Consider the following 98,434-nt stretch of genomic DNA (forward strand, 5'->3'; position numbering starts at 1 on the left):
TAAGTTAATTAACGGAATTGGTATAAAAAGTTAAGAATATCTCCTAAAAAGTAAAAATTGACACAGTTAGTCCCCCTCAGAACCGTTGCATCAGATAGTTAGTTCCTGATCACCTGGACCAGTAGTTAAAGTTAGATCGAGTAGCATCGAGATTGGTTGATTTGGCACAGTGGCCAACAGATTGGTTATATCCCTCATTTGAGGAACAAAGTTGAAGAAGCTTTACAGCCATTTCAGAAAGCGATTTAAGGGCGGTGTAGTTCCCGTGTGCTTAGTGTTGAGAGCCAACACTGGGCTCTTTCATGGATATTGTAGCAAAAAAGAAACGGGCTTAAAATGAGAAAGCGGATCACAGGTAATAAAAAAGGTCGCTTCAAATTTGGCGACCTTTGGGAATTAGTAGAACGTGCGTTATAAAGCTTGACGCCTTAATGTGTTGTTATTTGTGCCGCGACTCATTTCGGTAACGTGGCTAGCAACGATACAATGAGTGAATACAAGGAATTTCCAGTAACCCCATAAAGTGCATTATCAACTAACTATTTTAAAGTTAGAGCCTTGTGATTATCTGTAATGTGCTTACTAATTTCTTCTTCTATTTGTTTTTTGCCAGTTCTGGGGGTTCTTTCTCAGTATTATTATCTAGCAAGTAGAGTAAGCTTATTAGTAGACTTTTGTACGCAGCGAATTGTGATGACAATTGTTTTTGCGAATAAGTCAAACTGTTACAGATTGTTCGCTGTAGTTCAACCATCTGGTTTTCATTTTGCTACAAAAACATCATTTTGCTTTAACTCCATTGCAGCCATTTCTAACTTCATCTGCAAGCGCTCTACATCGAATTTCGACTCCAGAATTTCATTTTCCTGTTTATTACCAACAATAACTTGACCAAATTCATGTAATGATTTTTCTATTTCTTCCACTTCACCAGACGGTGTTTCAACTATCAGACGCACCATATTTGGTTCTGTCGCATAGCAGGGAACTAAATCGTCCGTGTGATGCTCAAATTGAAACGCAAAGTATCCCCATCATGGCGCATGGATGAAACCTACATCAAAATTAAGGGCGAATGGTGGCATTACTACCGAGCCGTTGATAAATATGGTGACATCGTAGATTTTTATCTAAGCAAAGAACGCGATGAAAAAGCGGCGCAAACCTTTCTACGTAAGGCAATCAATACTAATGGATTGCCAGATAAAGTGGTCATAGATAAGAGTGGGGCCAATGCGTTGGCTCTACATAATCTGAACGTCAAATTATGGCTAAGCGTTGTTTTTATGCTAAACTTAATTGATATAGTCGATGTAAAATATCTCAATAACATCGTTGAGCAAAGCCATAGGCCATAAAGCAAAAGATGTATCAGGCGTTGGGTTGGAAATCTGTGGAAGGAGCAACTGCAACTATGTCAGGTCAAGAAGTTTGGACTCAAATTAAACGGGGTCAAGTTGGCGATGTAAGTTTACCCGTATGGGAGCACTTTTACGCGCTCGCTGCATAATTGTGTCTGGAGATCGGCATGCCTGTATCTAACTAAACCTTTGTGACAGAACCTCAGATCATGCACCCATTAAGAAATTGAAGCTACCGGCGGTTTCAAAATTCAAAAACGTGCTTGGTCAACAATTCAAGGGTTTGAATCATTACGGATGTTAAATAAGGGACAATTTGATTTTTGGTTGCGTAACGATAGACGGAAAACAATAATACGAGAGAGATCCGCCTTCATTAAGCGGCCTCTTTAATATTGAGATTATTTTACAATCATAATGAGACCATTGTAGGCCTCATTTATCTATTCAGATTATTTGCAACAACTCTGAGTATGTGATCACATATTCACTATAGACGCTGAATGATACAGTTTGCTTAATTGGGAGTTGGTAATGTAAAGCAAAGTCTTCATTTAAATGAAATACCATTTTAAAATTATCATCATCTACAAATTTTAACTTAGCCACCTCAAAGTCAAAATATTCATTAACATAGCTAAACAAAGATTTAAAAATACTTTCTTTTGCAGAAAAAATTAAAGAGAATACTTGCGATTCAGAATACCCACAACTTTTAAGCAGTGTATTTTCATTAATATCAAAAATATGACTTGAAACTTCATTCACAATATTTATTGGGCAAATATTTTCGATATCAACACCTATCGATAATCTATCTACGCTTTTTTTTGATACCATAACTAAAGCTGTATCACTAGTATGACTAATAGAACCTAAAATATTAGTTGGCCAGATAGGCTGACGAAAATCTCCAATTCCTATATCAAAACAATATTGACTATCACCTTTTAGATATTTTAAAGCAAACCTAGCAGATAATCTACCGGCTAAAAATTCCGCTTGACGCTCTTTTAATGATTTTAAAATCATTTTTGGTAAAAAAACATTAAGGGAGCTGTACAAAACCAATGAGTACTTCGCTTGTGAAAATGTCAAAGCAACTAAAATCTGTTCATTACATTCATTGATGAAAAGTGAACAATCATTAACAAATGGCGTGTTCAAATCTAACTTTTTATAAAATACAAATCCTGTTAACATAAATATCCATGTGAATTTTAACACACCATAGGAAAAAATAAGCTCATAACTGGGTCGTTATATATCAGCCCAAACAAAGCCAACTTTGTTAATTGATGCTTGAGAAGAAATTTACGATTTTTGATTTATAATAGCACTCTTCACCGTTGCAAAAAATCCACCTGAACTGCCAATATAATTGGAGAGCGCGATAATGATCTTATATTTGTCAGTGTATTCTCTTAGAATAGCTAAATCGTTGTCGAAAGGGTTGCAGCGTGGAAGCTGCAACCGAAGGTTGCTTATCTTGAATTAAAGAAAAGGCCACTCCGAGAAGAAGTGGTCCTTAATTCAATAATGCATACCAAGTAAGATTAAAATCGACTCATGTAAGTGAGTATAAGCCCTAATCCTCCACTGAAGCTAACCTAGGAAGTGCACCAATCTTTCTAAGCTTAGGAAAGCTCAAACCAACACCTGCAACAATCATGAGTAAAACGCCGCTTGCTATTAACGCTGTTTCAATCGATGTTTCAGCTATGGCAAAACCAAATATGCTCGCTGATACTGGAGTAAAACCTATAATGCAGAATAACAATATACTCATCGTTCTACCCATATACATAGCAGGGGTTCGTTGTTGGAACCATGTTGTACCAGCAACACTTATCAACCCTAGACAAAAGCCAATAATCGCTATATGTCCCATTGCTATATGTAATGCTCCAGCATGAGCGAGCGATACCAGAACCCCGCTAGAAATTAAGTCACAAACAACTAATACAAATCCTAATGATTTTGCAGGTATTTTAACTAGCATCGCTGTGATCGTCCCAATTAACAGACCCCCTCCCAATGCAGAGTATAGATTCCCGTAACCTGTAATCTCCGTCATAAATTTTTGTTTCGCTAAGAGTGGCATCGAAATAGCTAGTGGGCCATGTATGAAAAACGCTGCGGCCAACAAATAAACCATTATAAGTAGAATCGCTTTATCACGAAAACAAAACTTAAGCCCATCAACAAAAAATAAAATAAAATTATTAATTTTTTCTGATTTCACATTAGCCTTCAGCTTAATCCTTAAAACTAGTAGTAATGAAAGAGCCAGTGCAAACGCGTCAACTAAAAAAGCCAATGCGATACTGAATAAATGAACATCACCCTCAGCAACTTGATAATAGTTTCTAAAAGTATAAATAACCCAAGAAGCGAGTATCGGACCAACCACTTGTGCAAGTTGAGTTGTTCCCATGAAAATGCCATTACCTATGTTCAGTTTTTCCTCTGGGATAAGCGAAGGTAATAACGACTGACTAGATGACAAGGATATTGAGGAGAATGTACCAATGAAAAATGCGAACACATATAAATGCCATAGCACCATAAACTCAGAGGAAACCAAGGCAAACAATGCAAATAATGTCAAACAAAACAGAACTCTTGATATTATTAATACTCGATATGGGGAGTAGACATCAGAGAGCACGCCTCCAAATAAAATAAAGAAACCTTGAGGCAAACTCATGCAAACAATAACTGAGCTAAGTGTCAACGGATTATTATCGATTGACAGAACCAACCAAGGTAGTGCGACAAGGGTAAAAAACCCACCTATAGAAGCAAGAATGAAAGATATACAAAAATAGACAAAATTCGATTTACTCCAACTCATGATATTACCCTCAAAAATACATCACAATGTAATGCTGCAACGTTCAAAATAGATCTACTATGCTTTGGCATGATTACCTCTATAAGTTGTATCTATATAATTTTTAAATTGTCTAATTATGAATTTATATAACAGCAAAGTCACTATCAAGCCAATGTCTCGGCAAGGCAAAGCGATCTATATTACAGACATCACGACTAATAACTGTTACTGCGGACGAATATCCAACCTTTCGAACCATTGCCTTAACGCGTTCATTATGGTCACCATAAGGGTATGCAAAATGCTTAACCTCTGCACCTAAAACATTCTCCAACTTTCTTTTAGATTCTAATAATTCAAATTCAACATTCTGGCTCTTTAGCTGACTTAATCGTGGATGCGTTACAGTATGAGATCCAATAGTAACAAGCTCATTATTACTTAGTTCAATAACCTGTCGCCAGTTTAGGGAATAACGTCTATTTATAATTTCATCATCTACACCAATTAATTTTAATATCTCAAGTAGTTTTCCAGAATCATTGCCATCACATAATTCTTCAACCAGATTAGACAAAAAATAAATAGCTTCTCTCTTCTCAGACTTTGTCTCTGCTCTAAGTGAATAGTCCTTATTAGCAATAGAAAACTTCAATGATGGCAAGGATCTGACATGATCCTCCAGAATCCCAAAAGAGTGGATACATTTACTATCTGGGTAGCCACTAGTAAAATAAAGACAAGCTGGTATTCTGTGTTCTTTTATTATCGGGAACACAACATCATAGAAATCAACATACCCATCATCAAATGTTAAAACTATACACTTATTATTAGTTCCAACATCTAAGGATAAAACATCATCAATTGAAATGAATTCGTAGCCATTATTTTTTGAATATTTTATGAATTCAACCAAATCTCTCTCCGCCATTTCCATTATAGAAACTGGAGCAACTCTGTTGTCATAATCAACATCACTAAGTACTCGATGCAGCGCAATTATATTGATTGAATCATTTAAAAAATCGTAAGTTATCATACTTGCTCTTTAATATATTAAATTAGTGCACCTGTGGCTGAGAACAACCACAGGTCTAATTAAGTTATAATTTCATAGTTATTAAATAATACAGATATGTATATTCAATTATTCACTTGCATTGATGAAGGATTCTTTAATATTACAAATCAAATTGTCTATTGTTGACTTCTTGTAAAGATCTTTATTATAATTCATTTCAATATAGCACCCATCTTTTTTAATTGTCACTTCAAAGTAGAATAAAACCCCACGATTAAGCTCGCCACTTGCCCAATATTTATCGGCAACATTCTCATAATACCAATCTCCAAATTCCCATCTAGTATTACCACTAGGAAATATAAACAATTCGTCAGTAGATGATGCGCTATTGACATTAAACTCCGGCCTAATATTTATAGCCACCTGAGATGGTTGAATTACAGATATTTGCTCTTCTACCAAAGGGGCATTACATAAATATTTCAGTAGTGAGTAGTCCTCATTGTTATTCATCCCATTGTTGATTTGAGTAAAGGTATCCTTGCGACTAAGGTCAACCAATACAGGGTAATCCTCAGTGAAATAACCTAGCGTTGATGAAGCATCAGGCAATATGTCATTAGCTCTACGCCCATGGAATTGTAGATCAAACTGTAATTTACTAATCCCAGCCCAATCACCAATAGATCTAGCAATAAGTTCAATAACTTTCCTACTTTTATCTCCCTGTAGTTTTGAAACTTCTTTATCATCTATTAAAATAAGTTGAGTCCTACCGTTTTTGTATCGATTATTATCTAGATCTTGATTGTCAGTTTTTATTTCATCTGCACTTGACCAGTTTGATGACAGTAATTTTGGAAGCTGGCCTGTACACTCCTCACTTTGAGCATAATCATTTAGTTTGTGACAGTACTCTGCGAAGGATCCAGTGACTAAGCTAACCTCATTTCCAGAAATCATTGAGTTATATACTCGATTAACCTGTTGCATTAATAATTTAACACTCATGCCATCAAGTAATAGCTGGTGATGAGTTAATAGTAAAACTTTCTCATCAAAATCATCAGAACTAACTATATTAAACTTAAATGGTAGAGTGTGTAAGTTAATTTCAGAGATTGCACTTTGATATACTTTTTCATCAAATAAGTTGGTGGTTTTTATTTCACTAATTACCGACCCAATGCCATCATTGACAAATTCCACCATTCTTGACTTATCATTAATGTTCGATATTAACCTTAAAGAGTCGTTATCTTCCATCACCAGAAAAACTGCCGATTTGAAAGTATCTATATTGAATTTTGGATTTAGCCTCAAGACCAAACTTTGTGTCCAATGATTTAATTCATTCGCATCACAAGTCTGAAGTTGATTATTTACAACACTATAGCGACTAGGCAACCAAGGTGCATTTTTATATAACGATAAATCCTTATCTTTCGTCAATTCACTATTGAAGCTTGTTAACTCCTCAACAATATACGTGACAATTCTGTTAATTGTCTGATACTTACTAACAAGCGAACCGGATACTTTTAAAGTTAACTGTAGCTGCAAAAGAGATGAGAACTCAATTGACATCAATGAATTAAGTCCATAGTCAAAAACACTAACATCAGGTTCAATATCATCAATAGAGCCTAGTCCCAATATATCTACGAAAGTCTGAGATACAAGCGAAGTAACCATGTTGAACTGTTCAGTTGACGAACTGCGAGAGAAATCCCCCATAAAATCACTTGCCACATTGCCCTTTTTCTCTTCAACAAAATTAGAGAACACACTATGCTTCAATGGATTAGCAAACCTACTGACCGCATCTTCCCATACTAAGTCAAATACTCCGGCGTTTGGTACTCGGTAATTCAACAGATTTGTCATTTCATCAAATGCTTGCTCTGTGGATAAGAACCTCATACCGGAACTTTCCATCCGTCTCTTATCAACATCATCAAGATTTTTCGCCATGCCTGCACTGCCCCAAGGCCCCCAGTTTACACTCAGCGTTGGAAAACCTTGCGCATTACGCCAATGAGCAAAACTATCCATAAATGCATTTCCTGCGGCATAATTACTCTGTCCGGGCCACCCTATAATTGTCGCAATTGACGAGAAACAGATAAACAGATCCAACTTTGACTCGATGGTTGCGTTGTGCAGATTATAAGTTCCTTGAATTTTCGGAAGTAGCACATTAGCAAATTTATCTCTGTTTTGATTATTAATGGAAGCGTCATCTAGGACCCCTGCCGCATGAATCACCCCTCTTAATGGCGGCAAGTCTCGTTTGATTTCCTCTACTACTCTCACTACATCATTTAAATCACAAACATCAGCCCGCATAACAGATACATTAACCCCTGTAGCCTTGACATTTTCAATGGCATCAATGGCATGTGGTCTTGCATCGCTTCTGCTGATCAATACTATTGATTTGGCGCCATTATCCGCTAACCAATTCATTACTTCTAAACCTAAACCGCCTAAGCCACCAGTGACCAGATAGGTTGCATTTGAATATATAACTTCGTTATTACTTCCGAGAGTTACCACTGGTGGACGAGTACTCATACTGCAAATCAACCGAGAACCTGATTCATTATCATACAAACTTGCAGATTGAGTTAACATATCGTTTATAGATTTAGTCTGTCGTGCTAACGGCAAAACACCATCATCTAAATAGGTATCTATACACATTCGCAAAAGTTCGTTTAACCTGAAGTTTTTAATAGAAAGTATAGATGATAGCTTCAAAGGGTAATAAATAATTCCTTTTTGAGATATGACGTCAATCTGCTTTCTATTCAATGCAGCTTCAGTAGTAGTCAGATCAAGGAATCTTCCATTTTCTGCTATTACATCAATCGCCTTGGACACCATTCTCCCATTAGATTGATTAAAAATCACATCAACCGACCCAATATCTTTCAGCTGTTGAGAGAAATCATTATCACTTGAGTTTATTGCTATATCAGCCCCCCAGTTAAGAAGTTGCTCTCCATCTTTTTCTGAGTGAACAATCGCAACAACTTTCGCACCATTACGCTTAGCCACCTGAATAACTGCGTGTTCGAAGCTATTCAAAGTAGGTAATAGCAAAATTGTTTCGCCGCTAGTCAACTTTGAGCAATTTAACAGTACAAAATGTGCCTGAACAAAATCACTTATATAATGAGCTTTACCTAGTGCCGACTTAGTACTTAACTTAGTTACATGATTTCCATCCACATCAATCAACGATGCAATATCGCCATTAAATAAACAGTAGATTTTATCTCCAGCAGCTATATCATTAACTCCACCTCCAATCTCTTCTATAGTTCCGATGATACCAATCAGTTGAGAACTATTAGTGTCAATGGCACCCAAATCAAGATCACTACTTTCCACTCTAACTCTGACATTATAATTAGACAATGGAGGCAAAGATTGCTTAAAGACATCAATAGTTTTATTACCAAACTTTACTACATAATCATCTAGTACGTTTAGCTCAACTTTTCTCTCACTATAGTTAATCATATCTTTCATCGATAACTTACGTAATCGATTTACATAAATAGTATCTGATCGAATTGCCAATTCTTGCTCAGTATTATCAGCTAGCATACACCTAACAAGTTTAGAAAAATTATTATCCAACTGAGTAGAGTCATATGGTAAATCAACCAGATGTACATTCAGTTCAGGGTATTCCGAAGAATACACACGAGAGAACCCCCATATAGTAGCTTGCTCCGGATTAAACTGAGCATCACCGGGTAAAATAGCCTGTGAGGCGCTAGTAAAAAAGTATGTTGGAAGCCCCTTTAGGCTATCTATACCCACTATTGCTTGCGCTATCTTCAATGTTGAATCTGCAAGCTCAAGGGTTGAGTTGAATTTTTCTATCGCTTGTAAATGATCAAGAGGCCAGAGATAAATTACTTTTGTGATTCGATCATGAATACCATCCGTAAGCAACTCCAAAGCGTTAGACCATGAATAATTTGAGTCAGTAATTTCAAGTATTTGTTTTTTAGTAATCGACCTGTACTTTATATCGTGTTCACTAATATAACTTTCAAAATCTCCAGAGTTGTCACCTTCACCTGCAAGTACTAACCAAAGTTCATTTTTGCCATCTATCGCCTCACTAGTGAGTGATAACTCTTCCCATTGATAATCGTAACAAATCTTCTCTGCCGTCTTATCTGAACTCATGCTATTTGCTTTTAAAGACACCCCAATTACTTCAACTTGTACCTTTCCGTTACAATCCAATATTGTAATATTACCTAATATGTCAGTTTTAGTACGGTTGGTGGTAACAAGGTGCGCATAACAGCGAGGACTAGGCTTCTCATAGAGCCTAATCGCCTCAATAGCTACGGGCAAGAAACTAGTTTTGATTGTTGGGAATAAACTCTGAAATGCACAATCTAGAATGCAAGGATGTAACGAATATTCATTAGCATCTTTTGTTTCTGTACTACTCAAATCAATCTCAACTAATGATATTTTATCTCCATACCAACACTGATGAACCGATTGGAATGAATCTTCATAATTCATCCCCATCTGATGACAATGATTGTAAAAATCCACTTTTGTATAGTAGCTTTCCATTTCTGATTTAATACTATCTATATCAAATGTTTCGCTATCAGATTCATGAGTATCTAGAGTGACAACACCCTTCCCAAAAACTTCCCAATTTTCTGTAGCACTGTCTTGCGCTTGAATCACGTAACTACCAGAATATTCATCCAAACTAGTTTCCAGTAATATTGATTTCTTATTATCTAAATACAGAGCTCTATTAAATTCAATATCTTCAAGTACGATGATATTTTTTGAGGTTTTATGCTTAGCTAGCTCCATACCCATTTCGATATAACAAGCTCCGGGATAAATAATTTCAGTGTCTACTTTATGTCCACTTAAATACTCCTGTTTTTCTAAGTCAATTTCAGAATGCCAAATTAAATTAGTAGAGTTCAATTTAGCACCAAGAAGGTCGTGGTTACTCTTATGAAAGCCACCCTGTTTGCGAACATTACTTATGCGTGAAGATGCTACATCCTCATTTTCAATCCAATAAGAATTGTGATCCCATGCATAATTCGGTAAAGATACTGACTTAGAGCCGCGATTGCATAATTTAGACCAATCCACAGTGTAGCCAGATACATGTAGTTCCAGAATTGATTTCATGACCATTTCATGATCATTTTCTTTACGAATAAGCGAAGACACGACAGTACTCGCCTCCCCAGCTTCGTTGGAGTTAGCAATAATTGAACTCGACAATACAGCATGAGGGGATATTTCTAGAAATGTAGTAGTTCCACCTGACGTGATATTATCAATGGCTTTCTTAAACAATACTGGTTGTCGCACATTCTCAGCCCAATACACCGAATTCCAGCAATCGGGGCCACTGACATCACCCGTCACTGTAGAATATATTGGAATGCTTGGTACATGCGTTGTTATGCTAGATAAAGCATCAACAAGTGGCTCTTTAATCCTATCCATAATCGGACTGTGATACGGCACATTTACATTTAGCATTCTGGAAAACACACCGTCAATATCAAGCTGACTTGACAACTTTTCCAATTCAATCTCACATCCAGCAAGAGTTATAGCCCGCTCACTATTAATCGCGGCAATAGTCACCCTATCTTTAATATCCATTAGATACGGTGTTAATTCTTCTTCTGAAAGCGCAACAGCAAGCATTTTCCCTGAACCTTCAGTTGTATGCTGCAATCGACTACGATGATAAATCACCTTTATAGCATCATCAAAGGAAAGAGCCCCTGAAGCATAAGCTGCGGCTACTTCGCCAGCACTATGACCAACAATGCAACTCGGTTTAATTCCCCAACTTTCATAAAGCTCGGTAAGAGCAACTTGAGTAGCGAAGATTGCTGGCTGTGCAATGTTTGTAGTATGGATTCTATCTTTATTATCCATATGATAAATTTCATCTACTAAGCTAATATCGCTATACTTTTCTATTGCTGCACTACATCGGTCTATCGCAGCTTTAAACACGGGTTCCTTGATATATAGTTCTTTACCCATCCTTGCCCACGTTGTACCCATTCCCGAAAATGTAAAGCACAGGTCATTAGCATTAGATAAGTTAGCAGCACCAACTGAATAGTTTTCACTAGGCGAGTTAGATAAGAAATTTTCTAACTCTAATATTAATTTTGCTTTATTAGGCGCCTTTATGGAAATGCGGTGTTTAAAATGATCACGCTTAATACAAGCAGAATAACAGACGCTACTCAGATCGGATTCATCAATGTTAGGTAAAAACTGTAGCCAATTTTCGACTGTCGATTTCAAGCCAACCTTAGTTTTTGAACTCAACACGAGAATACTATTTCGATTGCTTACACTTTCAGTTTTTTTATTACTGACCATAGGTGCTTGTTCAACAATAACATTTGCATTCGTTCCACCAAATCCAAAAGAGTTGACGAGAGCGCGCCTTTTCTCACCTTTGCTAATAGGCCACTGAGTATTGCTGGATACGATGTCTACGTTCAGTTTTTTTAAATCAATAGCTGGATTAGTATCGTTATAATGAAGGTTGCTAGGAATTACACCACTATTCATCGACATCACAACCTTAATCAGACCAGCCACTCCAGCCGCCGCTTCTGTATGGCCTATATTACTTTTCACTGAGCCAATAAGGCATTTATTGGCATTTTCTTCTCTTATGCCAAATATTGAACCTAAAGCATTCACTTCAATCGGATCGCCTACAGGAGTCCCTGTGCCATGAGCCTCAATATATTGAATTTCATTCGGAGTAATGTTGGCTTTTTGTAGGGTTTTGTTAATAAGTTTCTTCTGTGCTTCACCATTAGGAACCGTAATTCCATTAGTATGCCCATCTTGGTTAATGCCACTAGATTTAATTACAGCTAGTATGTTATCGCCATCTATCAACGCAGATTTTAGGCTTTTAAGCATAACTAGCCCAGCCCCTTCACTTCGAACATAGCCGTTTGCTTTTGCATCAAAACTTTTGCATTTAGCATCTGGTGAGAGCATAGAAGCCTTACATATAGATAACGTTAACTCTGGCCTTAATAATAAATTAACCCCCCCAGCGATCGCTAATTTACTATCCCCATTGATTATTGATTTACAGGCCATGTCTATTGCAACCAATGAAGAAGAGCAAGCCGTATCTAACGCAACACTTGGCCCCGTAAAGTCATATATATACGATAACCTATTCGCCGTTAGGGTCATTGATGAACCAGTGGCTGAATGGTTGCAAATGTTACCATGTGCCATTGAATCTAACTGAATCTGCTCATAATCATGCATAAACTGCCCGATAAAAACAGCTGTATCACTACCTTTCAAGTCTGAGGCTTTCTGTCCCGCATTTTCTAGCAGTTCATGTGTGATCTCTAATAACCAACGGTGTTGTGGATCTATATGCGGAGCCTCATTAGGTGAGATACCAAAAAACTGTGGATCGAATTGGTCCAAACCAGATATAAACCCTCCACGACTAACAAACATTTTACCCGTTTTATTTTTGTCCTCATCATAGAATGCTTTTGAATCCCAACGTTCTCTTGGGATATCAACAATTCCATCGCCTCCATTTAACAGGAAATCATAATATAAATCTGGACTACTGCAATTTCCCGGCAGACGACACGACATACCTATAATGGCAATATCACTATTAGTTTGGTTACTCATTTTAAGACCCTATTAATACAACTATAGAAAAATGGAATACATCGAGTCTCATAATGTATGATCAAACGATTGAGATTAAAGCATTATTTTTTATAGAACAATTGCAATTGCGATTGACTTCAAACAATCAAAACACTAACTAACTACAAGGAAAATATTATAAGAGAATATCCAGAATGTGGATCTACCCGTATAGGTAAAGAGAAATGACATGACGCTGTACCAAATACTTTTGAAATACTAGGTTCCGCAGCTCTGGGACAAACTGGAGATCTTGTCTGTAACGATTGTAAACATACTTCTACACCTAATTGCTTCTAAACAAAAAATAACGACTGGGTAAAATCAAATAAAGGGGCGTGATGCCAATCAGTTGATCTCATGCTAAGATCGGAGGGGTTGTTGCAAAAAATTTAGTATCAGCCAAAATCCTTTCTTTCCCGATCTAATCGAGCGACTCAATGACCAATCCTGATTTTAAATGGAAACACTTTGCACCAGAAATTATACTTTGGTGTTTACGTTGGTATGGTTCAACGCCAATGAGTTACGCAAATCTCAGTGATATGCTCGCAGAGCGAGGCATATCGGTTAATCGCTCCACTATTTATCGTTGGTTTATTGAATATTCCCCTAAATTACGAAAAAAGTTACATCGTAATTATCAATTCATTAAAACCGACTCATCCTGGCAACTTGATGAAACCTACGTCAAAGTGAAGGGGAAATGGCACTACCTTTACCGTGCCATTAATAAGCAAGGAGATACTCTCGATTTTTATTGTTCCCACAAGCGCAATAAAGAAGCTGCCTACCAATTCCTTAAGCGTTGCTTAAGATATTACGACATAGACAATCAACCTAAAACGTTAAACACGGACAAACATTCCTCATACGCCAATGCTATTGCCCGATTGAAGAAGGAAGGACGACTACGAGAGGATGTCGAGCAGCGGCAAGTTAAATGCCTCAATAATGGCATTGAGTCCGATCATGCCCCCATTAAGAAATTGATCGTGGCCGCCGGTGGTTTCAAACTGAGGAAGCGAGCTTGGTCAACCATTCAAGGATTTGAATCTTTACGAATGTTGAATAAGGGACAATTTGATTTCTGGTTACGTAATGATAAACGTGAAACGGTAGTACGGGAGAGATCCGCCTTCCTCAATCGTTTATTCAATGTTGAGGTCGTTTTTCAATAATAATGAGTCGATAATAGGACTTATTTATCAACTCAGATTATTTGCAACAGCCCCCCCCTGAAGAAGGCATTAAGCTCACTTGACCTTTTTCACTCAAAACAATCACGCTGCTGCGATGTTGTTCAATAACACGTCCGATTTGAGAGTCAGTTAAATCACCTAACGTTAGTTGTTGTTGAAAATAAGGTCGCCAACCTAGTTGAGATAGCGTAAGAGGCTGTCCGCTCATTGATAGCTCCGTAATAAAATAAGGACCGAGATACTATGTATCCAATAAGTTCATAGTAGTAGAAACCAATAAGCAATGATTGAAAAAAACGACACATATAAAAAAACCGCCAATAAAATTAGCGGTTTATTTTGTAATTAATGTCGAATATTAATAAGCGTTAGACTCATAATCTTTTTTACGACTACGAGCATCCGCTATTGCGCCATGTACCATCTTACCAAACGCTTTATCTTTTGCGCGTTGCTCTGCCAAACTAGCACCATTAATCGCTTGTTCACGCATTAGTTTTTGAAAACTCACTAAACGACGCTCTTCAAGTTGGCCTAGCTCAACAGCTTTTAATACTGCACAACCTGGCTCTGATATATGAGAACAATCCCCAAAACGACATTTTTCGGCAAGATCCGTGATCTCACTAAACGTTGCATTTACGCCTTGTTCGCAATCACTCAGTTGAAGCTCGCGCATCCCAGGGGTATCCATTAATAGACCGCCTTGTGGCATTAATTTAAGCGCGCGGTACGTTGTCGTATGGCGGCCTTTGCTGTCATCTTCACGGATATTTCCTGTTTCTTGAACTTCAAAACCAAGTAACCCATTCACAAGTGTTGATTTACCCACACCAGATGAACCTAAGAAAGCAATAGTTTGTCCATTTTTACAATAACTATGTAAAGCAACTAAATCATTAGTATCAAGGGCATTTACACTGTAAACACTCATCATTCGATTCAGTTTCTGAACTTGATCTTGCTTGTCATCTGCATCGTCACATAAGTCCGCTTTAGTTAGTACCACAACTGGTTCTACTTCGGCTTCTTTTGCAATAGCAAGGTAACGTTCAATACGACTCAAATTAAAGTCATTATTTAATGAACACACAATCATGACGTTATCTACGTTCGCTGCAATTAATTGCGTTGCAACTTTTGACCCTGGGGCTTTGCGATCAAACAGAGATTGTCTATCCAATACGCGCTGAATTCGTAGATTTTCATCAAACAATACCCAATCACCTACACAAACACGATCATCCCCTGATGGTGGTAATAAGCTTACTTGGCCCTGTTCACTCAAAACAATAATACTGCTTCGGTGCTGCTCGATAATTCGACCCGTTTGTAAGTCAGTTAAATCATCTAGAGTCAGTTGTTGTTGAAAATAAGGACGCCAGCCTAGTTGTGATAGTGTGAGAATTTGCTCACTCATTTGTTGCTCCATACATATGGTAGATTGTTTACCATTGATAAAATAATTTCATTAAGTGACGTTACTTACGTGTCACTACACATCAATGGTAAACACTCTTTAGACCACTGAATTTATTACATTTTAGTTTCTAATTAAAGCGAGAGAATACTAGCATCTTCTATTGGATAAATAGCAACAATACTTACTCAGTTTGAGCTTCTTTTTGTCGTTTTAAGATCTTGGTAGCAATTATTTTGCTCTTGATCTTCTGTATTTAAGATTCTCAGTATTTATCGTCATTAAAACGTATAAAATATGCCTCACTTTTATTCATGTAAAACAAGTTTGTCTTGTGATTACGATAAAAAAAATTGATTAAAAAGAGAAAACCTAAAGGGTGCTAACAAGAAGTTTAAAGTGGGAGTAATTAAAAGTAGTAATAGAAGTACAAACCTAGTTACTACTTTTATTGTTTAATAAAAAGACAAAAACGTAACAAAAGCAATAAGGCCACTTTTAATTTTATTTTTCTGAAAAAATATTTGTTTGATAATTGTTAACTTTAATAACAAATTAGAGCATAAACTCAAATGATATTAATTATCAGTTACTTATTGGTAATTCTATAAACCGGTATTTAAGTCGCCACAAAAGAAACAATATATTTACAAAATACAAACACAAAACTACAACAACTCAATAATAGACACACTAAATGACTGGTTTTGTGATATTGCTCGCATAAATATTTTATTGTTAGAATAATGAATAATAATTATCACTTAGGTTAACTAATTTATGTTTCGATTAAAAAACATTATTCTTTTCATCATACCATTCTTACTTTTTTTGATATTAAATATACATACCGATCCGATAGGAAATTCAAATAAAAGTACGTCAGATCTATCCACTCTTACTATTCTAAATCAAAATAACAAGCATATTTCGAAACCAAAAATAACGCCACATATTGACATTGGCGAGCTTGAGAATGGATTAACTTATTACCTTGCTGAAAATAATACTCCAGAATCAAAAGTATATATTCGATTATTAATTAAAGCAGGAACAATCAATGAAGAAGATGGTCAACAAGGTGTTGCCCATTTTCTTGAACACATGGCTTTTAACGGAACCAAAAATTATCCACTACATACTCTTTTTACAACCCTTGAAAATATAGGTATTACGTCAAGTATTGATGTTAATGCTGCCACTTACTATGAAAATACAATCTATACCTTAAATCTGCCTAATAATGATAAAGAAACATTAGATCTCGCATTAAATATTATTTCAGATTGGGTAAGTCATATCACAATCTCGAATGATGAGCTTAATAATGAACGCGGCATTATTTTAGAAGAATGGCGGGCTTCTTTAGGTCCAATAACACGACTACATAATAAAAAAATGGCCATTGAAATGGCGGGCTCTCAGTATGTAATGCGCTCTATTCTTGGAGAGCCAAATTCAATAGAAACCATATCAAGACAACAGCTTATTGATTTTTATAAGAAATGGTATCGTCCAGACAATATATCAATTATCGTTGCTGGTGATATTAATACGACTGAAATAAAAAAACTTATTAGACAAAAGCTAGGTAACATACCAAGACCCAAAAAAGCATTAGAATCTATTAATTACAGTATTCCTATTAAAGATGAATGGCGCTCTGCAACCGTATCAGAAAAAGGGATCTCATTTCCGACGGTTGAGTTAAGTTTTTTTTCTAATTACCGACCAGAAAGCTCTGATGATCGCTATAAAGAAAACTTAACAAAAAAAATTGTCGTTCTTCTATTGAACCAACGTTTACAGCACTTAAAAGATACTGAAGAAAGCTCTATTAATTTTGCAAATTTCAATGTGACACCAGCAGGCAAAGAAACTGTTCAATCGATCTTTACTCTCCAATTGTTTAAAAGTGATTATGATAAAGCAACAAAAGAACTAATGACTTTTCTTGCGCAACTAAAACAACAAGGTTTTAATTCTGAAGAAGTAGACAACGAGATCACTCAACTAAAAAATTTAAACGAAATAGCAAAAAAAAATAGAACAGACAGCCTTGAACTCATTGATAAATTATTATTTTCAGCAGAAAACAATGAATTATATCGAAATAAAAAAGACACTTATGAACTTGAAAAACGCTTCTTAAATGAAATTACACTTACAGATATAAACAATGTTTTCCTTTCATTTATCGAAGCACAATCCAAATTATTACTAACAACTCAACCTGTTACTCAGAAAAAAAAGAGCATGTCTGCAGAGCGACTAACATCCTTATGGAAAGAAACAGTAACAATGTCCCAACCTCTTTGGCTAAAAAAAGAAAAATTTACAAACTTACCAGAGCTAACAATAAAAAAAGGAACAATAAGTAAAGAAAAAGAGTGGAAAAACTATAACATCACCGAATATCGCTTAAGTAATGGCAGCAAATTAATTTACCAATACAACGATACTGAAGCTAATAAAATCTATTTTCGTGCTCTAACAAAGGGGGGATTACGTTCAATATCTAAAGATAAATATAATCAATTAAGGGTAGCAACCATTTTAGTCGATGACACAGGTATTGGTGAGGTATCACAAGCGGATTTGCAAAATATCTTCCAAGGAAAGCCCGTCGCAATGTCTACTATACTGGCTGATTACCAACAAGGTTATTCGGGGTGGGCTGACAAGGATAATCTCGCGAATATGTTTATGTTATTTCACTTAAAACTGACTTCAAGTCCAATATCAAAACAGCTTCTTTATCAAAATAAAATAGAAGCTTCACAGTATAAAAATACGATAGATGGATATCATAAATTCATAAGTAATGTGTATTCATTACGCTATCCTAATATTGATACGGTATACAGTGAGAAAAATCTAGAAATTGCTGACTTTACTGCAACTATGCTTAGTAATACCTATGAAAAATACATCACCAATAAAACGGATTATACCTATTTTATTGTGGGTGATATTTCATCAAAAGAAGTGGAAGAATTTGCAGCGACTTATCTCGCTTCTATTAAGGTAAAAACACAAACTAGAGAGCCTTATTTTATGAGGGCTGTATCTCCTAAAGAGCGTTACACGGGCTTTTTTTCAAACGAGCAACGTGCAGAGGTGGAGCTTTATTTAACTCAATCACTTAAATGGGCAAGTATTAACGATTACTATTTAAGGCTTTCTAGTGAGATCATCGAGGAACAATTGCATCTAACACTACGAGAAAAGGCTTCTGGTACTTACTCTGTCACAAGTGAATTTTGGCAAAACATTAATAGCACACAAGCAGAAGGGCAAATTAAATTTATGTGTGCGCCAGAGCGAGTTGACGAGCTATTAAAGCTAACAAAACTCGTATTAAAAGAGATGGGAGATAAGGGTGTCGATGAGAGAATATTACATAATAAATTACAACAACACTCTGAACAGTTCGACCAATACCTACGATCCAATATAGGGGTATTAAATGCAATGGAACACAGTTATTTAGAAACAGACACTCCCGATCTTATGTTTACAAACTTAGAAGCAAACAGTACTGCGACAAAGGAAAAAGTTGATAGCATATTACGTAATTTTTTAACTAATGCGAGCCAATTCGAAGCCGTGCTATTACCCACAAATAAAAGCTAAAAGCCTCCCTAGATAAAATAAAAATACCGTCTCTATAGTACATACAGACGGTATTTTAATAAGAGAAAAAACTAAAGCCCATTCGACTTGTTCTTTATCCTAAACCTTATTTAATACGATCAAATATACCATCATTCTTTTTTAATTTAGTACACACCTCTAGTCACGTAGTTAATCTATGTGAGCTATGCTTTAGGGAGCCACATTACATTAATCTAAAGACAAATACTTAAGGAACAATGATGAATCAAATTAACCCTAAAAAACTACTAAACAGTAAATGGACAGCAGTTAATCCAGTAAAAAAAGAAAAGCACTTTTTAGTTACCGAGATTGAGTTTGAAGAAAATGAAGTGACACATTGTTTAATAGAAGCGGTAATGACAAAACGAACACAAGTCTTAAATTGGCATGAGTTAAAAAACCAAGAACATTGGCTTTCTGGCTGGAAATAAAAATCTACTTCATTCACCAAAGTAAACCTAATAGAGGCACCCTAGAAGAATCCAATTTTTCATCTGTTACCGTTATCTTCGAGACACCAATCTTATTCTTCACTGTTACTGTTATAGTTGCCTCACCTGCTGCTACAGGGGTTACTAACCCTATATTCGATACCGTAGCTACCTCTGGATTAGAAGATACCCAAGAAATATCAAACAACTTAGCATTCGTATTATTTGTATACTTTCCCATTGCCATCAAACGAATAGTATTATCTAACGACGTTGTACTTGAACTTGGTATTAACCGAATGGATTGTAATTTTACATCAACAACTTTAAAAACTATATTATTCTCAGACTCCATACCATCAAAATGTGCAGTTATTGCAGTCGAGCCTATACGCTGTGCTCTCAAAACGCCTTTGTCTACAGAACCATATACAGGATCAGAGCTGTGCCACTGAACCTTATTAGTCATATCTAATGTACAACCATTACTGTACTTAATAGCAGACTGAAGATTTTTTTCATCTCCAACAAAAACAACCAATCTAGATGATTGTTTAAAATCATTTTCATTTCCAAAATTACAAGCGAAAAGAACTCCGCTTACAATAATGATTAGGCAATATTTAGGAAATAACTTATGACCCATCAACATCTCTTTATTTTTCAATAACTTTAAAAAAGTCATAAAGAATATAATGCTACGATCCATTCTGTAACTGTCAATTATTACAGCTTTTCATCCAATGGGATAAATAAAAAGTAACAATAATGAGTGACCTATCTTCCCACTTAAAAACCAACAACTTATTAGATATGAAAATTAGAAAACCCCATTTAAATTGACCAATATAAAATCAACCCTTTCGTTTACTGTACCAAAAGGAACTTCAATTAACTCATAACCCGACTTTTCATACGCTAACACCATTTCGTTATAAGTATCCACCGCAACAAAAAAATCTTGTTTACGTTCACTATCATTGGTAAATATCTCTTTCCAAGGTGGAAAAATAAAGACTTTCGAATGGTATTTAAAATTAGATATCGCCGACGTTAATTCATCAGATAATTTGATTTGTTCAAGATTGGAATAGCCAAGAATATCGATGATACTTCGGTCAAAGAAAACCAGCCCATTTCGGCTTTGATACTGCTGATAAGATGCAATTTCAAATTCAAACATCAAATCACGAAAAGTTTCTTTATTAGCCCAAGGTAACGCATCACCTTTTTTCTCAACTTGAGTTTGAATGACTTTGCGACCAACCTCTTCAGAGCAAAAGAAATTTCGAGATTTCAACTCATTGATAACCGTCGTTTTTCCAGAACCTGGACCGCCAGTAAATACTATAAAATTATCTTGATACAAAACTCACCCTCGAAACAGCTAACGCCTGCATAACACGTTTACTACTATGCAATTATGCTTAATATTGTATAGTAGTAAAGGAGAAACACCCGACAACCTGAGATGCCGAGTGTAGTAAATCGTGTTGATGCGATTGCTATGCCTGTTGTTTCAACTTGGCACAAGACTCACCAGACAGAAAACCTTTAGTGATTAACCTAACTTTATTAATTACTTTTTCTGAACCGTAATCAGTTAAATCCATATGTTTCGAATTTTCAATTTCGACAATGCAACTATGATATTTACTTTGCTCTTTTTCAGTTAACAAAGCACTAGCCACTGTCGGGTATTCGGTCGCTCTTATTGATAATACTTGGATCCTAGCTGTTTTTGGCAGAGCCACTCTACGATGATCTAATGTGATGACTTTGCTTATGTATGACTTATTTTCAGAAGCTAGCCATGCTGATATATCACCGCCATTTGAATGCCCAACTAACAGAATATTTTGAAAATCATACTCAGGATAACGAAGTGATATATTACTTTGCAGAAAATCTAACGTTTCAGCACCACGCTTCCAATTTTCGATCCTAGTTTGATATAAATCCCCTTTTTTAGATAAAGGAGGATCATTTGGTAATTCATGATCAACAGCAACAGTTAAGTAGCCCATTTCATTTAAATTTTGAACCATCAACTGATATTTCAAATACGGGACTTTAAAACCAGCACTAACAAATGCAACCTTACACTTATTACTCGTAGTGCATAAATCCTTTTGGACAGGAAAATCTACCGTTATTGGAATATTTCGCTCTCGGCTAGCATCGTAGATATCCAAAGAAGTTGCCATAACTGAGCTAGTTAATAACGACAACGCAAGAGGTACTGCAAACTTCATAAATCTCCTCATTTATATCAAAACCATAGAAAAGCATAGAAAAGCATAGAAAAGCATAGAAAAGCATAGAAAAGCATAGAAAAGCATAGAAAAGCATAGAAAAGCATAGAAAAGCATAACACGTCTATACCATGCAAACCAACCTGAATATTCCCCTAAATTACGACGTAATTTAGGGGAATATTCAATAAGCCAACGGTAAATAGTAAAACGATTAACCAATATGCCTCGCTCTGCGAGCATATCACTGAAGTCTGCGTAACTTATTGGTGTTGAACCATACCAACGTAAACACCAAAGTATAATTTCTGGCACAAAGTGTTTCCATTTAAAGTCAAGATTGGTCATTGAGTCACTCGATTAGGTCGGGAAAGAAAGGATTTTGAGCTGATACTGCAACAAACCCGAATATTATAAGCATCATGTTGATGGCTTGTTATGCGCGCTCTATCAGTTGCCCACTATTTTACTGGACCTTTATCGAACTGTTTAAGACCATCATTAATATCAAACCAAGGCGCTTTTGAAGCAACAAAAATATGAAAGTTAGGTTTATGCGTTGGTGTGCTATCCAGAATACCTAAACGTATATTATGTTTACCGCCGGTGATTTTTCTAGAAAATAAGCTTGAACCGCAACACTTACAAAATGCTAGTTCTGTTTCTTCACTTTTGGAGTAAATGGAAACAAACTCCTCACCTTTTGTAAAAGCAAATTTTGACGATGAAACTCCACCAACTGATGAGTAATCTGAGCCAGTAAATTTACGACACTCAGAACAATGACAATTTCCCATGTAATCAAAATCATCAGGGACTTCAATTCCAATTTTCCCACATAGACACGAGCCAGTTAACATTTCCATTTTTTCTCCTAAGCGCATAATGCCTGCATAACACGTTTGCTACCATGCAGATTAAGCCTAAATTTACCACTTAATGCGGTAAACCCAAAGAAACCTAGAATGCCGAATGTAGTAAATCGTGTTGATACATTTGTTATACGCGTTGCTTAATTGAACTGCTAGCTAATTGTTTAGTTTCTGATAAGTTTTGATACCAGTTATTAAAAACCAATTCAAATTCAGTAAAAGATATCGTACCAAAATCAAAATATCTGTATCGATTTAATACATCAGTCACTTTCTTTTGATTAATTAATTGAGACGTAAATCTGACTGCTGTTACATGAGCTGTACTAAGTCTATATCTGCTATCAATCGTGGTGTGTAATGAAGATTCTTTATACCTATTTCTAAATTTATTTCGTAACTCATTCAAACCTTCCCCAATAGGAAAGCCTTGAATTAAAACGCAAGATGTTGAGGTTGTTACCCCCTCAAATTTAATATCTATAGGCTCTGAGCCTTGCATGCATTGTTTAAAAATTTTAACATATGAAAAATCGTCGATGTCATCCAATTGAAATCCAGATATGCAGCTAATGATAGAGAGAATAGTTAGATGTAATTCTTCTTCAGGATAATAATATTGCTCAGGTTCGACTTTCTGTAATTCACATAAGAAATCAGTTATCTTTCGACTAACTTCATTATCATTATTTTGTAGATAAGTTAAAACAGTAACACCTCTTCGAGTATCGCTGGGATCACTAATTAACGTATCAATATCATATTGACCACTTTCTATTTTTGGGTAGGAAGAATCCCACATTTTATCATAAATTGTCTTTAGCACAGATACTTCCTCATCAAATTAGCGTATAACGCCTGCATAACACGTTTGCTACTATGCAGGCTTAGCTGAATTTTACTACCTTAATCACTGAAACTAAAGGCAAACTGACAACGCCGAATGTAGAAAATTGTGTTATGCAGCCGTTACAAGTGAGTGCGGTGTGCTCTAAGTCATCGCTATTTTTTCTTTTCCGAACACACTGACAATGTAATCTGAGTTGATAAATAAGCCCTACTATTGACTCATTATTATTTGAAAATAACCTCAACATTGAATAATCAGTTCATGAAGGCGGATCTCTTCCCGTACTACGGTTTTACGCTTGTCATTACGTAAACAGAAACAAATTGTCCCTTATTCAATATTCGTAAAGATTCAAATCCTTGGATCGTTGACCAAGCTCGTTTCCTTAATTTGAAACCACCAGCGACCACGATCAATTTCTTAATGGGGGCATGATCGGACTCAATGCCATTATTGAGACATTTAACTTGCCGTTGCTCGAAATCCGATCGTAATCGTCCTTCCTTCTTCAAACGGGCAATGGCATTCGCGTATGAAGAATGTTTATCTATGTTTAACGTTTTAGGATGTTGCTCTTTGTCATAATATCTCAAGCAACGCTTAATGAATTGATAATTGCGACGTAACTTTTTGCGTAATTTAGAGGAATATTCAATAAACCAACGATAGATAGTGGAACGATTAACCGATATACCTCGCTCTGCAAGCATATCACTAAGGTTTGCGTAACTCATTGGCGTTGAACCATACCAACGTAAGCACCAAAGTATAATTTCTGGTGCAAAGTGCTTCCATTTAAATTCAGAATTGGTCATTGATTACGAGATAGTATGAAGGATTGTGGGATCTTGGCGTTAATCCTCATTTTAACACCAAGTTATGGCCTTTCTCCGATATTATCCTAAGAGCCATAACTGCCAGTTTTTAGAAAAATTGAAATAAAAAACGCGAGCTGATAATCAGTCTCGCGTTTTGTTAATCTTGATACTAAGTAATACTATTTCGTAATAGTAACCTGTAGCATTTTAGTTTGGTGATCTAAGTACTCTTCATAAGTACCTTGGAAGTTGACTATTTTCTTATCTTTAACATCAATAATTTGTGTCGCTAGAGAAGAAACAAACTCACGGTCATGGCTTACAAAGATTAATGTACCAGTGTACACTTTTAATGCTTCGTTCAATGCTTCAATCGCTTCCATGTCCATGTGGTTGGTTGGTTCATCCATAACAAGTACGTTGATGTCTTGCATCATTAACTTGCCAAATAACAGACGGTTTTTCTCACCACCAGAACAGTTTTTAGCTTGTTTATTTGTATCATCAGCAGTGAATAACAGACGACCTAAAATACCACGAACCATCAAGTCATCATGCTTAACGGTGCGCCACTGTGAAATCCAATCAAAGATGCTTAGATCGTTATCAAAATCAGCAGTGCTGTCTTGTGGGCAATAACCGAATGCTGCATTTTCAGACCATTTAACAATACCTTCGTTTTGTTGTAAGTCTTGAACTAAACAGCGTAAGAAAGTCGTTTTACCCACACCATTCTCACCGATAACAGCAAGACGAGTACCTGCTTCTAGTAATAAGTTACCGCCTTCAAACAGAACCTCACCATCAAAGCCGTGACCTAGATTCTCAAGCTCTAGTGCCTGACGATGCAGTTTTTTGCCTTCACCAAAGTTAATTGATGGGCTCATTCGGCTTGATGATTTCACTTCATCCAGTGAGATCTTGTCCATTTTCTTTGCACGAGAACTTGCTTGTTTCGCTTTCGATGCGTTAGCACCAAAACGGTTTACGAAATCTTGTAGCTCACTGATCTCTGCTTCTTTTTTCGCGTTACCCGCTAATAGTTGATCACGGATCAGGCTTGATGCTTCTAAGAAGTACTCATAGTTACCAGGGTAAATACGCAATTCACCGTAATCGATATCAGCCATGTGCGTACATACAGAATTTAAGAAGTGCCTGTCGTGCGAGATGATGATCATTGTACATTTACGCTTGTTTAGCTCTTCTGCTAACCAGTTGATCGTATTAATGTCCAAGTTGTTGGTTGGTTCATCAAGTAGTAAGATATCTGGATTTGCAAACAATGCCTGCGCTAGTAACACACGCAGTTTCCAGCCTGGAGCAACTTGCTGCATTAAACCAAAATGAAGTGATTCATCAATACCTGCTTGAATTAGGATATCACCTGCACGGCTTTCTGCACTGTAACCGTCCATTTCAGCGAATTCGCTTTCAAGCTCAGCCACTTTCATGCCATCTTCTTCACTCATTTCTGGCAATGAATAGATACGATCACGCTCTTGTTTGATTTCCCATAGCTTTTTGTCACCCATGATAACAACATCAACTACGTTGTATTTTTCAAACGCAAATTGGTCTTGGCTCAATACGCCTAACTTCTGTCCTGGCGTCATTGATACGTTGCCTGAACTAGGAGTCAATGCACCACTTAGAATCTTCATGAACGTTGATTTTCCGCAACCGTTCGCACCGATCAAACCATAACGGTTACCGTTGCCAAATTTTGCTGAAATGTTTTCAAATAAAGGCTCTGCGCCAAATTGCATTGTGATGTTGTTTGATTGTATCAACGAAATAATTCCTAGGGTTTACTGACAAGTCATGATTTGGCTATATAGAGCCACAAGATGAAGGACGAAAGTATGATGAATGAGAAAATCTAGCCGCGGATTATACAGAGATCTTGATCACAATGTCGAGGAATATGATGTTTTAATACACAATAAAAAAGCCCCGGAGAGATCCAGAGCTTTATGATGGTATTTAACGTCGTGATGATGCTAAAAAAGAACCATTAATTAGAATTTATAACCGACAGTAAGAGAAAATTGGTCAGCAAAAACATTGTCTCCACTCTCTTTCAAATTGATAAAATCCAGCCTTACATCTGTATAGAAATGCTGATTGAATGTGGCTCTTGTACCAATCCCAGCAAAAATGGTTGAATCATCCCACTTCCCGAAATCGACGCCAAGAATGCTACTATCTTCTTTAAACTTTGCAAAACCCAATACACCATAAGGTTTAATTGAGGCATTTTGCATATAAAAAGTATAACCAATATCAGTATCTAACTTAAAAGTTGATATATCAATATCAATATCAAAAAGAGAATCTGTACCACTGCCTTTATTTAAAGAAACATTAATACCAACAATGTCGTTAATGTCATAGCCGTAAGCCAGAGTAAACCCATTGGTTGAGTATTTATCATCAAAAGCAACATCATCAATACTGGTGGAGTTAAAGCCTAATCCAATTCGATGACCTTCTAAAACATTAGCATAAAGGGCAGTCGAAGATAAAAGCGAGGTTGCAAGAAGGGTTTTTAATACTAGTTTCATAATTACTCTCATTTTAAAATAATAATGATTTCATCCATGAATTCGTGTTCTTATTCGTTGAATAAATAATATAAAATTAAAGATATTAAGACTAAACAGCTCTCGTTATTACATTTATAAGCATTACTTATCACAAAAAGCCCTAAATTAGATTTAGGGCTTAAATACTAGAAATATCTGTTTAAGTGAGTACCCATTTGTTATCTTCTATTAACGCCAAACACCCCATTCTCCGGTTGTTCCTGGTTCTTCCCCTTTTGTCCACCACTGTGCTGTCCATTCTTTATTATTATGGCTAACTATATCCCCAGTATTATAGATTGAACCAGCTTGCCATGCGTTTGTTGGCTCTACTGGCGGCTCTACTGGTGGTGTTGTATCGGCTTTAATTAAAGAAAGTTGGTAACTTAAATCAGCATTTGGTGCAAACACTCGGTTAGCGTAAATATTATTAGTATCATACATATAATGATTCATTTCTTGGTGCCAAATACCAATAAACCATTCTTTATTTTTCAATTGGTTAAATTGTCCTGCCAGTTCCGCTGACCATGTCGCCGTATTGTTCACAGTAATGGCTAAACTGATGTCTGTCGTTTCTGCCCCTGTGGCATCAAACGTTCTGAATCGAACGGTATCACCTGATTCTACTGGTCCAAATCCTTGGCTAATGTAATAACCTAAATCAGAATATGATGGTGGTGGGTCGACTGGATCTGTCGGTTCTGGAGGTGTAGTCCCCGTTCCGTCAAATGAAATATCGCTGCAGTTATAAAAGCCTTCACCAGCGGCATCTTCACGCTGCCAACGAGTATAAAGAACGGCCGAATCAGCTCTATCCGCAGGAAGAGTAATATTAATACGGTATTTCTTATCTTCGCCTACAGGCACATTGCCTGCAGTATCAATTAGATCTAAGTCACCCCATGTTAGTGGAACGGTTGGATCGTAATTAGAATTAGATAAATAGAACTGCCAGTAAGAAGGGTTGTGAGGTGCAGTGGCATTAAAGATAAGTTCAATCTGGTTATTCTCATCTAAGGTAACCGCCGTTTTTTGCCAATGAGAAGAACCTACGTTTAGACCTGCTTTTGCATTATCGCCTGCTGAACATAAGTTACCATCACGAACAATGGCTTGAACGTGTGCCATGTCTTTATAGTTTGGTACATTGGCAGCAACTTCATTACGTTGAACAAAAGGAAACGCTCCTGATTCATCATACGCCGCCTGACATGCCTGATTTGGAATAGTATTATCCCAAAATCCGCCATCTAAATAACACGTATTTTGTCTTGCACTCGGGTACTCGACCCAGCCATGTGCCTGCGCTCCCATTGATGATAATGCACCAACAAAGGCAATAGTGAGCGAACTGATTTTTATTTTATTTTTCATGATTTCATCCTTGTCTATAAACAATAAAAATGAGGCGATTAACGCCCCACTTTCGTTTATAAAATTAGCAAGGATTGATGGATTGACGATAAAAACAGAGACAAATAAGCGCTTTATTTACACATTTGTTATCTGCTTTCCATCTAATAATGAGTTAAATGAAAACACATTATATTCTTTCGAGTCAGTTCATTATTTATGCTTTACCTCAACATCAAGCTCAATTTACTTAGCGCTTCTCTGTTGCTGTTTTCTCTCTTTCTTTTCCAGTTTACGTTGCTCAATCAACTTTGCAGCGTCACCACCAACGTGAGTTTCACCTCTTTCATCCGCTAATTGCACTTGTTTTTCACGCTCACGGAAACGAGACTTTTGCTCATCACTGTGCTGATCAATACATTTAGGGCAACTTATGCCTTTCTCAAACGCATCAGATTGTTTGTCTTCGTCTGTGATTGGCAAACGACACGCATTACACACATCGTAATGGCTTTTTTCTAATTGATGATTAACAGCAACTCGGCCATCAAACACATAACAATCGCCTTCCCATAAGCTGTTTTCTTCTGGCACTTCTTCAAGATATTTTAGGATCCCACCTTCAAGATGGTACACCTCATCAAACCCTTGTTCTTTCATGTAAGCTGTCGACTTCTCACAACGAATACCACCAGTGCAGAACATCGCTACTTTTTTATGTTTTTTAGGGTCTAAATTATCCGCAACGTATTGAGGGAATTCACGAAAGGTCTCTGTATTTGGATTCACTGCATGTTTAAACGTACCAATATCCACTTCATAATCGTTACGAGTATCAACCAACAATACTTCAGGATCAGAAATAAGCGCGTTCCAATCAGCAGGTTTAACATACGTACCCACCACGTGAAGAGGATCAATACCTTCAACGCCCATAGTGACGATTTCTTTTTTTAACTTTACTTTAGTACGGTTAAACGGCTGCACGTCATTGATTGATTCTTTGTAAACGACATCAGCTAATCGAGCGTCTTTTTTAAACCAAGCAAGTAGCGTATTAATCGCTTCACGAGAGCCTGCAACGGTACCATTAATGCCTTCACTCGCTAGCAGCAATGTGCCGCGAATATGATTCTCTTCTAATACTTGAGTTAATGGTTGACGAATGTCGGTGTAATCTTCTAATGAAACAAATTTGTATAACGCACAAACGATATATTGAGACATGGGTAACTTTCCTTTATTTGCGAGGCTGGATCGTAAATCCAGAGCAATGAGCATGTGCCTAACGGCTTATAATTGTGGAAGGAGTATAACGAAAGCTTATCGATACAAATACCGACAGTTTTTGTGGTTTTTCTAGTCACATTGAATCAAAAAAATAAAAAGTAATGACCTATAAAACAATAAGATACCTTAAATTTACAATCTAAACAGACATAAAAAAAGCGCTGAGAATAAGACTCAACGCTTTGATTTATAGTTACTTAATATAATAAATTACGAGCTAAATTCACTCACATCAATATCAAGTAACTTACCGATACCTTCGCCATAAGCAGGGTCGGCTTTATAACAATGTCTTAAGTGACGAAGTTGAATTTCTTTTGGCACGCCGTTTAAGTTACGCGCAGTGTTATCAAACAAAATCGCTTGTTTCTCAGCTGTCATTAGACGGAATAGATCGCCCGGTTGTGAGAAGTAATCTTCATCTTCACGGTGATCCCAATGTGCAGCTGCGCCATCTAAATTTAATGCAGGTTCTGCAAAATCAGGTTGCTCTGCCCATTGGCCTTCGTTGTTTGGTTCATAGCCTAATGTGCTACCAAAGTTGCCATCAACACGCATTGCGCCATCACGGTGGTAACTATGCACAGGACAACGAGGTGCGTTCACTGGGATGTGTTGGTGGTTTACACCTAAACGGTAACGTTGTGCATCACCATACGCAAATAGACGACCTTGTAGCATCTTATCTGGAGAGAAGCTGATACCCGGAACCACGTTTGCAGGGTTAAATGCCGATTGCTCTACTTCTGCGAAGAAGTTTTGTGGGTTACGGTTTAGTTCAAACTCACCCACTTCAATTAATGGATAATCTTTGTGTGGCCATACTTTAGTTAGATCAAACGGGTTGTAATAAACCGTCGCCGCTTCTGCCTCTGGCATGATCTGAACTTTTAATGTCCATTTAGGGAAATCTTGGTTATCTATGCTTTCTAGCAAATCACGTTGATGACTTTCACGATCATTACCAATTACTGCGCCCGCTTCTGCATCAGACAAGTTTTTAATGCCTTGTTGAGATACAAAGTGGAATTTCACCCAGTAACGCTCGTTATCACTGTTGATAAAGCTAAACGTGTGGCTACCAAAACCATGCATATGGCGGTAAGTGGCAGGAATACCACGATCACTCATCACGATAGTCACTTGGTGAAGAGCTTCAGGTAATGATGTCCAGAAATCCCAGTTGTTCTTCGCGCTTCGCATATTTGTGCGAGGATCACGTTTAACCGCGTGGTTCAAATCAGGGAATTTAAGAGGATCACGCAAGAAGAATACCGGAGTATTGTTGCCCACTAAATCCCAGTTACCTTCTTCGGTGTAGAATTTCAGTGCGAAACCACGGATATCACGCTCGGCATCTGCTGCACCACGTTCACCAGCAACGGTTGTGAAACGTGCAAACAGTTCTGTTTGTTTGCCAATATCAGAGAATAGTTTCGCTTTTGTATATTTTGTAATGTCATGAGTAACCGTAAACGTACCGTAAGCACCAGACCCTTTTGCGTGCATACGACGCTCAGGAATCACTTCACGGTCAAAATGCGCCATTTTTTCTAAAAACCATACATCTTGAAGTAATTGAGGACCACGTTTACCCGCAGTTTGAACATTTTGGTTATGTGCAACAGGACAACCTGCCGCTGTGGTTAATTTTTTACTCATTATTCATTCCTTAATATAGTAATAAAGCTCACGAAAAAACGGTTATAAAATAGGGTTATAAGCAAAAGTGACAGTTTTCTATATCTAATCCAAAAGTTCCCTCACGGCTGGATAAATGATCAACACCAGCGGACACTCCCATTTCATATCCTGCAATCAGTGTAGGAGATTTCATGGAAAGACGCTTAACGGCAAAGTCTTCAGGTGGAGCGATCACTCGAATCATCGTTCCTTCAGGAGGATTACGAATAAATTCCAATGATTGATTGTAATTTTCAGCACGGACAAGCATTGCTTGTGCTATTTGAGGGTATCGCGCTAATAGCTTAGTCATTAACCAAGGTGAACGTGCAGGTTTCATCTCATAGCTTAAAGGATGAGATAAAATCACCGTAATGTCTCTTGCCCCTCGACGATACGCTTCTTTTACTGGTATAGAATCTGCAACGCCTCCATCGGTATAGCACCCACCAGAAAAACACGGTGTTGATTTATAAGCGATAGGTAAGGCTGTTGTTGCTTCAAGTACATTATTTAAATTACTTTCTTTTACTTGGTAATAGTCAGCGTTACCGCTATCAATATTGGTTACCGCTGCATACATAGGAATAGAAGAAAATAAACGGTCTAAATTTAAAGGATGTCTTCTGTTCGATTCTTCAATTAGCCATTTAACATCGACTAAATCACCACCACGAGCAAATCGAGTAGGATTAAAAAAACGCTTATTGGTGGCAAGAGTAGTGATGACATCAAAGCTACGTTGTGGTGCATTAGAAAGATATCCGATGAGATTCGATGCTCCGGCAGAGACACCAATAGCAAAATCATAAGGCATAAATTCTTTGTTCATAAAAGCGTCCAAAACACCGCTAGCAAAAATGCCACGCATTGCTCCACCTTCAACGACTAATGCACTCTTCACCATGCTCTCTCTTTAACCCCTAAAAATACTGTGGGGATAGAATAAACACTTTAGAGAATAAGAGATAATCGCTTGTACTTATAGCTGTGATTTATAAAACCTATCAAAAATTAGAGGTAAGTCATGAAGCTTAGTTATTCTTACTATTAATACGAACAAGATATTAAAAGAATAAAAAGGGTATAGAAAAGTTTTCAATTCAAACAGATTAATCACAATCATGAATAATTAAAGGGGGCAACATAAATTCATTAAATAACAATAAGTTAATGTGATTCATATTTACATAGTTTTACCTTCACTTACATAAAATATCAAAGTATCTACTATACTTTTCAGAACTATTTTATTTGAGTACATTCTTATGCATAAAATTTTATTGCTTACTGTCAGCTTGTTTCTTATTTCAGGGTGTAATGACAATCCAACCCAACAAAAACAACCCCCAACTCTTCACGTGGATACATTAACCCTTCAATATAAAAATACTCGTCTTTCCAGTGAGTTACCCGGACGAATTTCCGCAATAAAAGAAGCAGAAGTTAGACCTCAAGTATCAGGCATTATTACAGAGCGATTATTCAAAGAAGGCAAAGAGGTCAAACAGGGAGATGTTCTTTATCAAATAGATCCTGCAACCTACCAAGCGAACGTCAACAGTGCAGAAGCAACACTTAATAGAACATTAGCCGATCAGAATGTGGCCAAGAAAACCCTAAATAGAGTGGCTGAATTAGCGAAAAAGAAATTAAGTAGCCAACAAGATTTCGATGACGCACAAGCGGCTTACGAACAAGCAACCGCTGAAGTAGCAGTGTCCCAATCAGCTCTTGACTACTCTAATATTCTACTCTCGTACACACAAGTTACCGCTCCTATTTCTGGTCGAATTGGCATATCACAAGTATCAGAAGGCGCATTAGTAACAGCAGAGCAAAGTAATTACTTAACCACAATCCAGCAAATCAATGACGTGTATGTTGATATGAGCCAATCTTCCCTTTCCTTATTAAAACTCAAACGAGAATTCCCAAGAAATAAAGATCACGAACAAGAAAGAAAAATTCCAGTTGATATAAAAATGGAAGATGGGACTGGCTACCCAGTGCAAGGGTACTTAGAAGCATCTGATATTTCAGTTGATGAATCAACAGGTAGCATGACATTGAGAGCAATTGTTTCTAACCCAAATAATGAACTTCTACCGGGTATTTTTGTTCGAGCAACCATCTATAGTCCATCAGAAAAAGATTACATTGTTATCCCACAATCCACTGTTGTTCGCAGTCAAACCGGAGAACCGTTTGTTTATATTGCAAATGATAAAAATATTGTAGAAAAAAGAGCGATTTCATTAGGTAATGAGATGGAAAATAATTGGATTGTACTTGATGGCCTCAAGGAAGGTGAGCACGTTATTATCAATAATTTACAAAAGATTAAAGAAGGTGCCCCTGTTGTTATCGATAATGCCACACCTCCTGTTGATGGCTCATCAGATGATCAATCTGCTGCCTCTGAATAACCTTGATTAAGGAATTATCATGTCTACATTCTTCTTAAAAAGGCCTATTTTTGCTTGGGTACTTGCTATCGTAACCATGTTGCTCGGTGTGTTATCCATCAAAATGTTGCCTATCGCACAATATCCAACCATTGCACCACCTGCAATTCAGATCAGTGCTAACTATCAAGGTGCATCAGCAAAAACCGTTGAAGACAGTGTCACTCAGATCATAGAACAGAGTATGACTGGGCTAGATAACTTATTGTATATGTCATCCATCAGTGATTCCTCTGGGAGTGCTTCAATTACATTGACCTTCAGTTCAGATACCGACCCAGACATTGCTCAAGTTCAAGTTCAGAATAATTTACAGCAAGCCACTAGCGGTTTACCTGCCTCCGTACAAAGTGAAGGGGTATCTGTACGTAAAAGCAGTTCTGGTTTTATGTCAATGATCACGATTTACTCTCCAGATGGAAGCATGAGTGGTCCTGATATTCAAGATTATGTAAACAGCTATCTTAAGGATCCAATTAGCCGTATTAATGGGGTTGGTGATGTTCGAGTCTTTGGCTCTTCTTATGCCATGCGTATCTGGTTAGATCCCGCGAAACTAAACAGTTACAATTTAACTCCTTCCGATATTTACAGCGCGGTAGAAAACCAAAACTCTCAAGTTACTGTCGGGCAACTAGGCGGAACGCCTTCGACAAAAGAGCAATTAATCAATGCGACAATTACGGCTCAGACCCTACTCTCAACAGTTGACGAGTTTCAAAATATTCTCTTAAAAGTGAATGAAGATGGGTCTCAAGTTCGTTTAAATAATGTTGCTCGAGTTGAATTAGCCAGCGAAGATCTCAGCGTTATACCCGCTTACAATGGTCAAGAAACCTCAGGGATGGGGATCACTCTCGCATCAGGTTCTAACTCCTTAGAAACACAAGAAGCGATTGATGCCAAATTAGCTGAACTATCGAAAAGCTTTCCTGCCGGACTTGTTGTAGATAAAGCGATGGACACTAACCCATTCATTCAACTTTCTATTGAAGAGGTCGTTAAAACTTTATTTGAAGCGATTGTACTCGTTTTCTTCGTCATGCTGTTATTTCTACAAAACGTTAGAGCAACACTCATTCCAACCATTGCTGTTCCTGTCGTTCTTTTGGGTACTTTCGGGGTTGTCGCCATGATGGGCTTTACCATCAATACCTTAACCATGTTTGGTTTAGTACTTGCGATTGGCCTGTTAGTCGATGATGCCATTGTTGTTGTAGAAAACGTTGAACGTATTATGCATGAAGAAGGGGTTTCAGCTCTTGAAGCTACCGAAAAATCCATGGGACAAATTACGGGCGCGTTGATTGGTATAACCATGGTATTGGCGGTTGTATTTATTCCAATGGCATTTATGTCTGGCTCTACAGGAGCCATCTACCGCCAATTTTCACTTACGATTGTATCTGCAATGGTACTATCAGTAATGGTTGCCTTGATTTTAACGCCAGTACTGTGTGCTACGCTATTAAAGCCAAAAACTAAAAAAGAACCAAATGCATTTTTCTCAGGATTTAATCGCATTTTTGACGCGTGCTCTAACCGTTATCAACAATCGGTTATTAACGTATTAAACCGCCCTACTCGTTTGATTTTACTCTATGTCGCGTTATTAGTTGGAACTGCGGGGTTATACCAGACCTTACCCAGTTCATTTTTACCAGATGAAGACCAAGGTAACTTCATGATCATGACCCAGTTGCCAAATGGCTCTACGGTCGCTCAAACCAAAAAAGTAATGGAAGACATTAACACTTACTTCCAAGAGGAAGAAAAAGACACCGTAAGAGCGGTATTTAACACCGCAGGTTTTAACCAAGCAGGGACGGGGCAAAATGCCGGAATGAGTTTTATCGGCCTAAAAGATTGGTCAGAAAGAACAGAAAAAGGGCAAGATGTTAATTCTATCATTCAAAGGGTCATGCAAAAATTTCAAAACTACAAAGGAGCATCCATTTTTGCGGTAAATCCACCAGCAATTAGGGAGTTAGGACAAGCAACAGGGTTTGATTTTTACCTTGAGGATAACGCCAGTCTTGGACATGATAAATTAGTAGAAGCTCGAGATCAGTTACTTGAACTTGCCAATAAAAATCCGATATTACAAAAAGTACGTACCAATGGGTTGGAAGATAATGCTCAATTCTACCTTGATATTGATTATGAAAAAGCAAAAGCCCTTGGAGTAAATATCCAAGATGTAAATAGCACATTATCGATTGCTTGGGGCTCTGCGTATGTAAATGACTTTATTGATAGAGGCCGATCAAAGAAAGTTTATATTCAATCTGATGCCGAATACCGAATGACACCAGAAGATATCAATGCTTGGTTTGTTAGAAACGACCAAGGGAAAATGGTGCCATTGAATACATTTACTCAATCACATTGGGGGAAAGGCTCTCCTCAACTGGTAAGATATAACGGAAACTCAGCTATCGAAATTATTGGTGAAGCAGCTCCTGGATACAGTACAGGTGATGCGATACAAGCCATCGAAGACATACAAGCACAATTACCCGATGGTATTGGTATAAGCTGGACAGGTATGTCTTACCAAGAATTAGAAGCAGGTAATCAAGCGCCGTTTTTATATGCCTTATCATTGCTAATGGTGTTCTTATGTTTAGCTGCTCTGTATGAAAGTTGGACCGTTCCTATTGCTGTTATTCTCGTTGTGCCGCTAGGTGTACTTGGTGCATTAACTGCGACGTACTTTAGAGGTTTAGAAAACGACGTTTACTTCCAAGTCGGTTTATTAACGACTATCGGTCTATCAGCTAAAAATGCGATCTTAATAATTGAGTTTGCTAAAGAGCTATATGAAAAAGGCATGGGACTAACTGAAGCAGCAATTGAGGCCTGTAAAATGAGATTGCGTCCTATATTAATGACCTCACTGGCCTTTATTTTAGGGGTACTTCCATTAGTTATCAGCTCGGGAGCTGGCTCTAATGCACGACATGCAATCGGTACATCGGTAATGGGCGGGATGATATCTGCGACTCTACTCGTTATCTTCTTTGTTCCTTTATTCTTTGTTGGTATACAAAAAATGATGTTGAAATTTAAAAAGCCATCATAGCAAATGAACAACCAGCGATAAAAAAGCCCCATGAGCATTATACTCATCGGGCTTTTTTTAAGAAAGGTAATCACTAAAGAGTTTATTAAAATTGATAATATGACCAGCTTCTTAACTGCATATTTAACTCAAAAAAATTCATTTTTCTCCAATCTATTAATTAAAAAAGCTACGGTATCTCTGATCACATGCCTGTTTAACTTTCAATGATGCTATTTTATTTTTAGAGTTTTGAAGGTTATCAAGTAAGCATTGATTATAATTGGCATCCTTTTCTTCTAGCATAAAATTGTCCATATAAAGTTTCTCACACGCATTGGTTAGCATAATTGAAACGCTAGGCTCTTCAGTCCCTGTAACATATTGAAAAATGCAATCTTGATATGCCTCTTTATCTTCTTTAGCTTGAACACTATTTGCAATAAATAGGCAAAGTAACATTAGCTTGAACTTATTCATGGTAATAAACTGACTCATTGAGTAAAAAAGACACTTATATTTAAGTAATGCCGATCAGTTAGTCACTTTATTGAGTAATTATGCACTATTTATTCAATGTCTAATAGATATGGCAAAGTACCCGTTAAGAGAGTGAAAGATAGATACAACAAGGGCTCCAGAATGATTGTAATAAATTCGTCTGAAGCCCTTGTTTTTATTGATGTTCGCTTAACTGACTGGCATTACTTATATTTAAGTGTTAACTATACATAGAAGACTAACTGAAAAGGGCTACAAATAAAAATTTATAACCCCTTTTTATATAAAGCAATTTAAAGACAGCTAAAAACTATTTAATTAAACAGATACAAATACTCTCCATAGCCTTCTTTCTCTAAATCTGCTTTAGCAACAAAGCCCATGGCTGCAGAGTTCATACAGTAACGTAGCCCTGTAGGTTTAGGTCCATCACTAAAAACATGCCCTAAATGGGAATCTGCAAATTTACTGCGGATCTCGGTACGTTTACTAAATAATGAAAAATCGTCTTCTTCGGTTATGTAGGCTTTATTGATTGGCTTGGTAAAGCTTGGCCAGCCTGTGCCTGATTTGTATTTATCGGTTGATGAGAATAATGGCTCACCACTAACGATATCAACGTAAATACCCTCGGCTTTATTATCCCAATACTCATTCTTAAATGGACGTTCTGTTCCCTCTTCTTGCGTTACATAATATTGCTTATCCGTCAGCATTTTCTTAATTTCTGACTCTGATGGCTTAGCATATGGCTTAACATTTTGAGCTATCTTTTGCTCATCAATATACTGACGTAATGTTTTTGGGTTATCTTCTCTGTCTTCACCAAAAACCAAATCTAGGTATTTATCACGCCCAGATCCGTGACGATAGTATTTATAACGAATAGGATTACGTTTGTAATAATCTTGATGATAATCTTCTGCCGGCCAAAACTTTTTAAACTCAATTAACTCTGTAGCTAAAGGCTTTGGATAGACTTTCGCAGCATCAATCTCATTCATAAACTCCTGAGCAATCACTTGCTGATCTTCATTATGGAAAAAGATAGCTGGACGATATTGTGGACCTCTATCCACAAATGAGCCTTTACTATCCGTTGGATCCATATGTCTAAATAGCTGATCAAGCACTTGCTCATAGCTAACGACCTTAGGATCAAACGTCACTTGAATTACTTCAATATGACCTAATTTTCCTGATGACACTTGTTTGTAGGTTGGGTTTTCAAGCTCTCCTCCTGAATAACCAGAAACCACATCCACCACCCCATCTAATTTTTCTAAATCAGATTCCGTACACCAAAAACACCCCCCCGCTAATGTAGCAACTTCGTAATTTCCATTCATTGGTTTAGACATATTGTCATCCGCAGTTGAAAAGAAACTCGTCATGGCAGCAAAAAATGAAGCGAACAGTAGAGCAGCTGTTGTAATTTTTAATCGGGATCTCATATCAACCTCTTTATGGTTTCTTATTAATATAGTTATCAGAGTGATGTGCTTTGAAAAAGTTGCAATTTGTTATTAAATATTAATTCTGTGTTATAGCTTTTCGTTATTAAGATATAGCTCATAAATATGATAGTGCTGTCGGACGATTTATTGATTCAGTGCATCTTTCTAAGCAATTTCTTTGGTTAGAGTGGTTTTCTGTTCCCTTTCAATATAGAAGATAAATCATGACTCAAGTGAATCAAGAGCGTTTAATTAATCACTTTCTAGATATTGTTCAAATCGACAGTGAATCAAAAAATGAAAAAGCGATTGCAGAAGCACTTGCAGAACAACTAGGTGAACTAGGCTTTACCGTCACTAAATTACCCGTGCCTGAGCACGTATCAAACGGCTTTAATATTTACGCAAGATTAGAAGGCGAATTAGAGGGCAGCATTGTATTTAGCTCGCACATGGACACAGTAACTCCGGGTAATGGCATTGAACCTATCATTGAAGATGGTGTGATCCGCTCTAAAGGTAACACAGTGCTTGGCGGTGATGATAAATCAGGTATCTCAGCGGTAATGGAAGCGGTGCGTGTTATCAAAGAAACAAATCAAGCACACAAAACGATTGAACTTGCGTTTACGGTTTATGAAGAAGGTGGTTTACACGGTTCTAAAAACTACGATATGAGCTACATTCAATCTAACCACGCTATTGTATTAGATTCAGGCGGCCCTATCGGTACAATCATTACCTCTGCTCCTGGTCAACAAAACCTAAAAGTAACCATCACAGGTCGTCCTGCACACGCAGGTTTAGCGCCAGAAGAAGGCATTAATGCCCTAACGGTTGCCGCGGATGCAATCATGAACATGACGCTTGCACGTATTGATGAAGAAACTACGGCAAATATCGGTGTGGTTCATGGTGGTCAAGCAACCAACATCGTTATGCCTGAGCTATACATTGAAGGTGAAGCCCGTTCTCTTGATGATGTGAAACTGGCAAAACAAGTTGAACACATGGAAACAACCTTTAAAGCTGCTACTGATAAACATGGTGCAGAAATCGAGATCATCTCTACTCGTGCTTATAACGCGTATAAAATTTCAGACGATAATGCACATGTTGCAAGCATTAAAGAAGCGTTTGAGAGCATTAACATTAACCCATTCACTAAATCTACTGGTGGTGGCTCTGATGCAAACGTATTTAATGAAAAAGGCTTAACAACGGTTAACCTTTCTACGGGAATGTCTAAAGTACACACCACTGAAGAGTTTATTAAAGTATCAGATATGGTTGATATCACTCGTTTCTTAACGGCGTATTTAACTCGTTAACTACCGACTTTGGTTGATACATAAATGGAAGAGCGACTCCAACTGAGAGTCGCTCTTTTTTTATGAAATTACCAGAGAAAAAGAAAGTGAAAAATCCCGTTAAAAATGAGAAGCCAACGGTAGATTGTTTTCTAAAATCCCTTATTATTGATAAATAACAATAATGAAAAAAACTTTTATTATTGTGTCTAAAAAACAAGTAAATGGTTACATCTAGCGGTCATTATCATTGATATTTCAATAAGGTAGGTGCAACATGAACATACCAAAAACAACAATCTTCTACGTCATCGCGTTTATTTTGATCAGTATCATAGGTTTTAGGGTTTATATGATTAAACAACAATTAATCCAGATAAATGAACACGTCCCTACCCAATCAGAAGCAACTCATATCTATGACTATTTACTCTTGAATCAACGTTAATGTATTTATTCATTGAGCGATGATTACGATTAAAAGAACAAGATAAAAATTAGAAACAATTCACGGAATTACCTTACAGAATAAAAGCTGTTATCAAACCCAGTTATGATGCCTTTTTACGATATTTTCATATTAAAGGATTATTTATGAACTTCGTTGACGGTGTATTACACATCGAGTCATTTCTTGCTATTACACTTGGGATAATTGTTATTTTCGCAATTCTTCATTACGCAACACAGGTTGATGTCTCTTTTGATTATTTATATAGCCACTGTTTAACTCAAGATTGTGAATATTATAGTTCTGATACGTATATATTTTTTGGAGCTCTCATAAATACATTGCAGATAAAAAACTAGTGGCAGCCACTGGAGAACTCAAAATAATAAAGAGGGCCAGTTAATTCATTCAAAGATTTAAACATTTACGAGTGTTAAATTAAGAAACAATTCGATTTCTAGTTGTACAATTCTAAACACACAATAATACAAAGAGACCCACCTTCATAATTCAATTATAAGTAATTATATTATCAACTTAGATCATCCCCCCCTATCAAACGAGCATCATCATCAAATACAAAAAATTCAACGATGATGCCAAAATTAAACAACCTGTTTAACGCATTATATTCTATTTTTTTTCGAGTTATAGCTCTTCATATAAATCATCAACTCCCGAAGTTAAAAAGCAATTAACAAACCTCTTTTCTTCTTCATAAATAGTAAGAAAATTAATAAGTTCATCCATCTCAATAAAGTTTGTAGCTAAATCAATTACGGTTCCTGAATGGTTACAATTAAAATTGGAACCAATTTTGATTATATAATGTTTGCCTACTAAGGATTTAAGCTTTGAAACTCGAGAAGCTCGGTTATTTATTAGATCATTCTGAAGAGGTTCATATGGGCAATCTGCTATACAAAAGTCAACATCAGACCTGGCTTGTAAAGCTTTTAAGTTCTTTGCTATTTGTTCAAAATTTTTATAAGTTTTTGTTGTCCCCATAAAAGTCGATTGACTTACAGGCTTTACTCGGGACTTCACAGCTGTCTTCATGGCGAGATTAATTGCACTTGAAGCTAAATCTTCTGCTGATTTTTCGCAAATCAGTCTTCCTGCTATTTTCGCATTACTCGATATGTTGCTTAAATCAGGAAACAATGTAGCCATTGTACTTCCAACATCTGCTCCTGAACCTTTAATTGCTAAATATCCTGTATTTCGAATAATAGCATCAGTAAAGGGCATTGCTCGAGGCTTGCTTAAGTCGTCATTTTTTTCATTAATCCATATTTTTATGTTTTTATAAGCATCAGTTGTATAGATTGATTTACTACCTCGTTTATAAATAATAATAAGTTGTTCAATTATACTATGTAATGAACCGGCTAATACTATATCCGAAACGGATACATCATACTTGCTCATTTTAATAAAACTAAGAGGTAAAGGTCTCTTAAATGCAAGTTTATTCCTAGGATCTAAGTGAGATACTCCCCCGTTCGTTTCATAATAAATATTAGCATCAGGAGATACTTTTTTCATAACTGCTTTTTTTAAATCTAGCATATATTCTCTCTATTTTTAACAAGTTAAATGGGATTTATTGGTGTTATTTTTAGATTAATTACTTAATATAACATTTTAAGATATTTACCATGTATAATCAGGAAGAAACTAAACAACTATTCTTCAAAAAATATCAATGAAGTCACACTTGCTTTATGAATCAACATTAATTTTTTATTTAAAGTTATTTACCACTCAAATACATAGCATTCTTTTACATTCCTAAAAAATAAAATTTTATTTACTCGACACCTCCTTATTATTTATATATTTTAATTTAGCATAGCCTCATATTAGTATGTATAAACTTAAAAAATAGTTAACAAATGCATATAAACTCTATAAAGCACATAGAACTCCCTCCTTTTAGAATTAAAAGCTCTTGTGAAGTACATATTTAGTACTTGTCACATAATTATTTACACCCACTTCATAAGTACATTTCTAATATACTTTGCTTTTTTTTCAACTTTTGGTTCAATTTTTATATCTATTAATTGTTCAATCATTTTAATTAATGCATACCAATCATCCCCTTTTTTTACTAATCCTTTTCCTTGTAATTGTGAAGGGCTTGCAAACGATGGAGTTGCTTGCCAACATGATAGTGTTTCCCGAGAAGTTCCTATACGGTAACTTGCACCAAAATCAACTAATCGAATCGAATCAAGTGCTGGAATAAACAAAATATTCGACGGTTTGATATCCCCATGTACCCATCCTTTATCATGGCAATGTTTTATTGCCCTAATAATATTAGGTAGTATCCATGTAAGCTGTTTTACATGTTCCTTATTAAAAGTACTTAATGGTTTTGCTGTTGAGTCATATTCAAAATAAATAACACCATTTGTGGTATCTAACATTAGTGGTTTTTTAACATAAAATCCTGCACATTCATTTACAGCTTGCCACTCTCTTTCCATGTCTTTTGAGTCAACATAATACTTCCCTATCTTAGATAAATCCCAATTTCCATCGTCTAATAAAAAACAATAAGAAAAGGATTTATAAGAAAATAACTCCTTTGAATTAATAATTTATAATTGTCTTGGTAATGCAAAAGAGGTAAACAATGATTTATTAAAGCTCTGATTGGCATCTCTCAAGGTGTAATCAAGAATAATACTATTGTCTCCAACTTTATACTTTAGCTTATAGATCAAGCGATCGGATGTCGCACTTGAATACCCATCAAATAGAGCTCTAAATAATGCCCACTGACCAGTGTATGATCGAGTTGCAATACGATTTCCACCTTGATAAAAATTAGTGGTAAGGTAACCATCAATTCCAGTTGTTGGCCAATTAAGATCTGTCCATATTCTTGGTCCGTGGCGGTAGCTAAAGATACTTTCTGATTCACGAATTTGAAAATCAGTGACAGCAGTACTCATAGAGTTAGGTCTAACTGCAAACTTCAAGGCTAACTCTTGCCCCGCAGCCCCAAAGAAAGTTTGAGTTAACTTATGTGATTGACGCAGTTGAGCCAACATTTTATTACTAATAGGTAATGCCAAACCATCAATCGTCTTGCGCTTCAACGTCCCATTATCCCAATAAACAAAAGGTTTTAACTGTTCATTAATAAACTTATCGACTAGCCCTTCTGGTTTAAAAAATTGAGCAAAATCATTCAGAGCAACTTCACCGCGACCATTTAATGCAAATGGAAAACGTCCTTCAATTGCTGAACCATAAAACTGATATACCTGTTCGAGCCATTGTTGATTTAAATAACCAACGCTACCATTAATGACTTGACTCCACGCTTTTTGTGATAAGTCTTTGGCCCATAGAGCAACTTGACTAGGTGCTTTTGCACCTTGACGTTGAAACTGAACAATCGCGTCTTGACTACCCGCAGCGTGTGCTAAAGCATATTCATGCATCATTTGAGCGGGGTCTGAACTCGATAATGCAACATCGAAATAAGTGCTCAAAGAGTCAAACTCTTGAATTAAGCTATCAAGAGGAATCGCCGTTCCTGCTTTTCCATTTCCATTTACGTAATTTCCATACTCAATAAAGGCTTCATTGACGACATAAGACGGCTGTAAACGTAACAATTTACCACCTACAGCACGGTTTATTTTATCTGCTTTACTTAAGCCTTTAGCCACTTTCTTAAAACCAAGTTGGCTAGCTATTTCTTTATTCCCCTTAGTATCAGGTTGTTCCTCTACTGCTAATGTCGTGTTGACAATAAGCGCTCCAAGTACATCAAGAACAGGACTTGTTGCTGGTTCTCGCGCATTTTTTAATGAATAAGCAAATTCAGCCTGAGAATTAAAATTTTTAACTTGAATATTGTTAACTAAGTCTTTCCAATAATAAATATAATCAGCAAAATATAGACGTTGTATCTGCTTACTTAATTCGGTTAACTCTGTTACCGATGCACCAGTCATATTTCCTTGAATCTCTTTAAATTCTCTTAATTGACGGCGTAAAAGTTCTGATTTCGCAGTTAAGTCAATTGAACTATATCCTTGCTTTGTATATATTTCAGGAATCAAATAACCATGAAAATCATTTGAAAACTCAAAGATAGTGTCAAATTTATCCCCAAGTTGACGACGAATATCAACCTGACTACGATATTTTGGCAACTCTTTTATACGAGCATAAATAAGACGCTCTGGAGATAGCTCCTTTAAATTATTAGTTGCTGCCGCAATAAGTGCATTATTTGGTTCTAAACGATCCTGATAATTACTATTAAACAAATCCGTTATTAATAGCGATAAAGCATTAATGTCATCTGATGAAATATCACCTTGGTCTTTCATATTATCGATAAGATAAGTTTGAATTTCATTAATATCTAGGCGCTGAGCGTCAAACAGCATTTGGTAATAACGTAATACTTCAAATATTTTACTTGGATTGCCTAAACTTACAAATACATACAATTCTGAACTAATTAACTCTTCAATTTTTGGCAGTAAAATTAAATTAAGTTGTTCTTCGTAAAATTCATAAATACGGTCAGCAGTTTTACTTTGTTTAATGCTGACTTGTTGATACCAAACTTTAGGTTTAACTCCCTTCTCTGAAACATCTCTTAATTCGTTAAGTAATACAATGATATCTGAAGTTGAATAATTATTACCAAGACGTTTTACATCATTACTGTATAACTTTAATTGCGTCATAGCATCTGCACGCCATTGTTCATCTTGATTCCAATTATTTTTTAATAAAACACCAGCATAGAAAATCGTCCCTACAACCAGTAAAACCATTGCACTTCGTACTACAAGATAACCTGAATGACGAAGTTCATTCACACCTGTAATACCTTTTTCTGGCAAAATAACATTGCTAAATAAACGAGTTGAGAAATAACTACGACGGCTTGATTTTTGCTCACGATGACTTTGAGAGTTAAACTCTGTTCGCTCAGCGATAACTTGCGTTAATAAGTCATGCTCTCTGCCTTTTTGACCGGACGACGATAAATAAGCACCACGGATCCATACAGCTTCACGAACTCGATTTTCATGACCAATATCTGCCAATAACTCATTAACTCGTTCAAGAAAAATACGCAATTGATAAGGTAAAGCAATTACGGAGTTCGACTTTTCACTATTAATATTACGTAATAACCCAAATTGCTGCTGAGCAACGGATTTAATTAGATCTTTACTTTGTTCTTCAAATTGGTATTTATCAAAACGACGAGATTCTGTACATGGGAAGGTCATCCCAAATGGGTTCTCAACATCACAACTCGAAAAGCCTTCAAAAAACTCAACAAAATCAGCAATGGTATCTGCTTTTGAAAAAACACTATATACAGGAAGTGCTAGATCTAACATTCCTCCCATTGACAAAATGGCTTCTTGATAAATATTGCTTAATTTTTGACGATCCTTTCGATCACTTTCAAGTAAACGGTCACAACCAATAACTAAAATAGCACCATTTAGACCTTGACGAGGACGGTATTTTAATAACTGATTCGCTAATACTTGCCATAATTGCTCGTCAATTCCTTCGTCAGAAAATAAACGGTGGCCACCTTCAATCACAACTATCTGGTCATTACTCCAAAATTTAAGGTATTGCTCGGAATCTCCACCTTCAAGATGTCTATCAAAGACAGGTTCTAATCCATTTTTCCGAAGTAGATCACTTTTTGCATCGCCTTTACCACCTAACATTAAGTACCAAGGTAGGCTGTACAAGCTATCTAGTTTATTTCGACCTGTACCTCGTATTTTTTTTGTCGCCACTTTAAACAATTGTTGGATAATACGTGTATCTTGGTTTAACAAAACCTGTTGATCGTGTTTTTTATTAACTAGTTGCTCTTTTGTATATTGTTTATACCACCACCACATCAAAAATAGAATGACCACGGAGCTAAGAACTGTCATGGTATATTTTATCAATTTCCATTCATCGTTAGATAAATAAGTCCAACATAATGTTGTTCCTGTGATCATCAATATCGCACATAAAACCGCACTGATTTTTTTCATCATATTATATCTATGCTCTCTTAATCGTAGCATTCAAGCCAAAGCGAATATTTAATTCATTTCTAATCTTTCGTATCACCGATAAATTATCTCCAGCTCTAATATAAAGCTCGACACCATGATCCGTTTCTCGTATGAATGGTTCGTATCCCGCTTGTTGTAATTCTGACGCTAATCGCACTGCATCTAATGAGCGAGTAAATACAGCAAGCACGACTTCCCATTTCAGAATTTCTTTAGATGCTTGTTTTTTATTATCAGCATCTGAGCTAAGGTAAATTAATTCTTTATTATTTTTCTTACTTACACTCGACATATCAATAGCATTAAATTGTGCAAGAATTGGCTGGCTACGGTTAAAATACCAATATTCTGATGCACCGTAAGCTGTGATTGTGCATAAGAAAGCAATTGCTAATGTTTTCGACATACTTAGCATTAGCCATGGTTGCTTACCTTCAATTAGTTCTGGTATTTTTGGTACAGGTAATACAGATTCACTGCGATAATGACAAATAATGGAATACACATTTGATTGTATTTCATGTAAAACACTTTCATCATCGTGACGGAAGCGTCCTTTAAATCCCAACATAAGTAAAACGTATTGTAACTCTAAAAAATCTACTAAGTTTGCTGGCTGTTGGCTCGCTTTATCCAATAATGTAAAAAAAGCCTCACCCCCGTTACGTTGAGAAAAAACTTTACTCAACAATGAATGGTTTTCCCAACGGGTACTTTCTCCCCATTGGGTATAGAGAATCGCTTCATCAAAAGCGGCACACAATACAAAACAACTTTTTTCTACAATGCTAGGGTGATATTCAAGGTACGCTCCACGCTGACGAAACACAGAGATTTCATCTAATAGACGCTGTCTAAAGCGATTAATGTCTCTTGGTTCTCCTTGACGAGGTAAGGTTACCAAAATTGCAAATAACTCAGTTGCAGAGTTCAGTAATGGGCTATTATAAACTGCAAGATTATCAATAAGCATCTCTGCACCTAAAAGATCAATATCCTTCAATTCGGCATTTTCTTTCTTTACAGGTATTTTTTCTTTTGTATGACGAACGACGACTGTCGCTTCTTCATTAAATAATCCACTCACAATTCACCTACCTAATTACATGAAATTCAATGTGTACGTCTTCGATGCGTTCGTCGATATGCAAAGCGATAGGCTCGTCTTTTTTCACTAAGGTTTGCCATAATTCAGATTTAGTATCAATCTCAAAATACGCAGCATCGTATTTAGATTTAAGCTCTGAAGGCGCATAAGGTAGGTTTCGTAACCCTACACCGGATAAAGCATTACGAACTAAACCTGCAATATCACTATTACCTGCAAGCTTAATTGCTTTAGGAAACTCTTTACTAAGGTACGAGGCACCTAAAGGTGACGTAGCAACCAAGATAAAACGTCCTTCATTATATAAACTGCGATCTTTAACTAGTGTTCGGAGTAAACGTCGGGAAACAAATAATTGTTTATCCCATGATAATGTCGTTAAATTATCAATTTGTACTTCACGTAGCAGCATTAATAACTCGGAGAAAACCATAGAAAAAATACTGTATAAATTGTTTTGGTCCCATACTGGAGCATCTTTAGGCACTTTCCCTTCAAGCCCCTGCATTTGACCAGCCATTGACAAGCATTCTAAATACAAATGTTTAGTTAATAAGCTACTACCTTGATTCCATTGTTGTAATTTAGGCATCCAAGCACCTAAGGCTTGCAACCATAAATAATCACGCATCATTGATTGATAACTTTTACTGCCATTTTCAATTTGTAGTCGAGTCGATATTGTCATTGCACGATACTGCACTTGGGCTAACACATCGGCCACACAATCTTTTAGATAATTAGATACACCAAACTGCAAACAGTACGGTACAAAAGCTTGATTAAGCAGTACTGCACCTTCTGATTTATGCTCACTTACCTCACAAACGGATATGAGAGTGTAATCTTGTAACTCTTCATCTTCTAATTTTAGAACAATATTAAGCTCAGCAACCTCTAACAGTACTGATTCACTGTGCTCACGACTAGTATCGAATACTGAATGCTCTACAGAAGAATGACGTAAGCGCTGATCAGCCCCAGCATCAACCGCACCAGGTCTTGATACAGATAAAGCAAGATACACTTTTTTGTGATTTGTATTTTTAGGTATATCTAAAACAAGACCACGATTAATTTCAAATGGCGTTCCATCTGGGAAGATCCCCCTTGCCCGACGAACAGAAACTTTACCTATATTAAGCATAGAGCGATCCAGTTCGAGTAAGGTTAATCCGCTCCCTTGAGGGGCAATCTGCTCTGTGAATTCACGAGTTAAATGTTCAACATAACGTGTTTGCTGTTGAAAATGCTGTGGAGAAAGAAACATGCCTTCACTCCAAACGACTTTTTTATTGTCCATTATTATTCCTCTTCACCTGATACTGATAGATTAATCCCATCTACTTCAATATTAATGGCTGTAATTCCTAAGATTATCGGTTTATAGATAACTTTATTTTTTGCTTCACGGTAGGCAGCAAACTCAGCAATAACACCGATATATTTAGTTTCTGCAGCAAGAGGAAATACTTCTTGACGTGTCTCTCCTGGTAAAATGCTTTCTAATTGGCGAGCAAGTAATAACTCTGCTTTTAAAACTCCCTGCTCATCATTATAAATTTGAATAAAATCTGCCTGTGAAAACGCTTGGCTATCAGTTAACTGATATACACGTAATTCTAACGGTGAAGGCTTTCCCATTACATTAGGGTTAATATTAGAAGCCGCTTTTATATTGAGTACAACTTGAGAAGTAAGGTCTGCACCACTAAAGCTACAACCTGATAATAACGAAACAAAAATAAATGATATTAACCACTTTCTCATTTGTTATCTCCTTCTAGGTTACGCTCTAGGCGGATTGCATCATGAAAATAAGCATGAAATTTAATTTGCCAATCTTTATTTTCAACTTGTCGAATAAAATAACGCTTATACATATTCCAATATTTAGGTTCACCATTAAAAAAACTGGGGGTTGAAAGCTCATCAAACATATCTTCCATTGCATGAGGTGAAATATCTGACAAAAAACGAGTTAACGCCATTTCTAAGGCTCTATCCAGATGTTGCTGCATTCGTTCTTCACTTTTTTGATAAGCTATCAATCCGTATTTATCATTTGCATTTTCTTGTATTGAAGCTTTACCTTCCTTTGACTCTAAAAATAAATTTGATTGAAGACCTGAACCAGAAAATGGATCATCATCTAATGCCACAAAGCTTAAATTTACTTCTTTATGTTCTTGTATTTCTTCTATTTTTTCTATATTAAACGGGTTATCGCCAATAATATTGCAATCAGAAAACGAAAAATCTAATTCAGGTTCAGGTTCAGGTTCAGGTTCAGCATGAGTAAGATTTGAAGAAAATGAAGACTCAACTTCAAAGATATTAAAAGGATCACCTCCTAATGAAGAATCTTCAGATAACGTTGATAAATCTTGAGTTTGAGCTTGCTCAGGAACAAAACAAGACACCAATAAGCGATAGCGACCGATATCAAGAATATCTCCATCACTTAATGTTGTTTGATTATTTAAACCAAGCGGTTTATCTGAACCATTAATAAATAAACCATTAGTACTATCATCGATAATTTGATACCCACGAGATGTTTTTTTAATAATTGCATGGGAAGCAGAAACTTCTCGAATAGCATCACTTAATTGAATAGAAGCACCAAAAGCACGACCGATACTCCCTCCTTCTTCAGGCAGTAATTTATTCCATTCAGAGATACTTTCTCCGTCTGGCGAACGAATAATTCTTATCGATATAGGCATATTATTTACCCTTACATTGTTGTATCGAACGGTTAAATTCAATTAAGACCCGTGTTTTTAAAACAAATAATTTCGAAAAATAAATTTAATTCATGTTTATTATCTAAGGTTCTGGCAATTTTGACAAAAGAGCAACATAAGGCCCAACAGCATTAATCCCTTATATAAGGTGAAATTAACTTATTGTTATAATTAACATCAGAACACTTATTTAAATAACCTGAAAAATATTTTATGCAATATCGATTTGAAATTTATTGTCATTAACGGTCAGTAAGACTTCACTTATTGACTGTGATTGACTCATTCTCACAATGCATTGATTCGCTAACTCGGGCATTAATTGACGATTAATTAATTGCTCAATTGCACGGGCTCCCGTTTCTGGTGATTGGTTCATACTGACTAACAATTCAATAACTTGAGCCTCGTAATCAAACGTCGCGTTATAATGTTGCTTAACTCTTTTTTCAATGCGACGTAAAGACAGTTGAGCAATCTTACTCATCTCTTCATCATTCAATGGAAAATAAGGCACTATTGTTGTTCGACCTAAAAATGCAGGTTTAAAGAAACTTTGTAGTTCGGGAAAAATAGCGCTGGTTAATGTAGGTATAGAAGGACGACCATCAGCACACCCATTAACTACTGCGCTATCGGCTGCATTGGATGTCATAATAATAATCGTATTACGGAAATCAATTTCACGACCTTCACTGTCTGAAATAGACCCCTTATCAAAAATTTGATAGAAAATATCATGAACACCTGGATGTGCTTTTTCCATCTCATCCAATAATAAAACGGAATAAGGGTTTTTACGCACAGCTTCGGTTAATACACCACCTTTACCGTACCCGACATAGCCAGCAGGAGAGCCAAGAAGCATAGACACTTTGTGTTCTTCTTTAAACTCGGTCATGTTGATTGTAGTAATATTACGCTCGCCACCATAAAGTAGATCCGTCAACGCTAATGCGGTCTCTGTTTTACCAACGCCACTTGGACCACACATCAAGAATACGCCGACAGGCTTACGGGGATCAGTCAACCCTGCGCGAGACATACGGATCGCTTGGGAGATCTCAGCAATAGGAGCAACTTGGCCAATAACTCGTTCACCAATATGATCCTCAAGGTGCATTAAGCGCTCAACTTCTTCTTTTAACATGTTGCCGACAGGGATCCCTGTCCATAAAGAAATCACTTCAGCCACTGTTTGTTGGTTTACCTGAGGAAGCACTAAAGGTTGCTCACCTTGTATTGCATGTAATTCTTCCATTTTTGTTGCTAAAAGCGCTTTCTCATCACTTTCTGATAAATCATCACCATTTAAAAACTGCTCATCCAATCTTGTTTGCAAAGAAATAATTTCCGCGGCTAAGATTTTTTCTTGTTCCCAACACTGGCCGATTTCTTGATGCTGCTCTTGTAGAGCAACTAAACGCTGTTGAACTTGTACTAAACGACCATCATCAATTGACCATAATGCAGCTTCATGATTCAGAGTTGCAATTTCATTTTCAACATAGCTGATCTGCTCTGCTACCACTTCTAATTGACGTGGTGTAGCACTCTGACTTAACCCAATTCGAGAACAAACTGTATCTAATAAGCTTATTGCTTTATCAGGCAATTTACGCTCAGGTAAATAACGAATAGACAGTAAAACTGCGGCATTAATTGCTTCTTGCATTACTTTTACATTATGGTGTTTCTCTAAGCTTTTCTTTACGCCACTGAGCATATGTATTGCATCATCTTCGCTAGGCTCATCAATCGATACAACTTGGAAGCGACGAGTTAAAGCAGCGTCTGATTCAAAGTACTGCTTATATTCAGCCCATGTCGTTGCTGCAATAGAACGAAATTCTCCACGTGCCAACGCAGGTTTCAAGATATTTGCCGCATCATTTTGACCAGCAGCGCCACCAGCGCCAATTAAAGTATGCGCCTCATCAATGAACATAATTATTGGCGTTGGTGATTGTTTAATTTCATTAATTACGTCTTTAAGACGATTCTCAAACTCACCTTTAATACTGGCTCCAGCTTGGAGTAGCGATAAATCTAAACTGCGTAATTCTACATTAGCGAGTGCCGGTGGTACGTTACCATCGACAATTTGTTGTGCTAATCCTTCAACAATAGCCGTTTTACCTACACCAGGATCACCGACTAAAATTGGACTATTTTGACGGCGGCGACATAAGATATCGATGGCCTTTCGAATTTCATTACCACGACCAGAAATTGGATCTAAATCACCGTTTCGTGCGGCTTGAGTTAAATTCTGTGAATATTTATCAAGAGCAGGCGTGCTCATACTCTCTTCGTCACTACCTACCATTCCTTGGCTTTGATCAGATAATACAGAGGTAGATGAAAATTGAGTTGCTGTTGTTGTAGCAATCGATTGGCGACTGAGCCACTCAGATGACAAGCTTTTTATCCAAGTTGATAATGCTCCATTATATGCACCTTGCTCAATCCTTTGTTTTAACACGATTAATACGTGAAACTCATTCATTGATAATTGGGCATGATTAAGAGACGCGATCATCCAAGCGTCTTTTAATAACTCAACTAATTGAGGAGAAAGCGATGGTGCACTGTCATTACCACGAGGTAAAGTAGCTAGATAATTATTCAGTTGCTCAAGAACACTTTCGCTTGCCATTCCAGCTTGCTCTACTGCTTTTTTCCACCCCATCATTGGCTGCTGCAGTAATTGAACAAACCAATGTTCAAGTTCAATTGAAAAATGATTACGTTGGACACACTCACCCGCAGCAGATTCAAGAGATGCCTTCATGTCCGGTGTTAATCTTTTTACTAGACTTTGCAATTCAATATTTATCATAATTTATTAACTCGTTGTTAGTAGCATTTCAACATACAGTTGATTATTTAAACGGCCATTCATCCAGGCTGACTGACCAACTTTTAAACCTTTGTCTGAGCTGCTAGTTAATTGAACTCTTGGCAAATAACGGCTGTCGACTTTCATATAGAGCTTATATTTAACGTTAACGCCCATGTAGCTCCGAACTAAGTGCTCAATGGCGCCAATCATTTCCTTATCACTGCGGATCTTTATATAGTGACTATAATTTCGAGGACATACTTTAATATGTAGCTTTTGACCAACCATAGGGGCACTTTCCCCAACCAATGCGCCAAGGCCTAATTGTCGATTCTGTCCGGTTTTTCCTAATTGAGTTAATGAACAAAGTGTTAAAGGCTGATACTCTAACTCACTTGTTTCTATAATAAATTCAGCATCAAAATAATCATCTAACAACAACTTGAGTGTAAACGGGCAGGTTAGTTTTAAACCTAATAATCCGGTATATTGAATTAAATGCTGTTTTGGAATTGCACTGTTGTTTTCTCCAAGGCCACATAAGCTCGATAGCATAGTAGTTAAGGATTTCTGGTGGCGATTCCATGCAAAAGTTTCTTCTTCTGCTTGACTACTTAAGTCGTGCTTTAACTCGGCTTGACAATACAAACGAAAATAACGGTTATTAAATACATCAAAAAAATCAACGGGGGCTTCATCACCCAAATCAAATTGAGCACACAATGCCTGACGATACATTTGTCTTGGTATTGTGCCTTTACAACCCGACAACGCTGGTAACGGGGTTTTGATTACATAACGACCGATAGTGTTGCTATATACTTCTGTAACTTGAGTTTGGTAATACGCAGGCAATAACTCTGCACTAAAAGCAACATTTGGGCGTACACCATGGCATTCAGCTTTATGCTTAAATAACTGCCATGCTTTGTCTAATTCAACGTTTTGTTGAGTATTATTTAGGCGTGCTACAGTAGACTTTTGCACCCAGCCCTCCTAGGGAAAGCCATGTAAAGTTCATCTTGTCCCTTCAGTTTAATATCAACCTGAGTAAAGCTATTAAACCCTGCAAAATATGCAAAAAATCGTTCTAGGAGGTGAGCAAATAAACAAAGCCCTCCATTTACACCAGTAGGATCAAGGGTGATTGTTATCTTAGTTCCATAAGCAAAACACGTTTTTCCAGACACTCTAATTGGAGCGACTACTTGCTCTTGCTCTATTGTCGTTACAGATTCAATATAAGCATGATTTTGCGCATTCTGATTGTGGTTATATAAATCAAATACATTTTTTAGTGTCTCAACAGGATCATCTGAACCTAAGATTGCATGATAATTAAAATGTAAATGACACAGTAAAGCCCATACATTTTTATTAGTTTCTTTGCTACGCATAGGCAGCGATGGTCGACGTAACAACTGAATATCTGCTGGAATAGTTAATGATTCACGACACTCAATTTCACTTAACAATGACAGGTGACTCGCTACCATACCATCTGTTACTGTTGCATTGACTAACCAAGTTAGAGGCTCGCTTTCTGCACTAATATGCTCAAGATCAGCAACTTTTAAAGCGCTCTCTAATAAACCATTCTCATGCAATGTTTGTATTAACTGCCAGCGTAGTCCTGATTCGTTTCTATTAAATTTTTCACCGTAAATTTGTGCAATTTTTGCTGACTCTGCTTTCGTAACATCCATCACTTCATCAACAGAAAATAACTCCAAATTATGGCCTTGGTTTGCATCAAGCACGATTGGATATTGTTTTTTTAAGAAATCAATTTCAAGTGGATCTGAAACCATTTGGTGTAAATTCACTATAGGTGTAGTAAATAACGAAAAACGTTCAACAGATAAGTTTCGAGCAAAATCTACGCTTAATTCATCAATAAATATTTGAAGCTTAAATTGATGACTACCTATCTGTTTTAACACATCCCCAAAATTGAACTTAAAACCATTAAATCGCTCTGAAAACATAAAAAATTCAGTTAATAACTTAAAGCCACCAAAGCTTGCCGCTTGATAAGGAAGAATCGTATCGCTTACATCAAAACCAATTGGCTCCATTGCATTTCTACCGAGTTCATAACTCTTACCCTGTGCTGATACACAAATTTGAGATGTATCCTGTGATAAAAGGTCAAACAATCGTAATGCAAAACTAGTTTCACCTTTAAAATGAAGTTTTAAAGATTCAATTAATAATTCTGACAATACAACTGTATCATCAACTGCGGATATTGATATTTCGATCAAGACATTTGATTGCTCTGCACCTTTTGGTTTAGCTAGTTCAAATGGAGCAAAAGAAACATTAACGTTCTCTATTTTTAAAGGGAAAAGAGTTACATCTTCTGTTGTGCGAAATATAGCGCTAGCGGTCTGTTCATCACGTACCTCAAACTCCGTACCTACTGGAATATGATGAGTAGCATTCGTACCATCATCCACTACAAAATCAAGCAAGCTATAAGAAGGAACTGGACGTAAGTAATGAGGAAAAAGCAAACGAATAAGACTTTCTGTAAATTCAGGAAAAGAATCATCTAAACGTTGTTGTAATTTACCATTCAAAAACGCTACGCTTTCAATTAAACGTGCAATTTGAGGATCATCAATGCTGTCTTTTTTTATGCCGAGTGCATCTGCAGCTCCCGGGTGACGAGCTGAAAATTGCGACGCTTCCTCTCGAATAAAACGTAGCTCTTGTTCAAAATATGACAGTAATGTATCAGACAAAATTTGATTTCCTTACATCCAATGTATTACGACTAAGATCCAAAAAAGAGTCCAATATAATGGCTTCTTCCCCTTGCTCAGACAGCATCGCCGCAGAAATACGAAACTGTAATTGATTTTTTAATTTTTCTTGCTCTTCTACTTCAATCAAGACATCAATTAATCTAGGTTCATAGCGACGGATCAAATAAGTAATATCAGCAATAATTACATCACTATTCGATTTACTCTGTGCGCGAGTCATATTACGTAATCCAACATATGCAATCGTATCAACTAACTCATCAGATGATTCTAATGCCGACCAAATTGGAGCTCTGCTTGATATAAGATCACAAATGTTATCAATAATTGCATCACGTACTGCATCTACATCATTCGTCCAAGATTGGGTTAATTTCGCCATTAAGCTCATGCTGATTCTCCCACTTCTTGATCTGACATAGAGGTAGTTAATAACACTTGAGCATCCATCATTTCATATTGGTACTGAGGCTGAAGCATGATTTCACATAAATAGCGTGTGCTGTCTTGGCTATCTTCTTTCATACGAACTTCACACGCTTTTAATGGATAACGAGCCATCACCGAGTCTTCACCATAATCAACTTCACTAATATAACGCTTTAGCCAATTCTCTAAACCCCGCTTACAATCTTCCATACTATCGTAACGGCCAATTTGGTCTCGGATCTGAACTTTAATATAGTGTCCAAAACGACATGCCATAAGATTTGTTTGCAACATGCCTAGCATTCGCAATTCTTCTGTCGGTGCCTTCCAAACAGATTGGTTACTGAAGAATCCTTTTTGCTCACTTAAATATAAGCTGCTTAGTGGAACAAAACCTTCTTCTGCCCAAAAACCATCATCTTCATTATAAATATCAACTTTAGCGATAAGTGGTAAATCATGTTGAATGATCGCTCCATATGTACCCGTTTCATTATATAAACGCAAAAAACCAAACCAACTAATACGTTCAAACTCTTGAATAACATTTCCTGCAAGTAAATAGGCACTATTTCCCCAAAGCGCATAATCACGCTCATTACTTTCAGTGAAAATAAACCCTGCCGCATAATTTTGATAAGGACAGCGTTGTAAATACTCAGGTAAAGCCAAATGTAAAAAACGAGAAGATGATTTATCTCTTAATAATTGCCATGAAAGAAAATCACAGCTCTCTAAAATACGTTTTGCTCGGGCGTTATCGTGCAGTTGTCGATTGGGATCATCACCAAAGAAAAACTCATCAACACCTAATATCACAGGACATAAAGATTTTTCTGCAAGTTCTGATAGTAATTGCAAAGTATAAAGGTCGTCATGTGCTTCATCTTCACCATAATCAGACGTTATTTTATGGTCGATAACAAGAAGCCCAAATGGAGTACCTCCCGCAGTATCGAATTCATTCGAATATAATTTTTTAAATAAAGCCGTGTGCTTTATATCAAATGAATAATTGAGATCATCTGACACCATACTCCAACTTAGATCTAATACTTTAACTTTAACTCTTCTCGGTGAGACTTGTTTTTCTGTCAATAACTGAAGATCAAACCAACTTGCTTCCAGTTGTTTAAAATATTTATGTTGCATGATCGTCGAAAGTTGATAGCTAATAATATGATCTAAATTAGCTATCAATTTAGTAAGTAATGCTTTGAATTGGGCAGTATTACCTTTTTGAGAAAGTGATAACAATTCCTCCCAAGGCAAGTCTAATGGAATCGTTATTGATTGATTGATTGTATTCATTGACTATCCAATTCAAAACACTTCGGAGGGATATATTCCCCCCGAATATTATTAACCAGGAATATTTGCAACCATACGTAATGATGTGCTTAATTCTTCCATTTGCAGCCAAGGACGTAGATATGCGACAGCAGAATACGAACCTGGACGGCCAGCTTGCTCTTCAACAGTCACTTTTGCTTCAACTAATGGATGACGAGCTTTTGATTCATTACCAATCGCATTTGGATTAACATATTTGTGGATCCAAGCATTTAGATCTTTTTCAACATCTTTAGGGTTGACATTTGATCCAATGAGATCTCTCCCCATTACTTTTAGGCATTGAGCTATACGGCTACTTGCCATAGTGTATGGTAGGCGAGCTGAAATAGCTGCATTTGCCATCGCATCAGGGTCAAAGCTACCTTTTGGTTTATGAGCCGTTTGTGCTCCCATAAATACAGCATAATTCGTATTTTTATAGTGTACTAGCGGAAGGAAACCAAGCTCACTTAATTCTTTTTCGCGTTCATCAGTCAAGTTAACTTCTGTTGGACACTTTTGCAGTAAGTCACCAGCATCTGAGTAATATGCAAAACTTGGTAAGTTCTCAACTTTACCACCGCTCTCAGTACCACGAACCGCAGTACACCAACCAAATTCAGTAAATGATCGTGTTAGTAGTAAACCGAATTCATATGCAGCATTACTCCAGACAAAATCTTCATCTGAACCTATAATTTGCTGACCATTATTACGTGTTTTCAATTCTTCAAAATCAAACGATTTTACTGGTACTGTTTGTGCACCATAAGGCTGACGAGCAAGGGTTTTAGGCAAAGTTAATGCCACATAACGAGAATCGTCACTTGCACGGAAAGCGTTCCAACTAACATAAGCTGGAGAATCAAAACCTGCTGCTACAGGCTTACCATCAGAAAAGGTTGAATAAGTCGTAAAATCAAACATGCTTGCACTTGCTGCTGCAATAAATGGGGCATGAGAAGCAGAGGCTACTTCACCCATATAGCGCAATAAGGCAACATCTTCGTCACCATAACCGAACTCATAGTCACCAATCAAAGCACCATAAGGTTGACCGCCAGCAGTACCGAACTCTTCTTGGTAAACCATATTAAAGAAACGACTACGATCGATTGCTGGAGCATCTTCAAATTGTACTAATAATTCATCTTTAGTATAATCTGCTAATTTGATTTTAAGATCAGCCCCAAGCTCACTATTTTTAACTAGTTTTTGTAAACCAAGCCAAGTCCCTTCTAATTTCTGAAAATCGCTGTTTTGCATAACAGATGAAAGCTGGTCAGAAATTTTAGTATCAATTGCGTTAATCGCTTTTTCGATAGTGAGAGTTAAATTTTTATCCCACGCAACCGTACCATCAAGTGCTTGCGAAGTCAGAATGCTCAAAAGCTCTTTTGTTGTATCAACAGGTGTTTGAGCTGTAGCGGTAATCGCACGATCAAGAATATTGATTGTTACTTCCGCTTCTACACTACCTTCTGGTATCGTTTGTTGTTCTGTAGACATTATTCTGCTCCTTCGTTATTCAGACCCAATTCTTGTGCTAAACCTTGAATTGCATCTGTACTTTGTAGGATTTCTTTTAATAGCCGCTCAAAATCTCTAGAACGATCAGCTTTACTTAATAACACTTTAAGTTGATTACGAGTTTCTACTAACTTCTTCAGTGGATCGATTTGTTGTACCACGCTCTCAGGATGAAAATCTTTCATTGAACTGAAATTCATATTCACTTCAAATTGGCTTTCATCATTCGCTAATTTATTATCAACTTTATAAGAGAGCGTTGGGGCAACTTGACCCATTACCATATCAAAATTATCTTTATCAATACTTGTAAATTCGCGTTCTTCTAAATCAACTTTTTCTGATTCTGGTTTATGCCCAGAAAAATCACCAATAACACCAACAACAAATGGCAATTCTTTGGTTTCTACCTCACCGTTCGTTTCAACATCATAAGTAATACTTACGCGGTTTTTACTAACACGCTTATGTTGTGAATTCAAAGCCATAGCTGTGCCCTCGTTTATAAATTAAATAGCAAGAGTAAAGTACCTCATTACGAGGTACTTAATTATAAAAATTACTGAGCGCCAGACAATAACTTACCTTGAGGTAGGTTATAACTAACGATGCCGCCATCTTTAATTTCACCACCATCTAATTCGTAATTGTGTTTCTGTGCGATCTCAACATAAGACAGTGCTATATTCTCATGTGGTTGAGAACCATCACTACCCGTAACATTATAAGAAACAAGACGTGCTTTAGATAATTTCACTTGGAAATATAATTTAGCACCTGAACCATCAGCTTCAGGTTTAGTAAATGCAATCTCTACTGTTTTACCTTCTTTACCTGGGTTGAATAGGTAAGAAAGTAAGTCTTCAGACGCTCCATCCACTTGTTTACTCAGGTTAATTTCACTCAATGCAACCATACCACCATCAGCATTATTACCATTACCTATGTCCATAGCTACATTACGTACCCCCCCCCAAGCATAAGAAGACAGTGCAAACCAACCTGCTCCCTCTAGACCTTCAACTGTCGCGCCACCTTTAACATCGACACTCTCAATACGCATATAAATACTAGCCATTTTTTCTTCCTTATCTTAAGTTCATAATATATTCACCAACGAAGCGCTGTAGGCCCCGAAGATGACTCTTCTTCATGTTGTTTTAGTTCAGTATCATTAATAGATACTTGATCTACTTTATCTTCAATATTTACAGGTTCTGAAATAGAAGAACTCTCAGTAAACGTTAAAGTATTTTTAATGACACTAGGAGGTACACTTACATCTGGTAGCAAAACCTGTTCAAAGTGATTCAATCCTGCGGCATTAAAAATTTTACTTACATTATCTCCATCCTGTTCTGTCATCATTTCTTGTAATAATTCAGGAAGAGATAAGTATCCCCAACGGATCGCCTTTTCTAATAAAAACGAAACGGGGCTATGTGGTTCACTCTGACGGAAATAATCAGATACTTCTCGAAGTAAATGGAAAGCTAAATCACGATTCATATTATTCGTGAAACCTGTTTGCGAAAGATTATCTGCCGTTAGTATCATAGACCTAGATAAATTGCCCACATGAGAATCAGCTTCTACGAACAAAGTATTTTCGTCACAAGTCTCAGCATTTTTCGATTGGTTTATTAAACATTCCTTTTCTTCATGACTTGTACTTTTCATTTCAGATTTCATGCCCGATAACTGCTGCAATGCGTTGTTATATTTAGTAAACAACGTTTTCAAAAAATTAAAGTTAGGAGCATTAATCCCTACAGATTGAGCATGCGTTTTGGTTATCGCAATTAAACGTTCAATTTGAAAAAGACACTCGACTACACTTTCTAATCGTTGTCGAACATTATTACGTTCAAGAGCAATTAACGAAGTCGCCTGTTGTTTAAGTTGACTTAATTCGCCTTTACGCTCTGCACTTTGAAAATCATAAAATGTAACGTGATCGACAAGTGGTAGCAGTAAAAAGGGGGTATACAATAAGCAACTTTCTTCACTATCCCCAAGTAATTGAAAAAACGCTTTCACTTTAACGTTATATTGCTCAGCTAAACGCTCTACATCTGAATCACTTTTTAACTTTTCTTCAGGTAATACAGGGTTAATGAAATTCCATTGTTGTTCCAATAAATCAGCAAACCAATTCATTGAATATGCAACGCTGCTAAGTGAGTTATCAAGTAAAATTTGAGAAGTAATAAACCACCCAATTAACTCAATATCTCTCGTCACATTTTGAAAAGTAGCCATTAAGCTAATTGATAACACTTGCCAATTTTCACGATTCTCATCTTGTAAAAGTTCTAACTCTTGACTGCTTGGGTTCTGGCTAAGTTTACGTAAAGATGTTTGAGCAACATTAAACTCATTACGTAAAGGACGAAATGTACTTTTATCTAATTTTAAATAAACTCCGCAAATAAAATCATCACTAATAGGAGTTTGAAACTCTAAAATATTTTTTTTTGTAAACTTCATTTATCCCCCAAATAATTCATCAATAAATTCGACGAAGCATATTTCATATACGTATAAGCGAAAATATAACTATTACAATTAATTTTCATATAGAAATAAAAATAGATATTTAAATAACATACATATAGACATTACAAATATAAGTATATTATTTATAAGTAAAATAAATTAACCACCAATCAGAACTGTTGGCATTCCCATAATTATAGTTCCACCGTGTGCAGTTATATCTCCCATACGAGCTGCTGGTTTATTATTAATTAATACTGTTGCACTCCCTTTAATTATGCTGTCAGGTGGCCCTATACAAATACACATTTGCCCTAAAGTAGCTGCTGGTAAATTACCAATCAGGACAGTTGTAGGAAAAGGTAATAAAGGGCCTCCTACATGTGGAATAGGTACAACGACAGGAGTTTGCATTGGACACATGTGCATATCAGTTGCTCTAGCTGCTGGTAACATTCTATTCTCCTAAATATCGCCATTTCCACCTTTAGCGATATCAAAACCAATATCTATAAAATGTTGATAACGTTCTATTGCCAACTGCCCTTCAGGTAGAACAGCACTTAAATCAATACAACCTGCAACCGCTTGGGCATATAAATACTGCGGAGGAGGAACTATTGGTTCGTTAGGTCTTGTTATGCTTCCACCACTCCAAAATGCAGATTGAGCAGCCCAACCAGCACCAGAATCAAGACCAGCTTTAAGTGCCATTGCTTCTGCAAATCGACGATTAGTTTCATCTGGGGTATGTACCCATGCTTTTGTTGCTCGAATTGCATCCCATTCTTGAGGATTCCAATCATCTCGATTATTTGTACAACAATATGCCCACCAAACGGCTTCTCGGACAGGAAGTGCATGTGCTAAATAGCAAACAACATCTGCATGTAATGATTGCTCTAATGCTACTTGGATCAATTCATAAGGTGTCATTGTATCCTCTGCTAACAAGGAGAAATCATTATTTGCAGAATAAAGCGCTAAAACATCAAGAGCTTTTTGATATGGGATCTTTAATAATTTCATTAGTTTACCTTTGTAATTGCACCTTTGATTTCAACCATAGCTCCCGCTTTTACTTGAGCGATAGCACTTGCTTTAAGAGCGACCGTTGCAGCTTTAATATTTGCTTTCCCTTGACCTTCAACTGTCACCATTGCTGCTTTCATCTCTGCTTTTGCTTTCCCTAAAATGCTAATTTGTGGCCCATCTATCTTAATACCACTAGCACTGATTTCTATTTTACTGGCTCCTACTTTCAGTTCTATTTTACTTTTTCCAGTAATCGCAATAGAACTACCATCAACCATAACCGATGATTTTGCTTCCAGTAACATTTTAGATCCGGCACCCAATTTAACTTCTTTGTCACTACTCGAAGACCAATTATCTTTACTGTTTATTTCTATTGTTTTTTCACTTTTAAGAAATACTCCCTCTTTTACTAATAGATCTGAGGTTTTATCTATTATTGTTGTTTGCTTACCTTTAACGGTTGTTAGCCAATCATTATTCGCATTCAACAATAGGTCTTTTTCAGCATGAAGAAATATATGTTCTTTATCTTTTTGATCTTCAAAACGCAGTTCGTTACCTTGTTTATTGTTACCTTTTGGCGTAGTCCGAGTTTTAATTCCACTTTGAGAAGCTGAAGAATAAGGCGTCCTATTCGATTTATTATAGATAGAACCGACAACAATGGGCTGATCAGGATTACCATCAATATATTGAACAAGTACCTCATCCCCAATACGTGGCACAAATTGCATACCAAATCCTTTACTCGCTAACCCTTGAGAAACAGGAAGCCAGCACGATGAATTCTCATCTTCTTTGCCTTTTTGATCCCAATGAAATTGTACTTTTATACGTCCCATGTCATCACGGTAAATTTCTTTATCTTTAGGTCCTGTCACTGTTGCTGCATGAATAGAATGCACTTGAGGTTTTGGTCTTAGTACAGGTCGATATGGCGATGATGTTATCAAACATTGAAAATGATTTTGATAGGCCACCTTCTTTCCTGATTCATCGCAGTTAATACTATGAGTGACCTTTGAAATTACGTATTCTTGGTTAAAATTGCTAACAGGATGCTTAAGTAATTTAAAACGTTTACCGCAAGAAAAAGCTGCTATATATGACTGAGAGATAGCTAATGTTTTCTCTATATCTAACGCTTCCATATGACGCTTAACAGCAGAACGAATATTCCCTTTATCGGTAAAGCCTTGCCCATAGTGGTAAGAAGAAAATGACGTAGGGGAATGAGTGAATTCACTTTTACGTTCACCACTACTGAAAACTTCTGCTAATTCTTGAGTATGATCCACTAATGATAATTTTGCAGTGCCTATACTTGTTTTCAGTTGCCATGTATTCACTGTACTCTCAGGATCGGAGCTTCCGTCTTGAAAGTACACAGAGTTTCTCTCAATTGATTTAAAGCCTTGATTTGAATCTGCAATAATAACAATAGCTTTACTGCCAGTATGATCAACATGGTAATGCCATCCTTCACTAGACAATAAGCGCTGTACAAACAATAAATCACTCTCATCTAATTGAGCACAATACTTATGTTTTTTACCATTTTCAGACAATGAGATTTTAAAATAACTTTTAAAATCAGACTCCCCAAGTACTTTATCTATAATTTGTTTCGTCGTCATATCTTGGAAAATTTGACGATTATAACGATATGCAAGAAGCGAAAGAGGATCAGAAGCTTGAATTTGATAAAAGAATAAAGACTTTTCTTCGCTGTAACCCATTAACTCAATACTAACTGCTAAGCCGAAAAAATGACGAGTTTCCTTTTCTTGTTTAAAAATAACATCAACACTTTTGCCTAATACTTTATCACTAATCTTAGTATTGCTCGCAACAGAAAATGTAAAATTAGTTCCTTGAGATAATACTTCCTCACATTCTAATTGAGTCACAGTATATATTTCATTATCAACTAACCTCACAGTCAGAGGGCGAAAATCATGTAATAATTGAGTCATTATAGTATTATTCCTTTAGTATAATAATTAAAATTAAAAGATATTTATTTTCTAAAACCATACAGACTGTCATACTATACTTATCTGTATATATTATTTACTAAACATAATAAAAACTTGTAAATAATTTAAACTATTAATTTATTATTACTAAAAAACAACCTCAACATAAAATAAGCGATTCATAAGAGCAGAGCTTTCTCATACAAAGTTTTTACATTCATCATGACGAATGTCAGAAAATAAACTGGCTTTTACTCAATAATCGTCATGATTAAAATCCTTGGATGTTTGACCAAGCTCGCTTCCACAGTTTGAAACTACCAGCGACCATAATAAATTCCGAACAATCTAGAATGAAATAGAGATAATAATTTTGCTTCGTTCTTACACTGAGCATAATAACGATTACGTCAGTTAATGCCTTTCAAAATTAGTCAGAAAATTTTAGTTCTTAGACATTTCACTTACCGATAGTCACTTGTTCATCTCCCGTACGAACTTTACTTGGTGTTGTACCAAAACGACGGCGATAACTCTGTGTAAAGTACGATTGGCTTGAAAAACCGGACTCCATCGCGACGTCCACAATACTCATTTTACTAGTCAGTAATAGCTTATGAGCATGCAATATACGACGCTCACTAATCCAGGCTCTCGGTGAAATACCATAGTATTCGTTAAAAAGCTCTTTAAACGTCGTAAGACTAGCACCAAATTCTTGAGCGTAGTCCGTCAGTTTCCACTCTTTGAGATAATGACGTTCCATAAAGCGACGTAATCGTTCTGAACTTTTGTTTGTCAGTTGTGACAACAAGGCATATAGGTGTTCACCCTGTTCACCATGTAATAATAGGATGAGCATTTCCTCATACTTTAATCGCATAATAGCGTCAGGATACGACTGCTCTTCTAATGTTTTCATTCCTGATAACGTTTGTTTAATCAATATATTAAGAGTAAACGAAAATAATCCAGATTGAATGTTCGCGACCTTTGGAAAAGACATTAAAAGCTCACTATGCTTTTGCAATAGTTTACTGACAAACTCGTTATCAAATTCAATAACTGAAGCCCTATATTGACCATCTATCGGTGTATATTCTAGTAAGTAATCACCTTGAGAAAAGTAAATACCACAACCAGCAACAACATTAAGTGTGCAATCTCCAGTTTTTACTCTCAATAGACCATTGTGAATGACAACAATCTGGGACTGACCAGAATGAAATACTTCATCTTGTTTTTCACAACAAATTTTTCGCGAACGCAAATTGCCCCCTTCAGTGTTAAATTAATCTAACACATCTATTCCTAACTAGAAAAATTGTCAAAGTTTGACTTAAATACGAACAACACAATTTTAATTAAAGAAGCATACATTGCACTACCATACCCTCAAATAAACAATGAATAGATCAAGAATTACCATAGACAGTAAAATAATATTTTAAAATAAATTTGCCCAATATTTTTGTATATTAATATTTATAATAACGATGAATCATACATTTAGATCATTAGCTCTAATTACACCATTAAACAGTTCCGCATACCATAAAAATAACAACTAGTGAAAATAATATTATTAATTTAAATACTAACTAGAACAATACATAAAAATAAATATTACTATGTAATATAAACTTAACAAGTTAATAAAAAAATAAATTATTATTTACATCCTTGACAAAGGCTATACTGTCACATAAATATAAAAAAGATCAACTATTTTTTATGTTAACCAAATAACCTATAAAATCAATAGATAACATATACTTATAAATCTCTATTACTTTATTTATTTCGCAAATAAAACTATATACGGAATTAAGTGAGAATACTCTTTGGAATTTACTAAATAAAACACCGTTAATATTTACATCACCTACAGAAGAAACATTCATATAAAAAATGCCAACCAAATTTGATAAACATACAAGCTGATTTTCATTTAATATACTCTTTATAAATTATAATTTAGCTCAAACTAATTATTAGTAATTATGTTTATAAATAACAACCTTACAGCCATTAATGGTTATAAGGTTGTTATTTTTTTTGTGCGAAATAAGACTATTGAGAATACAATCCAATAAGTCGTAACAATTAGGTATCGTGGATATCTTTATAAGGATAATTCGTTATGTTTAAACGATTTTTGATATTAAGTTTTTCGATAATGATTGCATTATCATTCTTTGCTTCCGTTTCTTCTTTTTTGGCTTTGTCTGATTTATCAAGTATGGCCATAAAGTATCGTTCTCAAGCTTTAAAGAGTACTGAATGGGGAAGAATCCAAGCTAATGTATTGGAAGCTAGAATCCAGGCTATTAAGTATATGAATAATACTAATCTTAACCAATCTAACATCGACCGTTTCAAGCAAAGGCTACAGGCTTCGATTGAAAACTCTTCTAATTATCCAAATATTCAAAGTGAACTAAAGTTATATAATGAGTCATTTCAGGAATACATTGAGACCAAGAAAGAATGGATATCTATAGAAGAAGATCGAAATGAATCATATAAAGAACTTATATCATCAATACGATCAAATAATTCAATATTATCAAAAAAAGTTTTGATTAGTCTTATCGAACTAGAAAACATGTACATTAAACTTTCACATAATCCAAATGATTTAGCCTTGAGCAAAAGTCTAAATATTGCTTTGGGAAAAAAGGACAATGAGACTCTCGCTTTATCTACTTATAAAACTTTGCTGTCGAAATCAGTGAAAAATTTGATTTTAATGAAATCGAAAGCTTCTTACTTGGATATTATTGGTCCGAAGCTATCATCAGAATCTGAAAATGAGAAGTTATCTAGTATAAAAGAACAAGATATCATTGGTCCTATACTCAATAAATTACTGACCGAATATAAACGTTATGCAATTTTCTTTGGGTTATTCTTTGTAACAATACTATCTTTTAATGCCAGAATAATTTTTAATCGGGTTTTTAATTCCTTAGGTGGAGAGCCAGAAAAGATCGCTCGCCTAATGAAAGATATTTCTCAAGGAAAATTAGTAAAAACTAAAGGCGTTAAACAAGCTAAAGGAATTCTTGGTGAACTTGCTGTTATGAGTGATTCTTTAATACATCCAATTGTAAGTGTTAGACAAGGAAGTGAGGGAATTAGATCTCAACAAGAGTCATTACTAATTTTAATGACAGAAAATAAAAATAATTCTTTAAACGAACTGTCTTCTGTAGAGCAAATTGCAACAGCATCGACAGAATTAGCATCGACAGCCAGTGATGTTGCAGATAATGCTCAAAAGGCTGAGCTAGCAGCTCAAGAAGCTAATGAGGTTATTTTATCAGGTCAATATACGTTAAATCATTCAACCCAAACAACAGAATCGGTTTCTAATTCTATTATTGAAGCACAAAAGATCGTTATCAATCTTAGAGAACATTCAGAGAAGATTAGTAGTGTTGTAGATGTTATTACTAACATTTCAGAACAAACCAATTTATTAGCATTGAACGCTGCAATAGAAGCTGCTCGCGCTGGAGAGCAAGGAAGAGGTTTTGCTGTAGTTGCTGATGAAGTGAGAGCTTTGGCTGGAAAGACTCAACAATCAACGATTGATATTCAAGAAATCATCTCTCAGTTACAGGAGCAATCTAAGCAAGCTGATGAATCAATGAGTAAAAATGTAGAGTTAATGAACATTACGAGGTTGGCAACAGAAGAATTGACTAAATCATTTGTCGTTATTTCAGAAAAAGTCGCAAGTATTTCTGACGTTAACGCCATTGTTGCAACGGCTTCAGAGGAGCAAAGTGCAGTAACAATGGATATTTCAAAACAGCTTGAAGGTATGAGCATTTTGGTTCAAAAAAATCTTGAAGGAATATACGAAACTGTTAATTCGAGTGATAGGGTAATGAAACTGGCTCATAATCTGAAATTAGATATGGACTTTTTTAACATTGAGAACACGTAGTTTTAGTGTTTCATAAATTTAAGGGCGGGATCGAACTTTAGTTATTGAAAATAAATAACTTTATTTTCAATTGGAACTTTTTCTGATAGTCGCGATCAGATCATGAAGTAAAAAACATGAGAAACTCGTATGATTATCATTGAACAGCTAAAAAAAGTGAAAGATACCCGTTCGCACATCAACCAAGTCTACCCTGTTATAGAAGTCGCTTTTGTTGTCATAACAGCCATGCTGTGTGGTCAAAATAAATGGACGGATATTAAGGATTTTGGTGAAGGAAATATCGACTGGTTACGTAAGTATTTCCCCTATGAAAATGGCCTTCCTACCCGACATAATATTGCAGCCATTATGAGGACTGTTGTTCCTGAAACGCTCTTAGATGCGATGGTGGGCTGGGTTAATTTGCATAGGGAGAAGCATGCTCAGCCCATCATCAGTGTTGATGGAAAGGTACTGAAAGGAGCTAAAGCGAATAAGCAAGATAACACTCTTTATATGGTCTCAGCATTCGATGTTGACGAGGGTTTGACTCTCACACATCAACCCTGTGAAGGCAAAGGAATGGAGCTAACAGCGATAAGAAACCTGTTAGATACTTTAGATATAAAAGGATGTTTATTAACAGCTGTTGCCCTGCATTGTCAGGTTGAAACTCTGAATAAAGTAGTTAATAAAGGTGGCGATTTTTTAGTGCAAGTCAAACTGAATCAGCGAAGTTTACTCGCAGAAGTGGATACACAATTCCAAGATTATTGGTCTTTGCCTGAAGATAAACAAGAGTCGTACATTACCGAAGATAAAGGCCATGGCAGAAAAGAGAGCCGTGAGGTTTACGTTCTCCCAGCAGCCTTCAGTGAAGCACTCAGAGAAAAGTGGTCTGTCGTTAAAAGTATTGTTGCAGTGGTGAGAGATAGAACTGTCAAAGGGAAAGGAAGTTATGAAACTTCATACTATATTTGCACAGACCATTTATCCTTAGAGTTAGCCTCCCAAGCGACCAGAAAACACTGGCACATCAAGAACCAGCAGCACTGGGCGTTGGATGTTATTTTCAAGGAAGATGAGCAACGTATTTATGCTGGAGACTCAGCATTAAATATGGCTTGTTGTAGACGTTTTGTTCAGAACTTGTTTAGGAAATCCGAAGGGAACTTGTCAGTACCAAGGAAGATGAATAAAGCTGCATGGAATAAAGATTACAGAGCCTCTGTTCTGTTTACATCAGATTAACAAAGTACATTCGTGCCCTTTCATAAATTTAACTAATGTACGATAAACATTTAACCAGAAAAAGCTGTCATGTACTAGCGATAATCAAAGTGGAGTTCTCACGCGCTGTCATTTTTAAATAAGTAATATGAGGGTAGAATGACAGCAAAAGGAATAAATCAACCGAACAAGTTAAATAACTTGGAATATTACAAATAGAAATGCAAGTTATTAGTCTCACTAGTATTTTTCCTGTGAATAGTTTCCTAGACCTTGAAAGTAACAGTTTTTATTATTGAATAATATTTATCTCTGCTTATCGGGGCCTTAATAGGATTTACATATTATTAAAATTTTAAGAGGTATATAATGACAAAGACACTTATTGCTAGCACTTATCAATCATTTATTGATATGTGCATTAACGAGTTGGTTGAGGATACAAATATTCATTGCACCTTTCCACTAATGACCAATGAAATTGAAAGTCTTAAAAAGTTATTTATTAAAAATAGTGGCTTAAAAATGACGGTTACAAAAACCTCATCTAAGTTAACACCTAATCAGATTTTATAACGTGGTTAACAAATTATGTATATAGAAGATATTAACAGTTTAAAGATCTACTACTCTGGTAATTTAAAGTTAAAGTCAGAAATTCATAAGCTAATAACAGGAAAAGGACATTGCAGTTATAGCTTATCTGAATTTTTAGTTTCTAGTTTCTCATATAATAAACAATCTAATCTTATAGATATAGAGCTAGAAAATAGCATTCAATTAAATGACTTTGATTTCAGCAATGAAGATATTGAATATCTAACCCTTTCGATTAATATAAAATATTGCCTAGCTAATAAACGGGTAATAAATATTACCTTTGAAAGTAGCTGTCATGATGTTGTAGCAAAGCTAATTGATTTCGAATTTCTCATTGATGCTAGATTAAATTTTTAATAGAAAAAAAGACTAAAACTATATTTAATATGGTAGGTTTATATTAGTTGATAAGTAATAAATATTACGCTCAGGAAAGAGATTGTTGCAAATGATTTTATTCTGTAAATAACCCTACAACAGATTCATTATTATTGAAAAATAATACCAACTCTAATAATTTTATAATCTAAAAGGAGCAGATATGACCCCTAACTTACCGACACTTACCAAGACCAGTAGCCTAAGTTTAAAAATAATGCTCTAGAAAAAGAACTTGCTGTAAATTTACCTTTTGAAATAAAGCCAAATAAACCTAACAGAAAAGGCGTGTTTTTAGTTCATGGTTTAGGCTATTCTACTGGTGCAAACCTAGTTACATCAGAAGCGCTAATGTATGGTTTTCTGATTATGGAGTTAAAGAAGAAGGGAAGATTTTTGCACGCTTAACTTATAACCCTTATTTTAAGCAAAGCATGGAAATTTTAGATCATGTTATGACACGTGAATAACGTCAGTAACGTAGTAAGGCCAACTCATCGATAGAATTGGCCTTACTGTTTTTAACCTAGTTAACTGTAATCGTTGAAATCGTATACCAGTTTTTTTCTTGGGGCATATCAATCGCCAGTTTAATTTTGGCTTCACCAAGATCATTGACTAAAGCGATTTGTAAATCATATTCACCGGCTAAAACTGGAACAGTTATGTCGTCATTAATAGCAATCACTGGTGCATCCCCCATTCTAGTTTCACCTGGTAACCAATCTAACACTTCTCTTGAAGTCTCTTCCTGTTTCTCTACATTCCCCGAAGAATCAACAAAACGATATGCAACGCGATAAGGATAATAAGATGGGGCAACCCCACTATTTTTCCATTCAGACATTATAGTTATTGAACTCCCACTAGGAGCAACTTTAGGGTGTGTTAACGATCTCAGCTCAAAGCGATAACCAAGCTTTTTAAGCATCTCTTGAACTTCAGGTTGGTACTCATTAGGAATACAGGGCGAACGCATGAGTTATCATTCTGTTAATCGTTACACTTATTTAACTCATAAAAATACTTACCAGCAAAAATAGAGGTTAATTCTTAATCAATTATTGGTGGTTAAGTGTGAATACAAAAACGCAGATTAGCTTCTATTTACATTTTCAACTCGTTTCGTTAACAAAAATTCTACTCATGCGTTCGCCCTGATTAGGAATAGGCTTTGATTTAGCATCAATTAATAGGGCGTGATGGTCTAGCGCATAATTGAATACCTCGATTACCTCTTTTTTACTAAAGTCATGCTCTGTTTTCCATTTTGTCATATCATCACATGTTTCAAATTGAACGGGAGCTTGTTTCCAAATACTTCGAATTTGAGACCCATTATTCTCAGCATTATCTAGCGCCTCAGGATAGCCTTCATCCATATGGCTCCATGAGTCAGAGAAGTAACCAATCAGGTAATTTACTTTCATTTGATCCATATCCTGTATTTTCCATAGCAATAATACGTAGAGCTAATTTTTTATTAACCACTTTAGCTTTATCAACAACCTTCTGAATCTCACTAAAATCAAACAAATCAGCATCTGTTGGCTGAATATCAGACCAATTCCAACGATAATAAACGGTACTAGTTTAAGGGTAAGAGGGAATGGGCTTCCATTGATTATCTTTAATGGAAATAGAATGAAAATCAGTAAAGCCAATATCAGGATTAATAAATACTTGGCAACTGATTTTTGGCTTAGTCGTTACCAAACCACCCTTTTCAGTAACCGAGCTTCCCATTGCTGTATCACAATAATTTATGGGATCTGTCGGCGAAGCATCATCAGAGCCACAGCCAGCCAAGAATAATGACAAAAAGAAGAAAGGTGACACTTTTAAGAAATACATAAATAAACCAAACAGATAAACTAGCTAAAGTTTACAAAGGAAAAGAAAAAACATGTGAACCCTCTGTCAGATCTTTCTTTATTCTTACTTCTAATAAAGAAAATAGAGATCAAAACAGAAGCATGATCAAGGTTACATTCTTCTGGATCCTTAATTGACTTATACTATGCTACAACTAATTCGAGACTGCTTAATGGACTAACTATGAAAACAGCTATTCCTCCCCCTCTCTTCATTTCCTTAATGGGCATCTGTTTATGTAGCTTTGCTGAAAACCCTAATGTATCAATACAATATTCAAAGCCTTTAAGTCAGCAAGAAGTTACAATTCAACAAACAATAAAAGAAAGTAGTATTAATGACACATTGATCGCTCTTTCTAACGACCATTTCCCATTTAAGAACAATAGGCGCCTACGGCGCAAATCAAAAGGACTCAACCCTCTTCCATTATTGCCAATAAATCGTTTATCCTATCGTCATACACGCATATGAGCCACTGAAACAAGTATTTAATAGTCAAAACAACTGGCTTAAACTTCTTCATGATAACAAAGCCAACCTAAGAGCGGTCGTGATTGAAAATGTCACAAAGATGCTGTCCTGTGGGACAGCGGCTTTTGGCTCTCGCGAATATCATTGCTGTAATCCTAACTGCCCCCATATCAAATATATTCACCAAACCTGTAAATCACGAGCGTGCAGTAGCTGTGGCATGAAAGCCACTGAGCGATGGATACAAAAGCAACAACATGTCTTCCCTGAATGCGAATACCAACACATCACCTTTACCCTTCCAAACACGCTATGGCCTATCTTTCGTCATAACCGCTGGCTGTTAAATAAATTATTCAAATGTGCGGCAAACATTCTGCTGGGATGGGCAAAAGAGAAAGGAATTGATATCGGTATCTTTTGTGCTCTTCATACTTACGGTCGAAAACTGAATTGGAATACGCACTTACATTTATCGGTCACTCATGGGGGAATTTGTGAACGTACTGGTTTATGGAAACCAATTTACTTCCAAATAAAAACGACAGAGCCTTGTTGGAGAGCGGCTATCGTCAGTTTATTAGGCAAGGCTTATGATGAGCTTGATTTATCAAGCAAAGAATGCCCCTACATCCGTAATAAAGCGGATTGGTCACGCTTTTTAAGCAGTCAATATAATCGTCGTTGGAAGCTTCATTTTACTAAAAAGACAAATAATGTAAAACCGACGATGAACTATCTTGGTCGGTATTTAAAACGGCCACCGATTTCAGCGTCACGCTTAAGTCATTACGGCAAAGGCGGAATGATAACGTTTGATTATTTAGACCATCGAACAGGAAAAACAGACAGCCTAACGTTATCACCAGAAGAGATGATAAGACGGATAGTAGAGCACTATCCTGATAAACATTTCAAGATGATCCGATACTACGGTTTTTTATCAATGCGTCGTCGTGGAGAAGCTCTGCCTAGAGTTTATGCAGCTTTAGGTATGACAATATAGAAGCTGAGCCGAAAATGCCAGAGTATGCCGCAATGTTAAAAGGATATGTAAAAGTAGATCCGTACGAATGTATTTTATGTGAAAGTCGTTTGGTGTTTACGAATTTCCGAGTCGGAAATTCGGTCAATGATTTAGTCACCCATGCGATAGTTCAGTCAGAATTGAGGGCTGCATAATAAGGTTTGTAGGATAAGTGTATCTAAAACTCATGAAATGAGATTAAAACGAACATAAAACCCGCAATCATGAGTATTTCTGTATCTATTAGATAATCCGGCACAATACAGTGTGTTATCGCAAGAATGGTTAGAACTTCGTAAGTAATTTAAAGATTATCCAATTGGTAAGAGAGCATACAAAAAAACTCAGAGGCAAAATGAATTTAAGTTGGTTAGGTGGGGAATATTGCTAACAACACATCAAGGTGTCTATAACATTTCTTTACGAATCACAGAGGTTGCCTAAATTTGTGGCTTTTTTTTGTTGCTCGCGATCACGTTTTATTTCAAATACCACGAAAACCAAGCATAACTTTATTGTCATATGACAGTAAGGGAGACTCTAATGTCACACCTCAAATCAAACAATAGACCGTATACAGATTAAGGAAAGTGTTTAAGTTAGAATAGCGACTGACATAAGTTTTGTAGACGGTAAATAGACGAAGACCCCGATAATTAATTTTCATTAACTAACGAGGTTAAATAATCGATTGAGAAAGGCGGATCTCTCCCGCACAAGGGTTTTACGTTCATCATGACGAAGCCAGAAATAAAACTGGCCTTTATTCAACATTCGTAATGATTCAAATCCTTGGATGGTTAATCAAGCTCGTTTCCTCAGTTTGAAACCACCAGTAGCCAGAACCAATTTCTTAATGGGGAATGCTCGGACTCAATGGCATCTAATCGATATATTTTCGAACCGTTATTCTTTATATGCGTGCACTTCTTACCTGATCAATCATTTTTGAAATTCTCAGAACTTCCCCGTCACTACCGTATGTATTACTCGGTATATAAGTATCCCAAGCTCGGTCATTAAACACATCTTGATAAAGAACTTCTTTATCTGCCACATAAAATTTCACATGATCAATTACAGCCTGCACATTCTTATGCCTATATAGCCAACGCAATTCTGCACTGGTTATACTTTCGCCATACCCTACTTTTGATACGACTGCATCGATCTGTAAATTGGTTATGATAAAATGTATTGTGCCCCTACTTTCTATGTGGAATTTTAGCCCGCATTTACTTGTACGTTGCCATGCATTTTTAGCTCTTTTTTGTGGATCTAATTCTGGATCATGCCGAGAAGCAACATTATAATAGGGATCATTTTCTATAAATTTTTTAAAAGCAACTCCTCGCGGACCATCAATTAACCCACGATTAATGCTTTTATTACTAAAATAGCTTTTGGGTGAACTTGGATCCCAGACCGCGTTAGTAATATCATTTTGAATAATTATGTGCCTTTTAATGGCTGTCGAGCCAAACAATCCACAGCAATAGGCTGTCGTTATTGGCTGAGTTCGATTTATACCTCGGTTTTTAAGTGTTGCTAATGCTACGGCTCGAGGAGAATCTAAACCGTAAATTACATCTCCGTCTTGAAAATTATCAGCTAAAGCTTCATAATCCATTTAACACCTCTATTTATTTCACTATGCTTATTAAAACCTTGGTGGCCTTCATATTAACCACGGTTATATGAAGGCCAATTTGTGATTTTATTCTTTAACTTACCTATCAAGTAAACCTCTTAGAATCAGTGATAATGATCTGATCACAAAATTTACGAAAGGTTCCTTGATTTAGTTAACAACGCCATTTTTAGATCGACAATTCCTGCTTCTAATTGAAGCGTTTCTGTTGCTGGATAGTAAATGAAATGCACTCTTAATTTCGTCAAAATTTAAAGTCAGTTCATCTTCAGTTAATTTTAATTAGGGCAAACCTATTTGATGAGTAAATCTAAGTAAAACCTCATCTATGATTTGGCGTGCTGATATAGAAGCAGTTCCTTTAATAGATTAAAAGGTAAATTAGATTCGATGTTTATCAGGTTTGGTTGGAGATTTTTATATTAAGATAAAGAATTTGAATGTTGCTGAGGTGGCATTGATTTATCGGGGTTTGTTACAAAAATTCAGTATCAGATCAAAATCTTTTCTTTCCGATCTAATCGAACAACTCAATGGGAGGTGTTGCAAATAATTAGAACCGTTAAATCATTGACTCAGCATTGGAACAAAGATCAAGTAATTGATTTATTAGATAGTTAAGTTTTATAAAATCATAAGAGATTTATTACATTCGGCATTTATTTTCATTTTCTACATTAATTCATCAAGATAAGCAACCTTCGGTTGCAGCTTCCACGCTGCAACCCTTTCGAATACAATAACGTGACAACATCACGTTAGCCTTTTCTATGTACGACCCTAATCATTTTAAACATCTATTTACTCTTGGCAGCTGCTTCTATAAAGCATACAAAGATAATTACCCTTTTCGCACTGTAGAATTAGAAGCCGTCGTAAAATATCTTTCTTGCAAAACAAATCGCTTAGGGAAGCTAACCTATTCATGCAGAAACAACGCCTGCTCACACGTAAAATACGTTTTTAGTACTTGTAAGAGTAAGTTATGCCTCGTGTGGCCAAAAGACCACAGAGCGTTGGATAGCAGCTCAGAGTGAAAGCTAGATTGTAAATTTCGCCATATTACCTTCACCATGCCAGGTCAGTTTTGGCCCTTATTTCAATTAAACCGGTGGCTCTTGGGGGATCTTTTTTCTATTTCTGCAAATACGTTACTCACTCAGGCGAAAACTAAAAAATTAACCATAGGTATTTTTGCGGCTCTTCATACCTATGGTCGGAAGCTAAACTTTAATTGCCATATTCACTTAGCATTAGCTGAATTAGGACTGTGGTTCAAAAATGTTTTTCAGCGGATTTATCCGAGGGCCTAAGCTTGGTCAATTGGTCAGTTCAATAGAAAACCTAGCGTTATTAAGGCCAATGTAGACAGCATGACTAGGATAGAACCGTCTTTTTGATGTCATTCTGAGTGAAAAACAAACAGATTGGGAATATCCAGAGAATTAGAAAGAATTGCTCTTATCGAATGTCCTTACAGGACTGAAGGTATGACTCGATATTGTTGTTGCTCTCAACTTTGAAATTCCTGTCCATAAAGAATCACTCGATTACTTTTCAAAAAATAAATACCAATAACGCTTTAATAAATCGCCGCAGCTAGGTGCGCTTGATACTTTACTTCATACTTTATTGCATGAGGCAGGCCATGCTTTTATCGCTGATCAGAACATTCCTGTTTTAGGAAAAGAAGAGGATGCTGTCGATAACTTTGCCACCATCTTATTATTACATTATGTAGATAATGGTGATGATATTGCGATAAGTGCAGCAGATATGTTTGCATTTGAGTCTGAGGATAGACCTGATTACTACGATTTCGGAGAGTACATAGATGAGCACAGCTTTGATTTACACCGCTATTTCTCTACCTTATGCCTTGTTTATGGTAGTGATCCAAAAAAGCAAAGTAATTTATTGGATGAAATCGAAAACGATTATTTGAAGGATAGAAAAGAGTTTTGCGAGTTTCAATTTGATTCATTAAGTCAAAGTTGGGAGCATTATTTTAAGCAAACAAACTAAATATACGAAGCATGATCAAGGGATCGCATCCTACTTGATCATGCTTCTGGATCAATAACAACGCTTATTGAATGGCTTTAATATCTTCAGCCATTGATATTAGAGTTGATAAGATCTTCTCCCCATCAACTCGCAAGCCATTGTGTTCATACTCACTGGTCATCCATGCTCTAGAGTTAGGAATAGACTTTAACGTTTCACGAGAGAAATCAAACTCAACAAACATATCATTAACATACGTTGCCGCAGCCATGGGAACCGTGTTCTTTGCTAATTGATCAGCATTGTATAAATTTGGCCAATCAGACTTTGCCGCCAAAAGGTCTGCAGTCTCTTTTAACGGCTTTAAGGTTTCAAGCTGGTCAAAGAACCATGGATAGACCATTTCACCGGTAAAACGCAATGGAGCGCCTTTTTGATGGTTAAATTCAGGGTAACTCTCCCTAACTCGGTGTGCTGACCACTTTGAAGCGTTATGTTGGCAATAAATCGACTCATGTAAAATCGCATACAGTGGGTTAGTTAAATGCGCTTGTTGTGAAAGTACATAATTTAAAAAGCCATAAGCTAACTCTTGTTGGCCATTCACTTCAACAAAAGCAGTTTCTAGTTGGAAATAGAGCTCTTCTGGTCCTCCCGCCATACCAAAACAGATCCCCATTTGTTGAAATTGCTCAACGGTGAAGATCTGGCCATTAGGCAAAGTAACCGAGTGATCTAGTAAGCGGTTCGCAATGCGATCACACAGCTCTTGTGCCCGTGGGAAGCGAGCAAAGAATTCACTATTTTTATCTAAGGTTCGTTTATATGTCGCATGATATACATCATCAATATTACGTGTAATAGAAGGGATCCCACCAGTAATATACGAAGCCAGTAAACTCTCTGGAAACATAGATAAATATGTTAGAGAACAGAAACCCCCAAAACTCTGGCCAATAATCGACCACTTATCAATATTAAAATGCTTTCTAATCGCTTCAGCATCACGAACAATGTTATCTGCTCGAAAGTGGCTTAAATATTCTGCTTGTTTTATCGGATCTAAATGTTGGATCGTTTGAATAGTGATCGGAGAGCTTAATCCCGTACCACGCTGATCCAATAAGATCACACGATATTGATCTAAGGCACGCTTTAACCAACCAGAATTACTGAGTGGACGAGCAGCAGGGAAACCAGGCCCACCTTGCAAATAAACTAAATACGGAAGATCCAGATCGCTGTTTTCTGCTTTTACTAATTCTCGAGCATAAACGGAAACATGATCAGGGTTCGCTGTGTAATCATCGTAATTAAGAGGCAAAGAGAAATGATGAGATTGATACTTTACACCATCAAGATAAAAAGCGGCTTCTGAATGATTGAGCATGACATTTCCTTATATCAATCTTACTTAGCTATCCAAAGATAAACTAAGTAAGTTATTATTTTAGCTATCTATTTTTTATTATTTTTCAGCAGCGACTACTGATATTTCCACAAGAAGCGCTTCACGAGCCATGCTCGCCTCAACACATGCACGCGCTGGAGCGTGACCTTCTGGTACCCATGCATCCCAAACAGCATTCATTTCAGCAAAATCTTTCATATCTTTAATATAGATCGTCGCAGATAGCATGTGCTCACGTGAACTGCCAGCTTGTTCTAATAATAGATCCACTTTATCTAGCATTGTCTGAGTTTGTTCTACGATGTCTTTTGTTGCATCAGCACACACTTGGCCACACAGATAAATGGTTCCATTATGTTTCACAATACGGCTCATACGTTGTTTTGTTTCTTGACGTTCAATCATGCTTACCTACTTCTAAAATATTAAGGTGTAATTTAGAGTGCTAGGGTAATAAAAAATGAAAGAAAATACGAGGACTCTTCGCGTTAAAGCCTTATTTCATAATGGAAGAATGATCATGGTCTCATAGGATACGGGGAGTGTGAAGAGGATTTATCGCTAGATAAAAAAACGGCGAGCACTAAGCTCGCCAATACGATTATTGAAAACAATAAAAGTTAGATGTGTAACAATATGAGCCAATCTTTCGATTGGTAAAGGACAAAGGTTGTCTATTCGTTTTTAATGATAACCTTCAGCCCTATTCTTTTGTCAGCACCTTGTCAGAGTATAGCTATAAAAATGTCAATAGACTGACTATCCCGCCATTTCATCCAAAGCTCGTAAAACGTCTTGATCATAGTTCTGAGAGTAAACTAATTTACTGATCTTCCTTCTTACCGCAAGACCTGCGATTAAGTTCTCAATAGATAAGTGTTTTCCATGATCTTGACTGTTATAAAATTCAATCGTTTTACTCAATGTTTCGTAAGGTAATATTTCTCCCCCTACTTTTAAGTAATCGAGCTTCTCTTGCAATTCTTTACACTCTTCAGAAATCGATGATGAACTGTGTCCAGTCATAGCAGACAACGCCGTAATACTTCTCTCTAATGCTTGTTCTGATGTGTATTTGGTTAATGTGATAGTCAACTCATCAGCGTTAATCTCAGCAGAATGCTTACGCAGTTTCACTCGTCGACCTAAACGGCCGGATTTATTAGCCGTATTACGTTTAATAGGCTCAAATTCACCATCAATAATTGTGGAAAGTTGATCAAGTTGCTGCTTAGGCATGATCTCATTACGTAATGGATTTGGCATTGTTGGTGCCATATTACGTTTTCCAGCATTTGTGGTTCTTGCTCGAGAATAACGGATCACTTCTTCAGGATAGCAACGAATATCTACCTGATAATCTGGTAATTTTTCATTACTATCAAGCATCGAGATCGTTAAATGGTAACCCCAAAGATTTACAATAAATAACTCATCAGTCACTTTATCTTTGGCGAGTTTTTTTAATTCTCTAATGAGATCTAAAGAAAATCGTCTCCAATCAACGTTACGAGCGAGTTTTTGGTTTATTTCGCTTAGGAGTAGGTTGTCAGTCATTCGGCGCGCTAGGCGGCTTCTGAAGAAGCTATAGAGCTGAAATACTAACGTATGTTGCTTCAAGATCTCTGGTGGGAATAAAAAGAAGTAATCTTTGGTCAATAATTCATCATAAAATGACGGTTCCCAAACCAAAATATACAAATTAGGTTTAATTTTAATTTCACCGTCTTTGCCTTCTTTTGGTGCTTCATCTGATGCTGTAATCGTTCTCGCTAAAAAACGGAAACGATCACTTTTGAAGCCTTTAGGCATATTTTCACTGAGCCAACGTCCTGTAAGCTCATGAAGTTGAAAATCTGTAAACTCAATACGATCAATACTTTCTCGGATAGAATCACGTGCAGGACCGGAATCTTTTTTCCCACGTAATGTTAAAATATCAGTAATGTAAATTGGGGTTTTATTCCCCATCGTTTTGGTTTGAATGTGATAATCGTCTTGGTGATGATCATGATATTGGACTGTCAGTGTAAACAGAGCAAAAAGAGTCATTAGATCATCAACTGTCATGATATTTTTTGATGATCTTGTTTCTATAATTGCTTTTGTTCCAGAAATCGCAACCATTGCTTTTTGATAATTCTTGCGTGTTCGTGGTGGTGCTAATGCTTGGTCTATGATCCCTGCCCAATTTGTTGGAGATACAACAAATTGATCAGCTTCATCTCTCATACTTGGAGGGATCGCTAATCCGTGTTCTGTTAAAAACTGACGATTCACTTGAGTTTGAGCTAATGCTTTTGAACGCTTTTGTTTTTCTTGTTCATGACTTTGTTCGGACTTTAAGCTAGTAATACCTAGCGTTGAAATTAACTGCGATGGATTAATAAATTTATGTAACATTGTTTTGCCTGCTAATCCCTGTTCGAAACGAACTGGATATTGTTCGAATAATCCGATACTTACCGCAGTACGTAAACGTTGTTGGATAGCTGCTCGTGTTAGATGCCCATCTGTTGTTTCTATAATTTCAGTTGTTGAGACTAAACCATCAGTGGATGAAAATCCTTTTAACGAAATTAGATTCATTAATTCTAAAATACTTTTTGTGACACCTTTAAAATGTTGATATTGAGTGATCCAATCAACTAAATTTGTAGGTATCTCAAATAAGTGTCCTCCCTTGTGATCTCTAGGAAGAGGAATATAGATCTTTTCATTATCTGCTGTTTTTATATGATTCATTTTCAACTGACATTCATTGTATTTTAATCATTCTTTCGTATAGGTTAAATGAATTGGATCTTTAAATAAAGAAAAAAATTATTATTCTTTTAAATTGATCTTTATGATTAATACTGATCTATATGATTATATTGATCTATGATCTGGTTGATTTTTTACTTGTAAGTTATTGTATGTATAGGCTTTATTTTTTTTCGCAATGAAAGCATGATCAAGAGTCTTTAGAAAGCATGATCAATACAAGTTCGGATCTATGATCACTAATATTCAAAAGCATGATCATCGTCAACATGAATCCATGATCATGAATATTATTGAAGAATGATCATGGTATTTGCACAAGTTATCCACAGATTGGATCTTCGACCGCTAATTTATTCCTTTATTTTTAGTCATTGATGCTTTTCTTAAAGTTTTTTTGTTTATAGATTCAAACTGAGCTCTATTTTGTTATTTTGAGTTTTATTTTCAACGAGTTTAGATCTAATTTAATACAAACTATGGATCCAGAAGAATGATCAAGTTGTATTTTGAATTTATCAATCCTATGTTTTATGAAGTGATCCTTTAGGAACCCTTATAGAATATACATTCACTGTAATTTATCAGATTGGTATCATGCTTCCGATAAATTTGTATTCTTGATCATGCTTCCTTTAAATTAAGTCCAATTTACAGTACATATATCTTCATTTCCCTATAATTCATACCTTGATCATGCTTCATTTTATCTAATTTTTAGCTCCCTTTTATCTCTCCATAAGATACATTTTTATCATTATTTTTCCCGTTTTTTTATTGAAAATACAAGCTCCGTAATATAGGGATTTAATTTCACGCTTCCGTAGAAATTTACACTGTAAATTTATATTAAGTGACGCCGTAACACTTTTACTATTTGGACTTTACCCATTAGTTATAGAGATAAAATCGTGATCTATTTAACATAAATAACAGCTTTGTTAGTTATTTTTTCTTTTTAATGTATATCACATAATTAAATTCATGTTCAGCAATTAGTTGAAATTCAAGTTTATTGCTGTACAATTCTTTTCATAGTTACATTACTGGCGGATATTATGAATAGAGAAAAAACCATTGCTAATTTAGCTGCATTGGCAGAACAGACTCAACAAGTGCAGTCTGATCGCATCGAGTTGGTTCTTGAAGAACGAAATAATGAACATTTCCCTCCAATGTCTAAAGCAATGATGGAAACTCGTTCTGGTCTAACTAGAAGGAAGTTAGATGAAGCGATCACTCGTTTAGAATCTGAAGGCCATCAATTTACAAAAAATAATGCGAATCATTATTCGATTTCATTAACTGAAGCACATATGTTGATGGATGCAGCAGGAATGCCTGCGTTTCATGAGCAGAAAAAAAATGTGAATAATAAGCCTTGGGTTGTAAATGTTCAAAACCAAAAAGGTGGTACAGGTAAGTCAATGAGTGCAGTGCACCTTGCTGCTTGTTTAGCTCTAAATTTAGAAAAGCGTTACCGCATTTGTTTAATCGATTTAGATCCTCAAGGGTCACTTCGTCTTTTCTTAAACCCTCAAATTAGTGTTTCAGAACAGGACACCATCTATTCAGCCGTAGATATTATGTTGGATAATGTCCCTGAAAACGAAGTTATTGATGGTCAGTTTATGGCTAAAAATGTACTTCTAAATACACAATATCCAAACTTGAAAACTATTTCTGCCTTCCCTGAAGATGCGATGTTTAACGCAGAAGCGTGGCAAGATCTATCAACAAATGGTTCTCTTGATATTGTTAAGTTATTAAAGGAAAAGGTGATTGACCCAATTGCTGATCAGTTTGATGTGATCATGATTGATACTGGACCACATGTTGATCCATTAGTTTGGAATGCAATGTATGCATCAAATTCACTGTTAATCCCATGTGCTGCAAAGCGCTTAGACTGGGCATCAACGGTGAACTTTTTCCAACACTTACCAACAGTGTATGAAATGTTCCCTGAAGATTGGCATGGTTTAGAGTTTGTTCGCCTTATGCCAACGATGTTTGAAGATGACAATAAGAAACAAGTTTCAGTATTAACTGAAATGAATTATTTATTAGCTGATCAAGTTATGATGGCGACGATACCACGCAGCCGTGCATTTGAAATTTGTGCTGATACCTACAGTACTGTTTTTGATTTAACCGCTGCTGATTTTGAAGGTGGTAAAAAAACATTGGCAGTTGCTCAAGATGCAGTTAAGAAAAGTGCATTAGAATTTGAGCGAGTACTTCACAGTCACTGGAATTCGTTAAATAAAGGGGAGTACTAATCCATGGCAATTAAAACTTCAGACTTAAATGCTAAGTTATTTGGTAAAACAAATAAGCGCAGAGCGACGACTCCAGTAGAAGCACAAAAAGCAGCAAAATCTCAAGCTCAAGTGATTGAATTAGCAGTTGCTGGTGAAGATATGGTTACCTTTGAATTACGTAAAATTCTAGCGAAAGACGTGCGTAATTCGACGGTTGTTTTTGCTGAAAATGCTCGTGAACAATCATTTCTAACTGAGCATGCTTTATCGGATATTTTAACGACACTACGTGATCGTGGACAGCAATATCCTGCTGTTGGTCGTATTGTTGAAGGTGGAAAAATAGAGGTTCTTGACGGTAGCCGTCGTCGTATGTCATGTATTTTGGCAGAACAAGATTTCTTAATTTACGTTGCTGAAGGGATTAATACAAAGCACGCTAAGTTTCTTTCTGATGTAGCTAATGCTCATAAACCACTTTCATTATATGAACGTGGTAAAGAAATGCATGCGATGCTTGCTCGTGGTGACGTTGCTGATCAAAAAGAACTGGCTAAAGTGTGTCAATGTAGTGAAGCTTTAGTGAGTGGCGCACTAAAAGCTGCGACATTACCTTTAGAATTGTTACAAGCATATCCAAGTGTGAGTGAGATTGGTCGTCCAACCGTTGTTAAGCTTCATAAGCTCTATAATACGCTGTCTGACGAGGAACAAAAAATCTTGCTTGGACAATGTGCAGGCGAACAAGGAGCGGTCTGGACGCGTTCTACTGCGCTTGGTGTGAGTAGAATGACGAAAGAAGTGACAGAACTTATTGAAGTTTGGGTTGAAGATTTATTACCAAAAAGAGAAGCGGCTAAGCCATTAAGTACTGAATTGGTAAAAGGTCGAGCTTCATATAAACGTAAAGGTTCGGCTTTGACTCTGAATTTGAAAAAAGTCGATGATGCATTAATGGAAGATATTTTGGCGTACATTAGTCAAAAAATATCTTAATACATTTATTAGCCATTAACTTTCAATAAAAAAGAGCCAGATTTAGTTAACTAAGTCTGGCTCTTTTTTATTTGAATCGTAGTTTGTCTTATTCTAAGATTAGACTAACGGCGCAAGATCTGCAGGTCGGTAGTTTACTGATTTTAAAACCTTCCCTTGTTTAATAACTTTATTTTCTAATTCTACGTTTTTAGCGCATTTAGCGATGATGAATCCGCCTTTTTCAGTAGACATCAGTTCAATGCCTTGCTCTGCGTAGAACGTTTTTGTTGCTTGGTATTCATCTTCTGTTTTACACACTTTACTCATGTTGCTTGAATGTACTTCATCCCAACATGGTACAAAATCGATATCTAAGTTTTTTGCAACGTTTAATAGAAGGTCAATTAAATATGAGATGCTTAGGTTGTTTTCTAAATTTTTCGTACCTAAATGTACTGCTCGTCCCATTAAAACATAAACAGTATCCACAATAGCATCAGCTTGTTCTATCTTGCTGTCTGCTTCAGCTAATTCCGTCAACTCTTCGATTGCTAAGGAGGTATGTAATAGGTCATTTTTTTCATCTAATGATTCAGGTGCTTCTACTGCTAAGTCAAAGGTACTTCTAAATTGTTCGATGTCTTGATATAGCTTTTGGTAGATAGGTTGAGTTAGTTGACTTAAATGCATGGTCATTCCTAAATGATGAAGGCTTAAATGTAATAAGCATTATACCTTCTCCGGATTTGTCTCGTCATACTTTCTTTTCTTAATAGATAGAAAATATTCATCTCATGCTACAATTTATGCATAATATCTTCTTATGTTAATGGACTTTTCTGCAATGCTTTTTGCGCTGTCATTTCTAAATACGTTATCTTCTTATGCTGCGAGTGGTTATATCCGTTATCCCATTTTGCTTGAAGGTTCAAAGCTATGGTGTGAATCATTATTAGATTCTTTTTTTATTCAGCAAAGTTCTCGATTTACTAACGTTGAATTATACGGTGATTTAACTATTTCTGGGCATACGGCTTTTCCTATTAAGTCTGCTTTAAAGAAATTAGGCCAAGAAACCGATTGTTTAGTTATCGATATTTCTCATGAATTTAATGCGAATGCCATTAACGCAGTATGTGGAACCGTTGTTGGTGGGGGGCTAGTTTTTTTTATTCGTACTAATACCTCTTCACTTTCTCCTGTGGTTAGTCATTGGTTATCGCACTTTGTAACTCAAATGGTGTGCTTAAAAGAAACGGGTTCCGATTGCGTATTACCTGAAAATCCTCTTTTAATTGATGATATGCCTAAATGGAATGATGCGGTTTATCGTTCATCGGATCAAGAGATCGCAGTAAGCGCTATTCAAAAAGTAGTTACAGGCCACTCAAAGCGGCCATTAGTCATGACTGCCGATCGTGGGAGAGGTAAGTCATCAGCCCTTGGAATTGCAATTGCTGAGTTAGCAATGGAACGCTCTTTAGTTATTGGTGTAACGGCACCACAACGTGCAAGTGTCGATGAAATCTTTATACATGCTGAACGTATTGCACGATTGAAGAATGTTGATGTAAGTAATCAAAAAAATAAATTAATGATTAATGATACTCAAATTGTTTATATCGCCCCTGATGAATTATTGAGAAACCCTCAGTATTTAGATTTATTGTGTGTGGACGAAGCCGCTGCTATTCCTGCTCCTATATTACTTTCTTTAGTTGAACAATATTCACGTATGGTTTTTTCCACAACGATTAATGGTTACGAAGGAACTGGGCGTGGTTTTGAAATTAAATTTAAGAAGCAGTTAGCACAATTGCGACCTAGTTATCGTTCTATTGAAATGCAACAACCGATCCGATGGAGTATTAATGACCCACTTGAGCTTTGGTTGTCTGCTGTTTTCCTATTAAATCATCTGGAAGATCTATCCTCTTCATGTGAAGAGTTGTCTCTATCATCGATAGATTACTTTTCTTTATCTATTTCAGACTTACTAGATAATGCTGAACTTGCTCAATCTTTATTTTCGCTACTTGTCTCTGCTCACTATCAAACATCTCCTAATGATTGGTTATCATTATTAACGGATCCAACACTTTCTTGTTGGATAGGTGTTGATACTGACTCAAAAAGGTTACTTTGCTGTGCTTTATTATCAAAAGAAGGCGAGCTAGATAGTGATTTAGTTAATGATGTTCAATATGGCAAAAGAAGACCTAAAGGGCATTTAGCGCCTGTATCTCTAACCCAAACATTATGTATTGATGAGCCAGCACTTCAAACTAGCATTAGAGTGATGCGAATCGCGGTTGCGGTTGGGCATCAACATAATGGAGTTGGCTCTCATTTTATAGAAGCGATTGAAGATTATTACTCAGAAGAGGGGATCAATTATCTCAGTACTAGCTTTGGCTCAACACCTGAACTTAATAATTTCTGGCGTGCTCTTGGTTTTGAATTTGTTCGTTTAGGCATTAGTAAAGATAAAGCCAGTGGTACGCATTCCTTATTAGCAGTGAAATCATTAAGCTATGATGCTGAGACCTGGTTACCTGCAGCTAAAGAGTATTTTAGAACCTCTTTTCCTGAGCAGTTAATGTCTACTTTTTCAGAGTTGAATTATGATGAGGTTCTCAGCTTACTTGCGGATATTTCTGATATAGAGCCAATAAGCCCTTTAATGAAAAAACGCATTACTATTTTTATTGAAGGGGGAGGAGGTTTTGAATTGCTTCAGTATGAATTACGTCATTTTGTATTATCTAATATTGAGGTCTTATCTTCGTTAAGCAATCAACAACAAAAAGTTGTTATTACGAAAATAATTCAGAGTCATGATTGGCATTCAGTTATTGCTCAATGTGAGCTAATTGGCCGTAAGAATGCAGAAGCAGTACTTCGAGAGTGTATCAAAGTCATGGTTCATAATTTACAGTGTAAATCCTAATTCCTTTGATTTTAAATCCCACCTTAATTTACAGTGTAAATCGATTCCCCTAATTTTAATTTACACTGTAAATCAACCTTATAAATTCTTTTCTCATTTTGTAACCAAGCCCATAAAATATAGACAATTAACCTAGTGAGTTATTCATAAATGCTATACTCTTAATGTAATAAGAATGTTATTCATTTATACGATGTCTAGGGATACAGAAATGAATGAAAAAGGATTTAATAATTTAAAAAAAGAAGAGCTGGATTTTGTAGACGATAGAACAGCTGCTTTACTTTTAAATACGCCAACAAACGCTAAAATAATTTTATGGATAATTGCTATTTTCTTCGGCATCGCGATTGCTTGGGCATCGTGGGCTGAGATCGACAAAGTTACTGTTGGTCAAGGTAAAGTGATTCCTTCATCTCAATTGCAAGTTGTTCAAAACCTTGAGGGTGGACTAGTAAAAGAGATGCTAGTCAAAGAAGGCGATAAGGTGACAAAGGGTCAACAATTATTATTAATTGATGATACTCGTTTTCGCTCTGATTTTAGAGAAAGGAAAAAACAACTAATCAATCTTACTGCAAGTGCAATGCAATTGTCTGCTTCAATGGACAGTATTTTAATTCAAGATATTAATAGTAAAAAACGCTGGAAAGAATCAGTAATTCTATCTACTGATAAATTAAAATTTGAAGAAGAGTTTATTAAAGAAAATCCAGTTGTAGTTAGAAGACAAATGGCCGAATACAAAGCGGACATGAATAATTTAAAAAACCGCATTAATGTATTTGATCAGCAAGTCAGACAAAAGCAACAAGATCTCGTTGAAATCAAATCTCGTGTTAGAAGTTTAAAAGGAAGTTATGGGCTGGCTAAGAAAGAACTAGATATAACTAAACCGTTAGCAGACGAAGGTGTTGTTCCTAGGATTGAGCTTCTCAAGTTACAGCGACAAGTTAACGATACAAAACGAGAGTTAACGTCGACTGAATTAAAAATCCCAGTATTAACTTCAACCATTCAAGAAGCGGTATTAAACCGAATAGATGCAGCCCTTAAATTTCGTTCAGAACAGCAAGAAAAATTAAACAGCATACAAGATAAGCTTTCTGCGTTAACAGAGTCACAAGTTGGATTGAAAGATAAAGTAAATCGAACTATTGTGCTTTCTCCTGTAACAGGAACAATTAAGAAAATCTATATTAATACCGTAGGTGGTGTTATTCAGCCAGGTATGGACTTAATTGAGATTGTACCTACAGAAGATACTTTGTTGATTGAAGCTAAAATCGCACCACAAGATATTGCTTTTTTAAGACCGGGCCTTCCTGCTATTGTGAAATTTAGTGCTTATGATTTTACTCGTTATGGTGGGTTGAAGGGAACGTTAGAGCATATCAGTGCTGATACTATTCAGGATGAAGAAGGAAATAGCTTTTATCTGGTTCGGGTACGAACTTCGCAAGAAGATTTAGCAGAGAAAACACAGTTTTATATTATTCCGGGAATGACAACTTCTGTAGATATTATTACTGGAAAGCGAAGTGTTTTAGATTACTTACTTAAACCTATAATTCAAGTGAAAGGGTCTGCATTTAAAGAGTGATAATGAATAAGGAGAGTAATAAATAATGAGAGCTAAGTGGTTATTCATTATCCCTCTCACTATATTCTCTCTAGCAACAATCGCTTTAACCAAACAAGATAATCTTTGGATTAAAGCAGTAAAAGAAGAGTATGGAGAGAGAGCATCAAGGCGAGTTAATGCTTGGCGTGAACTCATATCAGAGTTAGATAATAAAAAAGAGAAAGAACAGTTAGTCGGTATTAATCAATTTTTTAATCAATTGTATTTTGTCGATGATATTAAGCTTTGGGGGAAAAAAGATTATTGGGCTACGCCACTAGAGTTCTTGGGAAGTAATGCAGGAGATTGTGAAGATTTTACTATTGCAAAATATTTTTCTTTATTAGAACTTGGCGTACCGGATAAAAAATTAAGATTAATTTATTTGAAAGCGTTAGAGCTAAATCAATTTCATATGGTGTTGGCGTATTATCCAACACCATCTTCGATCCCTTTAATTTTAGATAATATAGATAAAGAAATAAAGCCAGCCACAGAGCGTACCGATTTATTACCTATTTATAGTTTTAACGGTCAACATCTGTGGCTAATGAAAGGTAAAGGAAACGGACAACAGGCAGGTAAATCTTCGCGACTAAGCTTATGGAATGATTTACGAGCAAGAAATAAAGGCCTGAGATTAAACCACCCAATTATAAATTATGATGAGTAGCCAAATGACATTATATAAACAGCTAGTATCATGGATGACAGCCGTCTTTTTAATATTAATGATCTCTGTCTTTGCCATTGAATTTTTTAATACAAAAGCATTTTTGGAAAACCAGCAACGCTCGGAAGTAAATAATAGTATCAATACTGTTGGTTTAGCACTAGCCCCATATCTAGAAAACGAAGATAAAGTTGCTGCTGAATCTGTTATTAACGCTTTATTCGATGGTAGTTATTATTCTGCTGTACGTTTAACGTTACTCAGTACTAATGATGAGATAGTTAGAGTTTACCCATTAAGAATAGATACAGTGCCCCAATGGTTTTCTGATCTGCATTTATTTCGTGTTATTTCAGAAAATCGTACTATTACTAGTGGCTGGTTACAGCTGGCAGAAGTAGAGATTGTGACTAACCCTGCTTATGCTTATCAACAGTTATGGTTGGCATTCACGCAGCTACTAACTACTTTTGCAATCATTATGTTGGCCGGCGTTATTATCATTGTTTTTGTTGTTAAGAGGGCATTAGCACCATTACAATTAATAATTGTGAAGATGAAAGAGGTTTCTGAAAATAATTTTAGTAATGAATTAGAGAAACCAAAAACGAAAGATCTTGAAGCTGTGATTGTTGGTATAAATTCCATGTCATCTCAAATAGCACAAAGCTTTAAGTCCCAAGCAAAAGAAGCAGAGAAGTTGAGAGATAAAGTTTATCTTGATCCTATTTCAGGATTAGGAAATCGAGCTTTCTTTATGGCTCAACTTAATACTTGGTTATCTGAGTCAGCTAAAGGTGGTATTGCTTTATTTAGAGTTAATTTTATAAATAAAGTGTATGAAGAAGAAGGTTATGAAGCTGGAGATGAAAAAGTTAGAGAGCTTGCGGATTTGTTAAAAATCACACTGCCTTCAACAAATGTCATCCTTACTCGACTTAACTCTTATGAATTTGGTTTTATTTTTCCAAATATAGAAGAAGAAGAACTGAAATTAGCCGCAGAAAATATTATTGCGTATACCCAAGATATTAAAGGTGATCCAACAGCTACTGCCCCTATTGATGCTAATCTTGGTGTTGTATTTAATGAATCAAGAAAAACAACAACAGATATATTATCGTTAGCTGATAATGCTCTAACTCAGGCTCATACGAGTCCAGAATTACTCTTTGGTTATATTGCAGATGAGAGTGAGCATGAGTTAATGGGTAAACAACAATGGAAACAATTTGTTGATGAAGCGATAAATGAGCATTTGTTTGATTTTACATTGCAACTAGCGACAACCCGCGATGGTGCTGTTTTTCATCAAGAAGTATTTTCTGCTATTGAAAAAGATAATCAACGATACTCTGCTAATCAATATTTATTTGCTCTTGAACAATTGAATGAAACAACTTCTTTTGACCAGTTTGTTATTCGTTCTATGATTGAGCGTATTGTTAGCGGAGAAATAACTCAACCAGTTGCTATTAACTTAGCGAATCGAAGTATTGAGGATCCAAGTTTTGTTCGTTGGTTAACAAACTCATTGAAAAAGCATAAATCAATTGCACAGCTACTTCACTTTGAGATCCAAGAAACGTCATTTATTGATAATGAAGATCATACTGCATTATTGTGTAATGTGATTCGTTCATCAGGTTCTGAGTTCGGTGTTGATAATTTCGGACGAAATTTTGAATCATTAGAATATATAGAAACGTTCAGGCCTAAATACGTGAAATTGGATTATTTATTTACTCATCAACTTGATGATGAAAAGCAACGTTACATCGTTGCTTCTATTTCTAGAACTGCTCAAAATTTAGGGGTTATTACTATTGCGTCACGAGTTGAGAATAAAGAACAACTTGAGCTGCTCTCTGAACATCATATTGATGTTTTCCAAGGCTTTTTTGTTAATGAAAAAGTAAAAGGTGAATAAAATGAAAGATTCATTACTGCATTCACTATGCTACGTTGGCCGCTATTATGGCCAAGTTAACTCACCTGAGGCTTTGATAAATGGTTTACCCTTACAAGATGGTAAATTAACGCCTTTTCTTTTCTCTCGTGCCGCAGAGAGAGCTGGATTAGTTGCAAAAGAAAATCAAACTGAATTGTTAAAAATCCCTCAACTTGTATTACCTGCAGTTCTTTTACTTAAAGGCGGTGAATCTTGTGTATTAATTGGTTTTGATGCTGATAATGAACATGCTGAAATAATAACCGCTAGCTCAGGAATGATGCCGATATCGATCTCAATAGAGGAACTCTCTATTCAGTATGTTGGTCGGTATTTTTTGTTAAAAAAGCAATTTAGATATGATGACCGATCCCCTGAAATATTAAAGAAGCGGGAAGGGCATTGGTTCTGGAGTACTTTGTTTGAATCTAAACACATCTATCGTGATGTGTTTATCGCGTCTATATTGATTAATATTTTTGCTATTGCAACACCAATGTTTACACGGTTAGTCTATGACAAGGTTGTTCCTAATTTAGCTTTTGAATCATTATGGGTATTAGCGTCTGGTATTTTTGTAGTCTTTATTTTTGATTTTATTTTGAAATATGTTCGAGGCTATTTTATTGATGTTGCTGGTAAAAAATCAGATGTATTAATTTCATCTAAATTATTTCAAAAAGTATTAGGCATTAGGATGGAGGCTAGACCTCCGTCTGTTGGTGCTTTTGCGAGACATTTACAAGAATTTGAGTCAATCCGAGAGTTCTTCACTTCAGCTACGATAGCTGCATTGATTGACCTGCCGTTTGCTCTATTATTTTTGTTTGTGATTTATCTTGTTGCTGGCCCTATTGTTCTTGTTCCAATTGTCGGTATTGTTTTGCTATTGATCCATGCTGCAATTATCCAAGGGCCTTTGAAGAAGACAATAGAAGAAGGTTCTCGACTTGCCTCGCAAAAATATGCCAATTTAATTGAAAGCCTAGTTGGTTTAGAAACATTAAAGATTTTTAATGCTCAGAGTCAATTTCAATATAAATGGGAAGAAGCGGTAACTCATATTTCAAATTGGAGTATCAAAAGCAGACGTATTACTGATTCAATTCAAAATATGGCTGGCTTTGTACAGCAAGCGGTTAATATCGGGATGATTATTGTTGGTGTTTATCTGATTGCTAATGGTGATTTAACTATGGGGGCATTGATTGCTTCAACAATGCTTAGTGGCAAAGCCATTGGGCCATTAGTTCAAATATCACTGTTATCTACACGTTATAATCAAGCTAAATCATCAATGACGATTATTGAGCAATTGATGGCAATGCCTGATGAACAAGAAGAAGAGAAGCGTTATATCCATCGCCCGATACTTCAAGGAAAAATTGAACTAGATAAGGTGAATTTTAGTTATCCAGAATCTCAAATTTCAGCGGTTAGAGACATTAGCCTTACGATTAATCCTGGAGAAAAAGTAGCCATTATTGGCCGAATTGGCTCAGGAAAAACAACGTTAGAGCGCCTTATTATGGGGTTATATCAAGCCACAGAGGGTTCTGTTCGAATAGATGATACAGATATCTCTCAGCTTCATCACGTTGATGTACGACGCAATATAGGCTGTGTACCGCAGGACATTACCCTATTTTATGGCTCTATTAGAGAAAATATTATTTTAGGGAGAGAGTTGTCTGATGATGCTGAAATGATGGATGCAGCAAACCGAGCTGGTGTTACTGCATTTACACAGCAAGATCCTGCTGGATTAGAGCGCCAAGTTGGAGAGGGGGGGTTATTACTTTCTGGTGGTCAGCGTCAATCAGTTGCGATTGCTCGAGCTCTTATTGGACGCCCACCTGTCTTATTATTAGATGAACCAACAAGTAGTATGGATAATCGTTCTGAGATGTTATTTAAGAACCAGTTATCACACTTAAAGCCGTCTGAAACCTTAATTTTGATCACTCATAAAACGTCAATGCTTGATGTCGTTGACCGTATTATTGTTATGGAAAAAGGACATATCATCGCTGATGGGCCTAAAAATCAGGTCTTAAATGAGTTGAAAACAGGAAAAGTAAGAGCGGTTAGTTAGTTATTACTTTAATAAAAAAGAGGCTGTGAATTCACAGCCTCTTTTTTGTCTACAATACTGTTATTTGCGTTCTATTTTTTCTTGCGTGTAAAGATATTCCATTCATTTACAACGTCACCTTTAAAACCAACAACAGTAGCAACAACACGACGGTTTAAAGCATGGCTAACAGCAGAATCGCCTTTTGCTGTTAGTAGGGTATCTCCAAAGCCTATGGTTTCTATTCTATCTGGTTCTACGCCATATTCGATTAATGCAACTCTGACTGCTGATGCTCGTAACTCTGAAAGACGAATATTATATTCAGCATTACCTTGTTGACTTGCAAAACCTTGCAGTTGGATTGAGGCTTCTTTATATTCATTTAAGAATTCAGCCATCGTTCTAATTTCACTTTTAAAAATAGGTGAAATTTCAGATGAGTTATTTGCAAAAAGAATTTTAAGGTCTTTTTTATCTGAATGTTCGACGTATTCAGCACAGCCATCATTGTCAATTTCAGCACCTCGAGGGGTTCCCGGGCAAACATCTCTTGCGTTAATTACGCCATCGTAATCATCGTCTCTTAGATCGGCAATTTGATCGGATTTTGGAGTTTCAATGTAATCTTTATCTCCAGATACACAGGCAGTTAAAAAAAGAGACGTAATAAGTGTTGGGTAAATTAGATTTTTCATTCTTATTTCTCCTCTTCTTCAGACTTGTTTGGATTCCATTCTTTTGGTGTATCTATCAATAATGAAGGTATAAGTGTGCCTGTTGCATGTAAAACTCTAAATTTTGCAAATTGTTCAGAATAATGGGCATCTAAATAAGACTTACGAGCTTCAAACAATTCATTTTCAGTATTTAATAAATCAAGTAATGTACGCTTTCCTATACGATATTGCTTCTCGTATGCAATAACGGTGTCAGAGGCGGCATCAACATGGTCTGCTAGAAATTCTTTTTGCTGTAGAGTTAAATCTAAAGCACTCCAAGAAAGGCGAAACCCTTCTTCAACATTACGATAAGCACTGTCACGAAGGTCTTTTGCCATATTTAATTGATATGCGCTTTTATCTGAAAGGGCACTGTCGCTACCACCGTTATATAAATTATAGCGCATGCGGATCATGGCAGAAAACTCATCACTATTTCCTTCTATACCACCAGCATCATCACGCCATGTTTGAGCAGCTTCTAACGAAAAGGTTGGATAGTTTGTACTTTTTGATTGTGCATATTGATATTTAGCAGCTTGGATATCTGATTGTGCAGTCAAAATAACAGGATGATGCTCATAAGCTCGTTCGATACCTTCCTGCAAACTTAGAGGGAGAGTATTAGCATCTGCTCGAGGATAAATTAGTGCCTGAGGTGGAGAGCCTACAATTTGTGTAAATACAGTATGTGTATCAAATAAGTTATTCTGAGCTGCAAGTAGGTTACCGTGAGCTCTAGCAATACGTGCTTCTATTTGCGATACATCAGCAGTAGAACCAATTCCAGAATCGGCTCTTTTTTTAATGTCTTTGTAGATTTTTTTATGAATAGCAAGATTACTTTCAGATAGAGCTAGAATTTCAGTTGCTTTTACTGCATCCAAATATACTTGAGAAACGTCTAATGCTTTATTTTCAGCTAAAGAAATTAGTTGTAAACGAGCTGATTCTGCTTCTGCATCAGTTCGATCCATATCATTAATTGTATTCGAACCGTCCCAAATTAATTGGGTTAAGGATAAGGTCGCATCTTTACGTGTGAGATCTGTATCATTTCCACTCGCTGGGTTGATCTGCTCATAACCAATACCTGCATCTAAGTCAATTGATGGTAAATAGTTTCCAGAGACGCTATCATTATCCGCCACAAAACTTAGATAAGCATTATATGCTTTCTTTACTTCAGGATTGGTTGTTAGTGTTTGTGATATTGCTTGCTCTAACGTTTGTGCTTGAGCTGATACACTCAAAACTAGCAAGCTACTGTAAGTCGCAAGTTTCATCCATTTCAAAGTGTTTCTCCTAAATCACTGAATCCTAAAAATAGAAGCAGTGAGCATGACATTTGGTTTAAAAGTAGCTAGTTTGTAGTGATACAATTATCATTACTGTATGTATTTTTGTTTTTCAATATCAAAGAAATGCTACGTGATATCTATTTAAAAAGCAAAATTTAACTTATTGAAAACTGATAAGTTAATAGTTTCTCATATTAAAAGAATAGTTAACTTAATGAGGTTTTTAAAATCACAATATAAATTTAAATAAAAAAAGTATTACATATAAGACTTTGATCAGGTTTTTTATGTTAATTACATTCGGAATATGTATATCTAAGTATTTCCTTTGTATAAAAATGGAATTAATCTCATATTTTGTGATCTGGTTAGAATAATTGAGAATAAAATTGATTTTGGACGTATTTCTCTCATTGTTTTCTATTTTTTTCGTATGTGGTCGATTTGTTGCGTATATGATAAAATTAATGGGTATTGTGATTGGCTTAGCTTTAATGGATGCCTTTTGATTATAAATGGATTTGGGAATTAATATCATGGCTCTAATGACATCAGAAAAACAGATCATCACTATTGATAAAAACGGTAACCTGAAATTGATTAATTCGGGTGAGCCGATACTGCCTGGTGACATTGTTATAGAGTATGAATCAGGCGAAGTATCTGTTGATTTGGCTGATAATTCTGAAAAAAACAATGATATTAATAACATACTTAACGCTATCGCTAGCGGTGAAGACCCTAGCGTTATATCCGAAGCTCCTGCTGCAGGTGAAGAGGGGGGATCGAGTTTAACTGCCTCTACTGAGATTGAGCGCATAGGGAAAAGTACGATTGCAGAAACTAATTTTGATACATCCTCACTCGAAACCATTGGTTTATCAAGAATTCAAAGTTTAACGTTACTAGAACAATATAAGTCTTTTAGAGAGACTGGTGATTTCCAAATAACGATCCCAAATAATGAGCTAATTAAGTCTGCTCCTAGTATTTTCATTGCTGAAATTGATGAAAATGGTGTGATTAATGAAGAGCGAGTGGAAAACGGTATTCAAATAGATATTACATTACCTGAAGGGACTGAGGGCGGTGACATAATTGAGTTGAGTGATGGTACAGGTACTGTGGTTGGAACGCATTTAATTACAGAAGATGACATTACGAGCGGTAGTGTTGAAATTACAGTATCAGCACCTAAACCAGATGGAAGTTATGAATACGTAGCTGAGATTACAGATCCTGCTGGTGATATAGGCCCAAGTTCTAATAAAGTAGAATTTGAGTTAGATACATCAGCGGATGCAGGCACCGTAACGGTGGCAGATATCACGGCAGATGACGTGATTAATGCAGCCGAAAGTGGGCAAGTGATTGCGGTGACAGGTACAGCAACGGGTGGCGACATCAGTGAAAACGATGTGGTCACCATGACCATCAACGGTACTGACTACCAAACCACGGTTGATGAAAACGGCAACTGGAGTGTCGATGTTGCGGG

68 protein-coding genes and 9 pseudogenes are annotated in these 98,434 nt (G+C 36.2%); 23 read left to right on the forward strand and 54 right to left on the reverse strand.

Annotation, left to right across the window (positions count from 1 at the left end):
* Positions 1-761 precede the first annotated feature (761 nt).
* A complete protein-coding gene (locus BTO22_RS16985) occupies positions 762-962 on the reverse strand; it encodes a hypothetical protein (protein WP_105056483.1) in 201 nt (66 codons plus the stop codon).
* 54 nt (positions 963-1,016) lie between these two features.
* On the opposite strand from BTO22_RS16985, the pseudogene BTO22_RS16990 reads away from it, so the two are divergent.
* Together BTO22_RS16990 and BTO22_RS16995 are read left to right on the forward strand one after the other, a co-directional pair.
* Positions 1,017-1,510, forward strand: a pseudogene (locus tag BTO22_RS16990) (IS6 family transposase); the annotation flags it as partial.
* Between the two features lie 53 nt (positions 1,511-1,563).
* Positions 1,564-1,779: pseudogene (locus BTO22_RS16995) on the forward strand (DDE-type integrase/transposase/recombinase); the annotation flags it as partial.
* A 29-nt stretch (positions 1,780-1,808) separates the two neighbouring features.
* On the opposite strand, the gene BTO22_RS17000 reads toward BTO22_RS16995, so the two are convergent.
* The 4 genes from BTO22_RS17000 to BTO22_RS17015 all read right to left on the reverse strand — a co-directional run bounded on the left by BTO22_RS17000 (position 1,809) and on the right by BTO22_RS17015 (position 12,967).
* Positions 1,809-2,564 (reverse strand): 4'-phosphopantetheinyl transferase family protein, encoded by a 756-nt coding sequence (locus BTO22_RS17000; protein ID WP_105056484.1) that lies wholly within the window; start codon positions 2,562-2,564, stop codon positions 1,809-1,811.
* 385 nt (positions 2,565-2,949) lie between these two features.
* Positions 2,950-4,218 (reverse strand): MFS transporter, encoded by a 1,269-nt coding sequence (locus BTO22_RS17005; RefSeq protein WP_105056485.1) that lies wholly within the window; start codon positions 4,216-4,218, stop codon positions 2,950-2,952.
* A 124-nt stretch (positions 4,219-4,342) separates the two neighbouring features.
* On the reverse strand, positions 4,343-5,242 hold the full coding sequence (locus tag BTO22_RS17010) for a polysaccharide deacetylase family protein (RefSeq protein ID WP_105056486.1): 900 nt from the start codon (positions 5,240-5,242) through the stop codon (positions 4,343-4,345).
* 108 nt (positions 5,243-5,350) lie between these two features.
* Positions 5,351-12,967 carry a type I polyketide synthase gene (locus BTO22_RS17015; RefSeq protein ID WP_105056487.1) on the reverse strand — a complete coding sequence of 2,539 codons (7,617 nt, stop codon included), beginning with the start codon at positions 12,965-12,967 and terminating at the stop codon, positions 5,351-5,353.
* 461 nt (positions 12,968-13,428) lie between these two features.
* Here BTO22_RS17015 and BTO22_RS17020 point away from each other — a divergent pair, with 461 nt between their 5' ends.
* Positions 13,429-14,169, forward strand: a complete 741-nt coding sequence (locus BTO22_RS17020) for an IS6 family transposase (protein WP_105056488.1) — start codon at positions 13,429-13,431, stop codon at positions 14,167-14,169.
* A gap of 37 nt (positions 14,170-14,206) precedes the next feature.
* Here the strand turns inward: BTO22_RS17020 and BTO22_RS17025 are convergent, their stop codons facing one another.
* Both BTO22_RS17025 and rsgA read right to left on the reverse strand, forming a co-directional pair.
* Positions 14,207-14,398, reverse strand: coding sequence for a hypothetical protein (locus BTO22_RS17025; protein WP_258132663.1), 192 nt, complete (start codon positions 14,396-14,398; stop codon positions 14,207-14,209).
* 150 nt (positions 14,399-14,548) lie between these two features.
* Entirely contained in the window at positions 14,549-15,610 is a 1,062-nt protein-coding gene (gene rsgA / locus BTO22_RS17030; protein ID WP_105056489.1) for a ribosome small subunit-dependent GTPase A, read from the reverse strand.
* A gap of 780 nt (positions 15,611-16,390) precedes the next feature.
* Between rsgA and BTO22_RS17035 the strand changes: the two genes are divergently transcribed.
* Positions 16,391-19,246 carry a M16 family metallopeptidase gene (locus BTO22_RS17035; RefSeq protein WP_105056490.1) on the forward strand — a complete coding sequence of 952 codons (2,856 nt, stop codon included), beginning with the start codon at positions 16,391-16,393 and terminating at the stop codon, positions 19,244-19,246.
* Between the two features lie 242 nt (positions 19,247-19,488).
* Entirely contained in the window at positions 19,489-19,701 is a 213-nt protein-coding gene (locus BTO22_RS17040; protein WP_105056491.1) for a TIGR02450 family Trp-rich protein, read from the forward strand.
* A gap of 13 nt (positions 19,702-19,714) precedes the next feature.
* Here BTO22_RS17040 and BTO22_RS17045 read toward each other — a convergent pair whose 3' ends face one another.
* The 13 genes and pseudogenes from BTO22_RS17045 to BTO22_RS17105 all read right to left on the reverse strand — a co-directional run bounded on the left by BTO22_RS17045 (position 19,715) and on the right by BTO22_RS17105 (position 32,320).
* Complete coding sequence (locus tag BTO22_RS17045) at positions 19,715-20,410, reverse strand: Ig-like domain-containing protein (RefSeq protein ID WP_105056492.1); 696 nt, start codon at positions 20,408-20,410, stop codon at positions 19,715-19,717.
* A gap of 111 nt (positions 20,411-20,521) precedes the next feature.
* Positions 20,522-21,070: an AAA family ATPase gene (locus BTO22_RS17050; protein ID WP_105056493.1), complete on the reverse strand. Its 549-nt coding sequence runs from the start codon at positions 21,068-21,070 to the stop codon at positions 20,522-20,524.
* A 136-nt stretch (positions 21,071-21,206) separates the two neighbouring features.
* The gene (locus BTO22_RS17055; protein ID WP_105056494.1) at positions 21,207-21,956 is read right to left on the reverse strand and encodes an alpha/beta hydrolase; all 750 of its coding nucleotides are present in this window, start codon (positions 21,954-21,956) and stop codon (positions 21,207-21,209) included.
* A gap of 156 nt (positions 21,957-22,112) precedes the next feature.
* Positions 22,113-22,304 (reverse strand): annotated as a pseudogene (locus tag BTO22_RS17060) (IS6 family transposase); the annotation flags it as partial.
* A gap of 113 nt (positions 22,305-22,417) precedes the next feature.
* Complete coding sequence (locus BTO22_RS17065) at positions 22,418-22,822, reverse strand: GFA family protein (RefSeq protein ID WP_072055701.1); 405 nt, start codon at positions 22,820-22,822, stop codon at positions 22,418-22,420.
* A 133-nt stretch (positions 22,823-22,955) separates the two neighbouring features.
* Entirely contained in the window at positions 22,956-23,654 is a 699-nt protein-coding gene (locus BTO22_RS17070; protein WP_105056495.1) for a hypothetical protein, read from the reverse strand.
* 278 nt (positions 23,655-23,932) lie between these two features.
* Positions 23,933-24,493: pseudogene (locus tag BTO22_RS17075) on the reverse strand (IS6 family transposase).
* A gap of 182 nt (positions 24,494-24,675) precedes the next feature.
* Complete coding sequence (locus BTO22_RS17080; protein ID WP_105056497.1) at positions 24,676-26,289, reverse strand: ABC-F family ATPase; 1,614 nt, start codon at positions 26,287-26,289, stop codon at positions 24,676-24,678.
* 228 nt (positions 26,290-26,517) lie between these two features.
* Positions 26,518-27,063 (reverse strand): porin family protein, encoded by a 546-nt coding sequence (locus BTO22_RS17085; RefSeq protein WP_105056498.1) that lies wholly within the window; start codon positions 27,061-27,063, stop codon positions 26,518-26,520.
* Between the two features lie 210 nt (positions 27,064-27,273).
* On the reverse strand, positions 27,274-28,461 hold the full coding sequence (locus BTO22_RS17090) for a lytic polysaccharide monooxygenase (protein WP_105056499.1): 1,188 nt from the start codon (positions 28,459-28,461) through the stop codon (positions 27,274-27,276).
* Positions 28,462-28,686: 225 nt separating this feature from the next.
* Positions 28,687-29,667, reverse strand: coding sequence for an oxygen-dependent tRNA uridine(34) hydroxylase TrhO (gene trhO, locus BTO22_RS17095; RefSeq protein ID WP_105056500.1), 981 nt, complete (start codon positions 29,665-29,667; stop codon positions 28,687-28,689).
* Between the two features lie 273 nt (positions 29,668-29,940).
* Positions 29,941-31,392: a catalase gene (locus BTO22_RS17100; protein WP_105056501.1), complete on the reverse strand. Its 1,452-nt coding sequence runs from the start codon at positions 31,390-31,392 to the stop codon at positions 29,941-29,943.
* A 55-nt stretch (positions 31,393-31,447) separates the two neighbouring features.
* The gene (locus BTO22_RS17105; RefSeq protein ID WP_105056502.1) at positions 31,448-32,320 is read right to left on the reverse strand and encodes a patatin-like phospholipase family protein; all 873 of its coding nucleotides are present in this window, start codon (positions 32,318-32,320) and stop codon (positions 31,448-31,450) included.
* A gap of 361 nt (positions 32,321-32,681) precedes the next feature.
* Between BTO22_RS17105 and BTO22_RS17110 the strand changes: the two genes are divergently transcribed.
* Both BTO22_RS17110 and BTO22_RS17115 read left to right on the forward strand, forming a co-directional pair.
* Positions 32,682-33,842, forward strand: coding sequence for an efflux RND transporter periplasmic adaptor subunit (locus BTO22_RS17110; RefSeq protein ID WP_105056503.1), 1,161 nt, complete (start codon positions 32,682-32,684; stop codon positions 33,840-33,842).
* Between the two features lie 13 nt (positions 33,843-33,855).
* A complete protein-coding gene (locus tag BTO22_RS17115) occupies positions 33,856-36,966 on the forward strand; it encodes an efflux RND transporter permease subunit (RefSeq protein ID WP_308727221.1) in 3,111 nt (1,036 codons plus the stop codon).
* Positions 36,967-37,122: 156 nt separating this feature from the next.
* Here BTO22_RS17115 and BTO22_RS17120 read toward each other — a convergent pair whose 3' ends face one another.
* Together BTO22_RS17120 and msrB are read right to left on the reverse strand one after the other, a co-directional pair.
* Positions 37,123-37,425 carry a VF_A0006 family four-cysteine protein gene (locus BTO22_RS17120; protein WP_258132666.1) on the reverse strand — a complete coding sequence of 101 codons (303 nt, stop codon included), beginning with the start codon at positions 37,423-37,425 and terminating at the stop codon, positions 37,123-37,125.
* A gap of 335 nt (positions 37,426-37,760) precedes the next feature.
* Positions 37,761-38,900: a peptide-methionine (R)-S-oxide reductase MsrB gene (gene msrB / locus BTO22_RS17125; protein ID WP_105056506.1), complete on the reverse strand. Its 1,140-nt coding sequence runs from the start codon at positions 38,898-38,900 to the stop codon at positions 37,761-37,763.
* A gap of 227 nt (positions 38,901-39,127) precedes the next feature.
* On the opposite strand from msrB, the gene BTO22_RS17130 reads away from it, so the two are divergent.
* Complete coding sequence (locus tag BTO22_RS17130; RefSeq protein WP_105056507.1) at positions 39,128-40,234, forward strand: M20/M25/M40 family metallo-hydrolase; 1,107 nt, start codon at positions 39,128-39,130, stop codon at positions 40,232-40,234.
* Between the two features lie 1,078 nt (positions 40,235-41,312).
* On the opposite strand, the gene BTO22_RS17140 is transcribed toward BTO22_RS17130, so the two are convergent.
* From BTO22_RS17140 to BTO22_RS17235, 20 genes are all read right to left on the reverse strand, one after another.
* Positions 41,313-42,236, reverse strand: coding sequence for a hypothetical protein (locus tag BTO22_RS17140; protein ID WP_105056509.1), 924 nt, complete (start codon positions 42,234-42,236; stop codon positions 41,313-41,315).
* Between the two features lie 419 nt (positions 42,237-42,655).
* Positions 42,656-43,162 carry a protein kinase domain-containing protein gene (locus BTO22_RS17145; RefSeq protein ID WP_258132667.1) on the reverse strand — a complete coding sequence of 169 codons (507 nt, stop codon included), beginning with the start codon at positions 43,160-43,162 and terminating at the stop codon, positions 42,656-42,658.
* Between the two features lie 114 nt (positions 43,163-43,276).
* The gene (gene tssM, locus BTO22_RS17150) at positions 43,277-46,732 is read right to left on the reverse strand and encodes a type VI secretion system membrane subunit TssM (protein ID WP_105056511.1); all 3,456 of its coding nucleotides are present in this window, start codon (positions 46,730-46,732) and stop codon (positions 43,277-43,279) included.
* Between the two features lie 7 nt (positions 46,733-46,739).
* Complete coding sequence (gene icmH / locus BTO22_RS17155; RefSeq protein WP_105056512.1) at positions 46,740-47,840, reverse strand: type IVB secretion system protein IcmH/DotU; 1,101 nt, start codon at positions 47,838-47,840, stop codon at positions 46,740-46,742.
* Positions 47,841-47,847: 7 nt separating this feature from the next.
* Entirely contained in the window at positions 47,848-49,164 is a 1,317-nt protein-coding gene (gene tssK / locus BTO22_RS17160) for a type VI secretion system baseplate subunit TssK (protein WP_105056513.1), read from the reverse strand.
* A gap of 2 nt (positions 49,165-49,166) precedes the next feature.
* The gene (tssJ, locus tag BTO22_RS17165; protein ID WP_105056514.1) at positions 49,167-49,631 is read right to left on the reverse strand and encodes a type VI secretion system lipoprotein TssJ; all 465 of its coding nucleotides are present in this window, start codon (positions 49,629-49,631) and stop codon (positions 49,167-49,169) included.
* Complete coding sequence (locus tag BTO22_RS17170; RefSeq protein WP_105056515.1) at positions 49,628-50,590, reverse strand: FHA domain-containing protein; 963 nt, start codon at positions 50,588-50,590, stop codon at positions 49,628-49,630. Before BTO22_RS17170 ends, tssJ begins: the two co-directional genes overlap by 4 nt.
* Before the next feature lie 232 nt (positions 50,591-50,822).
* Positions 50,823-53,453: a type VI secretion system ATPase TssH gene (gene tssH, locus BTO22_RS17175; protein ID WP_105056516.1), complete on the reverse strand. Its 2,631-nt coding sequence runs from the start codon at positions 53,451-53,453 to the stop codon at positions 50,823-50,825.
* Positions 53,454-53,459: 6 nt separating this feature from the next.
* Positions 53,460-54,443, reverse strand: a complete 984-nt coding sequence (locus tag BTO22_RS17180) for a type VI secretion system baseplate subunit TssG (RefSeq protein WP_105056517.1) — start codon at positions 54,441-54,443, stop codon at positions 53,460-53,462.
* Positions 54,425-56,206, reverse strand: coding sequence for a type VI secretion system baseplate subunit TssF (gene tssF, locus BTO22_RS17185; RefSeq protein WP_105056518.1), 1,782 nt, complete (start codon positions 56,204-56,206; stop codon positions 54,425-54,427). The genes BTO22_RS17180 and tssF overlap by 19 nt, the downstream gene beginning before the upstream one ends.
* Complete coding sequence (locus BTO22_RS17190; protein WP_105056519.1) at positions 56,199-56,621, reverse strand: GPW/gp25 family protein; 423 nt, start codon at positions 56,619-56,621, stop codon at positions 56,199-56,201. Before BTO22_RS17190 ends, tssF begins: the two co-directional genes overlap by 8 nt.
* Positions 56,618-57,970 (reverse strand): type VI secretion system contractile sheath domain-containing protein, encoded by a 1,353-nt coding sequence (locus BTO22_RS17195; RefSeq protein ID WP_105056520.1) that lies wholly within the window; start codon positions 57,968-57,970, stop codon positions 56,618-56,620. The genes BTO22_RS17190 and BTO22_RS17195 overlap by 4 nt, the downstream gene beginning before the upstream one ends.
* Positions 57,971-58,021: 51 nt before the next feature.
* Positions 58,022-59,503, reverse strand: a complete 1,482-nt coding sequence (gene tssC / locus BTO22_RS17200) for a type VI secretion system contractile sheath large subunit (RefSeq protein WP_105056521.1) — start codon at positions 59,501-59,503, stop codon at positions 58,022-58,024.
* Positions 59,503-60,012: a type VI secretion system contractile sheath small subunit gene (gene tssB / locus BTO22_RS17205; RefSeq protein ID WP_060991877.1), complete on the reverse strand. Its 510-nt coding sequence runs from the start codon at positions 60,010-60,012 to the stop codon at positions 59,503-59,505. The genes tssC and tssB overlap by 1 nt, the downstream gene beginning before the upstream one ends.
* Positions 60,013-60,083: 71 nt before the next feature.
* A complete protein-coding gene (locus BTO22_RS17210; protein ID WP_105056522.1) occupies positions 60,084-60,602 on the reverse strand; it encodes an Hcp family type VI secretion system effector in 519 nt (172 codons plus the stop codon).
* Between the two features lie 32 nt (positions 60,603-60,634).
* Positions 60,635-62,014 carry a type VI secretion system protein TssA gene (locus BTO22_RS17215; RefSeq protein ID WP_105056523.1) on the reverse strand — a complete coding sequence of 460 codons (1,380 nt, stop codon included), beginning with the start codon at positions 62,012-62,014 and terminating at the stop codon, positions 60,635-60,637.
* Between the two features lie 168 nt (positions 62,015-62,182).
* Positions 62,183-62,479 carry a PAAR domain-containing protein gene (locus tag BTO22_RS17220; RefSeq protein WP_060991874.1) on the reverse strand — a complete coding sequence of 99 codons (297 nt, stop codon included), beginning with the start codon at positions 62,477-62,479 and terminating at the stop codon, positions 62,183-62,185.
* 9 nt (positions 62,480-62,488) lie between these two features.
* Entirely contained in the window at positions 62,489-63,052 is a 564-nt protein-coding gene (locus BTO22_RS17225) for a DUF6931 family protein (RefSeq protein ID WP_105056524.1), read from the reverse strand.
* Positions 63,052-65,037 (reverse strand): type VI secretion system Vgr family protein, encoded by a 1,986-nt coding sequence (locus tag BTO22_RS17230; protein WP_105056525.1) that lies wholly within the window; start codon positions 65,035-65,037, stop codon positions 63,052-63,054. Before BTO22_RS17230 ends, BTO22_RS17225 begins: the two co-directional genes overlap by 1 nt.
* Before the next feature lie 463 nt (positions 65,038-65,500).
* Positions 65,501-66,310 carry a helix-turn-helix transcriptional regulator gene (locus BTO22_RS17235; protein ID WP_105056526.1) on the reverse strand — a complete coding sequence of 270 codons (810 nt, stop codon included), beginning with the start codon at positions 66,308-66,310 and terminating at the stop codon, positions 65,501-65,503.
* A gap of 873 nt (positions 66,311-67,183) precedes the next feature.
* On the opposite strand from BTO22_RS17235, the gene BTO22_RS17240 reads away from it, so the two are divergent.
* From BTO22_RS17240 to BTO22_RS17255, 4 genes are all read left to right on the forward strand, one after another.
* Positions 67,184-68,998: a methyl-accepting chemotaxis protein gene (locus BTO22_RS17240; protein ID WP_258132668.1), complete on the forward strand. Its 1,815-nt coding sequence runs from the start codon at positions 67,184-67,186 to the stop codon at positions 68,996-68,998.
* Between the two features lie 129 nt (positions 68,999-69,127).
* Complete coding sequence (locus BTO22_RS17245) at positions 69,128-70,231, forward strand: ISAs1 family transposase (RefSeq protein ID WP_105056527.1); 1,104 nt, start codon at positions 69,128-69,130, stop codon at positions 70,229-70,231.
* 348 nt (positions 70,232-70,579) lie between these two features.
* Positions 70,580-70,786, forward strand: a complete 207-nt coding sequence (locus tag BTO22_RS17250) for a hypothetical protein (RefSeq protein ID WP_105056528.1) — start codon at positions 70,580-70,582, stop codon at positions 70,784-70,786.
* A 15-nt stretch (positions 70,787-70,801) separates the two neighbouring features.
* Positions 70,802-71,167: a hypothetical protein gene (locus BTO22_RS17255; RefSeq protein WP_105056529.1), complete on the forward strand. Its 366-nt coding sequence runs from the start codon at positions 70,802-70,804 to the stop codon at positions 71,165-71,167.
* 547 nt (positions 71,168-71,714) lie between these two features.
* On the opposite strand, the gene BTO22_RS17265 is transcribed toward BTO22_RS17255, so the two are convergent.
* From BTO22_RS17265 to BTO22_RS20310, 3 genes are all read right to left on the reverse strand, one after another.
* Positions 71,715-72,167, reverse strand: coding sequence for a DUF4832 domain-containing protein (locus BTO22_RS17265; protein WP_105056530.1), 453 nt, complete (start codon positions 72,165-72,167; stop codon positions 71,715-71,717).
* 136 nt (positions 72,168-72,303) lie between these two features.
* Complete coding sequence (locus tag BTO22_RS20305) at positions 72,304-72,627, reverse strand: hypothetical protein (protein WP_258132669.1); 324 nt, start codon at positions 72,625-72,627, stop codon at positions 72,304-72,306.
* A gap of 154 nt (positions 72,628-72,781) precedes the next feature.
* Complete coding sequence (locus tag BTO22_RS20310; protein ID WP_258132670.1) at positions 72,782-73,042, reverse strand: hypothetical protein; 261 nt, start codon at positions 73,040-73,042, stop codon at positions 72,782-72,784.
* 481 nt (positions 73,043-73,523) lie between these two features.
* On the opposite strand from BTO22_RS20310, the pseudogene BTO22_RS17275 reads away from it, so the two are divergent.
* A pseudogene (locus tag BTO22_RS17275) lies at positions 73,524-74,719 on the forward strand (IS91 family transposase).
* Positions 74,720-75,230: 511 nt separating this feature from the next.
* On the opposite strand, the pseudogene BTO22_RS17280 reads toward BTO22_RS17275, so the two are convergent.
* The 3 genes and pseudogenes from BTO22_RS17280 to BTO22_RS20315 form a co-directional block, all read right to left on the reverse strand.
* Positions 75,231-75,457: pseudogene (locus BTO22_RS17280) on the reverse strand (DDE-type integrase/transposase/recombinase); the annotation flags it as partial.
* Between the two features lie 20 nt (positions 75,458-75,477).
* Entirely contained in the window at positions 75,478-76,194 is a 717-nt protein-coding gene (locus BTO22_RS17285; protein ID WP_105056531.1) for a hypothetical protein, read from the reverse strand.
* Between the two features lie 185 nt (positions 76,195-76,379).
* Positions 76,380-76,563: pseudogene (locus tag BTO22_RS20315) on the reverse strand (exoenzyme S synthesis protein C); the annotation flags it as partial.
* 422 nt (positions 76,564-76,985) lie between these two features.
* Here BTO22_RS20315 and BTO22_RS17295 point away from each other — a divergent pair.
* Both BTO22_RS17295 and BTO22_RS17300 read left to right on the forward strand, forming a co-directional pair.
* Positions 76,986-77,486 (forward strand): annotated as a pseudogene (locus BTO22_RS17295) (IS91 family transposase); the annotation flags it as partial.
* A 262-nt stretch (positions 77,487-77,748) separates the two neighbouring features.
* Positions 77,749-78,240 (forward strand): annotated as a pseudogene (locus tag BTO22_RS17300) (DUF4344 domain-containing metallopeptidase); the annotation flags it as partial.
* 64 nt (positions 78,241-78,304) lie between these two features.
* Here the strand turns inward: BTO22_RS17300 and BTO22_RS17305 are convergent.
* From BTO22_RS17305 to BTO22_RS17315, 3 genes are all read right to left on the reverse strand, one after another.
* Positions 78,305-79,612, reverse strand: coding sequence for an alpha/beta fold hydrolase (locus BTO22_RS17305; protein WP_105056532.1), 1,308 nt, complete (start codon positions 79,610-79,612; stop codon positions 78,305-78,307).
* Between the two features lie 78 nt (positions 79,613-79,690).
* Positions 79,691-80,038 carry a RidA family protein gene (locus BTO22_RS17310; protein ID WP_105056533.1) on the reverse strand — a complete coding sequence of 116 codons (348 nt, stop codon included), beginning with the start codon at positions 80,036-80,038 and terminating at the stop codon, positions 79,691-79,693.
* A 354-nt stretch (positions 80,039-80,392) separates the two neighbouring features.
* A complete protein-coding gene (locus tag BTO22_RS17315) occupies positions 80,393-82,378 on the reverse strand; it encodes a replication initiator protein RctB domain-containing protein (RefSeq protein ID WP_105056534.1) in 1,986 nt (661 codons plus the stop codon).
* A 1,079-nt stretch (positions 82,379-83,457) separates the two neighbouring features.
* On the opposite strand from BTO22_RS17315, the gene BTO22_RS17320 reads away from it, so the two are divergent.
* Both BTO22_RS17320 and BTO22_RS17325 read left to right on the forward strand, forming a co-directional pair.
* Complete coding sequence (locus tag BTO22_RS17320) at positions 83,458-84,681, forward strand: ParA family protein (protein ID WP_105056535.1); 1,224 nt, start codon at positions 83,458-83,460, stop codon at positions 84,679-84,681.
* A gap of 3 nt (positions 84,682-84,684) precedes the next feature.
* Positions 84,685-85,659 (forward strand): ParB/RepB/Spo0J family partition protein, encoded by a 975-nt coding sequence (locus tag BTO22_RS17325; RefSeq protein WP_105056536.1) that lies wholly within the window; start codon positions 84,685-84,687, stop codon positions 85,657-85,659.
* A 99-nt stretch (positions 85,660-85,758) separates the two neighbouring features.
* On the opposite strand, the gene BTO22_RS17330 is transcribed toward BTO22_RS17325, so the two are convergent.
* On the reverse strand, positions 85,759-86,331 hold the full coding sequence (locus BTO22_RS17330; RefSeq protein ID WP_105056537.1) for a nucleoside triphosphate pyrophosphohydrolase family protein: 573 nt from the start codon (positions 86,329-86,331) through the stop codon (positions 85,759-85,761).
* Positions 86,332-86,485: 154 nt separating this feature from the next.
* Here BTO22_RS17330 and BTO22_RS17335 point away from each other — a divergent pair, with 154 nt between their 5' ends.
* From BTO22_RS17335 to BTO22_RS17355, 5 genes are all read left to right on the forward strand, one after another.
* Positions 86,486-88,591 (forward strand): GNAT family N-acetyltransferase, encoded by a 2,106-nt coding sequence (locus tag BTO22_RS17335; RefSeq protein WP_105056538.1) that lies wholly within the window; start codon positions 86,486-86,488, stop codon positions 88,589-88,591.
* A 211-nt stretch (positions 88,592-88,802) separates the two neighbouring features.
* Positions 88,803-90,194 carry an HlyD family type I secretion periplasmic adaptor subunit gene (locus BTO22_RS17340; protein WP_105056539.1) on the forward strand — a complete coding sequence of 464 codons (1,392 nt, stop codon included), beginning with the start codon at positions 88,803-88,805 and terminating at the stop codon, positions 90,192-90,194.
* A gap of 25 nt (positions 90,195-90,219) precedes the next feature.
* Positions 90,220-90,888 carry a transglutaminase-like cysteine peptidase gene (locus tag BTO22_RS17345; RefSeq protein ID WP_105056540.1) on the forward strand — a complete coding sequence of 223 codons (669 nt, stop codon included), beginning with the start codon at positions 90,220-90,222 and terminating at the stop codon, positions 90,886-90,888.
* A 4-nt stretch (positions 90,889-90,892) separates the two neighbouring features.
* Positions 90,893-92,818: a bifunctional diguanylate cyclase/phosphodiesterase gene (locus BTO22_RS17350; protein ID WP_105056541.1), complete on the forward strand. Its 1,926-nt coding sequence runs from the start codon at positions 90,893-90,895 to the stop codon at positions 92,816-92,818.
* 1 nt (position 92,819) lies between these two features.
* On the forward strand, positions 92,820-94,934 hold the full coding sequence (locus BTO22_RS17355) for a type I secretion system permease/ATPase (protein WP_105056542.1): 2,115 nt from the start codon (positions 92,820-92,822) through the stop codon (positions 94,932-94,934).
* A 71-nt stretch (positions 94,935-95,005) separates the two neighbouring features.
* Here the strand turns inward: BTO22_RS17355 and BTO22_RS17360 are convergent, their stop codons facing one another.
* Positions 95,006-95,611 (reverse strand): OmpA family protein, encoded by a 606-nt coding sequence (locus BTO22_RS17360; protein WP_105056543.1) that lies wholly within the window; start codon positions 95,609-95,611, stop codon positions 95,006-95,008.
* Between the two features lie 2 nt (positions 95,612-95,613).
* A complete protein-coding gene (locus tag BTO22_RS17365) occupies positions 95,614-96,921 on the reverse strand; it encodes a TolC family outer membrane protein (protein ID WP_181044693.1) in 1,308 nt (435 codons plus the stop codon).
* Positions 96,922-97,472: 551 nt separating this feature from the next.
* On the opposite strand from BTO22_RS17365, the gene BTO22_RS17375 reads away from it, so the two are divergent.
* The coding region (locus tag BTO22_RS17375) for an Ig-like domain-containing protein (RefSeq protein WP_146107552.1) at positions 97,473-98,434 on the forward strand (962 nt) is incomplete at its 3' end.

The organism is Aliivibrio sifiae (assembly GCF_002954705.1).
Classification (GTDB): domain Bacteria; phylum Pseudomonadota; class Gammaproteobacteria; order Enterobacterales; family Vibrionaceae; genus Aliivibrio; species Aliivibrio sifiae_A.

Coding starts and splice junctions, on each gene's coding strand:
- BTO22_RS16985 (WP_105056483.1), bottom strand. CDS start 962: ATGGTGCGTCTGATAGTTGAAACACCGTCTGGTGAAGTGGAAGAAATA.
- BTO22_RS17000 (WP_105056484.1), bottom strand. CDS start 2,564: ATGTTAACAGGATTTGTATTTTATAAAAAGTTAGATTTGAACACGCCA.
- BTO22_RS17005 (WP_105056485.1), bottom strand. CDS start 4,218: ATGAGTTGGAGTAAATCGAATTTTGTCTATTTTTGTATATCTTTCATT.
- BTO22_RS17010 (WP_105056486.1), bottom strand. CDS start 5,242: ATGATAACTTACGATTTTTTAAATGATTCAATCAATATAATTGCGCTG.
- BTO22_RS17015 (WP_105056487.1), bottom strand. CDS start 12,967: ATGAGTAACCAAACTAATAGTGATATTGCCATTATAGGTATGTCGTGT.
- BTO22_RS17020 (WP_105056488.1), top strand. CDS start 13,429: ATGACCAATCCTGATTTTAAATGGAAACACTTTGCACCAGAAATTATA.
- BTO22_RS17025 (WP_258132663.1), bottom strand. CDS start 14,398: ATGAGCGGACAGCCTCTTACGCTATCTCAACTAGGTTGGCGACCTTAT.
- rsgA (WP_105056489.1), bottom strand. CDS start 15,610: ATGAGTGAGCAAATTCTCACACTATCACAACTAGGCTGGCGTCCTTAT.
- BTO22_RS17035 (WP_105056490.1), top strand. CDS start 16,391: ATGTTTCGATTAAAAAACATTATTCTTTTCATCATACCATTCTTACTT.
- BTO22_RS17040 (WP_105056491.1), top strand. CDS start 19,489: ATGAATCAAATTAACCCTAAAAAACTACTAAACAGTAAATGGACAGCA.
- BTO22_RS17045 (WP_105056492.1), bottom strand. CDS start 20,410: ATGGATCGTAGCATTATATTCTTTATGACTTTTTTAAAGTTATTGAAA.
- BTO22_RS17055 (WP_105056494.1), bottom strand. CDS start 21,956: ATGAAGTTTGCAGTACCTCTTGCGTTGTCGTTATTAACTAGCTCAGTT.
- BTO22_RS17065 (WP_072055701.1), bottom strand. CDS start 22,822: ATGGAAATGTTAACTGGCTCGTGTCTATGTGGGAAAATTGGAATTGAA.
- BTO22_RS17085 (WP_105056498.1), bottom strand. CDS start 27,063: ATGAAACTAGTATTAAAAACCCTTCTTGCAACCTCGCTTTTATCTTCG.
- BTO22_RS17090 (WP_105056499.1), bottom strand. CDS start 28,461: ATGAAAAATAAAATAAAAATCAGTTCGCTCACTATTGCCTTTGTTGGT.
- trhO (WP_105056500.1), bottom strand. CDS start 29,667: ATGTCTCAATATATCGTTTGTGCGTTATACAAATTTGTTTCATTAGAA.
- BTO22_RS17100 (WP_105056501.1), bottom strand. CDS start 31,392: ATGAGTAAAAAATTAACCACAGCGGCAGGTTGTCCTGTTGCACATAAC.
- BTO22_RS17105 (WP_105056502.1), bottom strand. CDS start 32,320: ATGGTGAAGAGTGCATTAGTCGTTGAAGGTGGAGCAATGCGTGGCATT.
- BTO22_RS17110 (WP_105056503.1), top strand. CDS start 32,682: ATGCATAAAATTTTATTGCTTACTGTCAGCTTGTTTCTTATTTCAGGG.
- BTO22_RS17120 (WP_258132666.1), bottom strand. CDS start 37,425: ATGAATAAGTTCAAGCTAATGTTACTTTGCCTATTTATTGCAAATAGT.
- msrB (WP_105056506.1), bottom strand. CDS start 38,900: ATGAGATCCCGATTAAAAATTACAACAGCTGCTCTACTGTTCGCTTCA.
- BTO22_RS17130 (WP_105056507.1), top strand. CDS start 39,128: ATGACTCAAGTGAATCAAGAGCGTTTAATTAATCACTTTCTAGATATT.
- BTO22_RS17140 (WP_105056509.1), bottom strand. CDS start 42,236: ATGCTAGATTTAAAAAAAGCAGTTATGAAAAAAGTATCTCCTGATGCT.
- BTO22_RS17145 (WP_258132667.1), bottom strand. CDS start 43,162: ATGGAAAGAGAGTGGCAAGCTGTAAATGAATGTGCAGGATTTTATGTT.
- tssM (WP_105056511.1), bottom strand. CDS start 46,732: ATGATGAAAAAAATCAGTGCGGTTTTATGTGCGATATTGATGATCACA.
- tssK (WP_105056513.1), bottom strand. CDS start 49,164: ATGGACAATAAAAAAGTCGTTTGGAGTGAAGGCATGTTTCTTTCTCCA.
- tssJ (WP_105056514.1), bottom strand. CDS start 49,631: ATGAGAAAGTGGTTAATATCATTTATTTTTGTTTCGTTATTATCAGGT.
- BTO22_RS17170 (WP_105056515.1), bottom strand. CDS start 50,590: ATGCCTATATCGATAAGAATTATTCGTTCGCCAGACGGAGAAAGTATC.
- tssH (WP_105056516.1), bottom strand. CDS start 53,453: ATGATAAATATTGAATTGCAAAGTCTAGTAAAAAGATTAACACCGGAC.
- BTO22_RS17190 (WP_105056519.1), bottom strand. CDS start 56,621: ATGAGCTTAATGGCGAAATTAACCCAATCTTGGACGAATGATGTAGAT.
- BTO22_RS17195 (WP_105056520.1), bottom strand. CDS start 57,970: ATGAATACAATCAATCAATCAATAACGATTCCATTAGACTTGCCTTGG.
- tssC (WP_105056521.1), bottom strand. CDS start 59,503: ATGTCTACAGAACAACAAACGATACCAGAAGGTAGTGTAGAAGCGGAA.
- tssB (WP_060991877.1), bottom strand. CDS start 60,012: ATGGCTTTGAATTCACAACATAAGCGTGTTAGTAAAAACCGCGTAAGT.
- BTO22_RS17210 (WP_105056522.1), bottom strand. CDS start 60,602: ATGGCTAGTATTTATATGCGTATTGAGAGTGTCGATGTTAAAGGTGGC.
- BTO22_RS17215 (WP_105056523.1), bottom strand. CDS start 62,014: ATGAAGTTTACAAAAAAAAATATTTTAGAGTTTCAAACTCCTATTAGT.
- BTO22_RS17220 (WP_060991874.1), bottom strand. CDS start 62,479: ATGTTACCAGCAGCTAGAGCAACTGATATGCACATGTGTCCAATGCAA.
- BTO22_RS17225 (WP_105056524.1), bottom strand. CDS start 63,052: ATGAAATTATTAAAGATCCCATATCAAAAAGCTCTTGATGTTTTAGCG.
- BTO22_RS17230 (WP_105056525.1), bottom strand. CDS start 65,037: ATGACTCAATTATTACATGATTTTCGCCCTCTGACTGTGAGGTTAGTT.
- BTO22_RS17240 (WP_258132668.1), top strand. CDS start 67,184: ATGTTTAAACGATTTTTGATATTAAGTTTTTCGATAATGATTGCATTA.
- BTO22_RS17245 (WP_105056527.1), top strand. CDS start 69,128: ATGATTATCATTGAACAGCTAAAAAAAGTGAAAGATACCCGTTCGCAC.
- BTO22_RS17250 (WP_105056528.1), top strand. CDS start 70,580: ATGACAAAGACACTTATTGCTAGCACTTATCAATCATTTATTGATATG.
- BTO22_RS17255 (WP_105056529.1), top strand. CDS start 70,802: ATGTATATAGAAGATATTAACAGTTTAAAGATCTACTACTCTGGTAAT.
- BTO22_RS17265 (WP_105056530.1), bottom strand. CDS start 72,167: ATGCGTTCGCCCTGTATTCCTAATGAGTACCAACCTGAAGTTCAAGAG.
- BTO22_RS20305 (WP_258132669.1), bottom strand. CDS start 72,627: ATGGATCAAATGAAAGTAAATTACCTGATTGGTTACTTCTCTGACTCA.
- BTO22_RS20310 (WP_258132670.1), bottom strand. CDS start 73,042: ATGTATTTCTTAAAAGTGTCACCTTTCTTCTTTTTGTCATTATTCTTG.
- BTO22_RS17285 (WP_105056531.1), bottom strand. CDS start 76,194: ATGGATTATGAAGCTTTAGCTGATAATTTTCAAGACGGAGATGTAATT.
- BTO22_RS17305 (WP_105056532.1), bottom strand. CDS start 79,612: ATGCTCAATCATTCAGAAGCCGCTTTTTATCTTGATGGTGTAAAGTAT.
- BTO22_RS17310 (WP_105056533.1), bottom strand. CDS start 80,038: ATGATTGAACGTCAAGAAACAAAACAACGTATGAGCCGTATTGTGAAA.
- BTO22_RS17315 (WP_105056534.1), bottom strand. CDS start 82,378: ATGAATCATATAAAAACAGCAGATAATGAAAAGATCTATATTCCTCTT.
- BTO22_RS17320 (WP_105056535.1), top strand. CDS start 83,458: ATGAATAGAGAAAAAACCATTGCTAATTTAGCTGCATTGGCAGAACAG.
- BTO22_RS17325 (WP_105056536.1), top strand. CDS start 84,685: ATGGCAATTAAAACTTCAGACTTAAATGCTAAGTTATTTGGTAAAACA.
- BTO22_RS17330 (WP_105056537.1), bottom strand. CDS start 86,331: ATGCATTTAAGTCAACTAACTCAACCTATCTACCAAAAGCTATATCAA.
- BTO22_RS17335 (WP_105056538.1), top strand. CDS start 86,486: ATGCTTTTTGCGCTGTCATTTCTAAATACGTTATCTTCTTATGCTGCG.
- BTO22_RS17340 (WP_105056539.1), top strand. CDS start 88,803: ATGAATGAAAAAGGATTTAATAATTTAAAAAAAGAAGAGCTGGATTTT.
- BTO22_RS17345 (WP_105056540.1), top strand. CDS start 90,220: ATGAGAGCTAAGTGGTTATTCATTATCCCTCTCACTATATTCTCTCTA.
- BTO22_RS17350 (WP_105056541.1), top strand. CDS start 90,893: ATGACATTATATAAACAGCTAGTATCATGGATGACAGCCGTCTTTTTA.
- BTO22_RS17355 (WP_105056542.1), top strand. CDS start 92,820: ATGAAAGATTCATTACTGCATTCACTATGCTACGTTGGCCGCTATTAT.
- BTO22_RS17360 (WP_105056543.1), bottom strand. CDS start 95,611: ATGAAAAATCTAATTTACCCAACACTTATTACGTCTCTTTTTTTAACT.
- BTO22_RS17365 (WP_181044693.1), bottom strand. CDS start 96,921: ATGAAACTTGCGACTTACAGTAGCTTGCTAGTTTTGAGTGTATCAGCT.